98 protein-coding genes, 3 pseudogenes and 1 riboswitch (1 of these 102 running past the window's edge) are annotated in these 96630 nt (G+C 68.6%); of the genes and pseudogenes, 72 read left to right on the top strand and 29 right to left on the bottom strand.

Translation table 11 applies throughout. The annotated features are described in order from the left end of the window. Positions 1–463: 463 nt before the first annotated feature. The 7 genes from kdpF to SCNU_RS14180 are packed head-to-tail and all read left to right on the top strand — an operon-like array spanning position 464 to position 8706. Positions 464–562: a K(+)-transporting ATPase subunit F gene (gene kdpF, locus SCNU_RS20215; RefSeq protein ID WP_009680081.1), complete on the top strand. Its 99-nt coding sequence runs from the start codon at positions 464–466 to the stop codon at positions 560–562. 12 nt (positions 563–574) lie between these two features. Continuing rightward, on the top strand, positions 575–2284 hold the full coding sequence (gene kdpA / locus SCNU_RS14205; RefSeq protein WP_009680080.1) for a potassium-transporting ATPase subunit KdpA: 1710 nt from the start codon (positions 575–577) through the stop codon (positions 2282–2284). After that, positions 2281–4383, top strand: coding sequence for a potassium-transporting ATPase subunit KdpB (gene kdpB, locus SCNU_RS14200; protein ID WP_009680079.1), 2103 nt, complete (start codon positions 2281–2283; stop codon positions 4381–4383). Before kdpA ends, kdpB begins: the two co-directional genes overlap by 4 nt. Before the next feature lie 3 nt (positions 4384–4386). Beyond that, on the top strand, positions 4387–5028 hold the full coding sequence (locus SCNU_RS14195; RefSeq protein ID WP_009680078.1) for a potassium-transporting ATPase subunit C: 642 nt from the start codon (positions 4387–4389) through the stop codon (positions 5026–5028). 10 nt (positions 5029–5038) lie between these two features. Then, positions 5039–7603 (top strand): DUF4118 domain-containing protein, encoded by a 2565-nt coding sequence (locus SCNU_RS14190; protein WP_040518501.1) that lies wholly within the window; start codon positions 5039–5041, stop codon positions 7601–7603. Then, positions 7596–8288, top strand: coding sequence for a response regulator (locus tag SCNU_RS14185; RefSeq protein WP_009680076.1), 693 nt, complete (start codon positions 7596–7598; stop codon positions 8286–8288). Before SCNU_RS14190 ends, SCNU_RS14185 begins: the two co-directional genes overlap by 8 nt. Positions 8289–8328: 40 nt before the next feature. Then, positions 8329–8706 carry a PPOX class F420-dependent oxidoreductase gene (locus tag SCNU_RS14180; protein ID WP_009680075.1) on the top strand — a complete coding sequence of 126 codons (378 nt, stop codon included), beginning with the start codon at positions 8329–8331 and terminating at the stop codon, positions 8704–8706. A 301-nt stretch (positions 8707–9007) separates the two neighbouring features. Here SCNU_RS14180 and SCNU_RS14175 read toward each other — a convergent pair whose 3' ends face one another. After that, the gene (locus SCNU_RS14175) at positions 9008–10213 is read right to left on the bottom strand and encodes a M20 family metallopeptidase (RefSeq protein WP_009680074.1); all 1206 of its coding nucleotides are present in this window, start codon (positions 10211–10213) and stop codon (positions 9008–9010) included. A gap of 69 nt (positions 10214–10282) precedes the next feature. Here SCNU_RS14175 and SCNU_RS14170 point away from each other — a divergent pair, with 69 nt between their 5' ends. From SCNU_RS14170 to SCNU_RS14160, 3 genes are all read left to right on the top strand, one after another. Continuing rightward, complete coding sequence (locus SCNU_RS14170) at positions 10283–11191, top strand: type III secretion system chaperone family protein (RefSeq protein WP_009680073.1); 909 nt, start codon at positions 10283–10285, stop codon at positions 11189–11191. 62 nt (positions 11192–11253) lie between these two features. Then, positions 11254–11844 carry an orotate phosphoribosyltransferase gene (locus SCNU_RS14165; RefSeq protein WP_009680072.1) on the top strand — a complete coding sequence of 197 codons (591 nt, stop codon included), beginning with the start codon at positions 11254–11256 and terminating at the stop codon, positions 11842–11844. Then, on the top strand, positions 11837–12532 hold the full coding sequence (locus SCNU_RS14160) for a TrmH family RNA methyltransferase (RefSeq protein ID WP_009680071.1): 696 nt from the start codon (positions 11837–11839) through the stop codon (positions 12530–12532). Before SCNU_RS14165 ends, SCNU_RS14160 begins: the two co-directional genes overlap by 8 nt. A 170-nt stretch (positions 12533–12702) precedes the next feature. Here the strand turns inward: SCNU_RS14160 and SCNU_RS14155 are convergent, their stop codons facing one another. Continuing rightward, on the bottom strand, positions 12703–13344 hold the full coding sequence (locus SCNU_RS14155; RefSeq protein WP_050792836.1) for a TetR/AcrR family transcriptional regulator: 642 nt from the start codon (positions 13342–13344) through the stop codon (positions 12703–12705). Between the two features lie 139 nt (positions 13345–13483). Here SCNU_RS14155 and SCNU_RS14150 point away from each other — a divergent pair, with 139 nt between their 5' ends. Next, complete coding sequence (locus tag SCNU_RS14150) at positions 13484–15094, top strand: GMC oxidoreductase (protein WP_040518475.1); 1611 nt, start codon at positions 13484–13486, stop codon at positions 15092–15094. Positions 15095–15100: 6 nt separating this feature from the next. On the opposite strand, the gene SCNU_RS14145 is transcribed toward SCNU_RS14150, so the two are convergent. From SCNU_RS14145 to SCNU_RS14135, 3 genes are all read right to left on the bottom strand, one after another. Beyond that, positions 15101–15520, bottom strand: a complete 420-nt coding sequence (locus SCNU_RS14145; protein ID WP_009680068.1) for a nitroreductase family deazaflavin-dependent oxidoreductase — start codon at positions 15518–15520, stop codon at positions 15101–15103. Between the two features lie 68 nt (positions 15521–15588). Further along, positions 15589–15879, bottom strand: a complete 291-nt coding sequence (locus tag SCNU_RS14140; protein WP_009680067.1) for a hypothetical protein — start codon at positions 15877–15879, stop codon at positions 15589–15591. Between the two features lie 117 nt (positions 15880–15996). After that, entirely contained in the window at positions 15997–16701 is a 705-nt protein-coding gene (locus SCNU_RS14135) for a DedA family protein (RefSeq protein WP_009680066.1), read from the bottom strand. Between the two features lie 148 nt (positions 16702–16849). Between SCNU_RS14135 and fbaA the strand changes: the two genes are divergently transcribed. After that, positions 16850–17884, top strand: a complete 1035-nt coding sequence (gene fbaA, locus SCNU_RS14130; RefSeq protein ID WP_009680065.1) for a class II fructose-bisphosphate aldolase — start codon at positions 16850–16852, stop codon at positions 17882–17884. 98 nt (positions 17885–17982) lie between these two features. Here the strand turns inward: fbaA and SCNU_RS14125 are convergent, their stop codons facing one another. After that, positions 17983–19038: an Rv0361 family membrane protein gene (locus SCNU_RS14125; RefSeq protein WP_009680064.1), complete on the bottom strand. Its 1056-nt coding sequence runs from the start codon at positions 19036–19038 to the stop codon at positions 17983–17985. 118 nt (positions 19039–19156) lie between these two features. Between SCNU_RS14125 and SCNU_RS14120 the strand changes: the two genes are divergently transcribed. From SCNU_RS14120 to SCNU_RS14110, 3 genes are all read left to right on the top strand, one after another. Beyond that, entirely contained in the window at positions 19157–19600 is a 444-nt protein-coding gene (locus tag SCNU_RS14120; RefSeq protein WP_009680063.1) for a DUF3151 domain-containing protein, read from the top strand. Positions 19601–19660: 60 nt separating this feature from the next. Beyond that, positions 19661–20776, top strand: a complete 1116-nt coding sequence (locus SCNU_RS14115; RefSeq protein WP_040518499.1) for an FUSC family protein — start codon at positions 19661–19663, stop codon at positions 20774–20776. 76 nt (positions 20777–20852) lie between these two features. Next, entirely contained in the window at positions 20853–21779 is a 927-nt protein-coding gene (locus SCNU_RS14110) for a cation diffusion facilitator family transporter (protein WP_040518474.1), read from the top strand. A gap of 40 nt (positions 21780–21819) precedes the next feature. On the opposite strand, the gene SCNU_RS14105 is transcribed toward SCNU_RS14110, so the two are convergent. Further along, a complete protein-coding gene (locus tag SCNU_RS14105) occupies positions 21820–22599 on the bottom strand; it encodes a site-2 protease family protein (protein ID WP_009680060.1) in 780 nt (259 codons plus the stop codon). Beyond that, positions 22596–23234, bottom strand: a complete 639-nt coding sequence (locus SCNU_RS14100) for a hypothetical protein (RefSeq protein WP_009680059.1) — start codon at positions 23232–23234, stop codon at positions 22596–22598. Before SCNU_RS14100 ends, SCNU_RS14105 begins: the two co-directional genes overlap by 4 nt. Before the next feature lie 94 nt (positions 23235–23328). Between SCNU_RS14100 and SCNU_RS14095 the strand changes: the two genes are divergently transcribed. From SCNU_RS14095 to purT, 3 genes are all read left to right on the top strand, one after another. Then, entirely contained in the window at positions 23329–24615 is a 1287-nt protein-coding gene (locus tag SCNU_RS14095; protein WP_009680058.1) for an adenylosuccinate synthase, read from the top strand. Positions 24616–24627: 12 nt separating this feature from the next. Then, positions 24628–26184: an adenylate/guanylate cyclase domain-containing protein gene (locus SCNU_RS14090; RefSeq protein WP_009680057.1), complete on the top strand. Its 1557-nt coding sequence runs from the start codon at positions 24628–24630 to the stop codon at positions 26182–26184. Between the two features lie 139 nt (positions 26185–26323). Then, entirely contained in the window at positions 26324–27835 is a 1512-nt protein-coding gene (gene purT, locus SCNU_RS14085; RefSeq protein WP_009680056.1) for a formate-dependent phosphoribosylglycinamide formyltransferase, read from the top strand. A gap of 28 nt (positions 27836–27863) precedes the next feature. Here purT and SCNU_RS14080 read toward each other — a convergent pair whose 3' ends face one another. Further along, on the bottom strand, positions 27864–28928 hold the full coding sequence (locus tag SCNU_RS14080) for a FecCD family ABC transporter permease (protein WP_009680055.1): 1065 nt from the start codon (positions 28926–28928) through the stop codon (positions 27864–27866). Then, complete coding sequence (locus SCNU_RS14075) at positions 28925–29911, bottom strand: FecCD family ABC transporter permease (RefSeq protein WP_009680054.1); 987 nt, start codon at positions 29909–29911, stop codon at positions 28925–28927. Before SCNU_RS14075 ends, SCNU_RS14080 begins: the two co-directional genes overlap by 4 nt. Before the next feature lie 177 nt (positions 29912–30088). Here SCNU_RS14075 and SCNU_RS14070 point away from each other — a divergent pair, with 177 nt between their 5' ends. Further along, positions 30089–30562 (top strand): hypothetical protein, encoded by a 474-nt coding sequence (locus SCNU_RS14070; protein ID WP_009680053.1) that lies wholly within the window; start codon positions 30089–30091, stop codon positions 30560–30562. A 116-nt stretch (positions 30563–30678) separates the two neighbouring features. Here the strand turns inward: SCNU_RS14070 and SCNU_RS14065 are convergent, their stop codons facing one another. Further along, the gene (locus SCNU_RS14065) at positions 30679–32070 is read right to left on the bottom strand and encodes an FAD-dependent oxidoreductase (RefSeq protein ID WP_009680052.1); all 1392 of its coding nucleotides are present in this window, start codon (positions 32068–32070) and stop codon (positions 30679–30681) included. 202 nt (positions 32071–32272) lie between these two features. On the opposite strand from SCNU_RS14065, the gene SCNU_RS14060 reads away from it, so the two are divergent. Genes SCNU_RS14060 through SCNU_RS14050 form a run of 3 tightly spaced genes read left to right on the top strand, consistent with a single transcriptional unit; the run spans position 32273 to position 34378 of the window. After that, positions 32273–32755, top strand: coding sequence for an Rv0361 family membrane protein (locus tag SCNU_RS14060; RefSeq protein WP_009680051.1), 483 nt, complete (start codon positions 32273–32275; stop codon positions 32753–32755). Then, a complete protein-coding gene (locus SCNU_RS14055) occupies positions 32752–33165 on the top strand; it encodes a rhodanese-like domain-containing protein (RefSeq protein ID WP_009680050.1) in 414 nt (137 codons plus the stop codon). Before SCNU_RS14060 ends, SCNU_RS14055 begins: the two co-directional genes overlap by 4 nt. Before the next feature lie 13 nt (positions 33166–33178). Continuing rightward, positions 33179–34378, top strand: coding sequence for an O-succinylhomoserine sulfhydrylase (locus SCNU_RS14050; protein WP_009680049.1), 1200 nt, complete (start codon positions 33179–33181; stop codon positions 34376–34378). 39 nt (positions 34379–34417) lie between these two features. Here the strand turns inward: SCNU_RS14050 and SCNU_RS14045 are convergent, their stop codons facing one another. Next, positions 34418–35497: an isochorismate synthase gene (locus tag SCNU_RS14045; RefSeq protein WP_009680048.1), complete on the bottom strand. Its 1080-nt coding sequence runs from the start codon at positions 35495–35497 to the stop codon at positions 34418–34420. Between the two features lie 22 nt (positions 35498–35519). Beyond that, the gene (locus tag SCNU_RS14040) at positions 35520–36341 is read right to left on the bottom strand and encodes a hypothetical protein (RefSeq protein WP_238526449.1); all 822 of its coding nucleotides are present in this window, start codon (positions 36339–36341) and stop codon (positions 35520–35522) included. 119 nt (positions 36342–36460) lie between these two features. After that, positions 36461–36574, top strand: a riboswitch (SAM riboswitch). 17 nt (positions 36575–36591) lie between these two features. On the opposite strand from SCNU_RS14040, the gene SCNU_RS14035 reads away from it, so the two are divergent. The 3 genes from SCNU_RS14035 to SCNU_RS14025 all read left to right on the top strand — a co-directional run bounded on the left by SCNU_RS14035 (position 36592) and on the right by SCNU_RS14025 (position 40189). Further along, complete coding sequence (locus SCNU_RS14035; protein WP_009680046.1) at positions 36592–37827, top strand: aminotransferase class V-fold PLP-dependent enzyme; 1236 nt, start codon at positions 36592–36594, stop codon at positions 37825–37827. 200 nt (positions 37828–38027) lie between these two features. Beyond that, the gene (locus SCNU_RS14030; protein WP_009680045.1) at positions 38028–38501 is read left to right on the top strand and encodes a MarR family winged helix-turn-helix transcriptional regulator; all 474 of its coding nucleotides are present in this window, start codon (positions 38028–38030) and stop codon (positions 38499–38501) included. Next, a complete protein-coding gene (locus SCNU_RS14025) occupies positions 38498–40189 on the top strand; it encodes an MDR family MFS transporter (protein WP_040518473.1) in 1692 nt (563 codons plus the stop codon). The genes SCNU_RS14030 and SCNU_RS14025 overlap by 4 nt, the downstream gene beginning before the upstream one ends. Positions 40190–40264: 75 nt before the next feature. On the opposite strand, the gene SCNU_RS14020 is transcribed toward SCNU_RS14025, so the two are convergent. Further along, positions 40265–40744, bottom strand: coding sequence for an inorganic diphosphatase (locus SCNU_RS14020; protein ID WP_009680043.1), 480 nt, complete (start codon positions 40742–40744; stop codon positions 40265–40267). 102 nt (positions 40745–40846) lie between these two features. Between SCNU_RS14020 and dacB the strand changes: the two genes are divergently transcribed. Genes dacB through tilS form a run of 3 tightly spaced genes read left to right on the top strand, consistent with a single transcriptional unit; the run spans position 40847 to position 44382 of the window. Continuing rightward, complete coding sequence (gene dacB / locus SCNU_RS14015; protein WP_040518472.1) at positions 40847–42235, top strand: D-alanyl-D-alanine carboxypeptidase/D-alanyl-D-alanine endopeptidase; 1389 nt, start codon at positions 40847–40849, stop codon at positions 42233–42235. A gap of 16 nt (positions 42236–42251) precedes the next feature. After that, positions 42252–43388 (top strand): zinc-dependent metalloprotease, encoded by a 1137-nt coding sequence (locus SCNU_RS14010; RefSeq protein WP_420795023.1) that lies wholly within the window; start codon positions 42252–42254, stop codon positions 43386–43388. A 40-nt stretch (positions 43389–43428) separates the two neighbouring features. Beyond that, positions 43429–44382, top strand: a complete 954-nt coding sequence (gene tilS, locus SCNU_RS14005; RefSeq protein ID WP_009680040.1) for a tRNA lysidine(34) synthetase TilS — start codon at positions 43429–43431, stop codon at positions 44380–44382. Positions 44383–44385: 3 nt separating this feature from the next. Here tilS and SCNU_RS14000 read toward each other — a convergent pair whose 3' ends face one another. From SCNU_RS14000 to SCNU_RS13990, 3 genes are all read right to left on the bottom strand, one after another. Continuing rightward, positions 44386–45069, bottom strand: a complete 684-nt coding sequence (locus SCNU_RS14000; protein ID WP_009680039.1) for a DUF8020 domain-containing protein — start codon at positions 45067–45069, stop codon at positions 44386–44388. Between the two features lie 203 nt (positions 45070–45272). Then, positions 45273–45929 carry a DUF8020 domain-containing protein gene (locus SCNU_RS13995; RefSeq protein WP_009680038.1) on the bottom strand — a complete coding sequence of 219 codons (657 nt, stop codon included), beginning with the start codon at positions 45927–45929 and terminating at the stop codon, positions 45273–45275. Between the two features lie 143 nt (positions 45930–46072). Next, a complete protein-coding gene (locus tag SCNU_RS13990; RefSeq protein ID WP_050792832.1) occupies positions 46073–46942 on the bottom strand; it encodes a DUF8020 domain-containing protein in 870 nt (289 codons plus the stop codon). Between the two features lie 236 nt (positions 46943–47178). Here SCNU_RS13990 and hpt point away from each other — a divergent pair, with 236 nt between their 5' ends. The 13 genes and pseudogenes from hpt to SCNU_RS13925 all read left to right on the top strand — a co-directional run bounded on the left by hpt (position 47179) and on the right by SCNU_RS13925 (position 58300). Next, positions 47179–47742: a hypoxanthine phosphoribosyltransferase gene (hpt, locus tag SCNU_RS13985; protein WP_009680036.1), complete on the top strand. Its 564-nt coding sequence runs from the start codon at positions 47179–47181 to the stop codon at positions 47740–47742. A 217-nt stretch (positions 47743–47959) separates the two neighbouring features. Beyond that, positions 47960–50306 (top strand): annotated as a pseudogene (gene ftsH / locus SCNU_RS13980) (ATP-dependent zinc metalloprotease FtsH). A 32-nt stretch (positions 50307–50338) separates the two neighbouring features. Beyond that, positions 50339–50986, top strand: coding sequence for a GTP cyclohydrolase I FolE (folE, locus tag SCNU_RS13975; RefSeq protein ID WP_238526448.1), 648 nt, complete (start codon positions 50339–50341; stop codon positions 50984–50986). Between the two features lie 53 nt (positions 50987–51039). Continuing rightward, the gene (folP, locus tag SCNU_RS13970; RefSeq protein ID WP_040518494.1) at positions 51040–51885 is read left to right on the top strand and encodes a dihydropteroate synthase; all 846 of its coding nucleotides are present in this window, start codon (positions 51040–51042) and stop codon (positions 51883–51885) included. After that, on the top strand, positions 51878–52276 hold the full coding sequence (gene folB / locus SCNU_RS13965) for a dihydroneopterin aldolase (protein ID WP_009680033.1): 399 nt from the start codon (positions 51878–51880) through the stop codon (positions 52274–52276). Before folP ends, folB begins: the two co-directional genes overlap by 8 nt. After that, positions 52273–52782 carry a 2-amino-4-hydroxy-6-hydroxymethyldihydropteridine diphosphokinase gene (gene folK, locus SCNU_RS13960; protein ID WP_009680032.1) on the top strand — a complete coding sequence of 170 codons (510 nt, stop codon included), beginning with the start codon at positions 52273–52275 and terminating at the stop codon, positions 52780–52782. Before folB ends, folK begins: the two co-directional genes overlap by 4 nt. After that, positions 52779–53333: a DUF3180 domain-containing protein gene (locus tag SCNU_RS13955; RefSeq protein ID WP_009680031.1), complete on the top strand. Its 555-nt coding sequence runs from the start codon at positions 52779–52781 to the stop codon at positions 53331–53333. Before folK ends, SCNU_RS13955 begins: the two co-directional genes overlap by 4 nt. Before the next feature lie 62 nt (positions 53334–53395). Then, the gene (locus tag SCNU_RS13950) at positions 53396–54301 is read left to right on the top strand and encodes a DUF6779 domain-containing protein (RefSeq protein WP_040518493.1); all 906 of its coding nucleotides are present in this window, start codon (positions 53396–53398) and stop codon (positions 54299–54301) included. Between the two features lie 416 nt (positions 54302–54717). After that, positions 54718–55623 carry a Rossmann-like and DUF2520 domain-containing protein gene (locus tag SCNU_RS13945; RefSeq protein WP_009680029.1) on the top strand — a complete coding sequence of 302 codons (906 nt, stop codon included), beginning with the start codon at positions 54718–54720 and terminating at the stop codon, positions 55621–55623. Positions 55624–55652: 29 nt separating this feature from the next. Further along, positions 55653–56588: a pantoate--beta-alanine ligase gene (gene panC / locus SCNU_RS13940; RefSeq protein WP_050792835.1), complete on the top strand. Its 936-nt coding sequence runs from the start codon at positions 55653–55655 to the stop codon at positions 56586–56588. 5 nt (positions 56589–56593) lie between these two features. Then, positions 56594–57019, top strand: a complete 426-nt coding sequence (gene panD / locus SCNU_RS13935; RefSeq protein WP_040518491.1) for an aspartate 1-decarboxylase — start codon at positions 56594–56596, stop codon at positions 57017–57019. Between the two features lie 13 nt (positions 57020–57032). Further along, positions 57033–57839, top strand: a complete 807-nt coding sequence (locus SCNU_RS13930) for a type III pantothenate kinase (RefSeq protein WP_009680026.1) — start codon at positions 57033–57035, stop codon at positions 57837–57839. Next, positions 57836–58300, top strand: coding sequence for a MaoC/PaaZ C-terminal domain-containing protein (locus SCNU_RS13925; protein ID WP_009680025.1), 465 nt, complete (start codon positions 57836–57838; stop codon positions 58298–58300). The genes SCNU_RS13930 and SCNU_RS13925 overlap by 4 nt, the downstream gene beginning before the upstream one ends. A gap of 273 nt (positions 58301–58573) precedes the next feature. On the opposite strand, the gene SCNU_RS13920 is transcribed toward SCNU_RS13925, so the two are convergent. Continuing rightward, positions 58574–59161, bottom strand: a complete 588-nt coding sequence (locus tag SCNU_RS13920) for a TetR/AcrR family transcriptional regulator (protein WP_009680024.1) — start codon at positions 59159–59161, stop codon at positions 58574–58576. A gap of 170 nt (positions 59162–59331) precedes the next feature. On the opposite strand from SCNU_RS13920, the gene SCNU_RS13915 reads away from it, so the two are divergent. The 3 genes from SCNU_RS13915 to SCNU_RS13905 are packed head-to-tail and all read left to right on the top strand — an operon-like array spanning position 59332 to position 63398. Next, on the top strand, positions 59332–60510 hold the full coding sequence (locus tag SCNU_RS13915) for a thiolase family protein (protein ID WP_009680023.1): 1179 nt from the start codon (positions 59332–59334) through the stop codon (positions 60508–60510). A gap of 4 nt (positions 60511–60514) precedes the next feature. After that, a complete protein-coding gene (locus SCNU_RS13910) occupies positions 60515–62179 on the top strand; it encodes a long-chain-fatty-acid--CoA ligase (protein WP_009680022.1) in 1665 nt (554 codons plus the stop codon). A 58-nt stretch (positions 62180–62237) separates the two neighbouring features. After that, positions 62238–63398: an acyl-CoA dehydrogenase family protein gene (locus tag SCNU_RS13905; RefSeq protein ID WP_009680021.1), complete on the top strand. Its 1161-nt coding sequence runs from the start codon at positions 62238–62240 to the stop codon at positions 63396–63398. Positions 63399–63416: 18 nt separating this feature from the next. Here the strand turns inward: SCNU_RS13905 and SCNU_RS13900 are convergent, their stop codons facing one another. Then, positions 63417–65087: a TIGR03767 family metallophosphoesterase gene (locus SCNU_RS13900; RefSeq protein WP_009680020.1), complete on the bottom strand. Its 1671-nt coding sequence runs from the start codon at positions 65085–65087 to the stop codon at positions 63417–63419. A 413-nt stretch (positions 65088–65500) separates the two neighbouring features. Between SCNU_RS13900 and SCNU_RS13895 the strand changes: the two genes are divergently transcribed. The 3 genes from SCNU_RS13895 to lysS all read left to right on the top strand — a co-directional run bounded on the left by SCNU_RS13895 (position 65501) and on the right by lysS (position 68487). Beyond that, positions 65501–66274, top strand: a complete 774-nt coding sequence (locus SCNU_RS13895; protein WP_009680019.1) for a hypothetical protein — start codon at positions 65501–65503, stop codon at positions 66272–66274. Between the two features lie 218 nt (positions 66275–66492). After that, the gene (locus SCNU_RS13890) at positions 66493–66906 is read left to right on the top strand and encodes a hypothetical protein (RefSeq protein ID WP_009680018.1); all 414 of its coding nucleotides are present in this window, start codon (positions 66493–66495) and stop codon (positions 66904–66906) included. 48 nt (positions 66907–66954) lie between these two features. Beyond that, a complete protein-coding gene (lysS, locus tag SCNU_RS13885) occupies positions 66955–68487 on the top strand; it encodes a lysine--tRNA ligase (RefSeq protein WP_009680017.1) in 1533 nt (510 codons plus the stop codon). Positions 68488–68494: 7 nt separating this feature from the next. Here lysS and SCNU_RS13880 read toward each other — a convergent pair whose 3' ends face one another. The 4 genes from SCNU_RS13880 to SCNU_RS13870 all read right to left on the bottom strand — a co-directional run bounded on the left by SCNU_RS13880 (position 68495) and on the right by SCNU_RS13870 (position 70565). Continuing rightward, positions 68495–69010, bottom strand: a complete 516-nt coding sequence (locus SCNU_RS13880) for a DinB family protein (protein ID WP_009680016.1) — start codon at positions 69008–69010, stop codon at positions 68495–68497. Continuing rightward, positions 69007–69135 carry a hypothetical protein gene (locus SCNU_RS20990; RefSeq protein WP_009680015.1) on the bottom strand — a complete coding sequence of 43 codons (129 nt, stop codon included), beginning with the start codon at positions 69133–69135 and terminating at the stop codon, positions 69007–69009. The genes SCNU_RS13880 and SCNU_RS20990 overlap by 4 nt, the downstream gene beginning before the upstream one ends. Then, positions 69132–69530 (bottom strand): hypothetical protein, encoded by a 399-nt coding sequence (locus SCNU_RS13875; RefSeq protein ID WP_009680014.1) that lies wholly within the window; start codon positions 69528–69530, stop codon positions 69132–69134. Before SCNU_RS13875 ends, SCNU_RS20990 begins: the two co-directional genes overlap by 4 nt. Before the next feature lie 159 nt (positions 69531–69689). Continuing rightward, complete coding sequence (locus SCNU_RS13870; RefSeq protein ID WP_175284108.1) at positions 69690–70565, bottom strand: helix-turn-helix transcriptional regulator; 876 nt, start codon at positions 70563–70565, stop codon at positions 69690–69692. 38 nt (positions 70566–70603) lie between these two features. On the opposite strand from SCNU_RS13870, the gene SCNU_RS13865 reads away from it, so the two are divergent. Both SCNU_RS13865 and SCNU_RS13860 read left to right on the top strand, forming a co-directional pair. After that, entirely contained in the window at positions 70604–72133 is a 1530-nt protein-coding gene (locus tag SCNU_RS13865; protein ID WP_040518489.1) for an AMP-binding protein, read from the top strand. A gap of 137 nt (positions 72134–72270) precedes the next feature. Then, positions 72271–72627, top strand: a complete 357-nt coding sequence (locus SCNU_RS13860; protein WP_139026018.1) for a hypothetical protein — start codon at positions 72271–72273, stop codon at positions 72625–72627. Between the two features lie 95 nt (positions 72628–72722). Here the strand turns inward: SCNU_RS13860 and SCNU_RS13855 are convergent, their stop codons facing one another. Further along, entirely contained in the window at positions 72723–74267 is a 1545-nt protein-coding gene (locus SCNU_RS13855; RefSeq protein ID WP_009680010.1) for a FadD3 family acyl-CoA ligase, read from the bottom strand. 42 nt (positions 74268–74309) lie between these two features. On the opposite strand from SCNU_RS13855, the gene SCNU_RS13850 reads away from it, so the two are divergent. The 6 genes from SCNU_RS13850 (at position 74310) to SCNU_RS13825 (ending at position 80534) form a co-directional block, all read left to right on the top strand. Continuing rightward, positions 74310–75572: an acyl-CoA dehydrogenase family protein gene (locus SCNU_RS13850; RefSeq protein ID WP_009680009.1), complete on the top strand. Its 1263-nt coding sequence runs from the start codon at positions 74310–74312 to the stop codon at positions 75570–75572. Next, a complete protein-coding gene (locus SCNU_RS13845; RefSeq protein WP_009680008.1) occupies positions 75569–76381 on the top strand; it encodes an SDR family oxidoreductase in 813 nt (270 codons plus the stop codon). Before SCNU_RS13850 ends, SCNU_RS13845 begins: the two co-directional genes overlap by 4 nt. 23 nt (positions 76382–76404) lie before the next feature. Further along, complete coding sequence (locus tag SCNU_RS13840) at positions 76405–77562, top strand: acetyl-CoA C-acetyltransferase (protein ID WP_009680007.1); 1158 nt, start codon at positions 76405–76407, stop codon at positions 77560–77562. Between the two features lie 180 nt (positions 77563–77742). Then, the gene (locus SCNU_RS13835) at positions 77743–79254 is read left to right on the top strand and encodes an aldehyde dehydrogenase family protein (RefSeq protein WP_009680006.1); all 1512 of its coding nucleotides are present in this window, start codon (positions 77743–77745) and stop codon (positions 79252–79254) included. A gap of 147 nt (positions 79255–79401) precedes the next feature. Beyond that, positions 79402–80001 (top strand): TetR-type transcription factor C-terminal domain-containing protein, encoded by a 600-nt coding sequence (locus tag SCNU_RS13830; protein ID WP_009680005.1) that lies wholly within the window; start codon positions 79402–79404, stop codon positions 79999–80001. Positions 80002–80048: 47 nt separating this feature from the next. Then, positions 80049–80534 (top strand): hypothetical protein, encoded by a 486-nt coding sequence (locus tag SCNU_RS13825; protein WP_009680004.1) that lies wholly within the window; start codon positions 80049–80051, stop codon positions 80532–80534. 146 nt (positions 80535–80680) lie between these two features. Here SCNU_RS13825 and SCNU_RS13820 read toward each other — a convergent pair whose 3' ends face one another. Then, complete coding sequence (locus tag SCNU_RS13820) at positions 80681–81799, bottom strand: class I SAM-dependent methyltransferase (protein WP_040518487.1); 1119 nt, start codon at positions 81797–81799, stop codon at positions 80681–80683. Positions 81800–81866: 67 nt separating this feature from the next. Here SCNU_RS13820 and SCNU_RS13815 point away from each other — a divergent pair, with 67 nt between their 5' ends. Continuing rightward, entirely contained in the window at positions 81867–83099 is a 1233-nt protein-coding gene (locus SCNU_RS13815; RefSeq protein ID WP_009680002.1) for a multidrug effflux MFS transporter, read from the top strand. Here SCNU_RS13815 and SCNU_RS13810 read toward each other — a convergent pair. Next, on the bottom strand, positions 83093–83968 hold the full coding sequence (locus SCNU_RS13810) for a LysR family transcriptional regulator (protein WP_009680001.1): 876 nt from the start codon (positions 83966–83968) through the stop codon (positions 83093–83095). The two genes, SCNU_RS13815 and SCNU_RS13810, sit on opposite strands and share 7 nt — an antisense overlap. A 70-nt stretch (positions 83969–84038) precedes the next feature. On the opposite strand from SCNU_RS13810, the gene SCNU_RS13805 reads away from it, so the two are divergent. The 5 genes and pseudogenes from SCNU_RS13805 to SCNU_RS13790 form a co-directional block, all read left to right on the top strand. Further along, positions 84039–84410 carry a nuclear transport factor 2 family protein gene (locus SCNU_RS13805; RefSeq protein ID WP_009680000.1) on the top strand — a complete coding sequence of 124 codons (372 nt, stop codon included), beginning with the start codon at positions 84039–84041 and terminating at the stop codon, positions 84408–84410. 30 nt (positions 84411–84440) lie between these two features. Further along, positions 84441–84971, top strand: a complete 531-nt coding sequence (locus SCNU_RS13800; protein WP_009679999.1) for an MOSC domain-containing protein — start codon at positions 84441–84443, stop codon at positions 84969–84971. A gap of 110 nt (positions 84972–85081) precedes the next feature. Continuing rightward, positions 85082–85150: pseudogene (locus SCNU_RS21150) on the top strand (glyoxalase); the annotation flags it as partial. Between the two features lie 220 nt (positions 85151–85370). Next, positions 85371–85556, top strand: a complete 186-nt coding sequence (locus SCNU_RS21145) for a VOC family protein (protein ID WP_420795024.1) — start codon at positions 85371–85373, stop codon at positions 85554–85556. Between the two features lie 24 nt (positions 85557–85580). Beyond that, positions 85581–86543 (top strand): annotated as a pseudogene (locus SCNU_RS13790) (sigma-70 family RNA polymerase sigma factor); the annotation flags it as partial. Positions 86544–86562: 19 nt separating this feature from the next. Here the strand turns inward: SCNU_RS13790 and SCNU_RS13785 are convergent. Beyond that, the gene (locus tag SCNU_RS13785; RefSeq protein WP_040518466.1) at positions 86563–86880 is read right to left on the bottom strand and encodes a helix-turn-helix domain-containing protein; all 318 of its coding nucleotides are present in this window, start codon (positions 86878–86880) and stop codon (positions 86563–86565) included. 49 nt (positions 86881–86929) lie between these two features. Next, on the bottom strand, positions 86930–87700 hold the full coding sequence (locus SCNU_RS13780) for a TetR/AcrR family transcriptional regulator (RefSeq protein ID WP_050792831.1): 771 nt from the start codon (positions 87698–87700) through the stop codon (positions 86930–86932). A gap of 142 nt (positions 87701–87842) precedes the next feature. On the opposite strand from SCNU_RS13780, the gene SCNU_RS13775 reads away from it, so the two are divergent. The 5 genes from SCNU_RS13775 (at position 87843) to SCNU_RS13755 (ending at position 91803) form a co-directional block, all read left to right on the top strand. Next, positions 87843–89060 carry a DUF445 domain-containing protein gene (locus SCNU_RS13775; protein ID WP_238526450.1) on the top strand — a complete coding sequence of 406 codons (1218 nt, stop codon included), beginning with the start codon at positions 87843–87845 and terminating at the stop codon, positions 89058–89060. A gap of 61 nt (positions 89061–89121) precedes the next feature. Continuing rightward, complete coding sequence (locus SCNU_RS13770; RefSeq protein WP_009679993.1) at positions 89122–89592, top strand: helix-turn-helix domain-containing protein; 471 nt, start codon at positions 89122–89124, stop codon at positions 89590–89592. Positions 89593–89601: 9 nt separating this feature from the next. Then, entirely contained in the window at positions 89602–89928 is a 327-nt protein-coding gene (locus tag SCNU_RS13765) for a DUF2516 family protein (protein WP_009679992.1), read from the top strand. A 19-nt stretch (positions 89929–89947) separates the two neighbouring features. Next, a complete protein-coding gene (locus SCNU_RS13760) occupies positions 89948–90727 on the top strand; it encodes a MerR family transcriptional regulator (RefSeq protein WP_009679991.1) in 780 nt (259 codons plus the stop codon). Beyond that, on the top strand, positions 90724–91803 hold the full coding sequence (locus SCNU_RS13755) for an alpha/beta fold hydrolase (RefSeq protein ID WP_009679990.1): 1080 nt from the start codon (positions 90724–90726) through the stop codon (positions 91801–91803). Before SCNU_RS13760 ends, SCNU_RS13755 begins: the two co-directional genes overlap by 4 nt. Here the strand turns inward: SCNU_RS13755 and SCNU_RS13750 are convergent. Beyond that, on the bottom strand, positions 91781–92860 hold the full coding sequence (locus SCNU_RS13750) for a UDP-N-acetylmuramate dehydrogenase (RefSeq protein WP_009679989.1): 1080 nt from the start codon (positions 92858–92860) through the stop codon (positions 91781–91783). The two genes, SCNU_RS13755 and SCNU_RS13750, sit on opposite strands and share 23 nt — an antisense overlap. Positions 92861–92884: 24 nt before the next feature. Here SCNU_RS13750 and SCNU_RS13745 point away from each other — a divergent pair, with 24 nt between their 5' ends. The 6 genes from SCNU_RS13745 to SCNU_RS13720 form a co-directional block, all read left to right on the top strand. Next, entirely contained in the window at positions 92885–93373 is a 489-nt protein-coding gene (locus SCNU_RS13745) for a DUF2505 domain-containing protein (RefSeq protein ID WP_009679988.1), read from the top strand. 22 nt (positions 93374–93395) lie between these two features. Continuing rightward, entirely contained in the window at positions 93396–93908 is a 513-nt protein-coding gene (locus SCNU_RS13740; protein WP_009679987.1) for a DUF2505 domain-containing protein, read from the top strand. After that, positions 93905–94693, top strand: coding sequence for a methylase (locus SCNU_RS13735; protein ID WP_009679986.1), 789 nt, complete (start codon positions 93905–93907; stop codon positions 94691–94693). The genes SCNU_RS13740 and SCNU_RS13735 overlap by 4 nt, the downstream gene beginning before the upstream one ends. Before the next feature lie 69 nt (positions 94694–94762). After that, on the top strand, positions 94763–95749 hold the full coding sequence (locus SCNU_RS13730) for a hypothetical protein (RefSeq protein WP_009679985.1): 987 nt from the start codon (positions 94763–94765) through the stop codon (positions 95747–95749). A 43-nt stretch (positions 95750–95792) separates the two neighbouring features. Further along, positions 95793–96617 carry a carbon-nitrogen hydrolase family protein gene (locus SCNU_RS13725; protein WP_009679984.1) on the top strand — a complete coding sequence of 275 codons (825 nt, stop codon included), beginning with the start codon at positions 95793–95795 and terminating at the stop codon, positions 96615–96617. Beyond that, positions 96610–96630, top strand: partial view of an LmeA family phospholipid-binding protein gene (locus tag SCNU_RS13720; protein ID WP_009679983.1) — the 5' portion only. The gene runs 1158 nt beyond the window's last position; 21 of the gene's 1179 nt are visible here — the first part of the coding sequence; its start codon is at positions 96610–96612; its stop codon lies off the right edge, out of view. The genes SCNU_RS13725 and SCNU_RS13720 overlap by 8 nt, the downstream gene beginning before the upstream one ends.

Here is a 96630-nt window from a genome sequence, read left to right as displayed (position 1 = left end):
GCACACCACCGCCGCTTGACAAACATAGAAGCGTCTCGCTCAACCAGCGGTGGGGTGGTGCAGTCCGTTGATTGCGGCGCGGGGCGGTTTCTGGTGTTTGAGTGCGGAGTCGTCCTCCCGTTGATTGAGCGAGCGGAGCGAGTCGAAATCTCTGGTGCGGGGGTTTCGACTCGCTCCGCTCGCTCAACCAACGGTTGGAGTCGCTCGACCCGCGGTGGTCGTCGCTCAAACGGGCCGGCCGTCAACGGCGCCGTCAAGATCCGGACAAGGGCCGTATAGATCGCGTTAAGACCTCTGGTGCAACGGATTTCGTGGGACCAGCGTGAAGGTGGGCCCGCCGACGGGTGCGGGCCGCTGGATCGAGGAGGCCGGAAATGGCTGACATGGTGATGGTCGGCATCGCCGTGCTCGCGATCGCCGCGTGCGCGGCGTTGCTGTACGCGCTGGAGCGGGGGACGGGGCGATGACCGGGGCGGGGACGTTGTCGGTGGTGTTGCTGATCGTGGCGATCGGCGTCGTCGGATATCTGGTGGCAGCGTTGCTGTACCCGGACAAGTTCTAAAGGGCCGGTGCATTGAGTGACTTCTCGGCCGGCCTTCTGCAGCTGGCATTCATCCTGGTCGTGCTCGCGGTCGTCTACGTACCGCTCGGCGACTACATGGCGCGCATGTATCGGTCCACCAGGGACCTGATGCCCGAGCGCCTGCTCTACCGCATGATCGGCGTGAACCCCCGCGCGAGCCAGACCTGGCGCGGGTACGGACTCTCGGTCCTCGGGTTCTCCGGCGTCTCGATCCTGGTCCTGTACGCGCTGCAACGGCTTCAGGGCCACCTCCCGTGGTCCGACGGCAAGCCGGGCATGTCACCGACCGTCGCGTTCAACACGGCGATCTCGTTCGTCGCCAACACCAACTGGCAGTCGTACGAGCCCGAGACCGTCATCGGTGATCTGACGCAGATGCTGGGCCTCGCGGTTCAGAACTTCCTGTCCGCGGCGGTGGGCATGGCGGTTGCGATCGCGCTCGTGCGCGGCATCATCAGCCGGCGCGGCACCGGGGAGATCGGCAACTTCTGGGTCGATCTGGTGCGGGGCACCTTCCGCATCCTGCTGCCGCTGGCCTTCGTGATCGCGACGATCTTCGTCCTGCAGGGCGCGGTGCAGTCGTGGCACACCGCCGCCGACTTCACCACGGTCGACGGCAGCATCGGCCGGGTCCCGCTGGGCCCGTTCGCCTCCCAGGAGGCCATCAAACTCCTCGGCACCAACGGTGGCGGCACTTACGGCGCGAACTCGGCGCATCCGTTCTCCAACCCGACGCCGCTGACCAACGCCGTACAGGTGCTGGCCATCCTGATCATCCCGGTCAGCCTCACCCGGACATACGGAAACCTGGTCCGCGACCACCGGCAGGGACTCACCCTGCTCGGGGTCATGGCGGTGATCTGGGGAGCGATGCTCGCCCTGGTCTGGACCTTCGAGTCGCGGACCGACGGGGTGGCGTCGCAGGCGGCGGGCGCGATGCTCGAAGGCAAGGAGTATCGCTTCGGGACTCCCGGCACCGCGCTGTTCGCGGTATCGACCACGGGGACCTCGACCGGCGCCGTCAATGCCGCCCACGACAGCTTCGCGGCGGCCTCCGGCGGTGGACTGCTGTGGAACATGCTGCTCGGCGAGGTGGCACCCGGCGGCGTCGGCTCCGGCCTCTACGGGCTCCTGGTCCTGGCGATCATCACGGTGTTCGTCGGTGGGCTGCTGGTCGGCCGCTCGCCGGAGTTCCTCGGCAAGCGGATCGGGCAGAAGGAGATCACCGTCGCCGCGCTGTACGTGCTGGTCATGCCCGCCGTGGTGCTGACCGGCTCCGCGATCACCGTGCTCCTCGGATCGACGCCGGCGGCGCTCGGCAACGACGGCCCGCGCGGCAGCGACGGCGCCATCCACGGCTTCAGCGAGATCCTGTACGCCTACGCGTCGGCCACCAACAACAACGGCAGCGCCTTCGGCGGACTCAGCGCGACCAGCGACTGGCTGCAGATCTCACTCGGCCTCGCGATGCTGTTCGGCCGTCTGGTCCCCATCGTGCTCGTGCTGGCTCTCGCGGGACTGCTGGCACGGCAGAAGCCGAAGCTCGACGAGGCCACCGGCTCACCCGGACACAGCGTCGCGACTCTGCCGACCAGCGGAATCCTGTACGGCGCACTACTTCTCGGCACCACACTGCTGGTCGCCGGACTCACCTTCTTCCCGGCGATGGCGCTGGGACCGATCGCGGAGGCACTGCGATGAGTGACAAGGACATCGTTCGCAGCGGGGCGTTCGACACGCGGCAACTGGTGTCGTCGCTGCCGCAGGCCCTGCGGAAGCTGAATCCGCGCGATCAGGCGCGGAACCCGGTGATGTTCGTCGTCTACCTGGGCGCGTTGATCACCACCGTCCTGGCGATCATCTATCCGTCGGTGTTCGCCTGGGTGATCGTCGTCTGGCTGTGGTTCACGGTGATCTTCGCCGGACTGGCCGAGGCCGTCGCCGAGGGTCGTGGCCGCGCGCAGGCCGACAGCCTCCGGAAGGTCAAGCGCGACACCGTCGCCCGCGTGCTGGGCGACGACGGCGCGATCACCGAGCTCCCCGGCTCCGAGCTGCGGCTCGGCATGCGGATCGTGGTCGAGGCGGGGGAGACGATCGCCGGCGACGGAGACGTCGTCGAAGGCATCGCCACCGTCGACGAGTCGGCGATCACCGGTGAGTCGGCGCCGGTGGTCCGCGAGTCCGGCGGCGACCGGTCCGCGGTGACCGGCGGCACGGTGGTGCTCTCGGACCGCATCGTCGTGCAGATCACCGCCGAGCCAGGGAGCACGTTCGTCGATCGGATGATCGCGCTGGTCGAAGGCGCGTCGCGGAAGAAGACCCCGAACGAGATCGCGCTCGACATCCTGCTGACCGCGTTGACCATCATCTTCCTGCTGGCCGTCGTGGCCATCGGACCGATGCAGAGTTACGCGGGTGAGGCGGCTGATCCGATCAAGCTGATCGCCCTGTTGGTCTGTCTGATCCCGACGACGATCGGCGCGCTGCTGTCGTCGATCGGCATCGCGGGCATGGACCGGCTGGTGCAGCGCAACGTGCTCGCCATGTCCGGCCGCGCGGTGGAGGCCGCGGGCGACATCGACACCCTGCTGATGGACAAGACCGGAACCATCACCTTCGGCAACCGCCGGGCCACCGAGTTCCATCCCGCCGACGGAGTGGAACTCGTCGAACTCGCCGACGTGGCGTACCGCTGCAGCCTGGCCGACGACACCCCCGAAGGCCGCAGCATCATCGACCTCGCGCTCAGCCGTTACGAGGTGACACCGCTCGACGAGGTGGACGTCGCGGCCGCCCGATCCGGCGCCGATCCGCGGTTCACCGTGGTGCCGTTCACCGCGCAGACTCGCATGAGCGGCGTCGATTTGGACAAGAACGGACAGGTCAGCGAGTACCGCAAGGGTGCGGCCGACGCTGTGGAGAAGTGGGTCGGCACGTTGACCGCCCAGGTGCGGAAAGACGTGGACGCGATCTCGACCCGCGGCGGCACACCGCTGGTGGTCGGGATCAGGACGGGGCTCCGCCGCCATGTGCGCCGTGCTGAGCGAGCGGAGCGAGTCGAAGTGCTGGGCGTCGTCGAACTGTCGGACGTGGTGAAACCCGGCATGACCGATCGGTTCGCCCAACTGCGCGCCATGGGCATCCGGACGGTGATGGTGACCGGCGACAATCCGCTCACCGCCAAGGCGATCGCGGCGGAAGCCGGTGTCGACGACTTCATCGCGCAGGCGACGCCCGAGGACAAGCTCGAGCTGATCCGGAAGGAGCAGTCGGGCGGACGGCTGGTCGCGATGACCGGCGACGGCACCAATGACGCCCCGGCCCTCGCCCAGGCCGACGTCGGGCTCGCGATGAACACCGGAACGATGGCCGCCAAAGAGGCCGGCAACATGGTCGACCTCGACTCCGACCCCACCAAGCTCATCGAGGTGGTGGCCATCGGCAAGCAGCTGCTCATCACCCGCGGCGCGCTCACGACGTTCTCGCTCGCGAACGACCTCGCGAAGTACTTCGCGATCCTGCCCGCGATGTTCAGCGCGGTGTACCCGCAGCTCGACGCACTCAACATCATGCGCCTCCACTCGGCGGAGTCGGCGATCGTCTCGGCGGTGGTGTTCAACGCCCTCATCATCGTCGCGTTGATCCCGTTGTCGCTGAAGGGGGTTCGTTACCGGGCGACGAGCGCGGCCAACCTGCTGCGCCGGAACCTGCTGATCTACGGGCTCGGCGGCGTGGTGACACCGTTCATCGGCATCTGGTTGATCGATCTGCTCGTCCGGCTGCTGCCGGGGATGGGGTGAGAGATGAAGAACGTATTCGTGAGTCTGGCTCGGCAGAGCGTGGTGGCGTTGCTCGCGCTGGTGACGCTGACGGTCGTCGTCGGCGGGCTGTACCCGGTCGCGGTATGGGGGATGTCCCGCTTCGACTCCGCCGCGGCCGAGGGGTCGTTCGTGACCGACGGGCAGGGCTGCCGGTCGTCGGACCTGCTGGGACTGGACCAGCAGGTGCCCGCAGGCCAGGCGGATCCGTACCTGCACAATCGGGTCGCGGGCGGCGCGGACGATCCGATGGCGCCCGGCGACGCGTCCGCTTCCGGCGCGAGCAACCTCGGGCCCAACAGCCCGGAACTGGTGAAGATCATCGACACCCGCCGGGCCGTGATCGCCAAGCGCGAAGGCGCGCCGCCCGCGGAGGTTCCTGCGGACGCGGTCACCGGCTCGGGGTCGGGCCTGGACCCCGACATCAGCCCGGCGTACGCCGATCTGCAGGTGCCGCGCATCGCCCGGGCCCTGGACCTCTCGCCGTCGGTGGTCCGCGCCATCATCGCCGACCACACCAGCGGCCGCCAGTTGGGTTTCCTCGGACAGGAACGGGTCAACGTCCAGCAGGTGAACCGCGACCTCGGAATCTCCGGCCCGCAGCCGCATGACACCCGCTGCCGATAGCATCGGCGACATGCCCGCCGCAGAGGAACCACGAGGTCAACTCGAGGTGTTTCTCGGCTGCGCGCCGGGCGTCGGCAAGACGTACGAGATGCTCGCTCAGGCGCGCACGCTCGCGGACGAGGGCGTCGACGTCGTCGTGGGCGTCGTCGAATCCCACGGCCGCGCGGCCACCGCCGCACTCGTGGACGGTCTCGAAGTGATCGAGCGGGTGCCGGTGGAGTATCGCGGGACGGTGCTTCTCGAGATGGATCTCGACGCGGTGCTCGCGCGCGACCCCGAACTCGTCCTGGTCGACGAGCTCGCTCACAGCAACGCGCCCGGCATGCAGAACGAGAAGCGCTGGCAGGACATCGAAGTGCTGCGCGACGCCGGGATCGACGTGCTCTCGACGGTCAACATCCAGCATTTCGAGAGCCTGAACGACGTCGTCGCACAGATCACCGGGGTCACTCAGCGGGAGACCGTGCCCGACGCGGTGGTGCGCGGCGCCGATCAGATCGAGCTCGTCGACATCGAACCCCGGGCACTGCGTCAGCGGCTCGCGCAGGGCAAGGTCTACGACGCCGGGCGGATCGACGGCGCGCTGGCGAACTTCTTCCGGCAGGGCAACCTGACCGCGCTGCGTGAACTGGCGCTGCTGTGGCTCGCCGACCGGGTCGACGACAAGCTGGCCGCCTACCGGGCGGCCAACGCCATCACCGACACCTGGGAGGCGCGCGAACGCGTGGTCGTCTCGGTGACCGGAGGGCCCGAGTCGGCGGGACTGATCCGTCGCGCCGGTCGGATCGCCTCCCGGTCGAGTGCGGAACTGCTCGTGGTCCACGTGGTTCGGGGCGACGGACTCACCGACCGCGGCGCCGTCGACGTCGGCGGGCTGCGGAAACTCGCGAGCAGCATCGGAGCCGGCTTCTACTCGGTGGTCGGCGACGACGTCCCGCAGACCCTGCTGGAGTTCGCACGCGCCATGAACGCCACCCAGCTCGTGCTCGGGACGTCGCGTCGGTCCCGGTGGCAGCGGCTCTTCGACGAGGGCGTCGGGGCGGCGGTCGTGCGCGACAGCGGTCGCATCGACGTCCACATGGTCACCCATGACAAGGCCGCGGTGCGCAATCGACTCGATATCCGCGACACGCGATTCCATCGGCCGGGCAGCTGGATTCTGGCGGTTCTCGCGCCGGTCGCTCTCACCGGGCTGCTCACCGTCATCGACCGGTACCTGGGGTTCGCCAGTCAGTCGGCACTGTTCTTCGTGGTGATCCTGGCCGTCGCACTGCTCGGCGGCGTCGTTCCCGCGGCGCTCTCGGCCGTGATGTCGGGCCTGCTGCTGAACTATTTCTTCGCCGCACCGAGATTCACCTTCACGATCGCCGAGCCGGACAACATCATCACCATCGTGGTGATGCTGATCATCGCCATCGCTGTCGCCGCACTGGTGGATTCGGCGACCGTGCGGAGGCGTCAGGCGCAACGGGCCGGGCGGGACGCCGAACTGCTGGCCCTGTTCTCCAGCGCTGTCTTGGACGGCGCAGGAGTGTCGGGGCTGCTTCAGCGCGTCCGCGAGACATACCAGCAGACCTCGGTCGCCGTCGCACGCAGGGAGGACCGCACCGAGACGATCGCGCATTCGGTCGGCGACGACCCGCCGCGGACCGCGGCCGAGGCCGACACCGTCTGTCCCGCGGCCGGAGGCGAGTACGAGCTGCTGCTGCGCGGCCCGGAGGTCGGAGCTGCCGATCAGCGGGTGCTCGCGGCGGTCGCGAGCCAGGTAGCCGCGGCCGTCGAACGCGACCGGCTGGAGGCGGAGGCCGCAGAGGCCGATGAGCTCGCCCGCACCGACGAGCTGAGGCGCGCGCTGCTGGCTGCGGTGAGCCACGACCTGCGGACGCCCCTGGCGGCGGCCAAAGCGGCCGCGTCGAGTCTGCGCAGTCCGGAGGTCACCTTCAGCGAGGAGGACACGGCGGAGCTGCTGGCGACCGTCGAGGAGTCGATCGACCAGCTGGCGTCGCTGGTCGGCAATCTGCTCGACTCGTCGCGTCTGGCGGCCGGAGTGGTCCGACCGCAGCGGGAACGGACATATCTGCCGGAGGTGATTCACCGGGCCGGCGCCGCGGTGACCCGGCGGGCCCCGGGCAACCCCGAGATCTCCGTGGAGATCGCCTGCGATTGGGCACTCACCGATGCCGGGTTATTGGAACGGGCGCTGGCGAACCTCATCGACAATGCCCTGCGGCACGGCGGCGGGAATGTCGAGGTCCGTACCGATCTGGTGCAGGCGTCGGGCCGCGGTGCGGACGATTCCGACGCGCCGCGCTGTCGCATCCGGGTGATCGATCACGGCGCCGGTATCCCGGTGGCCGAGCGTTCCCGGGTGTTCACCCCGTTCCATCAATACGGCGATCAGAATCGTCAGACGTCCGGGGTCGGGCTGGGACTGTCGGTGGCGAGCGGGTTCGTCTCGGCGATCGGAGGCACGTTGGTCGCCGCTCAGACACCCGGCGGCGGGACCACGATGGTCGTCGAACTGCCCGCGTTCGACGGCGCGAGCGAACGGGGAGAGGAGGCGGCCGATGGCTGAGCACGGGCACGTGCTGGTGGTCGACGACGAGCCACAGCTCCTGCGCGCACTCCGGATCAACCTGCGCGCCAGGGGATTCGAGGTGACCACGGCCGCCACCGGCGCGCAGGCGCTGGAGGCGGCGAGCAAGCGTCCGCCGGACGTCGTGGTGCTCGACCTCGGACTTCCGGACATGGACGGCTTCACCGTCCTCGCCGGGCTGCGCGGGTGGACTTCGGTGCCGGTGATCGTGCTGTCGGCGCGAACGGACGCCGCGGACAAGGTCCAGGCGCTCGACGCCGGCGCCGACGACTACGTGACGAAACCGTTCGGCATGGAGGAGTTCCTGGCGCGACTCCGCGCGGCGATCCGTCGTGGCACCGCGTCCGGGATTCCCGCAGAGGCGCCGGTGGTTCGCGCGGGCGCCCTCGAAGTGGATCTGGCGGCCAAACGCGTCACCCGGGACGGTGAGCCGGTGCGGCTCACGCCGACCGAGTGGGGTGTCCTCGAACTGCTCGTGCGCAGCGAGCCGAATCTGGTCGGGCAGCGCGAGATCCTCACGGCGGTGTGGGGGCCCACCTACGTGAACCAGACCAACTATCTGCGGGTGTATCTGGCGGCCTTGCGCCGGAAACTGGAGGCCGATCCGTCGCATCCCCGGCATCTGATCACCGAGGCCGGCATGGGATACCGATTCGTGCGGTGAGCCCCGGCGGTCGCCGCGGTTCCGCAGTACGCTCGGCCCCATGTCCGACACCGTCGCGAGCGTCGCCGCCGCCAAGTACGTCATGCTCACCACCTACAAGAAGGACGGCACAGCCGTCGCGTCGCCGCTGTGGGCCGCCCCCGACGGGGACGACATGCTGCTCTGGACGGTCGTCGACTCGTGGAAGGTCAAACGGCTGCGCCGCAACAACAACGTGCTGGTGCAGGCGTGCGACGCGCGCGGCGGCAAGACGCACGGCCCGCAGGTCGCCGGCGTGGCGGAGGTCATCGACCGTCAGCCGGCGGCCGACGCGATCGTCCGGAAGTACGGCCTCATCGGCCGACTGACGATCTGGGGATCGTCGATTCGCCGCGGTGCGTCGGGCACGGTCGGGATCCGCGTCCGAGACGTGTTGTAGGGAGTCGTGGCGGACGGGGTCTCGATACGCTCGTCACTTCGTTCCTCGCTACTCGACCGGCCTGGGGCGGGCTGCTTTTTCAGGGTTGTCGAGTAGGTGAGGAGCGTAGCGACGAGCCGTATCGAGACATGCTGGGGCGTGGGTTGTTTCGGGGTCTCGATATGCCGCGGCGCTTGCGCGCCGGGGCTACTCGACCGGCCTGGGCTGGCGGCTGCCTTCTCAGCCTGGGGCGGGCTGCTTTTCAGGGTTGTCGAGTAGGTGAGGAGCGTAGCGACGAGCCGTATCGAGACAGGGTGAGCGATCAGTCCGACAGCAGGGCCAGGGCGACGCGGAGGTAGGCCTGCGCCGCCGTCACGAGCTCGGCGAGGGAGACGGACTCGTCGGGCTGATGAGCCTGGCCGTTGATGTCGCCGGGGCCCATCACCACCGTCGGAATGCCGAGCGCGGAACTGGTCCAGCCGCCGTCGCACGCCGCGGTCCAGCCGCCGACCGAGGTCGGAGCTCCCGAGTCGACGACCGCCTGCGCGGTGGCCGTCACCAGCGGATGGTCCTCGGGGGTTGCGAACCCGGGCAGGAACATCGTCGGAGTCACCGACACGGTGATGCCATCGGAATCGATTCCCGCGGAACGGATCTCGTCGGATAAACGCCTGCCGATCTCATGGACGTCCTCGCCAGGCATCAGCCTGCGGTCGACGCCCATCGAGCAGCTCGGGGCGACCACGGAGATGCCCTGCCCGCCCTGGATGGTGCCGACGTTCCAGGTGCCGAAGCCGAGCAACGGATCGGGGTCGGCGGCCATGCGGCGTTGATCGGCCCCGATCACCTCGATGACCCTCGCCGCCGCGTCGATCGCGCTCGCACCGTCGCTGGGACGACCCGAGTGCGCGGCCCGGCCGGTCACCTCGACGTCGAAGTACGACGCCCCACGGCATCCGCGGACCACCTCCAGCCGAGTCGGTTCGGCGACGATGCAGCCCAGGTGCTCGCCGGCCGGCGGGTGCTCGACCAGATGCCGAACCCCGACGCCGTGCTCCTCCTCATCCACGGTGACGACCAGCCGCACGGGGCCGGACACGTCGACGCCGTCGGCCACTGCTTGGGCGACGGCTTTCATCGCCACGACCGCCGCGGCGATTCCGCCCTTCATGTCGGTGGCGCCCCGGCCGATGATCAGGTCGCCGTCGCGGCGGGGAACGAACGGGTCACCGGTCCAGCCGGGACCCGGCGGCACCACGTCCGAGTGACCGAGGAACATCAGGCCCGGTCCGTCGGCGTCGCCGTTCACCGTGGCGACGAGATTCGGTCGACCCGGGGCCGCCTCGGAGACCTGCACCTCGAAGCCGGCGTCGCGGCATGCCTGCGCCAGTACCTCGACCGCCGCCTCCTCCGTGCCGCCCGGATTCACGCTCGGGACCGCCACCAGCGCGCACGTCAGCGCTTCCACCTCGGCGGGGTCGATCGTCGCGGCCGACGCGTCGGCGGTCTCTCGGCGGCGGGGCTCCATCGGCGGCCTTTCTGCGTCAGCTTTGAGTCGTCGGGCGCATCGACGGCCCTCGATAGTAGGCTATGCCCGATGGCCATTGTGTATTTCGTGATTGCGGTGCTCGCGCTTGTCGGTGCGGGCGCCCTGTTGTGGCTGGACCGGAACCGGTCGCAACAGGTTCACCACCAGCGCGCTGTGTGGGGCGAGACGCATTCCTTCAAGTTCCGCGAGACCGACAGCAAGCTCCGCACCGTGTTCCATCGTGCCGCGATGGACGCGCCGGAGCACGTTCAGGTGCGCGACGTCGCCTACGGCGTGTACGAGGGCGCTGAAGCGGTCGTCTTCGACCTGGAGGAGACCGCCACGGTGGTCGCCGTTCGCCGCCCCGCAGCGTCGGCGGTCACCGTCGACCTGCGGTACGAGGACGTGCTGGCCCCCGCCGAAGACGATGTCGACCTGCTCGGCGCGATGGGCTCGCGCGTGATGTTCGCGAGCAATCTCGACGCCGCCCGCCGCATCTGCGATCGACGCATGGTGACACTCGCCACCGATACCCCGGCCTACGTCGAGATCCTGTGGAACGAGGGCAACTGGGCGCTGGGCGCCATGCCGGTCACCACGGAGGACGAGCGGTTGGACGTCGCGCTGGACGCTGTGCGCCGCTTCGCCGATCTGCTGCGTGTGCTGCCTCCGGCGGTCGTGCCGCAGGACGCCCCGGACCCTCGCGATCCGCACGGACCGACCAACGACGAGCTGGCCGACGAGAAGACCGAGTCGCTCCGCGACTCCGAACGCCGGCGTCGTGCGCAGGCCGCCGCGGCACCGGAGCCGCGACCGTCGCGCCTCGACGCGACCCCGCGCCCCGCCGACCAGACCGGTCCCTCGCGCGTGGAGCCCATCCGTCGTCCGGCACCGCGCCCGGCCGCCGATCCGCGTACCTCGCGGGAGCGGTTCGCCCCGCCGAACCTGCCGCCGCTGAACGACCCGCGCGAGCGCTGACCTCCCGGGTCGCCCGACTCGCTGATCTCTTCTTCCGACGCCTCCAAAGGAGCTGGTGACCCATGTCGGCATCCGATGCCACCCCCGCCGTCGACGCCGCCGCACGCGCCCGCCTGGCCGAACTCGTCACCGAGTTGGCCGTAGTCCACGGCAAGGTGACGCTGTCGTCCGGCAAGGAGGCCGACTACTACGTCGACTTGCGTCGCGCGACCCTCCACGCGGAGGCGAGCCGGCTGATCGGCGCCCTGATGCGGCAGTTGACCGCGGACTGGGAGTACGTCTCGGTCGGCGGTCTGACCCTGGGCGCCGACCCGGTGGCGACGTCGATCATGCACGCCGACGGCCCGGCGATCGACTCGTTCGTCGTCCGCAAGGCGGCCAAGACGCACGGGATGCTCGAGCCACCCCGACGGCTGCCGTCGATCCCCGCTGCGGCGAGGGGTACGGCAGCTCGACGTGTGCTGGTCGTCGAGGACACGTCCACCACCGGAGCCTCCCCGTCGCAGGCGGTCGAGGCGGCGCGTGAAGCGGGTGCCGAAGTGGTCGGTGTTGCGACCGTCGTCGACCGCGCGACGGGCGCCGACGACGTCATCACCGCGCTCGGCGTGCCGTACCGGTCGTTGCTGGGGCTGGCCGACCTCGGTCTTGCCTGACCGGCCGGAGTCCGACCCGGACTCGACCGCCGCCGGACCCACCGAGTGGGTCACCGGAATCGGACCCGCGATCGGTGTCGGTCCGTGGATCGAGGAGTGCGAGGGGCCGCTGCCGGGCGACCCCCGCTACGACCGGGAACTGCTCGCCGAGGGTGATCGCCGCAACGTGGTCGACGCGTACCGCTACTGGACGCGCGAGGCGATCGTGGCCGACCTCGACACCAGACGCCATGACTTTCACGTCGCGATCGAGAACTGGGGCCACGACTCGAACATCGGCACGGTGGTGCGCACCGCCAATGCGTTCCTGGCCGCCGAAGTGCACATCGTCGGCCGACGGCGATGGAACCGGCGCGGCGCAATGGTCACCGACCGCTACCAGCACCTCCGTCACCACGCGACGGTAGACGAGCTGATGGCGTGGGCGCGCGAGCACGACCTCACGGTGGTCGCCGTCGACAACACGCCGGGCGCCGTCGCGCTCGAACGGACCGAACTGCCGCGGCGGGCGCTGCTCGTGTTCGGGCAGGAGGGTCCGGGGGTCAGCGATGAGACTCAGGATCGCGCCGACCTGACCGTGTCGATCGCACAGTTCGGCTCCACTCGCAGTATCAACGCCGGCGTCGCCGCGGGCATCGTCATGCATTCGTGGATCGCGCGGCACGCCGATCTCGACGACGCCTGGTGAGCGCGGGCCGCAGCGGTCGGGCCGATGACCTGAACCGCCCTACTCATCGGTAGTGTTCTACATCACATTCGCCGCTCGCTCTTCCATTCGTAAGTCGCCTGACTGATTATTGACGGGCGCAATGCTGTCGATGCGCGAGCGAGAGGGGGTGTGAGAGTAGTTGGCCGACGTCACCCGGCGGTGACGGGCGCGAGCCAGAGGCCGACGAGGCCGTCGACCATCGATTCGGAGAATCCTGACCACGACGTGATGTCGAGGGCGCCGAGTTCGTTCCTTCTGTGTTCGAAGTCGGCGAAAGTCGAGATCAGGATGTTCTGCGACATCAGGTTCCGGACTCGGACCGCCTCCTCCGGCAGTGCCGGGAGGGTTCGGTAGAGGCCGCTGAGGATGTCGGCGAGGGGCTGGGATTCGGCGCCTTCGCGATAGACGAGTTCGACGGATGCCGGATCGTTCGCGAGCTGGCGCCAGAACTGGCCGTAATACGTTGGGCCGGGGCTTGTTCCGATGTGCTCGAGTTGCGGTTGGACGAGGCATCGGAGCCAGTCGCGAACCTGGGAGACGTAGCCGACCTCGGAGACCATGCGGGCGCGGATGGCGTCGATCGGTTCCTGATGTGACCGGAGCAGTTCGCGGATCAGTTCGGTGCGGGACCCGAAGTGGTAGCCGACCGCGAAGTTGTTGCCCTGGCCGGCGGCTTCGCTGATCTGTCTGTTCGACACCGCCGTCAGGCCGTGCTCGGCGAACAGTCGCTCAGCGGCCGCCAGAAGGCGGGCCCGCGTCTCGTCGGCCCTGCTGCTGCGGTCGGCACTCACCCTGACATGATCCCCCATCGCTCCGAGCGGGCGGTCGGAGGTCTGAATCGACACGCGCGTGTTAAGTCGTACGACTTAGAAATATTGCTCGACCCGCCACCGGACTTCGCAGCCGAGAGTCAAGACGAAAGGACCGCCAATGCCGACACCCACTCCGATTCCTCGACGATCGGTGACGCGGAGGAGTTTCCTCGCCGGCTCGACAGCCGCCGTCGCCGGCGTCGCGGTGGCCGGTGCCTCCGGAGCTGTGGCCGCCGCGCCGCGCCGCGTGCGGACCACGGCCTCGGAGCATCGCGTGATCGTCGTCGGATCGGGTTTCGGCGGCGCCGTCACCGCCCTGCGGCTGACGCAGGCGGGTGTTCGGGTGCTCCTGCTCGAGCGGGGGCGTGAGTGGAAGACCGGGCCGAACGCACACACCTTTCCGAATCCGACGTCGCCCGACAAACGCGCGCTGTGGCACCGCAGCGCGCCGCAGTTGTTCGGCAGGCCGTTCTCGCCCGAGCCGTATGCGGGCCTGATCGACGCGGTGGTCGGAGACAACATGACCGCGGTGACCGCGGCCGGCCTCGGCGGTGGCAGCCTCGTCTACCAGGGGATGACCCTGGAGCCGGCGGAAGCGGTGTTCAACGAGCACCTGCCCGAGCAACTCGACTGGCAGCGGATGCACAACATCTACTACCCGCGCGTCGCCGAGATGCTTCAGATCGCGACCGCACCGGACCGGTTGATCCGGACGCCGCAGTACCGGGCCGCTCGCGTGTTCGCCGCGCAGGCGCGCCGGGCCGGACTTCCGGTGTCGAAGATCCCGATGCCGATCGACTGGCAGTTCGCGCTCGACGAGATCGCCGGCCGGATGCGCCCGTCGTACACCGACGGGTCCGGCGCGCTCGGCGTCAACAACGGAGGCAAGCACAGTGTCGACGTCACCTATCTGCGTCAGGCCCGCGCCACCGGGTTGCTGACGGTGGCGACGCTCCACGAGGTGAACGACGTGGCACGTGATCGCGCAGGCAAGTGGACGCTCGAGGTCAGTCAGACCGACGTGAACGGCACGACCGTCGCTCGCAAGACGCTGACGACGCCGACCCTCGTGATGGCGGCGGGCAGCGTGCACACCACGCGACTGCTGCTGCGGGCTCGCGGATCGGGAGCCGTCGGCGACCTGCCGGACGCCATCGGCACCGGGTGGGGGACCAACGCGGACCGCATCTACGTGTGGTCGAACCCGGGGCTGGAGTTCGGTGCGAAACAGGGTGGGCCGGTGGTCTTCGGCAGCCTGAACTGGGACTCGCCCGACAACGCGCACACGCTGATCCAGGCGTCGATCCCGTCACTCGGCATGGAGCCGCACAGCACCATGATGGTCGGCTACGGCGTCAGTCGCGCGCGCGGCGCGTTCCGGTACGACTCCGCACGCGGCGACGCCCGACTGCACTGGCCGGCAGACGGCGACCGTCGCATCCAGTGGGGTCACATCCATCCGACGGCGGTGAAGATCGCCGGGGCGGGGTCGGTGCTGACCGACTCGAACCGATTCCTCAACACCACCTGGCATCCGCTCGGCGGCGCCGCGATGGGCGCCGTCTGCGACCTGTCGGGACGGGTCCATGGGCAACGTGGCCTGTATGTGCTCGACGGAGCCCTGATCCCCGGGACCTCGGCGGCGTGCAACCCGTCGATGACCATCGCCGCCGTCGCCGAACGCGCACTCGACGACATCGTCCGGCACGACGTCGGCCGGGTGATCTGACCGCCGTCAGAGACGGGTCAGCGCGAGCACCGGGATCACGCGGATCCCCTCGGCCTTGACCTCGTATTCGGCGAATCCCGGGTACCGGCGTGCCTGCTCCGCGTAGATGCTGTCCCGGCGGTCGCCGGTGACCTCTGCGACGGCGACGTCGTAGGTCTGCGTCCCACGTTCGACAGTTGCGCGGCCCGCATCGGTCAGGTTGTAGTACCAGGCGGGGTTGCTGGGAGCGCCGCCCTTGCTCGCGAAGACGTAGACGGTGGCCGGGTCGTCCTCGTCGGCCAGGTACATCATCGGCGTCACCGTCTGGCGGCCCGACTTACGGCCCACGTGGTGCACCAGCAGCATCGGTGCGCCGTCGAACGGCCCGCCGACTCGGCCCTCGTTGGCGCGGAACTCCTCGATGACATCGGTGTTCCAGTCACTCATCGTCTCTGCTCCTCGTTCGGTCGGGATCTTCTCGGATGGGTCTCCCGGCCAACTCTAGGCCGCCGGTTCTAGGCAGCGGGCAGATCGGAGCTGTCGTGCACGGTTCGACTGATCGGTCCGAGACGGGACTGGACCCGATCGATCACGTCGGCCAGCTGGATCGGGTCGTTGACGTCGGCGACCATCGCGACGGTGTAGCCGTTGTTGCCGATCATGAACGGCAGAACGGGGGAGTAACTGCTGCTGACGACTGCCATCGGCCGGCGATCCGCGGCGAGCCGAGCGGCATAGGCGGCGACCGACTCGTCGTCCAGGATGAGCAGCGGGATGTCTGTGGGGGTGATCTTCTTGTGCGTCATGCGACCAGCATCGACCCCGGACGTGCGACAGCGATGCGAGCCGACTTCGGGTTCGCTGTGAACGCCGCGAACCCCGGACCGAGTGGTCCGGGGCTCGCGGCGGCTCTCAGCGGCGCGTCATTCGAGTTCGACAGCGCTCTCGTTCTTCTGGCTGCGTCGGCGGCGCAGCCACTCGTAGACCATCGGCAGCACCGAGACCAGCACGATCAGAATGAAGATCGGCTCGATCAGCTTCTGGATGATCTCGAACTGGCCGAGCCAGTAGCCGAGCAGGACGATGCCTGCACCCCAGACGATCGCACCGACCACGTTGTAGATGGTGAAGACCGCGAACTTCATCCGCGCCGCGCCGGCGACGATCGGGGCGAGTGTGCGGACGATCGGCACGAAGCGAGCCAGGAAGATGGTGACCGGGCCGTGCTTCTCGAAGAACTCGTGCGCCTCGTCGATGTAGCGCTGCTTGAGGAACCGGGCGTCGGGTTTGAACATCGAGGTGCCCGCGTAACGACCGATCCAGTAGCCGACCTGACCGCCGAGGACGGCCGCGATCGGCACCCCGATCAGCAGCGGCCACAGGCTCAGTCCGGAGTCGGCGACCTGGGACGCATGCTCGCCGGCCTCGCCCGCCGCGATCAGACCCGCGACGAATAGCAGCGAGTCGCCGGGCAGCACGGGGAACAGCACGCCCGATTCGATGAAGACGACGAGGAGAAGGCCCCAGAACGCGGCCGCCCCGAAGTATCCGATCAGGTTGAACGGGTCCATGAATCCGGGCATCAGTGCCACGTTGGTCGTGGTCTCGGCAAGCAGAGTGTCGATCACGGGGCCTTAGCTTACCGTCAGTGCCTTCGAGAACCCTTAACGCTGCAGTTGACAGGGGACCGCCCGAGCCGTCGGAGGCTACCGTCATACTGGATCGGACAGTTACAAACGAGTGGAAAACATCCACCGGCTCGCTTAGGACGTGAGAATGCCTATCGCAACCCCCGAGAAGTACGCCGAGATGCTGGCCAAGGCCAAGGCGGACGGCTATGCGTTCCCCGCCATCAACTGCACCTCGTCGGAGACCGTCAACGCGGCCATCAAGGGATTCGCCGACGCGGGCAGTGACGGCATCATCCAGTTCTCGACCGGCGGCGCCGAGTTCGGTTCGGGTCTGGGCGTCAAGGACATGGTGACCGGCGCCGTCGCACTCGCCGAGTTCGCGCACGTGATCGCCGACAAGTACGACGTGACCATCGCGCTGCACACCGACCACTGCCCCAAGGACAAGCTCGACGGTTTCGTCCGCCCGCTGCTGGAGATCTCGCGCGAGCGCGTCGCGAACGGCCAGAATCCGCTGTTCCAGTCGCACATGTGGGACGGCTCGGCCGTGCCGATCGACGAGAACCTCGAGATCGCCCAGGAACTCCTCGCCAAGGCCAACGAGGCGAACATCATCCTCGAGGTCGAGATCGGTGTCGTCGGCGGCGAGGAGGACGGTGTCGAGAACGAGATCAACGAGAAGCTGTACACCTCGGTCGAGGACTTCGAGAAGACCGTCGACGCGCTCGGCACCGGTGAGAAGGGCAAGTACCTGCTGGCCGCCACGTTCGGCAACGTGCACGGCGTGTACAAGCCGGGCGGCGTGAAGCTGCGCCCGAGCGTGCTCAAGGAAGGCCAGGACGCCGCGATCGCCAAGCTCGGTCTGGACGCCGACGCCAAGCCGTTCGACTTCGTCTTCCACGGCGGATCCGGCTCGGCCAAGAGCGAGATCGAAGAGGCCGTCAGCTACGGCGTCATCAAGATGAACGTCGACACCGACACCCAGTACGCCTTCACCCGCCCCGTCGCTGCGCACATGTTCAGCAACTACGACGGTGTGCTGAAGGTCGACGGCGAGGTCGGCAACAAGAAGGTCTACGACCCGCGCAGCTACCTGAAGAAGGCGGAGACCTCGATGGCCGAGCGCGTCGTCGAGGCCTGCAACGACCTCGGGTCGTCGGGCAAGTCCATCGGTCGCTGACGCGGCCCGGCCGGAATCCTTCGGCCGAGTAGAGGAAGTCCCCCGGAGCCGAGCTCCGGGGGACTTCCTCTACTTCTGCGACCGCCGGGTCTGCGCGACTACGGCTGCTTGCAGACCTTCCAGGTGCCGTCCACATTCTGCAGGGTGATCTGGGCGGGCGCCGTCTTCGACGGATCGTTGCTCGGATACATGTCGACGCCGACGCGTGCGGTGTCGCCGTTGATCTCGACGGCCTTGACGTCGTCGAAGGTCATCAACTCGTTCCGGTTCTTCTGCGCCTCGTACGCCTTCTGGAACGCCGCGTCGGGGATCTTGGAGTAGTAGGCGTACTCCTCGCCGCACGTGACCTCACGGAGCTTGTCGAGATCGCCCGAGGTCATCGCGTTCTGGTAGTCCTTCGCGGCCTCGGCGACCTTGTGCTCGGGCGAGCTGCCGACGAGCGCGTACCAGAGTCCGATGGCGATGGCCGCGATCACGATCACCACGGCGATCAGAATCCCGACCATCTTGCCGCGGCTGCGCTTCTCGTCGGAGGCCTGCGCGGGTGCGACGACCTGGGGCGCGGACTTTCCGGCTCCGGCGGAGGCGGCTGCAGCCCCGCCGGCCGCGACTCCGGCGGCCGCCGCGGCGGCAGCGGGCACCTTCATCTCAGTGGTGGGGGCCTCGGACGCCGCGACCTCGGGAGCCGGGATCTGCTCGGTCGGGGTCGCATCGCCGACGGCGGCTTCGTCGTCCGGCGTCTCGTCTGCGGTCGCTTCGTCTGCGGGCAGCTCGATCGAGTGCTCGACCAGGCTCGCCTTCTCAACCGCGTCGGCGTCGATGGCGCTGTCGATCTCGGCTGCCTCGCCGGTCAGCGGATCGCCGACCACGTTCTCCTCGACGAGATCGTCGGTACCGGAGTCGGACTCCGCCGCGGCGGCGGCACTGACCTGCGCTGGAATCTTGAACGCCTTGGTCGGTGTCTCAGAATTGCCGCCGCCCTGCGGCTCGGGGGCCTCTTCGAGCTTCTTCACCGGAGTCGGCTCGGTCGCGGACTCTGCGGCAGTGTCTGCGGGCGCCTCCGTCGCGTCGGCCTTGCCCTGCTCGCGCTGGGCACGGAAAGCACCGACCACCTTGTCGATGGCAGCCGAAGTGTCTTTGTCCGAATCAGACATCTACTCAATTTCCAATGTTCGTCGGGGACCGTGGTGCTATACGCGCAAGCGTCAGAATAACGGACCTCTCAGGACGGAGCTCCTTCGGAGCGTCGCACCCGGATGATTGAATGAATACGTGACGTCATTTGGAGACCTGCTCGGACCGCCGCCCACGCTCCTGCCCGGAGACGACGAGGCGGAATCGGATCTGCTGAACGGAACGGACCCCGCGGCCGTCGCCGCAGCGCACCCGTCGGCGTCGATCGCCTGGGCCTACCTGGCCGAGTCGTCGCTCGAGGGAGCTCTCGACGGCTCGGAGCCGGACATCGGCCGCGTCATCGCCGCGTACGCGTATGCGCGGACCGGCTACCACCGCGGGCTGGACCAGCTCCGTCGGAACGGCTGGAAGGGCTTCGGTCCGGTGCCGTGGAGTCATGAGGAGAATCGCGGCTTCCTGCGGTGCGTCGGGGCCCTCGCACGTGCGGCGCAGGCGGTCGGCGAAGAGGACGAGTACCTGCGGTGCCTCGACCTCCTGAACGACAGCGATCCGCGCGCCATCGGGGAACTGGGCCTCGACTGACCCACGCGGTCAGGTGTGCGCGTGCGCGAAGCCGCCGACGAGCCCGCCGATAAGGCGACGATGCGGGACCTGGGGTCCTTAGGCGTCCAACGGCTGCCCCCGATGCTCCGAGTGCGAGTCCGGCGTCTCTGGCTGTCGCTGGTCCCGATAGCGCAGTGCGCGATCGCCGCCGGCCTGGCGTGGTTTGTGGCGTTCGACGTCCTGCACCACTCGCGACCGTTCTTCGCCCCGGTCGCCGCGGTCGCGTCCCTCGGGCTGTCGTTGGCGCGACGCTGGCGCCGATCCGTGGAGCTGATCGTCGGCGTCTCGATCGGCATCCTGGTCGGCGATCTGGTCATCACCCAGATCGGTTCGGGGGCGTGGCAGATCACGGTGGTCGTCGCAGCGGCGATGGCCGTCGCGGTGTTCGTCGACGGTGGGCCGATGCTGCCGACACAGGCGGCGTCGTCGGCGGTGCTGGTGGCGACCCTGTTGCCACCCGGTGACGTCGCGGGCTATGAGCGGGCCGTCGACGCGCTGATCGGCGGCTTGATCGGTCTCCTCGTCGGGGCACTGGTGCCGGTCAATCCGGCGCGCCGCGCCCGTCGCGACGCCGCGGGCATTCTCGACACCTTCCGTGACCTCAGCCACCAGCTGGCCGAGTCGCTGCGCGAGCGCGACGAGGAAGCGGTCTATCGGGTGCTCGCCGAGGCGCGCGGAACGCAGTCGGCGATCGACGGGCTGCGGTCGGACGTGCTCGCAGGCCGGGAGGTCGGGACACTGTCGCCGATGTACTGGGCGTCACGCGAGCGGCTTCGTCGAATTGCGGCGACCGCCGACCCGATCGACAACGCCGTCCGCAATTTCCGGATCGTCACTCGGCGCGCGCTCGGTCTCACTCAGCGGGGAGTGGCCGTCGAAGACCCGATGATCGCGATCATCGACGACATCGGCGACCTCTTCGAGACGCTGCGGCAGATGATGCTCGCCGAGCCGGGGGAGTCGCCCGATCAGGCGGACGCGGCCCGCGCGGTCCGTTCGGTGGTCCGGCGAGCCCGGACTTCGCTTGCCGACGACGTCGAGGACCTGTCGGAGGCGGCCCTGCTGGTGGAGTTGCGGTCGTTGCTGGTCGACCTGCTGATGGTGGCCGGCCTCAAGCGCTCGTCGGCGATTGCGCAGTTGCACTTGAACAAGTGAGCGTGGAGGCCGGCTTCCTTGGGGTCGGCTGCAACCCGTCTTGCAATATATGCGCAGATACGCATATATTGAGGTCATGGGTGCTGAACACGGACACAGTCATGGGCCGACGGCCGCTGACATGGCGGGCGCGGAGGCCGGGCATCGGCGTATCTGGCCGTTGGCGGTCTCGCTGGGCCTGATCGGCACGTTCTTCGTGGTCGAACTGGTGACCGGACTCCTCTTCGGGTCGCTGGCCCTGGTCGCGGATGCCGGACACATGGCGACCGATCTGGTCGCGCTGACGATGGGACTCGCGGCGCTGCTGCTCGCACGGCACGGCCGGGTCACCGATGGCCGGAGTTTCGGCTGGTACCGGGCCGAGGTGTTCACCGCGGTCGTGAACGCGGTCCTGCTGCTCGGCGTCGGTGCCTACGTGCTCTACGAGGCGATCGCGCGGCTCGGGGCGGATCCGGACGTCCCCGGTGGGCCGATGATCATCGTCGCTTCGCTGGGGCTGGCGGCCAATGTCATCGTGATGTATCTGCTGCGTTCCGACTCCGACAAGTCCCTTGCGATCCGCGGAGCCTATCTCGAGGTCCTGGCCGACGCCGTCGGCAGCGTCGGAGTTCTGGTCGCAGGCGTCATCGCCCTGACCACCGGCTGGGGTTACGCCGATCTGATCGTCGCGGTCTTCATCGCCCTGTGGGTGGTGCCGCGTGCGGTGAAGCTCGCCCTCGATGCGCTCAAGATTCTGAACCAGCAGGCTCCGTCGCACGTGGATCTGAGCGAGTTGCGCAGCGAGTTGGCAGCCCTTCCCGAGGTGCAGGACGTGCACGACCTCCACGTGTGGTCGGTGACCACTGGGATGGACGTCGCCACGGTCCACCTGAGCAGCACCGGCGATCACTGTGCGGCGCTGACGGCTGCGCAGCGGGTGTTCGCCGAGCGTGGCCTCGAACATGCGACGGTCCAGGTGGAACGGCCCGGCGCGGACGGGCAGTGCGAGAGTCTCACCTGGTGACCGGCTCCGCAGTGATCGGGGCGTACGTCGACTCCCCAGGTCACAGCCAGAACGCGAACAACCTCATTCCGTAGCTGACGAACGCCGGGCTGATGCCGAAGGCGTCGAAGACGTCGTAGACGAGTCCGAAGAACGCCGCGTTGAGGGCGGGAATGAAGAGCAGCACCAGCAGGATCAGAAAGCCGTAGGGGGCGATCTTCTCCGCGGTGATCCGGATGTTCATCGGCAGATGCGGTTCGATGGCGCCGTATCCGTCGAAGCCCGGCACCGGAAGGATGTTCAGCAGGGTGGCCGACAGTTGGAGGAAAGCGAGAGCGGCGGTCGCCGCCCACAGGTTCAGGTTCGATTCCGTCGGCGTGGTCGAGGCCAGGGCGATCAGCAGGCCGAGGCCCAGCACCAGATTCGTCAGCGGCCCGGCGAGTGAGACCTTGGTCCGCTGGGCGGGCGTGAACGCCGCCGTGTTCAGATACACCGCGCCGCCGGGGAATCCGATGCCGCCGAGGGCGACGATGAGCAGCGGCAGGGCGATCGACAGGCCGGCGTGGGTGTACTTCCGCGGCTCGAGGGTGAGGTACCCGCGCACCTGCGGGGATCGGTCGCCGTAGCGGAACGCGGTGAAGGCGTGTGCGAACTCGTGCAGCGACAGGGAGATCACCCAGCCGCTCAGCACGAAGACGAGCGCGCCGAACATGCCGAGGGCGCTGCGCTCGGCGCCGGACTGCACCAGTAGAAAAGCACCGATCGCGAATGCCGCGCACAGTCCGACGAACACCGGGCCGGGGCGGACGGACTTGAGCGCCGCCGTCGTCGGAGTGGTCACGGCCGCACCAGCTTCCAGTCCACGTGGTGACGGTAGAAGGTGGAGCGCTTCACCACGCGATCGGTGAGTTCGCCCTCGCGTTCGACGACGACGTTGGTGCCGCCCGTCTGCACGGCCCGACCGGTCTTCCAGCCGCCGGGCAGTCGGCGCGCGAGCCGCCCGCGAACCCCGGGCTCGACCGTCAGCGGTTCGATCTCGACGGCGCGGGCGGTGCCGTCGAAGATCGTGTCCGAGTCCGCGATGCACTCGCCGTGGAGCTTCTCTCCGCCGGATCCGAGATGGCGGGCGCGGCCGACGAGGACCGTCGCGGCGTCGTCGCGGATCAGCGGAAGCTGTTGCGCCGCACCGTCAGTCGCCAAGCGCATCGCCGCGTCGCCGTGGGGGAGACCGTAATTCCGGGTCGCCGCGGTGGCGTGCGGTGCGACGTAGGCGACCTCGACGTCGAGGCGTTCGAGCTTCATCAGCGCGGCGACCACCCGGGCGAAGAAGGCATCCGGCGCCATTTCATCGGCGGCTGTGGGCGCGACGACGACGCGCGTGACGGGGCCGTCGGAGTCGGATGCGGACTCCTCGAGCAGTCCGGCGAGGCGGCGGGTCAGGGCGGACGGCACTTCGTCGCCGGGGCTGAGCGTCATCAGCAGAGAGGGCACGTACCCAGGCTATACGCGTCGGGGACCAACAATTCGGGCGCGACCCAGTAGGGTGGGCACGTTAGGAGGAGCACCTGATATGGCTGCGATTGTGCTCATCGGCGCCCAGTGGGGCGACGAAGGCAAAGGTAAGGCGACCGATCTGCTGGGCGGAAAGCTTCAGTGGGTGGTGCGCTACCAGGGTGGTAACAACGCGGGACACACCGTCGTCCTGCCGAACGGCGAGCAGTTCGCGCTGCACCTGATTCCGTCGGGCATTCTGACGCCGGGAGTCAACAACGTCATCGGCAACGGCGTCGTCGTGGACCCGAGCGTCCTGCTCACCGAGCTCAAGGGGCTGGAGGACCGCGGCGTCGACACCACATCGCTGCTGCTCTCCGCTGACGCGCATCTGCTGATGCCGTACCACGTGGCGATCGACAAGGTGACCGAGCGCTTCCTGGGCAACAGCAAGATCGGCACCACCGGACGCGGCATCGGGCCGTGCTACCAGGACAAGATCGCCCGAGTCGGCGTCCGTGTCGCCGATGTGCTGGACGAGAAGATCCTGACCCAGAAGGTCGAGGCGGCGCTGGAGATCAAGAACCAGATCCTCACCAAGATCTACAACCGCAAGGGCCTGGACGCGCAGCAGGTGGTGGACGAGACGCTGGAGCTGGCCGAAGGCTTCAAGCACCGGATCGCCGACACCCAGCTGCTGCTGAACCAGGCGCTCGAGCGCGGCGAGACCGTGCTGCTCGAAGGCTCGCAGGGCACCCTGCTCGACGTCGACCACGGCACCTACCCGTATGTGACGTCGTCGAATCCGACCGCAGGCGGCGCCTCGGTGGGCGCGGGCATCGGACCGACGCGGATCACCACGGTCCTCGGCATCCTGAAGGCGTACACCACGCGCGTCGGCGAAGGCCCGTTCCCGACGGAGCTGTACGACGAGTGGGGCGAGTACCTCGCCAAGACCGGCGGCGAGGTCGGCGTCACCACCGGCCGCGCGCGTCGTTGCGGTTGGTTCGACGCGGTCATCGCGCGCTACGCCACGCGCGTCAACGGCATCACGGACTACTTCCTCACCAAGCTCGACGTGCTGTCGAGCCTGGAGGAGGTCCCGATCTGCGTGGCGTACGAGGTCGACGGCGAGCGGGTCGAGGAGTGGCCGATGACGCAGACCGGAATCCACCACGCGAAGCCGATCTACGAGACGATGCCGGGCTGGTGGGAGGACATCTCCACCTGCCGGACCTTCGAGGAACTGCCGCAGAACGCGCAGAACTACATCCACCGGCTCGAGGAGCTGTCGGGTGCGCGGATCTCGTGCATCGGTGTCGGACCGGGTCGCGACGAGACGATCGTCCGCCACCAGATCGTCTAGCCGGCGATCACGATGAGCCGGCATCGCGGGCTGAGCCGCGACTACGGCTCCACGCTGCTCGGCGCGGTCGATGAGGATCCGCGCAGGCAGCGGATACGGATTCAGCTGCTGCTGACCACGACGATCGTCGGCGCGCAGCTGATCGGTATCGGCATCGCGATCGTCCTGGCCCTGGTCGGGATCCCGGAGCCGTCGTTCCTGCGGAGCGACCTGCTCTGGGTGAACTTCGTCGCGTTGCCGATCTACATCGTCGGTGCGCTCGTCGTCGGCGTGTGGGTCGGGACCGTGATGACGGTCAGGTCGCTGAAGTGGTCGATCGACGACAAAGTCCCGACGCGGAAGGACGTCCGGCGAACCGTGTGGGCCCGGCGTCGGCTCACCGCGCTGCAGGGACTGCTGTGGGCGGGGGCGGCGGTGCTGCTCGGCGTCTGGTACGGAGTCGTCGACGTGACCCTGGTGCCGAAGGTCGTGCTGATCGTCTTGATGAGCGGGCTGGTCGTGATCGCGATCGTCAACCTGTTCGCCGATGTGCTGTTGCGGCCGATCTACGCGAAGATCATGCAGGCCGGATTCACCGTGCGCGGCAGCTCGGTGCGGTCGCGTGCGGTGAACGCCTGGCTCATCGGAACCGGGGTCCCGCTGTCCGGCGTGTTCATCGTCGTGCTGCTGGCGGTGACCAATCAACGGATGTCGGTGACGAGTCTGTTCGTCTCGGTGACCGTGCTGGTCGCGGTGGCGATCGCGGTCGGTCTGCTCGCGATGTTCCTGTTCGCCTGGGACGTCACCGGACCGATCCGGAACGTGCAGGCGGGCATGGCGAAGGTTCGGCGCGGCGACGTGGCCGCCGACGTCGATCTCGTGGTCTACGACGGTTCCGAGCTCGGTGAGCTGCAGTTCGGCTTCAACTCGATGGTCGCGGGTCTGCGCGAGCAGGAGCGGATGCGCGACATCTTCGGTCGTCACGTCGGCCGCGACGTCGCCGCCGCCGCGTTGCGAGCGGACCCCGAACTCGGCGGCGCCGAGCGCACGGTCGCGGTGATCTTCGTCGACGTCATCGGTTCGACGACGCTCGCCACGGAACGGACGCCGACCGAGGTCGTCGCCGTTCTCAATCGCTTCTTCCAGGTGATCGTGGAGGAGGTCGAAGCCCATCGGGGCCTGGTGAACAAGTTCGAGGGCGACGCCGTCCTCGCGATCTTCGGGGCCCCTCTCGAACTCGACGACGCGGCCGGTTCGGCGCTCGCGGCGTCACGCGTCATCGCCGACCGGTTGGGCAGCGAGGTCCCGGAGCTGCGGGCGGGCATCGGTGTCAGCTATGGAAACGTGGTGGCCGGCAACGTCGGCGCGATTCAGCGATTCGAGTTCACCGTCATCGGCGATCCGGTGAACGAGAGCGCGCGACTGTCCGAGGCGGCCAAGGAGGCTCCGGAGCTGCCGTTCGCGTCGGAGCGGGCGGTGGCCGCGGCGGGTGCCGACGAGGCGCGACGGTGGTCGCCCCGCACGGCGGTCGTGCTGCGGGGCCGGTCAGCGGAGACACGGATCTACACGCCTGCGCCGGCGGAGCCGTAAATGAATCCCCGATAGGCGTGCGGTCTTCGCACAGATGGCCGAATGCCGTCGATACGGGGATTCATTTACGAGCTCCATCGTCATTCGGCCGCGCGAGCGTCGACGAGTTCCGCCCTCGGGCACCCGTAGACTGGTCGGCATGGTTGCAGAGGTGATCGGAACTCCGCTGAGTCCGACCGCGGTGAAGGTGTTGCTGCTCGGCTCGGGCGAACTCGGTAAAGAGGTCACGATCGCCTTGCAGCGTTTCGGCGTCGAGGTGATCGCCGTCGATCGGTATGCGGACGCGCCCGCACACCAGGTGGCGCACCACGCCGAGGTCATCGACATGACTGACCCGGCGCAAGTGCGGTCGGTCATCGACAAGCATCGGCCCGACTACGTGCTGCCGGAGATCGAGGCGATCGCGACCGACACATTGGAGACGGTCGAAGCCGAGGGCGTCGCCGAGGTGATTCCGAGTGCCAAGGCCGTGTCGGCCACCCTCGACCGTGAGCGCATCCGGCGTCTGGCCGACGAGGAGCTCGGACTGCCGACCTCGCCGTACCTGTTCGCCGGATCTCTGGAGGAGATGCGCGCGGCCGCCGGCAGCATCGGGTTCCCCTGCGTGGTGAAGCCGGTGATGTCGTCGTCCGGCAAGGGCCAGTCGGTGCTGAAGGGGCCCGGCGACGTCGACGCCGCGTGGGAGGCGGCGCGCACCGGAGCGCGGGTGAGCAACGACCGGGTGATCGTCGAGGGATTCGTCGAGTTCGATTACGAGATCACTCTTCTCACCGTCCGCGCCATCGATCCCGCCACCGGTCGGCTGGCCACCTACTTCTGCGACCCGATCGGACACCGCCAGGTGGACGGCGACTACGTCGAGAGCTGGCAGCCGCAGCCGATGAGCCAGGCGGCGTACGACGTCGCGCGCTCGATCGCGGCCCGCATCGCCACGGCGATGGGGTCGGGGCGGTCGGAGGTGAGCGGTCGCGGCGTGTTCGGCGTGGAACTGTTCGTCAAGGGCGACGAGGTGTACTTCTCCGAGGTGAGCCCGCGGCCGCACGACACCGGGCTGGTGACGATGGCCTCGCAGCGACTGTCGGAGTTCGAGCTCCACGCCCGTGCCGTTCTCGGACTGCCGGTCAACACCGCCTCCCGCGGTCCCGGTGCCTCCGCCGTCGTCTACGGCAGGCATGAGGACACCGGGATCAAGTTCGCCGGAGTCGCCGAGGCGCTCGCCGATCCCGACGTCGACCTTCGGCTGTTCGGCAAGCCGGAGAGCTTCGCGCGGCGTCGCATGGGCGTGGCCGTGGCGACCGCGCCGACGGTCGAAGCGGCACGGGAGAAGGCCGGTCGTGCGGCCGGGCTGGTGACACCGCTGCGAGCCGACCACGACGACAGTGCGGCGCCGACCGAGATCAAGCCGATGCCGCAGTCGGCCGGCTCGCCGGCCGACGAGGCGGACACCGAGATGATGGAGGCGGGCACGCAGGCGATCCGGGTGCCCGAGCAGCCGATGCGCCGTGAGGCGCCGCCGATGCCTCGGCCGCCGATGCCGCCGGGACCGCCGCAGCGTCCCGGTCCGATGATGCAGCCGGGACCGCGGGGTCCAGTGGGTCCGAGCGGCCCGCGGCCGTCCGGACCCCCGCCGCCGCGTCCGGGACAGGGCTGAGCACCGGCGGAGCGGAGAACCGCAATCGCTACACCGACGACCGTCGTGCGGTCCGGATGATCAGGAAGACCAGGAACGGTCCGCCGATCGCCGCGGTGACCACTCCGACCGGGAGTCCGCCGGGGAGCATCGAACGACAGGCGATGTCGGCTGCGAGGACGATCGATGCGCCGATGAGGCCGGAGAACACCGGCGTCGGCTGCGCAGTGCGTCCGATGCGCAGGGCGATCTGGGGTGCGATGAGACCGACGAAGGCGATCGGCCCGGCTGCGGACACCGCCAGTGACGCGACGACGACGGCTGCGAGCAGCGTTCCGTACGTGACGAATCCGAGGCGGACCCCGAGACCTCGGGCGATGTCCGGCCCCAGCCCGCTGATGGTCAGCGGCCGGGCGATCACCGCTGTCCAGCCGATGCCGATCACCGCCGCGACCGTCACCGCCGGTACCGAGCTCCAGCCGGTGTTGGCCAGCGAGCCGACGATCCACGTCTGGGCGCTGGCGGCGTCGTGTAGATCGGCGCGTGACATCAGATAGCCGATGGCGGCCTGCATCATCCACGTCATGCCGACGCCGATCAGGATCAGGCGCAGCGTACTGGTGACGACCTGTCCACGGCTCCACGCCAACGCGTACATGAGCGCCGCGGTCACCAGTCCGCCGATCAGCGCCGACAGCGGCACCCCGAGCCCGGCGAACAATCCACCGAAGCCGGTGCTCGTCGACGTCAGCGCCAGCACGGCGCCCGCGCTCGCACCGGTGGTGATGCCCAGCATGTCGGGGGTGGCGAGGGGATTCCGGGTGATCACCTGGGTGAGACAGCCGGCCAGACCGAGGCCGAAGCCGGCGAGCGCCGCGGTGAGGACTCGGGGCAGCATGTCGTCGAAGATGACGATGTTCTCGGCGACGCGGCCGCCGCCGAGGAGGATGCGGGCCACGTCGATGGGCGTGGTGTAGCCGACGGACAGGCCGATGAGGATCAGGACGATCACGAGGACGGCGACCGCCGACGAGGCGGCGGCCAGACGTGGGCGGACGACCCAACTGGCGCGTCCGACGGTGACCGTGGTCGGTGGACGAACGGTGGCGGTCATACGGTCGGGAGCCTCCTACGTCGGACCATGATCATCAGCACCGGGCCGCCGATCAGGGCGAGGACCACGCTGACCTGGGCTTCGCCGGGCCGAGCGATCACCCGGCCGATGATGTCGCACACCAGGATCAACAGGGCGCCGGCGAGCGCCGAATACGGGACGATCCAGCGGTAGTCGGGCCCGGTGACCGCGCGCGCGATGTGCGGCACCACCAGACCGAGGAAGACGATCGGGCCGCAGGCCGCGGTCGCCGCGCCCGCCAGCAGTGCGATGCTGATGATCCCGGTGGCGCGGATCAGGCCGACGCGCCCGCCGAGTGCGGTCGCCATATCGTCGCCGAGGCTCAGCAGATTCAGGAACCAGCCGCCCGCGAACGCGAGGATCAGGCCCACCACGATGAACGGCAGGGTGGTCCAGAGGACGTCGGCGTCGCGGCCCGCGACGGCGCCGACGTTCCAGAACCGCCAGGTGTCGAGCGTGGCGCCGTCGCTGAGGACGAGGGCGGACGAGATCGCGGTCAGTGCGGCGCTGAGGCCGGTGCCTGCGAGGACGAGGGTGAGCGGCGATGATCCGGTGATCGTCGACAGGCCGAAGACTGCGGCCGCCGCGATGAGGGCGCCGACGAGCGCCAGGACGGTGTTGACCAGCGGCCCGGACGCGCCGAACACGAAGACGCCGGTCACGACCGCGCATGCGGCGCCCGCGTTGATGCCGAGGAGTCCGGGGTCGGCGAGGGGGTTGCGGGTGTGGCCCTGGGCGAGGGCGCCTGCGGCACCGATGGCCAGTCCGACGACCAGACCCAGCACCGTGCGGATGAGTCTGCTGTGCACGAGTACCGAGAGATCGTCAGTCGACGCCGACGCGTGCACCAGTGCGTTGAACACGTCGGCGGGAGGCACGTCGCGGGTGCCGATCGCGATGGACGCGACGAACGCGAGCGCTATGGCGACCACCAGAACGACGGCCCCGATCACCTTCTTCACGAAGGATTACCTTACCTAAGTGGAACGAATCGGGGCGGCGCGGGTCGAGTGCGAGAATGTTTCGATTCTGAGTGTCGGCTGAACGATCGGGTAACAATCAGCTGTGGAACCCTCGATACACGGGTAAGGGTGGGAGCAGTCTGGCCTACCGACCGAACGACACGAAAGGCTCTTGAGATGAAGAAGTCCCTGACACGAGTCGCGGCGACCGTCGCCGCGGCAGGCGCAATCGGCGCGGGTTCCCTGGTCGCTGCTCCGCAGGCGCACGCGGCGGCTCCGGGCGATCTCGCGATCTTCGGCGGCGTCACCTGCACCTTCAAGATGTGGGGTCCCAACTGGTCGGACGGCCCGGTCTGGCAGATGCACCGCTGGATGGGCGTCACCAACATCGGCGGAACGACGATGACCGGCGTGACCGTCAGCGAGTTCGGCGGTGCCAACAAGTGGGTCCCGCAGACCAAGGACAAGGACGGCAAGATCACGAACAAGCTCGGCGAGCTCAAGCCGGGCAAGACGTACGTCGCCTTCGACACCACGTGGAAGGGCTGCTGGCCCGCATCGATCTCCGGCTACACGATCGGCCAGCAGGTCGAGAACCCGATGAACAACGTCGGCTTCTGGCAGAACGTGCGCAACGCTCCGGCGGAGTGACCGTCACCGGCTGAGAGATGATCGGCCGAGTACGACGGGCCGAGAACAACGAAGGAGGGCGACCGGAAACGGTCGCCCTCCTTCGTCGTTGCGGGTGAAATCAGGTGCGGGTGAACTCAGCCGCGGTCGACCTTGTGCGGCTCCGAAGCGGCGAGCATGTCCTCACGCTCGACGACCTTGACGCGGTCGCGGCCCTGAGCTTCGCCGAGCTTCCGCTCGTGCTCGTCGAGGCGGTACCAGCCGTCCCACGTGGTGAACGGGATGCCGCGCGACTCGAGAAGGGCGACGACGCTCTCCTCGCTGGTGTCCTCGGCCGGGTTGAGGACACCGTTCTTCATGTCCTCGATGATGCACTCGACGGTCTCGTTGGCGTCGCCCTTGGTGTGGCCGATGAGGCCGACGGGGCCGCGCTTGATCCAGCCGGTGGTGTACAGACCGGTGAGGTGCTTGCCGTCGTCGAAGACGCGGCCGGCCTCGTTCGGGATCACGCCCGCCTGGTCGTCGAACGGGATCTCCGGCAGGTTGTCGGACAGGTAGCCGACGGCCCGGTAGACCGCGGTGATGTCCCAGTCGCGGGTCTTGCCGGTGGCCTTCACATTGCCGGTGCCGTCGAGCTCGGTGCGCTCGGTGCGCAGGCCGACGACCTTGCCGTCCTCGCCGAGGATCTCGGTCGGATTCTCGAAGAAGTGAAGGAACAGCTTGTGGATCGCACCCTGCTTCGGCTCGCGGATCGCATAGTTCTCGATGATCGTGGCGACCTGGTCGGTGATCTTGCTCGACCGTCGTGCGACCGCGGAACCCTCGTCGTACTCGATGTCCTCCGGGTCGACGATGACCTCGATGTTCGGCGAGTGGTCGAGCTCCTTGAGCTCGAGCGGCGTGAACTTCGCCTGCGCCGGGCCGCGACGCCCGAAGACGTGGACCTCGACGGCTTTGTTGGCCTTGAGTCCCTGGTACACGTTGTCCGGGATCTCGGTGGGGAGCAGCTCGTCGCCGGTCTTGGCGAGCACGCGGGCGACGTCGAGGGCGACGTTGCCGACGCCGATGACGGCGACCTTCTCCTCCTCCAGCGGCCATTCGCGGGAGAAATCGGGGTGACCGTCGTACCAGGCGACGAACTCGCCCGCACCGTAGCTGCGCTCGAGGTCGACGCCGGGGATCTGCAGCCCGCGGTCGTCGGTGGCGCCGGTGGAGAAGACGACGGCGTCGTAGTGCTTGCGCAGGTCGGCGAGGGTGATGTCGGTGCCGTAGTCGATGTTGCCGAGGAGTCGGACCTGAGGCTTGTCGAGCACCTTGTGCAGGGCGGTGATGATGCCCTTGATGCGGGGGTGGTCCGGGGCGACGCCGTAGCGGATCAGCCCGAACGGAGCGGGCATGCGTTCGTACAGGTCGATGCTCACGCCGCGTTCGGACGCGGTGTCGGACTTCATCAACGCATCGGCGCAGTAGATGCCGGCCGGCCCGGCGCCGACGATCGCGACCCGCAACGGGCGGCTGTTGTCACTCATTTCAGGTGCTTCCTCAGCTGATAGGACAGGGATGCCTTCTACGTTATGTCTTGGCGCGCCGCCACCAAAATTTCGATGTGAGGTATACCTCAGTCGCCGATCTGCTGGAGAAAACTCTTGACGAATCGCGCTCGACGGAGGTGGCTGGTCCTGTGAAGACGGGTGGAAAGTCCCAGCAAACCGGTCGATACACTCGGCAGTCATGAACGAAGATCGGCCGGAACACGCAGACGTTCCGGATGACGACCAGCCGCGGTCGTGGAAAGCGGCGCTCCCGATGATCATCGCCGGGACCCTGGTGGTCGTGCTGGTCGCATGGGTTGTCATCGCCAGTCTGGTGAAGCCGTCGGACGAACGGCTCAACGACTCGGCGCAGGTCCAGCACACGGTGAACGACATGTACAGCGCCATGGGCACGCTGAACTACGACCAGTACCGGGACGCGTTCTGCGCGTCGGACGTCGCGGCGTCCGACTTCCCGACCTCCGTCGCCTTCGCCGAGCAGAACCGTGCCGACAACGAGGCGAACGGCAAGGTCGTGGTGCCGAGCATGGAGGTCGAAGTGACCGGAGAGAATGCGACGGTCACCGCGCACTGGAACCGTGAGAAGACCGAGAACGACAAGCAGACGACCTCATTGACGCTGATCCGTGAGAACGGTGACTGGAAGGTGTGCAAGCGATGACCTACACGGGCGACGTGACCTGCGAGCAGGCCTGGCAGCGACTGGTGGAGAATCCGAAGGCCGTGCTGGTGGACTGCCGCACCCAGGCCGAATGGAGCTTCGTCGGCGTTCCCGATCTGGAGTCGATCGGCAAGCGTGCGCTGTTCATCGAGTGGATCGACTACCCGGACGGGGCGCCGAACCCGAACTTCGTCGGTGAGCTGGCTGCGGCCGGAGTCGGCACCGATGACGAGGTGCTGTTCCTGTGCCGGTCCGGCCATCGTTCGATGGGCGCCGCGGAGGCCGCGGTCGCCGCCGGTTACGCGCAGGCGTACAACATTCAGGACGGGTTCGAAGGTCCGATCGACGCCGACGGTCACCGCGGCGGCGCTGGTTGGCGCGCTGCCGCGCTGCCGTGGCGGCAGTCCTAAGGAGTGTTGAGAAATGAGCCGTGAGCTGCCTGAATGGGTGTCACCCGAGACGATCGCCGTACGCGGCGGACTGATGCGTTCGGGGTTCTTCGAGACCTCGGAGGCGCTCTACCTCAACAGCGGCTACGTCTACGAGTCGGCTGAGGCCGCCGAGCGGGCCTTCACCGGTGAGGATCAGCGCTTCGTCTACACCCGCTACGGCAATCCGACCGTCGCGATGTTCCAGGAGCGCCTGCGTCAGATCGAGGGCACCGAGGCCTGTTTCGCGACCGCGAGCGGCATGGCCGCGGTGTTCGTCGCGCTCGGCGCCCTGTTGAAGAAGGGCAGTCGGCTCGTCGCGGCCCGCAGCCTGTTCGGCTCGTGTTTCGTGATCTGCAACGAGATCCTCCCGGCGTGGGGCGTCGAGACCGAGTTCGTCGACGGCGAGGACCTGGAGCAGTGGGAGCGGGCGTTGTCGAAACCCGCCGACGCGGTGTTCTTCGAGACGCCGTCGAACCCGATGCAGACGCTGGTCGACGTCCGCAAGGTGTCGGAGATGGCTCATGCCGCCGGCGCGCAGGTGGTGCTGGACAACGTCTTCGCCACTCCGCTTCTGCAGCGCGGTCTCGACATGGGCGCCGATGTCATCGTGTACTCGGGAACCAAGCACATCGACGGTCAGGGCCGTGTGATGGGCGGTGCGGTGCTCGGTACGCAGGAGTACATCGACGGCCCGGTCCGAGAACTCATGCGGCACACCGGTCCCGCGCTCAGCCCGTTCAACGCCTGGGTGATGCTCAAGGGCCTCGAGACGATGAAGCTGCGGCTCGACCAGTCCGTCGCGAGCGCGCTGCGCGTCGCGGAGTTCCTGGACACCGATCCGCGCGTGGCGAAGGCGATCTATCCCTTCCTCACCTCGCATCCGCAGTACGACCTCGCGCGGTCCCAGATGTCGGGCGGCGGAACGGTCATCACCTTCGAACTCGCCGATCAGCCGGGCAAGACGGGCAAGGAACGTGCTTTCGAGGTGCTCAACGGACTGCGGGTCATCGACATCTCGAACAACCTCGGCGACGCCAAGAGCCTCATCACGCACCCGGCGACCACGACGCATCGAGCCATGGGCCCGGACGGTCGCGCGGCGATCGGTCTGACCGACTCGATGGTTCGGTTGTCTGTCGGTCTGGAGGGCGTCGACGACCTGCTCCGGGATTTGGACACGGCGCTCGGCTGAGCGAGCGGTCTGCTCACTCAACCGACGGGGCGTGTACGGTCAGCCGCCCAGGGCGCTGAGCACCGTCTGAAACTTCGCGGTGGTCTCGGCGACCTCGGCGTCCGGGTCCGACCCGGCGACGATGCCGCCCCCCGCCCACGCGCGCACCCGAGTGCGCGAGGCGTCGAGCTCCAGGCAGCGGATCGACACCACCCATTCGCCGTCGCCGGAAGCGTCGCACCAGCCCGCGGTTCCGGCGTAGAAGTCCCGGGTCCCCTCGATCTCGCCGATGATCCGGGCCGCCGCCGCGGTCGGCGTCCCGCACACCGCGGGGGTCGGGGAGAGGCGGGCCGCCAGGTCGAGCGAGGTGACCGACGGGTCGGTCAGGGTGCCGGTGATCGGCGTCGCCAGATGCCAGACGTGGCTGGTGGCGATGGTCTGCGGGCGGTCGGGCACGACGATCTCGTCGCACAGCGGCGCCAGCAGCTCGCGCAGGTAGTCGACGACGTACGCGTGCTCGCGGAGGTCCTTCTCCGACCGCCGCAGGCTCTCGGCGGCACCGGCGACCGGTCGGCCCGCCGCGTCGAACTTCGGCGCCGACCCGGCGTACGGGATGCACTGGACCGTCGCCCCGCGCTTACGCAGCAGCAGTTCGGGGCTGGCGCCGATCAGCCATGCCCCCGCATGGCCCGGGGCGGCGCTGAGGTCGGCGCCGAAGATCGTTGCGCCACCGGCGGTCGCCGCGAATCGGGCGAGCAGTTCCTCCGGCGTCGCCGGCGCCGACAGCCGTGCGTCGAGACTGCGGGCGATCACCACCTTCTCGACCTCGCCCGCGTCGATCGCCGCGATCGCCGCGACCACGCGCTCACGATGGACGGCGTCCGGAGTGACGAGCATGTCGGCGACCATCGGGTCCACGGTCGGGGCCGGTCTCAGGGCCGCGGTGAAGTCGACGTGCTCCGGCGCGATCAGTGAGGCCAGGCCGTCGGTGTCGAAACCGAGGGCGCCGCCGACGAAGTCGACAGCGCCGGACGCCAGGGCGTCACGGGCTTGGTCAACCGTGCCGAACGAGGCGCGGACGCCGGATCCGCGGGCGTTGAACTCGGTGTTCGACAGCAGAAACGACAGACCGGCAGGCACCAGGACAGATTACCCGCGGCGGCTACACGGACTTGGTGGCTGTGACGCGCTTCTCGCTGATCAGCTGCCTGGCGAGGTCGCGCCCCGTGGCGCCGGCGGTCACCGAATCGGAGGCGACGTCCGCACCGGACATGTTGACGCAGTAGTGCTCGTCGACCTTCGTCGCCGCGTACAGCCACTTCTCGGTGCGACCGCCCGACGAATTGTCCCGGTCCTTGGTCTTCCACTCGCCGACGGCGGTGCCGGTGCCCGAGCACGAGTCGGCGAACAGGACCACGGCGTGCACCGGGGTGCCCGACCCGGACTTGCCGATGGACGAGATGTCGTCGGACAACTGCGACAGCGCGCGGCTGTCGTCGGCCGGCCGCAGCATCACGGCAGCGTGGCCGTCGTCGCTGTCCTTGACTGCGGTCCAGCCTGCGGGCACTCGGACCTCGACGGAGACGCCGTTGTCGAGCGCGAACGTCTCGGTGGTCTCAGCGGAGCTCTCGGACTTCCACGGAGCGACGATCAGGAGCGTCGTCACCGCCGCTGCGACGACGACCAGGCACAGCAGCCCGAGGACCAGCGGCTTCCGGCTCTTCTTCGCCGGCGGCCACGGGCCGGGCTGGTACGGGCCGGGCTGGTACGGGCCGGGCGGAAATGGGCCGGGCTGGTACTGGGCGGGCGGATACGGGCCGGGTGGAAACGGCGGCCGGGGCTGCGGAGCCTGCGGCGGGAACGGTTGGGGTGGGACCTGCTGCGGCGGCACCGGCGGTCGTGTCGGAGGCCGATCACCCTGCGGCGGCTGTCCGGGCACGCCGTGCGGCGGTCGTGGCGGATACTGCGGACCCGGATACGTCACGGGGAGCCTTTCGGGACGGGTGCACTGACCAACACGCTAACCCCGCGCTTTCGGGCAATTGAACCCGCCGTGCTTTTAATCCTTTCCGTGAATGACGGGGTCGGGCAATCTCTATGGCGGGTCACGAGTACCGGTGTCAAGCCCTGGCTGGCCGGTCGGCAACCCTCCACCGCGGTGGGGTGCTCCAGGTGACGACCCGGCCGTCGTCGACCGACGTGCGGCAAGAGCGGATTACTTCTGGAGTCGTGTCATGACCGCAGTTCTCGACAGGGCCGCGTGCCCGGCGTCCATTCGTCCCCTCGCGCCGGTGGTCGGTGCCGACACCACGGTGCCGACCATCGCAGGGGACCCCGTCGTCTACGCGAACTTCGACTACGCCGCGTCGGCACCCGCGTTGGCCTCGGTGGCCGGGCGACTGTCCGAGGCGCTGGCCGAGTACGCGAGCGTCCATCGCGGTGCCGGCCATCTGTCCCAGGTGACGACCGCCCGTTACGAGCAGGCGCGCGAGACGGTGCGCCGGTTCGTCGGCGGCCGCAGCGACGACACGGTCGTCTTCACCCGGAACACCACCGACTCGATCAACCTCGCCGCGCACATCACGCCCGGCGACGTGGTGGTGCTCGACATCGAGCATCACGCGAACTTGCTGCCGTGGACGCGGACCGGCCGCGCCCGCGTGGTGCCGTCGGCCGTCACCGTCGACGAGACGGTCGAGCGGATCGAGGCCGAACTCGCCTCCGCACCCGCCGCCCTGCTGGCGATCACGGGTGCGTCGAACGTGACCGGCGAAGTGCTGCCGATCGGCAGGCTGGCCGCCGCGGCGCACCGGCACGGCGCGCGCATCCTGGTCGACGCCGCACAGCTGGTGCCGCATCGCGCCGTCTCGATCGCCTCGTGGGGCATCGACTACCTGGCCTTCTCGGGGCACAAGCTGTACGCGCCGTTCGGGGCGGGCGTGCTGATCGGGCGGTCGGACTGGCTCGACGCCGCCGAACCGTATCTCGCCGGTGGCGGGGCCACCGCGGATGTCGACCTCGACGGTGTCGTCGCCTGGCACTCGGGCCCGGCACGCCACGAGGCCGGATCGCCCAACACGCTGGGCGTGGTCGCGTTGGCCGCGGCGGCGCGGGAACTGCAGGAGATCGGCTTCGAAGAGATCGGCTACCACGAGCACCGGCTGCAACGACGTCTCGACGACGGCCTCGCACGACTGCCGGGAGTGCATACGCTGCGGATCTTCGACGACGCGACCGACCGCGTCGGGATCGCCGCGTTCGCCGTGGAGAATCACACCGCGCGCAGCGTCGCCGAGTATCTGTCGGTGACCCACGGGGTCGGGGTCCGGGACGGCAAGTTCTGCGCTCATCCGCTGTTGCGGAAGCTCGGGTACCCCGACGGCGCCGTCCGCGTCAGCTTCGGGCTCGGCACCTCGTCGGACGACGTCGATCGGCTTCTCTCCGCGCTGTCGGACCTCGTGCAGCGGTAGGGGATCGGCGCGCGAGCCGACACGCCAGACCATCGCGCCGCGGGCCGGGACATCACAGTCTCGGCCCGCGGCGTCTTCGGCTGCGAGCGGTTTTGCGCGATAAGCCCCGTATCGGCGGAAAATTCTGGTTGCAGTCCTAATGTGTCCGTCTCATACTTGCAAAGCGCAACTAATTGCAGACTGCAACAAAGAGAGACGACGTGACGGCGACGCCAGAGCGACTCGACGAGATGTTCGTCGCGCTCAGCCGGTACACCCGGCTGCGGGCTCGTGCCCTGCACACCGACATCTGGAACGACCGGATCGGTTCGGTGGAGACGGCCGCCTATCGTGCGCTCTTCGTCCTGCGGCACGGCCCGATGCGCTCGCGCGACCTCGCCGAACGACTGGTCACCGATCCGTCGACCACCAGTCGGCACGTCGCGCAGTTGGTGAAGGAAGGATTCGTCCGGCGCGAGGCGCACCCCGAAGACGGGCGCGCGTCACGGCTGGTCCTCACCGACGACGGTCATGCGAAGGTCTGCGAGATCGCCGAGTCGAGACGACGGCTCGTCGGCGAGACCGTGGCGGACTGGACAGACGAGGAGTTCGACACGTTCGTCGAACTTCTCGGCCGGTTCGTGGACGCGGTCGAAACCCGAATCGCCCCCTGTACCTCGAAAGGTGACTCATGAGCTCACCAGCCGCCGGCATGGACTTCCCCGGCAAGGGCCTCACTCACCGTCAAGTGCTGACGATCATGAGCGGCCTGATGATCGGCATGTTCCTCGCCGCGCTCGATCAGACCATCGTCTCGACGTCCATCCGGACCATCGCCGACGACCTCAACGGCTATGACCTGCAGGCCTGGGTCACCACGGCGTACCTGGTGACGTCGACGATCGTGACGCCGCTGTACGGCAAACTCTCGGACATCTACGGCCGCAAGCAGTTCTTCCTGCTCGCGATCACCATCTTCATCATCGGCTCCCTGCTGTGCAGCATGTCGACATCGATGTACGAGCTGGCCGGATTCCGCGCCCTACAGGGTCTCGGCGCGGGCGGTCTGTTCACCCTGGCGATCACGACCATCGCCGACATCGTCACCCCGCTCGAACGTGCCAAGTACCAGGGCTACTTCCTGGCGGTCTTCGGCACCTCGAGCGTCCTCGGGCCGGTGCTCGGCGGATTCCTGGCCGGCGCGAACTCGATCCTCGGCGTGGCGGGCTGGCGTTGGGTGTTCCTGGTGAACGTGCCGATCGGCCTGGTGGCGCTGGTCGTCGTCTACAAGGTGCTGAACTACCCGCAGCAGAAGCTGACCGGGCATCGCACGGACTACTGGGGCGCGACCGCCGTCGCCGTCGCGGTCGCACCACTGCTGATCGTCGCCGAGCAGGGCCGCGACTGGGGCTGGACCTCGCTGAACAGCATCCTCTGCTACGCGATCGGTGCGGCGGGCATCGCGGCGTTCATCCTCATCGAGAACAAGATGGGCGACGAGGCGATCATCCCGCTCCGAGTGTTCAAGAACCGTGTCTTCGCGCAGGGCATCATCGTCTCGCTGATCGTGGGCGCGGTGATGTTCGGCGGCATCTCGATGCTGCCGCAGTACTTCCAGGTGCTGCGCGGTTCGAGCCCGATGGTAGCCGGGCTGCAGATGCTGCCGATGGTGGCCGGCATGATGATCGGTTCGATCATGGCGGGCCAGCTGATCTCGCGGACCGGACGCTACAAGGTGTTCCCGATCATCGGCTCGATCCTGATCACGCTGATGTCGTTCGTGCTGCACTACGTCGACACGTCGACGCCGCTGTACCTCGTGATGCTCGCCGCTGCCGGACTCGGCTTCGGTCTCGGCAATCTGATGCAGCCGCTGATGCTGGCGATGCAGAGCATCCTCCCGGTGCGCGACACCGGTATGGCGACGGGCACGGCGACCTTCTTCCGGCAGATCGGCGGCACGTTGGGTGTGGCCGTGTTCTTCTCGCTGCTGTTCTCGTCGATGGGGCCGAACATCGCGAACGAACTCCAGGCGGCGTCGGGGACACCCGAGTTCAGCGTCGCGGTGCAGGAGGCGGCGACGAGCCAGGATCCGCAGGTCGCGGCCTTCGGCAAGTCTCTCATCGCGGCGGCGCAGGATCCCAACGCGGACGGATCGTCCGCGGCGATGAAGGACACCTCCGTCATCGAGAAGCTCCCGGACGCGTTGGCTCAGCCGATCAAGCAGGGATTCGCCGATTCGATGGACCGGGTGTTCCTGTCGGTCTCGATCCTGTCGGTCCTGGCGATCATCGGCACCATCACCTGGTCCGAGGTGTCCCTGCGGCGCGGCGAGTCCCCCGCCAAGAAGGACGACGACCCCGAGCCGGTGGCCGCGGACTGAACGCAGAAAGACTTCGGGTCACGAACCGGCGTGAGACGCCGGTTCGTGACCCGAAGTTCTTCGCTATGCGGGCGGTCAGCCCTGGTAGCGGTCGACCGCAGCCTGTGCGACCTTCGCCGCCTCGGCCTTGCCGACCCAGCCGCCGGGGGTGACTTCCTTGCCCGGCTCGAGGTCCTTGTAGTGCTCGAAGAAGTGCGCGATGGCCTTCAGCTCGAACTCGTTGACGTCGTTCACGTCCTGGATGTGATCCCAGCGGGGATCGCCGGCAGGCACGGCCAGCAACTTGTCGTCGCCGCCGGCCTCGTCGGTCATGGTGTACATGCCGACGATGCGAGCCTTCACGATGACGCCGGGGAAGACCGACTCCGGCAGCAGGACCATCGCGTCCAGCGGGTCGCCGTCCTCACCGAGAGTGTGGTCGATGTAGCCGTAGTCGGCCGGGTAGCCCATCGGCGTGTAGAGGTATCGATCGAGGTAGACCTTGCCGGTCTCGTGATCGACCTCGTACTTGTTACGGCCACCCTTGGGGATCTCGATGGTGACTTCGAACTCCATGCTGCCTCCTGCATTCGCGCGTGGGACTGTCCAGAAATTGCTTCGACGGCTGTCAAGGATACTGTTAACTCCGTCGATCGCAGACCCCAGACCGGAGGATACGTGGCCCAGCCGACAAGTTCTGCCGTCCGTCGGCCGCGCAAAGTGCTGCGCTGGATCCTGATCGTGGTCCTCGTCCTCCTGCTGGCAGCGGGCGCGGGCGCCGGGTGGTGGATGTATCAGAACCGGGCCGATCCGGTCCCGGCGGGAACGCCGGCGCGGCCCGCCGCCGCCACCGTGCAGCCGAGCATCGTGCCCGTCTCATCGAATGCGCCGGCGCCGACCCCGCGCGGGGTGCAGAAGGCGCTCGCCACGCCGCTGAAGGATCCCGCGCTCGGCAAGCTGACCGGCGAGGTGTCGGACCCACTCACCGGCCAGGTCCTCTGGTCGCAGGGTGCGGCCGAGCCGCGCGTGCCCGCATCCAACGCGAAGATCCTCACCGCGTCGGCGGTGCTGCTGGCGCTGCCGCACGACTCGCGGGTGACCACCAAGGTGGTCCTCGGGTCGGACGGCGAGGCGATCCTTGTCGGAGCCGGCGATCCGACGCTCACCTCGACGCCGGTCGGGGAGACCTCGTTCTACTCGGACCCCGGCCACCTCTCCGAACTCGCCGCGCAGATCAAGCGCAGCGGGCGCAAGGTCACGTCGATCGCGGTGGACACCTCGCTGTTCACCGGACCGACCATGCAGCCGACGTGGGATCGACGTGACATCGAAGGCGGCGACATCGCGCCCATCGAGTCGTTGATGGTGGACGGCGGACGCATCAAGCCGAGCGAGGAGTACTCGCCGCGCACGACCGAGCCTGCGCTCGACGCCGGCCGGGCCCTCGCGGACGAGCTCGGGCTGAACAGTCCGGTCACCGAGGCGACCGCGCCGTCGGCCGCGCCGGAGATCGCTTCGGTGCAGTCGGCGCCGCTGACCGTCCGCGTCGGCGACATGATGCGGTACAGCGACAACGTCCTCGCCGAGTCCCTGGGCATCGAGCTCGCGCGCGCCACCGGCGGCGAGGCGAGTATCGAGGGCGGATCGCAGGCGGTCCTGGCGACGCTGAGCAAGAACGGCTTCGCGGCCCGGACCGCGACGCTGGTCGACTCCTCGGGGCTGTCGTACTCCGACCGCGTCCCGGCATCGCTGCTCGACGAGCTGATGTCCTCGGCGGCGGGCGACGGGCAGCCGAAGCTGCGCTCGCTGCTCGACTCGCTCCCGGTCGCCCACGGAACGGGCACGCTGTCCGATCGTTTCGACCCGAAGCTCACCGACGGCGCGGGCTGGGTCCGCGGTAAGACCGGAACATTGACCGGCGTCAGTTCGTTGACCGGAATAGTGCAGACAGTCGACGGCCGGGTGCTCTCGTTCGCGATGATCTCCGGGGGCACCTCGCCCGCTGACGCCCGCCCCGCCGTAGACGCGGTGGTCGGCGCGCTCCGCGACTGCGGCTGTCGAAGCTGACCGACCGGAAGGAACGATTGTGAGCAGTGTTGCGGAGAGTTCGGCGGCCGGCGATCCGGTGACCGGAGTTTCGGGCGGCGGTGATCGGGACGAGGGGGCGTCGCCGATCGAGAACATCGACTGGGGGCTGGCGGCGACAGTCGGCAAGCGCATCGCGCGACCCGGCCCGCGAGTCACCCGGTACACCGCGGATCGTGCCCGGGCCGAGCTGGCGGATGCCGCGGTGCGCGCGGAGGCGCCGGTGCGCGAAGTCACCGGGTTGGCCGACGGACTCGCGGTGCCGACCGCGCAGATCCTCGATCGCTCGGGCTGGATCGACGCCGCGGCGAGGTCGATGCCCGCGATGCTCAGCGACGAGGGGCTGGTGGCTCAGCAACCGGAGATCAAGCCGCACGGGACCGGCGTCACGGGGAAGATCGCCGGGGCGCAGGCGGGTGGCCTCCTCGCGTTCCTGTCGAGTGCGATCCTCGGCCAGTACGACCCGTTCAGCCTCGATCCCGAGACCGGTGAGCCGGGCGTCCTGATGCTGGTGGCGCCGAACATCATCGCGGTGGAGCGACAGCTGCGCGTGGACCCCTCCGATTTCCGTCTGTGGGTCTGCCTCCACGAGGTGACCCATCGCGTCCAGTTCTCCGCCAATCCATGGCTCACCGATTACATGCGCAGCAACATCGGCGCCCTCACCGGCGACGAGGACGAGTCGGTGACGGACCTCGTCTCACGCGTGACCGGCGCGCTCCGCAGCGACAAGCCGCGTGAGAAGGGCGTGATCGGGCTGATGCAGCTGCTGCAGTCGCCCGAGCAGTACGAGGCGTTCGAGCGGGTCCTGGTGCTCGGCACGCTCCTCGAGGGCCACGCCGATCATGTGATGGACGCGGTCGGTCCGGCGCAGGTGCCGACGGTCGCCGCCATCCGAGCGGCCTTCGATCAGCGGCGCAGTGCACCGAAGAATCCGCTGCAGCGACTGATCCGCGCGCTGATCGGGATGGACGCGAAGATGGCTCAGTACATCCGCGGCAAGGCCTTCGTCGATCACGTCGTCGACCGTGTCGGCATGGACCTGTTCAACACCGTCTGGACGTCGGCGGAGACGATGCCGCGCATGACCGAGATCGACGAACCGGATCAGTGGATCGAGCGAGTGCTCAGCTGACGTCGGTGGGCGCCCGCGATCGGTTCGGCGGTCGGGTCCGATGAGTCGTCGGACCCAGCAGCTGTTGGTCGGCGCGGTCCGTGGATTCGCCGACCGCTTCCTCGACGACGGCCCGGTTTGCGTCGCGTTGTCGGGCGGCGCGGACTCCCTCGCACTCACCGCGGCCGCGGTGCGGGCGCGGCTGGTCGTGCATGCGGTGGTCGTCGACCACGGGCTGCAGGCGGGTTCTGCGGAGGTGGCTGCGCGGGCGGCCGCCGCGGCGCGCGAGTCGGGGGCGACCGCGGAGGTCCGGACTGTCGAGGTCGGCAGCGCGGGCGGTCCCGAGGCCGCGGCGCGTACCGCACGCTACGACGCACTGCGCGCGGCGCGAGGCGGCCGGCCGGTGTTGCTCGGGCACACGCTCGACGATCAGGCCGAGACGGTCCTCCTCGGCCTCGGGCGGGGCTCCGGTGCGCGCTCGCTGTCCGGGATGAGCGAGTGGTCGGCACCGTGGGGACGACCGCTGCTCGGTCTGCGCCGTGCGCAGACGCGCGAGGCGTGCGCGGACTGGGGACTGCCGATCTGGGACGACCCGCACAACGTCGACCCCGGATTCACCCGCGTCAGGGTGCGCAGCGAGGTGCTCCCACTGCTCGAGGACGTGCTGGGCGGCGGTGTCGCCGAAGCGCTCGCCCGGACGGCGGCGCAGTTGCAGGCGGACGCGGACGCGCTCGACGGTCCGGCCGCAGACCTGCTGGCAGAGTGCGCGTACGGCCGCGTGTTGGATCTGGAGCCGTTGGAATCGGCGCCGACGGCGTTGCGGACCCGGGTGCTGCGCGGCTGGCTGCAGTCGGTCGGGGCCCCGGAACCGTCCTACCGAGTGGTCGCGTCGATCGGTGCGCTCGTCACCGACTGGCACGGCCAGGGGCCGATCGCGGTGGGCGGAGACGCGACGGCCCGCCTCGTCGTGACGAGGCGGGCCGGGCGGCTGCACGCGCAGCGGATGTCGAGATGACGGTCAGCGACGGTTCGGCTTCACATTCCGGAAGGGCCGGTTGATGGTGTCGAAGTAGCGCTGACCCGCGGCGATCGCGCTGCCCCCGCCGCCGACGACGGTGCCCGCGATGCCGCCGAGGCCGGCACCTGCGGTGAGGCCGGGGAGGCAGCCGATCGGCAGGGTCAGCACGCACCCGGCGAATCCGCCCAGAACGACGCCGATCGCCGTGCCGACGATGGTCGAGATCGTCATCGATGCGGCCATCTCCGAGTTGAAGCGGGCCAGCGCCGCGTCGTCACGTTCCTTCTTCGACCGGTAGCCGTCCTTGTCCGCGACGTCGGTCTTCCTCAACAGTGCCGCGTCGGTGGCGACGGACCGCGAGGCGTCCTTGGACGGTGTGAGAGTCGCGACGCGACCGTTGACCGCGGCATCGATCGGGTAGGTCCGATTGTCGGGTGCGATGTAGTTCAGCGCAGTGCGATCAACGACGGTGCCGGCGTCGTTGCGGTACACCAGGTAGCCGCCATCGATGCCGAGGCTGCCGTTGAGGAGTCGGATCCGGACCTGATCCCGGTCGGTCTGGACGTTCGCACCGACTCGCCCGTCCCCGGGTGCAGCGTGCGCGGGCGCGGCGAGGAACGGCAGTGCCGTGACGGCGGTCAGCAAGACGATGAACAGGCCGCGGACCGGATTTCGCAGAGACATGAACTACCTCTCATTTGGCTGTGACTGTGACCGCCCCGACTTCCGATCGTGACCAACATGTCAGATTTCGTGCCGGTATGAGGTGATTTCGCGCCGTTTCGATGAGTTTCACGTGAATGTCGGACGAGTGCGGCGAGACGCCCGGTGTCGCCGTGGACACGACGAAGCCACGCCTCGCGATCGGCGAGGCGTGGCACGAGTCGTCAGCGGCCGACGTTCTTGAACGGCGAGTTGATGGTGGTGAAGTAGCGGATCGCGGAGTTGATCAGCGAACCGCCGCCGCCGATCACCGTTCCGGCGATGCCGCCGAGTGCGGCGCCGACCGGGATGCAGGCGATGATCGCCGGGGTGGCGGTCGCGCCGCATAGGACGCCCGCGGCGACGCCGCCGATCACCGCACCGATCGCGGTGCCGATGATCGTCGAGATCGTCATGCCTGCGGCCATCTCGGAGTTGAAGCGAGCGAGCGCGGCGTCATCGCGCTCCTTCTTGCTCCGGTATCCGTCGCGGTCGGCGACGTCGTTGCGGAACGATGCCGCGGCGTTCTTCGGCGGAGTGAGGGTCGCCGTGGCCCCGTTGACCGTCGCTGCGATCGAATGACTCCGAGCGTCCGGCGTGACGAAGGTGAGCGGATAGTTCGCCACCACCGCCCCGCTCTGATTGCGGAACACCAGCGAACCGTCTTCGACCGCCAGCGTCCCGTTGAAGATCGTTACGTGGACGCTGTCGGCGGTGGTACTGACCTCGGCGCGTGGTGGCGCCGGAGGTGAGGCGTGCGCCGGGGCGGCCAGGAACGGCAGTGCCGTCAGCACCGCGATCAGTGCGATGAATGTCCCTCGTGCCGCGCTTCGAATCGACATGATCTTCCCTCTCGTCTGCCAACGGAGCCCGCACACATGCCGACACCGGATGTTGTGACCGAAGATGAGAAGAAAGTAAGCCGTAGACGCCCGAGTCTGCGCTGAAAGAGCGGGGCCTGTGACGGCTGAGGCGAAAAGGCGTCCTAACGGACGACAGGCAGCGGCAGGACCGGCACGCTCGACGTGCTTCGCGCTGCCGACCTCGAGGAGGTCTCCGACGGTGCGGGCTTCGACGATGCCGACGCGGCGGCCGGGGTCCGCTTGGTCGTCGGCGCGCTCGCCGTGCTCGATCGGGTGGAACTGCTCGAGGCGGTGGACGACGTCGACGTCGTGGTCGGCACGGTCTTGAACGGCCGATTGATGGTGTCGAAGTAGTGGATCACCGCAGCGCCCGCGACGCCGCCGGAGATGATGATCCCGAGACCCGCGCCCGCGGCCGCACCCAGCGGCACGCCCGCGAAGAAGCAGCCGAGCGGCCCGGTGGCCGCGAGGACGAAGCATCCCGCCAGGCCGCCGAGGACGGCGCCGAGGGCCGCGCCGATCACGGTCGACACCGTGGCGCCGGTGGTGACCTCCTTGGTGAGTCGCGAGAGTGCGGCGTCGTCGCGCTCCCACTTCGACTTGAATCCGTTGGAATCGGTGCCGAAGCCCTGGTCGACGAGAACCGCGTCGGTCGACGTCGAGCGGGCGGCATCGGTGGACGGCGTCAGGCGGGCGACGTTCCCGGAGACGGATGCGTCGATCGGATACGACCGGTCGTCGGGCGCGATGAAGGCCAGCGGGAACCGCTCGATCTCGGCGCCTGCCCGATTCCGGATCACCAGGTAGCCGGGCTCGGCGGCGACGGTGGCGTTGAAGACCCTCACACTCACGTCCGAGGCGCCGGCCTGGATCTGAGCGCGCGGTACTGCGTCGACCGGTGCGGCGTGCGCGGGTGCGGCGACGAACGGGAGTGCAGTGATGAGGGCTGCGAAGACGACGAACGCGGTCCGCAGCAGGTGGCGAAGAGGCATGCTCAACCTTTCCTGGGATTCAATGAGCCGCAGTCGGCGAAGTCCGTGCGTTCGCAACATCGGACGTGAATCGCCCGTTCGGGGCAATCCCGAAGTCGCAGAAACGTCGATTCAGAGTTGCCTACGTCACAAAAAAGACCATTCGCCGGTGTCTGGGCCGCGTCGACTCCGGCGGCACGGAGCCCCATCGGCAAACCCGCGGTCGCGCAGTCGGGGGCTCGTGCGAAGCTATAGGGGTGGACCGCGACGACAGCTATGGCGATGACATCGAAGAAGTCCTGATCACCCAGGAGCAGATTCAGGCTCGAACGGTGGAGATGGCTCAAGCGGTGGGTGAGCGGTACAAAGACGCCCCCGACGACCTCGTGCTGATCGGCGTCCTCAAGGGCGCCGTGATGTTCATGACCGACTTCGCGCGGGCGCTGCCGATCCCGTCGCAGCTCGAGTTCATGGCGGTGTCGAGCTACGGGTCGTCGACGTCGTCGTCGGGTGTGGTCCGGATCCTCAAGGACCTCGACCGGGACATCACCGACCGCGACGTGTTGATCGTCGAGGACATCATCGACTCCGGTCTCACGCTGTCGTGGCTGATCAAGAACCTCGCGACGCGGTCGCCGCGGTCGCTGGAGGTGGTGACCCTGCTGCGGAAGCCGGAGGCCGTGCGGGCCACCCTCGACGTCGCCGACGTCGGCTTCGACATCCCGAACGAGTTCGTCGTCGGATACGGGCTCGACTTCGCCGAGCGCTACCGCGATCTGCCGTACGTCGGCAAGCTGCATCCGGCGGTGTACTCGTCCTGACCGGCCACCGCTGATCGGCCGCCGGAACATCCGGATCGCCTGCGACGTTGAGTGTGCAGGCGGCGACTGACGCCGGCCCTCGATTCGAGCGGACCGTTCGACGGCAGGTATCCGACCTCCTACAGGTAGCCTCGTATTTCGAGTCGACGGGAAGGACAAATGGGCGCGGTGGCGTAGTGCACACCGAACGCGACGACCCGAGCCCACGCGTACACGCATGAATCGCAAGACACTGTTCCGGAATCTGGCCATCGTGGCCGTCATTCTGTTCGCCATCTGGGGCTTCAGCATGATGCGGAATTCCGATCGCGAGTACTCCGACGTCGACACGTCGGTCGCGATGACCCAGTTGGACAAGAAGAACGTGAAGTCGGTCCAGATCGACGATCGCGAGCAGCGCCTCCGGATCGAGCTCAAGCAGCCGATCAAGGTGGACGACTCCGACGCCACCAAGATCTCGACGCAGTACCCGGCGGGGGTGACCAACCGGGTGTTCAACTCGGTCGTCAACTCCGGCGCCGAGTATCAGACCAACGTCACCAAGGACTCGGGGATCTGGCAGTCGATCCTGATCTTCGTCCTCCCGATGGTGATCCTGTTCGGCCTGTTCTTCTTCGTGATGAGCCGGATGCAGGGCGGCCGCGGCGGCGTGATGGGCTTCGGCAAGTCGAAGGCCAAGCAGCTCAGCAAGGACATGCCCAAGACCACGTTCGCCGATGTGGCGGGCGCTGACGAGGCAGTCGAGGAGCTCGACGAGATCCGCGACTTCCTGCAGAACCCGGCGCGCTATCAGGCGCTCGGCGCCAAGATCCCCAAGGGCGTGCTCCTCTACGGTCCGCCCGGCACCGGCAAGACACTCCTCGCACGCGCGGTGGCCGGCGAGGCGGGCGTCCCGTTCTTCACGATCTCCGGCTCGGACTTCGTCGAGATGTTCGTCGGCGTCGGTGCGTCGCGCGTCCGCGATCTGTTCGAACAGGCCAAGCAGAGCAGCCCGTGCATCATCTTCGTCGACGAGATCGATGCCGTCGGACGTCAGCGCGGTGCCGGTCTCGGCGGCGGTCACGATGAACGCGAGCAGACGCTGAACCAGCTGCTCGTCGAGATGGACGGCTTCGGCGACCGCTCCGGCGTCATCGTGATGGCGGCCACCAACCGGCCCGACATCCTCGACCCGGCCCTCCTGCGTCCCGGTCGCTTCGATCGGCAGATCCCGGTCAGCAACCCGGACATCGCGGGCCGCAAGGCGATCCTCGCGGTGCACTCGAAGGGCAAGCCGATCGCGCCCGACGCGGACCTCGACGGTCTCGCCAAGCGCACCCCGGGCATGTCCGGCGCCGACCTCGCGAACGTCATCAACGAGTCGGCCCTGCTCACCGCGCGTGAGAACAAGACGGTGATCACCGGTGAGGCGCTCGAACGAGGCACACTACGACTCACCACGGTCGAGAACGGCGGACGCCAATCTGGCCCGGAAGAGCCGCATCATCAGCGAGCACGAGAAGAAGGTGGTCGCGTACCACGAGAGCGGTCACACGCTGGCCGCGTGGGCGATGCCGGACCTCGACCCGATCTACAAGGTCACCATCCTGGCGCGCGGACGCACCGGCGGGCATGCGCTCGCGGTCCCGGAACAGGACAAGGACCTGATGACCCGGTCGGAGATGATCGCGCGCCTGGTGATGGCGATGGGCGGTCGTGCGGCCGAGGAACTCGTCTTCCACGAGCCGACCACCGGTGCGAGCTCCGACATCGACCAGGCCACCAAGATCGCCCGCGCGATGGTGACCGAGTACGGCATGAGCGCCAAGCTCGGCGCGGTGCGCTACGGGCAGGAGCAGGGTGACCCGTTCCTCGGACGGGGAATGGGTTCCACGCCCGACTACTCGACCGGTGTCGCCGCCGAGATCGACGAGGAGGTCCGCAACCTGATCGAGGCCGCGCACACCGAGGCGTGGTCGATCCTGAACCAGTACCGCGACGTGCTCGACGTGCTCGCCGGGCAGCTGCTGGAGAAGGAGACGCTGGTCCGCAAGGATCTCGAGACGATTCTCGACGAGGTCGGCAAGCGACCGCGGATCACCAAGTTCGACGTCTTCGGCGAACGCGTCCCGAGCTCTAAGCCGCCGATCAAGACCCCGGGCGAGCTCGCCGCCGAACGCGGCGAGCCGTGGCCGCCGGTCGAGGAGCCGGTGCCGGTGACTCCGCAGGCGGACCCCGCGACGCCGGCGTACGGACAGCCCGCCCAGTACGGTGCCCCGCAGCCGCAGGCCCCGCAGTACGGCGGCCAGCCCTACGGCGCGCCGCAGCAGGGGACTCCGCAGCAGTACACCGGACAGCCGTACGGCGAGCCGTATCCCGCGGCACCCCAGCCGGGAACCCCGCAGTACGGTGCGCCCGGAAACGGAAACCCGCAGCAGTACCCGGATCCGGCGGCGGAGCCGGGCACCGGACCGCACGCACCGCGTTCCGGCCACGGTCACGGCACTCGCCCCGACTACGGTGCACCGCGCGACTGGTCGGCCCCGGGCTGGCCGCCCGCGGACGATCGGCGGGACGGGCAGTGAAGGAGACCCCAGTGAACGGAGAGCATGGGGAGATGACCACCAGCATCGATCGGAACGGTGACGGCGGCGCACACGCCGTCGACGCCCTGCACGTCCCGGCGGCCGCAGGCGACCGGCTGTTCGACCAGGCCCGGGCCGAGGCCGCCGTGCGCGAGCTCCTGATCGCCGTCGGCGAGGATCCCGACCGCGCCGGACTCAAGCGCACGCCGACCCGGGTCGCCAACGCGTACCGCGAGATGTTCGCGGGTCTCTACACCGATCCCGACGAGGTGCTGGCGACCGTCTTCGACGAGGACCACGAGGAACTCGTGCTGGTGAAGGACATCCCGATGTACTCGACCTGCGAGCATCACCTGGTGTCCTTCCACGGTGTGGCCCACGTCGGCTACATCCCGGGAGAGACCGGCCAGGTCACGGGGCTGTCGAAGCTGGCTCGCGTCGTCGACCTGTATGCGAAGCGCCCGCAGGTCCAGGAACGACTGACCAGCCAGATCGCCGACGCGCTGGTGCGCAAGCTGGATCCGCGCGGCGTGATCGTCGTGATCGAGGCCGAGCACCTGTGCATGGCGATGCGCGGCATCCGCAAGCCGGGCGCCCGCACCACGACCTCGGCGGTGCGCGGCCTGTTCAAGACCAGTGCGGTCTCCCGCGGCGAAGCACTCGACCTCATCACGCGGTGAACCCGGACCGCCCGGTGAGCGCAGGGGCCGACGAGCTCGACCGCACCCTCGTGATGGGGGTGCTGAACGTGACCGCGGACTCGTTCTCCGACGGCGGCCGCTACCTCCAGCGTGACCGGGCGGTCGCACACGGACTCGAGTTGCGGGGCGCGGGCGCCGACATCATCGACGTCGGCGGCGAGTCGACCAGGCCGGGCGCTGTCCGCGTGGACCCGGCGACCGAGTCGGCGCGCGTCGTGCCGGTGATCCGGGAACTCGTCGCGGCGGGTGCCCGGGTGTCGGTGGACACCATGCGCGCCGCGGTGGCGGCCGATGCGCTGGCGGCCGGAGCGGACCTGATCAACGATGTGTCCGGCGGTCGTGCCGATCCCGACATGGGCCGCGTCCTCGCGGATGCGGGCGTCCCGTGGATCCTCATGCACTGGCGGCCGGCCGACGACGCACCGGGCGGCGATCGTCACTTCACCCACCGCGTCGACGAGGCCGGCGGGTATCGCGACGTGGTCGCCGAGGTGACCGGCGAACTGCTCGGTCAGGTGGACGCCGCGGTCGCGGCAGGTGTCGACCCGGACCAGATCGTGTTGGATCCGGGGCTCGGTTTCGCGAAGACCGCCGAACACAACTGGGCGCTGCTGCACGCTCTCCCGACCCTGGTGGGGTTGGGCTTCCCCGTGCTGATCGGTGCCTCTCGCAAACGTTTCCTCGGATCGCTGCTGCAGCGAGACGGCGTCGATCGGCCGCCGGCGGGGCGCGAGGTCGCCACCGCGGCGATCTCCGCGCTGTCCGCGGCCGGCGGCGCCTGGGGTGTCCGGGTGCACGACGTCGCGGCCAGTCGCGACGCCATCGAAGTGGCCCTCGCCTGGCGAGGCGGCGGCCGGAGAGGCAGGGAACATGGCTGATCGCATCGAACTGCGCGGACTGCGGGTCCGCGGCAACCACGGGGTCTTCGACCACGAGCGCCGCGACGGCCAGGACTTCATCATCGACATCACCCTGTGGCTCGACCTCCAGGCGGCCGCAGCCAGCGACGACCTCGCCGACACCGTCGACTACGGCGGTCTGGCGCAGCAGGCGCACGACATCGTCGCGGGCACACCGCGCAACCTGATCGAGACGGTCGGCGCCGAGATCGCCGACACGATCATGGGCGATGCGCGGATCTCCGCGTGCGAAGTCACGGTGCACAAGCCGTCGGCGCCGATCCCCCTCGCCTTCGACGACGTCGCGGTCGTCACCCGTCGCTCGGTGAAGACCCGGGCCGTCGCGGCGGCGAGGCAGGCGACGTCGTGACCTCGCGTGCGGTTCTGTCGGCCGGGTCCAACATCGGCGACAGTCGTGCACACCTGCAGCGCGTGGTGAGTGCGCTCGGCAGCGAGCTGCGGGCCGCGTCGAGCGTGTACCTGACGCCGCCGTGGGGCGGGGTGGAGCAGGACGACTTCGCGAACATCACGATCATCGCCGAAGGCGAGCGAACGCCGCGGGAGTGGCTGGAGTTCTGCTGGGAGATGGAGCGAGAGGCGCAGCGGGTGCGCGACGTCCGCTGGGGGCCCCGGACGCTCGACGTCGATGTGGTGACGGTCGAGGTCGACGGCGCGACGGTGATCTCCGACGATCCCGAACTGACGCTGCCGCACCCGCGCGCAGCGCAGCGGGCGTTCGTCCTGGTCCCGTGGCTGGAGATCGATCCGGACGCGCGGCTGGTGACGCCGGACGGGGAACTTGCGGTGACGACGCTGATCGAGGCCCTCGACCCGGACGAGGTCGCGGGCGTGCGTCGAGCGGGGGCTGCGGGATGACCATGCCGACCCCGTCCGGGCCCGATCAGCAGCCCGGCGACGATGAGGGCCACAAACTCGGACCGACGCGGATCCGGGATCTGATGGTCGTCGCCGTGGTGGTCGCGATCGCGCTCTGGATCCTGATCCACTACAACTACGGGGCCTTCCCGAGCCTGCCGTGGCTGTCGGGTATCTCACTCTATGTGGTCGCAGCGCTCGAGGTGGTGATCGGTTTCATCGTGCGAAAGCGTGTGGCGGAGAAGGAGATCGGGCGCGGAAAGGGGCAGCTGCACCCGATCAATGCGGCTCGGCTGGTTGCGCTGGCCAAGGCCTCGGCCATCCTGGGCGCGGTCGCCGCGGGCGGCTGGGCCGGCGTGCTGGTGTTCCTGCTGCAGAACGGGATACTCGAGGCGGCCCGCGCGGACCGGATCGGCGCGATCGTCGGACTGGTCGGCGGCATCGTGCTCGCCGCCGCCGCCCTGTGGCTCGAGCACTGCTGCCGGGCGCCGGACGATCCCTCGGCCGACAACGCGGAAACGACTCCGAACAGCCCTCCCGCACCTGCGTGAATCTCCGACACGGACCGCTCGGTGACGCCGGTCGCGGTGTCAAGGGCGGTAAGTTTGCCTTCATGACCACTAAGGAACGATCCGAAGAGGCCGCCAAGAAACGACCGTCGTCGGCCGGACAATGGCTCATCGGGTTGTTCGTCGTGCTCGCCATCGTGGCCAGTCTGTTGATGATCTTCGGCAACGACTTCTCCGTTCCGGCGACGCTCGCGGTGATCGCCGCGCTGTGGGCCGCGGTGATCGGCGCGGTGCTGGTGACGAAGTACCGCAGGCAGGCCGACGTCGCGGAGTCCCGCAGCCGGGATCTTCGGCTCGTGTACGAACTGCAGCTCGAGCGAGAGATCGCCGCGCGGCGCCAGTACGAATCGGATGTCGAATCCGCGATCCGTCAGGAGGTCGCGAGCGAGTCGAACGTGGAGCTCGAGGAACTCAAGGCGCAGGTGCTGGCGTTGCGGGCCAGCCTCGAGCAACTGCTCGGCACCCCGCTGCCCGACATGCGCGCGGCGATCGGTCTGGAACGGCCGCGTGAACTCGGTTCGGGTCTGGCCGGTGCCGGGTACGCCACCGCGGCCGCCGACGATCGAGTGGTGGCCGACCGAGATTTCGCGTCGACCGCGCCGCCGTCGGATCCCGGTCGTCATCTGCCCGACGAGCCGCAGGACGTCGAAGAGGTCGATCCGGTGGAACTCACCGAGATCATCCCCGTGGTGACGGACGCGCCGGAGGAGGCCCCGGCCGCCGCGCCGGAGTCCGACGACCCGGCGGCCACCACACAGATCGAGCGCGTCGCCTACGGGGCGCAGGCGTATGAACCCCCGGAAGTCCCGGAGACCGGGCCGCAGCCGGTGCAGCCGCAGCAGTCGGGCCAGGGGCGCCGATCGGCGCCGCCGAGCGACGACGGCGCGCACTCCGCGGGCCGCCCGGCCAGTGAACTGCTCAGTCAGCGTGGTCGCCGCCGCCGCGACTGAACGACTCTCGTCAGTTGAGCGCGCCCCTCTCGCTGGTTGAGCGTGCCTCTCTCGCTGGTTGAGCGCGCCCCGCTCGCCGGTTGGGCGTGCCTCTCTCGCTGGTCGAGCGCGCCCCTCTCGCTGGTTGAGCGAGCGGAGCGAGTCGAAACCTCGTGACCTGGGCTGGTAGTGATTTCCAGCCCGGGTTTCGTCGGTTTCGACTCGCTCCGCTCGCTCAACCAGCGGGCGGGGCGATCGCTCAACCAGCGGGCCAGCGGCGCTGCGATCGCTCAACCACCCGCGTGGTGAAAGTTGTCACACCGCGTAGCCGGGACGCTGCGGCCGCGCCTATCGTGGTGGCGAACGTCTGGTACCCGAGGCTCCGTGATCGTGAGCAGGGACTGGAACGGAATGGAGGAACGGCGGTGAATTCACCGATGGCCGCGGCACGCATGCGTGTCGGCATCATCTCGGCCGGTCGAGTCGGCACCGCGCTCGGCGAAGCGCTCGCCGCGGTCGGGCACGACGTCGCGTCGCTGACCGCGCGTTCCCCGGAATCACGCGGCCGCGCCGCTCTGCGCCTGCCACAGGCCCGCATCCTTGATCCATCCGGCGTCGTCGCCGATTCTCAGCTCCTGATTCTCGCGGTCCCGGACACCGCGCTGCCGACCGTCGTGGACGCCGTCGCCGCAGCGGGGCCGCGACCGGGCACGATCGTCGCTCACACTGCCGGTGCGCTCGGCGTCGCCGTTCTGGAGCCGCTCGCACGACTCGGTGCGGTGACCATCGCCGTGCATCCCGCCATGACCTTCGTCGGCAGCTCGGACGACACGGCGCGGCTCGCCTCGTCGTGCTTCGGCATCACGTCGGATGACGAGATCGGCGATGCGATCGCCGCCGCATTGGTGCTGGAGATGGGCGGCACCCCGGTGCGGATCGCCGAGTCCGACCGCACGCTGTACCACGCAGCCCTGGCGCACGGCGCCAACAATCTGATCGCCCTGATCACCGATGCCGTGACGGCGCTCGACGCGGCGATCGCCGGTCCGCACGGCGAACACAGTGCGACCGCGACCGTCGACGGACCCGACCCCGGCATCGCGCGGCGCGTGCTCGCGCCGCTGGTCCGCGCGTCCCTTGACAACGTCCTCGAGATGGGCGGCGCGGCCCTCACCGGGCCGGTGGCCCGCGACGACGCCGCGACCGTCCGCCGTCATCTCGCCGCCCTCGCGGCCCTGCCCGACCATCAGCTCGTCGACGGCTACCGGGCGCTCTCGGCCCGGGCCGCCTCCCAGAGCGGCGCCGGCCGCGAGCTCCGAGACCTCCTGGAGGCACACGCGTGACCGGATCAGACCTCTACGCACCCGGCCGGATGACCGTCCATCGCGACCCGGCGCAGCTGCACCGCGTCACGAAGGCGCTCCGCGCGGCGGGCAAGCGGGTCGCGCTGGTGCCGACGATGGGCGCCCTGCACCAGGGGCATCTGCAGTTGGTGAAGGCCGCCAAGCGTCGGTGCGACGTCGTCATCGTCTCGATCTTCGTCAACCCGCTGCAGTTCGGCGCGGGGGAGGACCTCGACGCCTACCCGCGGACGTTCGACGCCGACTGCGCCCTGCTGGAGCCGCTCGGCGTCGAGCTGGTGTTCGCGCCGACCGCGTCGGCCATGTATCCGTCCGGACCGCGCACCACGGTGCAGCCGGGCGAAGCCGGCGCGATCCTCGAAGGGCAGTCGCGCCCCACGCACTTCGCCGGCATGCTGACCGTCGTCAACAAGCTGCTCAACATCGCGGCACCACACGCCGCCTACTTCGGTGAGAAGGACTACCAGCAGCTCGTCCTGATCAACCAGATGGTTCACGACCTGAACATGGATGTGGAGATCATCGGCGTGCCGACGGTCCGCGAGGCAGACGGCCTGGCGCTGTCGTCGCGCAATCGCTACCTGTCGGCCGACGAGCGCGAGCTGGCGACCATCCTGTCCGCGGCGCTGCTGGCGGGCACCCATGCCGCCGCCGGTGGGCCGGAGGCGATCGTCGCCGCTGCCCGCGCCGTCCTGGACACCGCGCCGGAGATCGAGGTCGACTACCTCGAGGTGCGGGGCCGCGGCCTGCAGGAGGCGCCAGCCGAGGGCGACGGCCGACTGCTGGTGGCCGCGCGCGTCGGGCCGGCCCGACTCATCGACAACGTCGGCGTCCTCATCGGCGTCGACCTCCGCGACCCGGAAGCGGTCGCCGACCTCACCGACAACGCCTTCGACTCCGAGGGCACGACAGCTCCAGGCGACCTCGCCACCCAGGAAGAGGAGTGATCCGCATGTTCCGCACCATGATGAAGTCCAAGATCCACCGGGCCACCGTGACGCAGGCCGACCTGCACTACGTCGGCTCGGTGACCATCGACGCCGATCTGCTCGACGCGGCCGATCTGATGGAGGGCGAGCAAGTCTGCATCGTCGACATCGACAACGGCAACCGCCTCGAGACCTACGTGATCGCCGGCGAGCGCGGCACCGGGGTCATCGGTATCAACGGTGCGGCGGCGCACCTCGTGCACCCGGGCGACCTGGTGATCATCATCGCGTACGGCGTCATGAACGAGGCCGAGCTGGCCGAGTACGCGCCGCACGTGGTCTTCGTCGACTCCGACAACCGGCCGGTCAGCATGGGCGCCGACCCGGCCGATGTCCCGGAGGGCTCCGGGCTCAAGGATCCGCGTCAGCTCGCGACCGCCACGGTCTGAGGCCGGTCAGTCAGTGCTCCTCACCGTCACCGTCGGCAACACGAACATTCATCTCGGTGTGTTCGCGGGGTCGGGCGACCATGCGGAACTGGTCCGCGACTGGCGCATCCACACGCAGCCGCACCTGACCGCCGACGAGTTCGCGCTGCAGCTGCGGGGCCTCCTGGGACCCGACATCGAGCAGGTGACCGGGGTCGCAGGCCTGTCGACGGTGCCGTCGCTGCTGCGTGAGATGCGGGAGATGCTGCCGCGCTACTTCGGCCGCGGACCGCACGTGCTGCTGGAACCCGGTGTGCGCACGGGGGTGCCGCTGCTCGTCGACAACCCGAAGGAAGTGGGCACCGACCGCGTCGCCCATAGCCTGGCGGCGCACGAGAACTACCCCGACGGCCCGTGCATCGTCGTAGCCTTCGGCACGGCGACCGTGGTCGACGCGGTGTCCGCCAAGGGGGAGTTCCTCGGCGGCGTCATCGCGCCGGGAGTCAACCTCGCGGTCGAGGCGCTCAGCGAGCACACCGTCACCGTGCGCAAGGTGGAGCTGATGCCGCCGCGGAGCGTGATCGGGAAGAACACCGTCGAAGCATTGCAGTCGGGAATCATCTACGGTTTCGCCGGACAGGTGGACGGACTGGTCGAGCGGATCCGGCGCGAGGTGCCGGGATTCGACGGCGACGACGTCACCGTGGTCGGAACCGGATTCATGGCGCCGCTGATGATCGGCGAATGCCGCACCATCACCGCCCACCATCCGCATCTGGCGCTCGACGGCCTGCGTCGCGTCCACGAACGGAGTCGTCGGAGCGGAAAGGGGCGAGTGTGAGCACGAGTGCGGAAGGTCGGACCGTCGTCTACGGCCGCGACATCCGAGTGGGTCAGGTGTACCACCTCGGCGAGTACGCGCTGACGGAAGACGATCTCGTCGAGTTCGCCCGGCGTTGGGATCCGCAGGGATTCCACATCGATCCGGACGTCGCCGCGACGAGCCCCTACGGCGGGCTGATCGCGAGTGGCGTGCACAGCTTCGCGATCATGCAGCGACTGTCGGTGCTCGACGTCTACGACCATTGGGCGGTGATCGCGGGCAAGGAGATCAGCGATGTCGCCTTCCTGCGTCCGGTTCGCGCGGGCGACGTGCTCACCGGCTCGCTGACCGTCACCGCCGTCACCTTCGACGACCGCAACCGCGCCCTCGTCGAAGTCGACACCGAGCTGATCGTCGCGGGTAAGCCGGTCCTGCGCACGCACACGGCCTCGTACGTGCACGCCGCGCCGCCGGCCTGAACCCTCCCGAGCCCCACCCCGCTGGTTGAGCCCGGCGGAGCGCAGCGGAGCCGGTGTCGAAACCCCCTCACCCCCCCGCCGCTGGTTGAGCCCGGCGGAGCGCAGCGGAGCCGGTGTCGAAACCCCCTCACACCCCCGCCGCTGGTTGAGCCCGGCGGAGCGCAGCGGAGCCGGTGTCGAAACCCCCTCACCCCCCCGCCGCTGGTTGAGCCCGGCGGAGCGCAGCGGAGCCGGTGTCGAAACCTCGTCACGCAGGCCGGGTCCTGCAAACCCTCAGTTCCGCGCGTCGACGGTCAGCGCCGGCTTGGCGGTGTCGGTCGGGTCGTCGGCGAGCTGGCCCCACATGGCGTCGACCATCGGCTGCAGGAACAGCTGTCCGACGTTTCGGACCATCATCGCGACGGTCTGTTCGGCCACACTGCGCCGCGTTCCGGCGAGCCCGGCGTCGCGCATCTTGCTCACCTCGTCGCGCGCGAGCTCGGTGAGCTGGCTGAGCAGCGACGTCGAGCCGTTGGGGTCGAGCAGCACGCGACGCATGTAGCCGACGACCACCGGGTTGTCCTTGAGCATCGCGCGCACGGCGTCGTCGCGTGCGGCCGCGACCTCCGCAGGCGTCCCGTCGCTCGGCACGCTCGCGATCGCCGTCCGGTGGTATTCGACGATCAGCTCTTCGACGGCCCGTCGCAGGCCGTCCTTGGTTTTGAAGTGGTGCTGGACCAGGCCGACCGTGACCCCGGCCTCGGCGGCGACGGCACGCATCGAGACCCGTTCCTCACCGTGCTCGGCGTACAGGTCCAGTGCGGCGTTCCGGATCTTGGCCTTCGCAGTGAGATCGCCGTCGGCTGCGCGGGGATCGCTCATCGTCTCGTCCTCCTTGGTTCGGGGCGAATTCTACGGTGCACCCATTGACCGTTACGCATGTCATGTTTACGGTACGTATGTATAGTACGTTGAGTGAACGGCATCACAGGGCCGGTTCCGGAATCCGTGGCAACCGGGACCGGGTCGGCCGGAATGACAGGAGTGGGCAGATGAGTCAGAGTTCCGAAGCGGTCATCGTCGGCGCGGTGCGCACGCCCGTCGGCCGGCGCGGCGGGGTGTTGAGTGGGTGGCATCCGGTCGACCTGCTCGGCGCGACCATCGCCGACCTCGTGGACCGCAGCGGTGTCGACCCCTCGCTCATCGACGACGTGATCGCCGGCTGCGTGATGCAGTTCGAGCAGCAGACCGGCAACCTCGGCAGGCACGCCGTGCTGGCGGCGGGTCTGCCGGAGTCGGTTCCGGCCGTCACGATCGACCGGCAGTGCGGTTCGGGGCAGCAGGCCGTGAGTTTCGCCGCGCAGGCGGTGATGGCCGGTTCCCAGGACCTGGTGATCGCATGCGGGGTCGAGTCGATGTCTCAGGTTCCGCTGCCGCCGTCGATGGTCCCGGGCGCGCCGCTCGGCCCGCAGTACAGCCCGCGTGAACTGGGGCGGTACGACGGCGGGCTGATGGCCCAGGGAATGTCGTCGGAGCTGATGAACACTCGATTCGGGCTCACGCGGGCCGAGCTCGACGAGTTCAGCATGCGCAGCCACCGACGGGCCGCCGCGGCGACCGCCGACGGCCGATTCCGCGAGCAGTTGGTTCCGCTGCGGACCGACCCCGCTGATCCGACGTCGCCGATCGTCGACCGCGACGAGGGCATCCGCGAGCAGCTCGACCCGGCGAAGATGGCCTCGCTGCGCACGGTGTTCGCCGACGACGGGATGACGACGGCCGCGAACTCGTCGCAGATCAGCGACGGCGCCGCCGCGCTGCTCATCGCATCGCGCGAGTTCGCCGAGCGGCACGGGCTCACCCCGCGGGCGCGGTTCCGCGCGCTCAGCGTGGCCGCCGACGATCCGGTCATCCAGTTCACGGCGATCCTCGAGTCGTCGCGCAAGGCACTGAAGCGGTCGGGGCTGTCGGTCGACGACATCGATCGGTTCGAGGTCAACGAGGCCTTCGCGGGCGTCCCGCTGATGTTCCAGCGAGAGTTCCAGGTCCCCGACGACAAGCTCAACGTGAACGGCGGTTCGGTCGCCCTCGGTCATCCGCTGGGTTCCACCGGGGCGCGGATGCTGACCGATCTGCTGTGCGAGCTCGAGCGCTCCGGCAGTCGCCTCGGACTCCAGACCATCTGCGAGGCGACGGGCACCGCCAACACGACCATCATCGAACGGATCTGAATCCATGACCGACATCGTCCGCGGACTGCCGTCCACCCACGGCGACAGCTTTCAGCTCAACACCACCACGCTCATCCGCCATGCCGCGCGGACCTTTCCGGAGCAGCAGATCGTCTACCGCACGCCCGACGGCGGCTGGGACCGGTACACCTACGCCGACGCCTACGCGAGGATTCAGCAGGCGGCGAACGTCCTGACGGGCCTCGGTGTCGGTCCGGCCGACGTCGTCGGCATCCTCGACTGGAACAGCAAGCGGCACTTCGAGCTGTACTGGGCCATCCCGGGCACCGCCGCCGTGATGCTGCAGATGAATCTCCGCCTCGCGCCGGAGGATCTGGGCTACGTGACTACGCACAGCGGCGCGTCCGTGGTGCTGGTCGACGAGTCGCTGCTCCCCGCCGCGCGCGAGTTGGCGCCGCACGCTCCCGGAGTGCGGACGTGGGTCGTCATGTCCGACAGGCCGTCGTCGGAGATCGATCCGGGCCTGCCGAACGCGGTGTTCTTCGAGGACCTGATGGCGGAGGCCTCGGCCGAGTACGACTGGCCGGTCATCGACGAGACCTCTGCCTACAGCGCCTGCTACACCACCGGGACCACCGGCCGCCCGAAGGGCGTCTACTACTCGCACCGCGGCATCTACCTGCACACGATGGCGCAGGCCGCGGCGGTCAAGATGGGCAGCGACGACACCGTCATGCTCATCACGCCGATGTTCCACGGACAGAGCTGGGGGCTCCCGCAATCGGCGGTGTACTCGCAGGCCAAGGTGGTGCTGCCCGGCCGATATGCGGCCGAGGACACCTCTGTGCTGGTCGACGCCATGATCGCCGAACAGGTGACCGTCGCGAACGGTGCCCCGGCCATCTTCGGCCCGATGCTCGCGTACCTCGAGACGCTCGACGAAGCCCCGGACCTGAGCCGAGCGCGTCTGCTGTGCGGAGCCACCGAGCCGCCGCTGTCGATGATGCGCGGCTTCTTCGAGCTGACCGGTGCCGACGTCATCCACGCCTACGGTGCGACGGAGACGACCCCGTTCGTGACCGTCAACGCCGGGATCAAGCCGACCCTGACCGGGCTCAGCGACGACCAGCGGTGGGACCTGAAGAGGTGTCAGGGCCTTCCGGTGAACGGCATCGAGGTGCGGATCGTCGACGCCGCCGGTGCGGACCTGCCGCACGACGGCGTCGCGGAGGGCGAGCTGCTGATTCGCGGTCCGTGGATCACCGAGCGGTATCACGACCTCGACGACGCGCCGGGCGAGCGCTTCATCGACGGTTTCTGGCGTAGCGGCGACGTCGCGACCATTTACCCGAACGGGTACCTGAAGGTGGTCGACCGCCTCAAGGACGTGGTGAAGAGCGGCGGCGAGTGGATCTCGTCGATCGACATGGAGAACGCGGTCGTCGCACATCCGCGGGTGGCCGAGGCCGCCGTCATCGGGGTCGCGCATCCCAAATGGCAGGAGCGGCCGGTGGTGCTGCTGGCGACGGTCGACGGCGACGACGTGCCGCTGTCGGAGATCCACGACCTGCTCGCGACGAGGTTCGCCAAGTGGCAGCTTCCCGACACGGTGATCCGGGTCGACGCGCTGCCCCGCACCAGCGTCGGCAAGCTCGACAAGAAGGTGATGCGGGTGGAGTACGCCGACCTCTACCAGGTCGTCCGGTGAGCGGCCGGCGATCGTTCCTCGACAACCCGACTTCACTCGTCAACGGAAGGCGACACCCATGACCGCACTGTTCCCCGACTACCGGGCGCCCTGGGAGAGCGACGACCAGGCCGCGCTCCGCGCTCACGCGCGATCCTTCATCGCGAAGGAGGTGACACCGCACGAGGAGCGCTTCGCCGCGCAGCATCAGGTGGACCGCGACCTCTGGACCAAGGCCGGCGCCGCCGGACTGCTCTGCCTCGACGTCCCCGAGGAGTTCGGCGGGTCGGGCGGCGACTTCGGCCACGAGGCGGTGGTCCAGCAGGAGCTGTGCGCCGCAGGCGACTCCGCGCTCGCGTTCGCGGTGCACTCGACGATCGTCGCGCACTACCTCAACTCGTACGCGACCGACGAGCAGAAACGACGCTGGCTGCCCGGCTGTGCGACCGGCGAGTCGGTCCTCGCCATCGCGATGACCGAGCCGGGCACCGGCTCCGACCTCCAATCGGTGCGCACCACCGCCGTCCGCGACGGTGACCACTACGTCATCAACGGCTCGAAGACGTTCATCTCCAACGCCTCTCACTGCGATCTGCTGGTGATCGTCGCCAAGACCGATCCCAAACAGGGCGCCAAGGGGATCTCGCTGTTCGTCGCCGAGACCGCCGATCTGCCCGGATTCGAGCGCGGCCGGGTGCTGGAGAAGATCGGTCAGCACGGCCAGGACACCCGCGAGTTGTCGTTCACGGACATGCGGGTCCCGGCGGACAATCTGCTCGGCGGCGTCGAGGGGCAGGGCTTCTATCAGCTGATGAGTCAGCTGCAGCGGGAGCGGCTGATCATCGGTGTCGGTGCGGTCGCGGCCGCCGAGGCGGCGGTCTCCGAGACCATTGCGTACGCCAAGCAGCGCGAGGCGTTCGGCAAGCCGATCCTGAGCTTTCAGAACACGAAGTTCGTTCTGGCCGAATGCAAGGCCGACGTGCTCGCGGGCAAGACTCTCGTCGATCACTGCATCGGCGAGCAGATCGCCGGGCGCCTGGACCCGGCGACGGCGTCGATGGCCAAGCTGTGGGGTACGGAGAAGCAGAAGAAGATCGTCGACCGCTGTCTGCAGCTCTTCGGCGGCTACGGCTACATGATGGAGTACCCGATCGCCCGCATGTACACCGACGCCCGGGTGCAGACCATCTACGGCGGCACCAGCGAGATCATGAAGGAGTTGATCGGCCGGTCGTTGTAGGCGCTCGGCGGGCCGGCCTCACCCCAGCGGATTCGTCAGCAGCAGTTCGCAGTTGCGGTCGGCCGCGGAGCCGAGCAGGTCGTCGTCGCGGTGGATGTCGTTGTACGACAGCTCGCGGTACAGGCTGGCGAGGCCGGCCTGCGAGAGGTCCGACGGGTCCGCGGTGTAGCGGCTGTCGGCCTCGATCAGAGGCGTGAAGATGCTGATCGTTCCGTCGCGGTTGTCGGAGACCTCGATGATTCGCGCGAGCTGCGGGAAGTCGATGTGGCTGGCGGTGTTGATCTCCCAGAAGCTGTGCTTCGGCGTGGCGCCGCGGTGCGCGATCATCTCGTTGCGGTGGGTGTGGCCGTTGACCCACGCGATCACGTTGGGATGCTTGTGCAGCTGGGCGACGAGGTGCTCGCCGTCGTACTGCTGCTCGCCCGGCGTCTCGGGGTTGGGCAGCTTCGCGGTCATCGTCTTCGACGTGTGATGGCTGAAGACCAGCACCAGCTTGTCGCGATTGGCGGCGATGGTGCGGTTCATCCAGTCCAACTGCTTCTGGCTGATCGAGCCGTCGGCGATGCCGAGGCTGTTGGTGGTGTTCAACGAGATGCCGAGGACACCGTCGGAGATCGAGAACGCGTACCAGGACGGCCCGTCGGGGTCGGTGAAGCCGTGGCCGAGCGGCCCGGCGCCCTTGATCGCCGGGTCGAAGTGGCGGCGGATGAACTCGCGCGGCGAGAACGGACGACGCGAGTTGTCGGCGGTCACCGGGATCGCCGGGCCGGTGACGCGCAACTCGGCGAGCAGCGGGCCGAGGGACGCGGGATCGGTGCTCAGCGCGCGGCCGATGGCGGCTGCGGTCGGATCGGTGTCGGGGAGGTCGTACTTCACGTTCGAGAAGTACAGCCAGTCGACGATGTTGTTCGGGACCGTGCCGAGCAGCTGGTCGTCGTGGTTGCCGAACACGGCGAACCAGGGCACGTTCAGTCCTGGACTCGAATGGGTCTTGATGGCGGCGTGCAGCATGCCGGGTATCTGAATGAACCCGCGGTCCTTGTAGATGTCCCAGGAGTCCAGCTCCGGGCGATAGTAGAGCGACGAGCCGAGTGCCTGCAGGCCCTCGAACCGGTTCTTGGCTCCGGTGTTCGGCGTGATCTGCCCGCCGGACAGGATGTGCTGGAACCAGCCGAGTTCGACGACCTCGTGGTTGTCGGTGTTGTCGCCGGTGGAGACGACGCAGTCGAAGGCGCGGCCGGTGAACGGCCCGCGAGCCAGCGAGTTGATGCGCTTCACGAGGGCGACGGCGCCCTGCGTGCCCAGCGCCTCCTGCGGCCGGAACGCCGGTCCCTGCACCGGATGGACGTACTCGAACCGAGCGGGGCTCTGGACATCGGTGATGTGGATGTCGGTGAGCTGCACGAACGACGCGAGCGCCGACCGCGCGTTCTCGCGGCCCGACTTCGCCGCCGCCAGTTCCTGCCGGATGTACAGCGGCCAGCCGCTGCCCGCCACCAGCGGGCGGTAGCCTCCCTTGCGCGCGCGGCCGGGCACGGCGACCTGCGCCATCGTGGTTCCGGACGTGTTCGCCATGGCGGCGGGATCGGCGTGGACGTGGCCGGCCAGTGCACTGCCCGCGGCGACGGCTCCGGCGGTCGCCGCGCTCGCGCGGAGGAACTGACGGCGGGAGAGGCGGTTCGACGGCATGGGTGTCACTGTAATGCGCAGCACACCTCCCGGACTCATCTGGGACGGATTCGTGTCAGAGTTTGTTCAGCGTCCGTTCTGCTTGTGCCGTTGGTTGTGACCACCAGGTGGTCACAACCAACGGCAATCGGGGCGATCGGAGTTATCCACAGGCTCATCGAACGGCTGACTGTTCGTCGACGGCTCGGCACAGTGAGGCTATGGGGGATTCATCGGGGGCCGCGGGGTCTCGCCTTGCTCAAGTACTGCGTCAGCAGGACGGGGTCACCACGCGGGCTCAGGTCCTCGCGTGTGGGCTGGACGCGGCATTCGTTCGGCGCCGATTACGCAACCGGGACTGGGTGCCGGTCCACCCGGGGGTGTACGTCTCGCACACGGGGCCACTGACGAGGCGGCAGCGAGAATGGGCCGCGGTGCTAGCGCTGGCACCGGCTGCGCTCAGTCACGAATCGGCGATCATCGCCGCGGGAGGGGACGCTGCAGGCCTCAACGCCAAGGAGAACGGTCCGATCCAGATCGTCGTCGATGCGAAGCGAAATCTGGTCCGGCCTTCAGGCGTCTCGCTGCACTACAGCCGTCATCTGAGCGACCGAATCCTCTCGCACACCAACCCGCCTCGGGTCCGGCTCGAGCATGCCGTCCTCGACGTAGCGGGCGAGGCCACTTCGGACTTCGCAGCGATCGCGTGCCTTTCCGATGTGGTCCAGGCTCGGCTGACGACCCCGGACCGACTGCTGGCGGCGCTGGCCGAGCGAGATCGCACCGGGCGGCGCAAGTTCATCGAGACCGTCCTGATCGACGTGCGCGACGGCGCCTGTTCAGTGCTCGAGCACCGCTACCTGATCGACGTCGAACGAGCGCACGGTCTGCCACGCGCGGTACGGCAGTCGCCGACGATGGTCGGGCGCCGCGGCTACCGCGACGTCGAGTATCGGGAGTGGGGACTGATCGTGGAGTTGGACGGACGTCTGCACCATGACAGCGCATCGGCCCGGGACGCCGATCTGGAACGAGATCTCGACGCCGCGGTGTTCGCGGACAAACGGAGTCTGCGTCTGGGCTTGGGGCAGGTGGTCGACAAATCGTGCCGGACAGCGTTCAAAGTGGGCAGGGTGCTGAGCGGACTCGGATGGCCCGGCTCTGTGAAATCCTGTGGTCCGCAGTGCGCGATGGAGGAATGCCGTTGATCGTGACCACCAGGTGGTCACGATCAACGGCACAACCCCAGGTAGCCGAATTAAACCCACGTTCGCGCTGGGTCTGGTCAGTGGCGGTTTCGCATGGCAGACTGTTCGTCGTGATCAAGAGCTGTCAGGAGTGTTGTCGAGGCTGAAACCGCGCTTTCGCGGTCGGCCCCATTCGCCAACCTCCGCTCGTTCGATCATTCTCAGAGGACCACCTCGCCATGACGCTCGCATTCTCTGCACCTGTCACCACTTCGTACACCGCGACGCCGCTGTCGTTGCAGGCCGACCAGTACCGCTCGACGATCGCCGACGGGGCGGTCGCCGTCGACCTCCGTGATGCGCTCGCCCGGAGCGCGGACGGCGCGCTGATGGGGGCGATGGCCCTCGACGTCGACGACGCGCTGGAGCTGCTGGCTCCCGACTCCCCGAACCGCCTGCGCACGGCGACCGCCGACGCCCGCTGGGTGCTGGTCAGCGACGACGGCTACGACGCCGAGATGCTGGCCTGGCACCTGCAGGCGCGGGGCGTGCGGGGAGCGCGTTTCGTCGTCGGCGGGCACACCGCGCTTCGGGCGAGCCGCATCAACGGCGCCGTCGGCGACGACGTGCTCGGACTGTTCGATACCCCCTGATCATCCGCTGATTGGTCTTGTCCCTGGTGGGGCGCATAACCTGGGTGCGTGACTGACCAGGTTTCCAGCGCCCCGAACACCAAGACCGCCGCCGTCGACCAGGCCCCCGAGCAGGTGCGGGTCCGACAGGAGAAGCGTGAGCGGATCCTCGACGAGGGTCGTCAGGCGTACCCGGTCGCGGTGGAGCGGACCCACAGCCTCGCCGAGATCCGCGCCCAGTACCCGGATCTCGAGGCGGGCACCGAGACCGGTGAGCAGGTCGGCGTCGCCGGCCGGATCATCTTCCTGCGCAACAAGGGCAAGCTGTGCTTCGCCACCCTGCAGGAGGGCGACGGCACTCAGCTCCAGGCGATGGTCAGCTTCAACGGCGTCGGCGAGGAGGCGCTCGCGCGCTGGAAGGCCGACACCGACCTGGGCGACATCGTCTTCGTTCACGGCGAGGTCATCAGCTCCCGCACCGGCGAACTGTCGATCATGGCCGACTCCTGGGAGATGGCGTCGAAGGCGCTGCGCCCGTTGCCCGTCGCGCACAAGGAGATGAACGAGGAGTCGCGCGTCCGTCAGCGGTACGTCGATCTCATCGTCCGGCCCGAGGCCCGCGCGATCGCCCGGACCCGCGTCGAGGTGATGGCGCAGCTGCGCAAGTTCATGACCGACCGCGGCTTCCTCGAGGTCGAGACCCCGATGCTGCAGACGTTGCACGGCGGCGCGGCGGCACGTCCGTTCGTCACCCACTCCAACGCCTTCGACATGGACCTCTTTCTGCGCATCGCGCCGGAGCTGTTCCTCAAGCGCTGCGTGGTCGGCGGTATCGAGCGGGTCTTCGAGGTGAACCGGAACTTCCGCAACGAGGGCGCAGACTCCACGCACTCGCCCGAGTTCGCGATGCTCGAGACCTACCAGGCCTACGGCACCTACGACGACGCCGCGGTGATGACGCGCGAGCTCGTCCAGTCGGTGGCGATGGGCGCCCTCGGCACGCTGACCCCGACCATGCCCGACGGCAGCACTTACGATCTCTCCGGCGAGTGGACCGAGCTGTCGATGTACCCGTCGCTGTCCGAGGCGCTCGGCGAGGAGATCGTCCCCGCCCAGACCACGGTCGACGAACTCCTGAAGATCGCCGACCGCGTCGGCCTCGAGGTCCCGAAGGACAAGGGCTACGGCCACGGCAAGCTGGTCGAGGAACTGTGGGAGCACCTGGTCGGCAGCAAGCTCGACGAGCCGGTGTTCGTCCGCGACTTCCCGGTCGAGACCTCTCCGCTGGTGCGGTCGCACCGCAGCATCCCCGGCGTCGTCGAGAAGTGGGACCTCTACGTCCGCGGATTCGAGCTCGCGACCGGCTACTCCGAACTCGTCGATCCGGTCATCCAGCGTGAGCGGTTCGTCGACCAGGCGCGCCTGGCCGCGGCCGGCGACGACGAGGCCATGGTTCTCGACGAGGAGTTCCTCGTCGCGATGGAGCACGGCATGCCGCCGACCGCGGGCACCGGAATGGGCATCGACCGCCTGCTGATGGCCCTCACCGGACTCGGCATTCGCGAGACGGTGCTGTTCCCGCTGGTCAAGCCGATTCAGTAGCGGCTCGCTAGATGTCCATTCCGGCGGCGCGCGCCTGCATCACCGTGGTGCTCTGACCGTCGATGGTCTCGCGGAGGATGTCGGCGTGGCCGCTGTGGTGGGCCAGTTCGCGGAGCATGTTGAGCACGATCCAGCGGGCCGAGCGGTACTGGGGGTCCGGCGCCCACGGCGCGACGGGCAGCGGGATCGCCGCGTCCGGGTCATCGAGTGCGCGCAGCGCGGCCGCGGTCTTCTCCCGCTGGTCGTCGAAGTGGGCGAGCCAGTCGGCGAGCGTCTCGTCGTCGGACAGCGCATAGGTGGTCGACGCGGCCTCCATGTCGAACTGCGCGGTCGGGTCGGCGTCTGCGATCACCTTCCACCAGTGACGATGCGTGAAGGTCACGTGCTTGACGAGTCCGCCGATACTGAGCTCCGACGCGGTCGGCGTCGCGCGGGCCTGCTCCTCGGTCAACCCTTCGGCGGTGGTGCGGAAGTTGGTGCTCTGCTCGTCGAAAGTGGCTATCAGATCGTCTATTTCGCTCATGTCGCCGACGGTACGTCGCCGACGGTGAGTCCGTCGCGGAGTCGGCGGATCGAAGGATGCGTGCCGAACCGGTCAGTGTTCGCGATGCCGACCGGCCCGGCGCGCATGCCGGACCGCCCGGTCATCTGGACTGATAGAACGTCCACGGCTCGTCGGCGACCGTCGATCCGTCGGGCGACGTGATCAGCAGACGGTCCGGATGGACGTGATAGGTGTACCCGTTGTTGTAGGCGTGGAAGCCGTATGAGTCGCGGGTGGCGCCCCACAGGTCGATGGTCTCCCCGGTGGCCTTGCCCTTCCCGCTGTACTCCCAGCCGGTCGGCCCCTGAACCGGGCAGATCGCGACCTGCGACCACGCGGACTCGGCGAGGACCGCCGCGGGTCCATTGCAGTACGGACCGTCCGGGAATCCATCGGCGGATGCGGCGCCGGAGCCGATGGTCGCCGCGCCTGCGGCGATCGTCGCGGTGAAGACCGCCGCCGCGGCGATCCTGGTTGTCGTGCGTGTCGTGCTTCGCATGGTGACCACTCCTTCGCAGGTGGGCGGGGCGGTCGTGCCGCTATGTCGTCCTGCGTGCGTCGGTGTTGTTTTCTCGACCGCCTACCCGGGTTGTCGAGTCGGAGCGAGGGCACCGTTAACGTGCCGTCGTTCGAATGAATGACACTCGCGGTGTCGTGGTCAGGGGATGAGCCGTACCCGGCGGGCGTTCACGACCGCCTCGAAGCGCGAGGACGCGTCGAGCTTCACGAGCAGCGCTTTCACGTGGCCCTTGACCGTGTGGAGTCCGATGCCGAGGCGCTCTGCGATGGCCGGATTCGTCAGGCCCGCGCCCAGCAGACTGAGCACGTCCTGCTCCCTGGCGGTGAGTCGGACGGTGAGCTCGGGCTCCGGTGCGTCGCCCGCGAGCTGGTTCGCGATCTCGAGCATGCGGGCGCGGACGGCCGGATCCTCGACGTCGGCGGCCAGCCCGCGGAGCTGGGCGTAGGAGTCCTGGACGCGGCTGCGCCACGCCGACAGTTCGCGTTCTTCGTCGTCGGTGCGGATCGCGCCGAGCACCTCGGCGACCGTCAGCTGCTGCTCCACCGCCCGGGCCTCGTCGGTGACGGCGTCGAGTGACGTGTCGAGCTGGTGTTGCGGACCGCGCCGGGCGGCGTAGAGAACGCCGACGTGCTTGCGGCCCACGATGATCGGTGCGGCGACCATCGAATACAGCTGCTCGGCGCGGATGATCGCGTCGTAGGTGTGGGTGATGAGCGGCGACTGGACGTAGTCGTGCAGCGCGGTGGCACGTCTGCGCGTGAGCACGCGGCCGCCGAGTCCGTGGCCGTAGTCGAGCTGGACGCCCCGCAGCGGTCCGACCACGTCCCCGTCGAAGTAGCTGAGCTCGATCGCGTGGTCGTCGTGGGCGGCGGGAACCACGCGGCCGGCGAAGGCGAGGCTGGCGCCGGTGCGACGGCGGAGTCGCTCGAGCGGGCGACGCAGCTGTCGCGCGAGCTCGTCGTAGGGCGCACCCCTCTTCGGAGGGTTGCCGGTGTCGCGGGTCACAACGATCATTGTCCCAGATCCTGCCGTCGACACGAGTGGAGAGTCAGATGAACGCGAACCAGCAGGCACTGGCCTGGCTTGCCGAGTACCGATCGCCGGGGGCGAGCGCCGCCCACCTGCTGTGCGATCGACACGACTCGGACGCGATCGCGTTCACCCTCGTCGAACCCGACTTGAGCTTCGACTCGATGACCTGGGCCCAGCTGGCCGACGAGTCGCGCCGCATGGCGACGGTCCTGGCGGCACGCGGGGTGCGACGCGGCGATCGGGTGCCGGTGCTGCTGGGCAAGCGACGCGCGCTGGTGGTGACGCTGCTCGGTCTGTGGCGACTGGGTGCGGTCCACGTCCCGCTGTTCACCGCGTTCGCCACGGGAGCCATCGAACTGCGGACGGAGGGCTCCGGCGCGACGATGGTCGTCACCGACGCCTCCCAGCGCGACAAGGTGGATCCGATCTCCGCGGTGACGGTGCTCGACGTGGACGATCTGGTCGCCGAGTCGGCGACGGCGGAGCCGCTGGCCGAGTCGGTCGCGATCGGCGGCGACGAGACGCTCGTGCAGCTCTACACCTCCGGGACCACGGGCAAGCCGAAGGGCGTCCCGGTGCCGCTGTTCTGCCTCGCCTCGTTCCAGACGTACCTGCATTACTCGCTGGACGTCAGCGCCGACGACGTGTTCTGGAACGCCGCCGATCCGGGCTGGGCGTACGGACTCTATTACGCCCTGCTCGCGCCGATGGTCGCGGGCCGGACCAGCCTGCTGCTCAATCAGGGGTTCACCCCGGAGTCCACCGTCGACGTCATCGCGAAGTTCGGCGTCACGAACTTCGCCGCGGCCCCGACCATCTACCGGGCGATGCGCGCGGGCGCCGACCTCGACGGCATCACCCTGCGCCGGGCGTCGTCGGCGGGGGAGCCGCTGACTCCGGACATCGTGTCGTGGGGCGTCGACAACCTCGGCTGCGAGGTCCGCGATCACTACGGCCAGACCGAGCTCGGCATGGTGATCGGGAACCACTGGCATCCCGAACTCGCCGAGCCGCTCAAGACCGGATCGATGGGGCAGGCGATGCCGGGCTTCACCGGCGGCATCGTGGAGGGCCAGATCGCACTCGACGTGAAGGCCAGCCCGCTGCTCTGGTTCTCCGGATACGACGCCGCGCCCGAGAAGACCGCTGAGCGGTTCACCGACGACGGGGCCTGGTACCTGACGGCGGACACCGGCCGGGTCGACGAGGAGGGCTACTTCTCGTTCACCTCGCGCGACGACGACGTGATCCTGGCGGCCGGGTACCGCATCGGCCCGTTCGACGTCGAGAGCGTGCTGGCCGGTCATTCCGCGGTCAATGAGGTCGCGGTCGTCGGCCGTCCGGATCCGGAGGGGATCCGCGGTGAGGTGGTCGAGGCCTTCGTCGTGCTCGCCGCCGGCGTCGAGCCGACCGAGGACCTCGAGACCGAGCTCAAGAACCTGGTCCGCGATCAGTACTCCAAGCATGCGTACCCGCGCACCGTGCACTTCGTCGAGTCGCTGCCGAAGACGCCGAGCGGCAAGATTCAGCGCTTCATCCTGCGCCGCTGACGTGAATGAATCCCCGATCCGGCCATCTACTTCGCGCGAACCGCCGGATCGGGCCCGATCGGGGATTCGAATACGAGCGGCAATTCCGTGCCAGAAACATACCGGTCGGTTGGTTTCTGTATGGCACAGTTGTCCGTGTGGTGGGGAATATGTGGATGCGGGCGGGGGTCGCCGGTGTCTTCGCCGCGCTGTTGGCCGCGATGGGCTCGGTCGGTGGGATGCTGCTGATGGACCGGGGCGTGGATCGCTGTCTGCCTGCGATGCAGGACGCGCACACCGAAGCCGCGGCTGCGGGGACGTGGCTGGCGTGGACCGCCTATCTCGCCGTGGTCGCGGTGGGCTGGGCGACCGTCGTCGGGCTGACCACACGCCCGCGGTCGTGGGTGATCGTCTCGGTGATCGCACTGGCGGCGATGGTCGTCGCGCTCATCGGGATGCACGAGTTCGGTTCCTCGATGTGCGACTCGAACTTCTCACGGTCGCAGCGCGGCTGACCCGGAACGGCCACCGCTCGGCGGGCGGCCGGCGTTCAGCCGAACTGAACGCCGACATCCCGCCGAGCGGATCGGTCGGATCCAGACGCGAGGAGTCAGCTCATCTCGCGCTTGAGGATCTTTCCCGCGGCGTTGCGGGGGAACGCATCGACGATCTCGATGGCACGGGGCACCTTGAAGTTCGCGAGGTGCTCGCGCGCGAAGGCGATCACGGCGGCCGCGTCGACGTCGGAACCGGGCCTGACCGTCAGGAACGCCTTGCCGACCTCGCCCAGCCGCTCGTCGGGCACGCCGATCACGGCGGCTTCGGTGACGTCCGGGAAGCGGGACAGCAGCTGTTCCACCTCGGCGGGGTAGACGTTGAAGCCGCCGCAGATGTACATGTCCTTGAGGCGGTCGGTGATCGTGAGATTGCCGCGCTCGTCGAGGGTGCCGATGTCACCGGTGTGCAGCCAGCCGTCGGCGTCGATGGTCTCGGCCGTGGCTCGCGGGTTGTCGAGGTAGCCGCGCATCACCATCAGGCCGCGGGCCAGCACCTCGCCCTCCTCGGACAGCTTCACCTCCATGCCGGGGAAGGCACGACCGCAGGTGGTCGCGACCGTCACGGCGTCGTCGTCCGGACGGCAGGTGGTGATGAAGCCGCTGGTCTCGGTCTGCCCGTAGGCGGTGACGACGGCTTCGACGCCGAGGTCGGACTGCAGCCGCTCGATCAGCACGACGGGGACGATCGTCGCGCCGGTGACGATCAGCCGGAGGCTCGACAGGTCGTACTCGGCGCGGGTCGGGTCGTCGAGGATGGTCTGGAAGATGGTCGGGGCGCCGGGGAAGACGGTGATCTTCTCGCGCGCGACCATCTTCATCGACTCGCTCGGGGAGTACACCGCGAGCGGGAGCATCGTCGCACCGAACAACAGCGACGGCAGGATGCCCGCCTTGTAGCCGAACGTGTGGAAGTACGGGTTCACCATCAGGTAGCGGTCGCCTGCGCGCAGCCGGCCGTTGTCGCCCCACGCGTGGGAGCCGTGCACCGTCTGCTGGTGCTCGGCCATGACGCCCTTCGGGGCTCCGGTGGTGCCGGAGGTGAACAGGATGTCGGAGAGGTCGTCCTCGCGGACCGCCTCGGCGCGCTCGCGTGCCTGCTCCACCAGTTCTGCGGAGGCCGACGCCATCAGCGCGTTCCAGCCGACCACCCCGTCGGCGTCGGCGGCGTCGTCGAGCGGGACGGAGACGACCGTGCGACCCTCGGGGATCGAGGAGCCGAGTACCTCGGCGAGTCGGTTGATCCCCGCGAACTCCCCGGAGACCACGACGACCTTCGCGTCGGACCGGTCGATGATGTCGGTCGCCTCGCTCGCGGTGTATCGGGTGTTCAGCGGGATCAGGACGGCGCCCGCGTACTGGATGCCGACGGCCGCGATCGGCCAGTGGAAGCTGTTGGGCGCCCACACCGCGACGCGGTCGCCGTGCCGGACGCCCAAACCGATGAGGCCGGCGGCGAACTCGCGTACGCGGTCGGCGAACTGCGGCCAGGTCAATTCGATGTGCTCGCCCCATTGGTCGTCGACGACGGCGATGCCGTCGGGCCACTGCGTCTCGGCACGGTGCAGGGCGGCGGGGGTGGTGAGCGGGTTCGGGAGCATATGCAAAACCTAGCAAACGCTTGGTAGGTTAAGCTAGCTGTCATGACGACGATCAATCTCGCCGATCGCACCGTCGATCTGGGCGAATGGGCGGCAGCGACACCGAATGCCGCAGACGAGTTCGCGGCGGCCGTCCGCGAATGGCTCGAGGACAATCTGGTCGGCGAGTTCGCCGAACTGCGCGGCCGCGGCGGCCCCGGCAGTGAGCACGAGTTCTTCGCGGAGCGACTCGAGTGGGATCGCCACCTCGCCGCTGCGGGCTGGACCTGCCTCGGCTGGCCCGTCGCGCACGGCGGACGCGGTGCGACCATCGAGCAGCGAATCATCTTCCACCAGGAGTATGCGCGCGCCAACGCTCCGGCGCGGGTCAATCACCTGGGCGAGGAGCTCCTCGGCCCGACCCTGATCGAATACGGCACACCCGCGCAGCAGGAACGCTTCCTGCCGGGCATCGTCAACGTGACCGAACTGTGGGCGCAGGGCTACTCCGAGCCGGGCGCCGGCAGCGATCTCGCCGGCGTCGCCACCTCGGCCGTGCTCGACGGTGACGAGTGGAAGATCAACGGCCAGAAGATCTGGACCTCGCTCGCGCACCTGTCGCAGTGGGCCTTCGTGATCGCGCGCACGGAGAAGGGCTCGCAGCGCCACAAGGGCCTGAGTTTCCTGCTGGTCCCGCTCGACCAGCCGGGCATCACCATCCGCCCGATCCAGCAGATCACCGGAACCTCGGAGTTCAACGAGGTCTTCTTCGACGATGCCCGCACCGAGGCGGACCTGATCGTCGGCGAGCCCGGCGACGGCTGGAAGGTCGCGATGGGGCTGCTTCAGTTCGAGCGCGGCGTCTCCACCCTCGGTCAGCAGGTCGGCTTCCGGCGCGAGCTCGAGAACATCATCGACATCGCGCGCAGCAACGGTTCGATCGACGATCCGTCGATCGCCGAGCGGCTGCGGCGAGCGAAGGTCGGGCTGACGGTGATGGAGGCCAACGCGCGGCGGACCCTCGCCGGCGACATCGTCTCCGAGGCCGGCGCCGCATCGGTCACCAAGCTGCTGTGGGCCAACTGGCACCGCGACCTGGGCGAGCTGGCCGTCGCGGTCGTCGGCGCGCCGTCGCTGATCGGTCCCGCGGCGACCACCGAGGGCCGCGCCAACGACATCGCCGATCCCGAGCACGTCGAACTCGACGAATGGCAACGACTTCTGCTCTTCACCCGCGCCGACACCATCTACGGCGGCTCGAACGAAGTGCAGCGCAACATCATCGCCGAGCGAGTGCTCGGCCTTCCCCGAGAGGCACGCGCATGACCGACACCCGACCCGTCTCGCCCCTGGCGACCCCGCCGGAGGAGATCGGCGGCCACAATCTGCTCGCAGGCAAGAAGGTGATCGTCACCGCCGCGGCGGGCACCGGCATCGGCTTCTCGTCCGCCCGGCGCGCCCTCATGGAGGGTGCGGACGTTCTCGTCTCCGACTTCCACGAGCGCCGTCTCGGCGAGACCGTTGAGAAGCTGTCGGCGGAGTTCCCCGAGCGGACCGTCGTCTCGTACGTGTGCGACGTGTCGAGCACCGAGCAGGTGGACGCGCTCATCGACAGTGCGGCCGAGCAGCTGGGCCGCATCGACGTCCTGGTCAACAACGCCGGACTCGGCGGCGAGACCCCGGTCGCGGACATGACCGACGAGCAGTGGGACCGTGTCCTCGACATCACCCTGAACAGCACCTTCCGCGCCACCCGCGCCGCCCTGCGGTACTTCCGCGGCGTCGACCACGGCGGCGTGATCGTCAACAACGCCTCGGTCCTGGGCTGGCGTGCGCAGCGCGGACAGGCACACTATGCGGCGGCCAAGGCCGGCGTCATGGCGCTGACGCGCTGCTCGGCGGTCGAGGCCGCCGACCACGGCGTCCGCATCAACGCGGTGTCCCCGTCGATCGCCAAGCACCCGTTCCTGGCCAAGGTGACGACCGACGAGCTCCTCGACCAGCTGGCGTCGAACGAGGCCTACGGTCGTGCCGCCGAGGTGTGGGAGATCGCCTCCGTCATCGCGATGCTGGCCAGCGACTACACCACCTACATGACCGGCGAGATCGTCTCCGTCTCCAGTCAGCGCGCCTGACCCTCTGCGAAAGAAGCACCCTCATGACTACACCTCAGGCATACATCGTCGACGCCGTCCGCACCCCGGTCGGCAAGCGCAACGGCTCGCTCGCCGCGGTCCACCCGGCCGACATGGGCGCTCACATCATCAAGGCGATCGTCGAGCGCACCGGCATCGACCCCGAGACGGTCGACGACGTGGTCTTCGGCTGCGTCGACACCATCGGCCCGCAGGCGGGCAACATCGCCCGGACCGCGTGGCTGGCCGCGGGCATGCCGCTCGGCGTCCCGGGCACCACCGTCGACCGGCAGTGCGGCTCGAGCCAGCAGGCCATTCATTTCGCGGCGCAGGCCGTGATGAGCGGAACCCAGGACGTGGTCCTGGCGGGCGGTGTCCAGAACATGAGCGCCATCCCGATCAGCCAGGCGATGATCGCCGGCCAGCAGTTCGGCTTCACCACGCCCACGGCGGAGTCGAAGGGCTGGACCGAGCGCTTCGGCGACCAGGAGATCAGCCAGTTCGTCGGCGCCGACATGATCGCCAAGAAGTGGGGCATCACCCGCCTCGAGATGGAGGAGTTCGCACTCCAGAGCCATCAGCGTGCGAAGGCCGCCATCGCGGAGGGCCGCTTCGCGGGCGAGTACGTCGCGCTCGGCGACTGCGTGGTGGACGAGTGCCCGCGCGAGACCACGCTCGAGAAGATGGCGTCGCTCGACGTGCTCGCCGAGGGCTCGCAGCTCACCGCCGCCGTCGCCTCGCAGATCTGCGACGGCGCCTCGGCGACGCTGGTGGTGTCGGAGAAGGCTCTCAAGGAGTACGGCCTGACCCCGCGCGCTCGCATCCACCACATGTCCGTCCGCGGCGACGATCCGGTGATGATGCTGTCGGCGCCGATTCCGGCCACCGAGTACGCGCTGAAGAAGACCGGCATGAGCATCGACGACATCGACGTCGTCGAGATCAACGAGGCCTTCGCGCCCGTCGTGCTGTCGTGGCTCAAGGAGACCGGTGCCGATCCGGCGCGGGTGAACCCCAACGGCGGCGGCATCGCCCTCGGCCACCCGCTCGGCGCGACCGGTGCCAAGCTGTTCGCGACCATGCTGAACGAACTCGAGCGCACCGGCGGTCGCTACGGGCTCCAGACGATGTGCGAGGGCGGCGGCACCGCCAACGTCACCATCATCGAGCGTCTGGGCTGACTCGACGCAGCTCAGCGACGCCACTGACGGGCCCGGGTCGAATCGACCCGGGCCCGTTTCGCGTCCGGTGATGCGATGCACCGGCTGCCCCTGTGATTCATGCCACCGAAGTGGCTACACTTGGGATGACTGAGAGATTTTGTCTCAAACTTCTCGAGCGACTCACGAGTGGAGAGTGGAATGACCAAGCCGGCAGATGTGGCCGTGCGTGCCGGGGACAAGGTGTCCTCCGAAGCGCACACGATGGAAGAACTGGTCGAGATCCAGAAGGCGGCGTTCCTGCGCGACGGGATTCCCGACGCCAAGACTCGCATCGACCGGATCAACCGGCTCGGCCAACTGCTGCTCGACCACTCCGACGAGATCACCGCCGCCCTCACCGAGGACTTCGGCTCCCGTCCGGCGGACCTGTCGATCGCAGCGGACGTCGCAGGCTGCATGATCGACCTCGCGCACCAGCGCCACAGCGCCGAGAAATGGATGAAGGAGACCAACGTCGCCAAGGTGGCGGGGCTGGCGGGCTTCAAGCAGCGCCTGCGCCGCGATCCGCTCGGCGTGGTCGCGATCATGGGCCCGTGGAACTTCCCGCTGCAGCTGACGATCGTGCCCGCCGCGTCGGCGCTCGCAGCCGGGAACCGCGTGCTGATGCGTCCGTCGTCGATCACCGCGAAGACGACCGACGTGATCGCGCGCGTCGCGCCGGACTACTTCTCGATCGAGGAACTCGCGGTCATCACCAGCAAACACGGCGGCGGCTCCGACTTCGCGAAGCTGAAGGTCGACCACATGTTCTTCACCGGCTCGCCCGAGGTCGGTTCCTCGGTCGCGCAGGAGGCGGCGAAGAACCTGGTGCCGGTGACCCTGGAGCTCGGCGGCAAGAACCCCGCGATCGTCGACCGCGACACCGACATCACCAAGGCCGCGCACTTCCTGGCCGACGCCCGCATGATCAACGGCGGCCAGGTGTGCCTGTGCCCCGACTACGTCTTCGTGCCGGAGGACAAGGTCGGCGAGTTCACCGACAAGGTGATCGCCCGGTGGACCAAGAACTTCCCGACCGTGGTCGACAACGCCGACTACACCTCGACGATCAACGAGAAGAACTACAACCGGATCGTCGGCCTGATCGACGACGCGGTGAGTCTCGGTGCCAGTAAGCAGCAGGTGCTGCCCGCAGGCGAGGAACTGCCGAACGCCGCGGCGCGCAAGATTCCGCCGACTCTGCTGACCGGAGTGACTCCGGGCATGAAGATCGAGGACGACGAGGTCTTCGGACCGGTACTCACCGTGTACCCGTACCGCGATCTGTCGGAGGCGATCGACAAGATCAACTCGGCCGGACATCCGCTCACCCTCTACTGGGCCGGCGACGACAACGCGAACCTGAAGACGGTCGCCGACAACACCCGCAGCGGGTCCATCTCCGGCAACGACTTCGGCCTGCACATGCTGTCGCAGGGACTGCCGTTCGGCGGCGTCGGCCGGTCGGGCATGGGCAACTACCACGGTGAGTTCGGGTTCAACACGTTCAGCCACGCGCGGGCCGTCACGGTCTCCTCGTTGCCGATCTCGTTCGCCGAGGTGATGAGCCCGCCGTTCACCAAGCGCGACGCTCGGATGACCGGAATGCAGATGAAGTTCTGGCGATTCCTCAACGGGCGGGCGATCAAGAAGAACGCCAAGCGACGCTGACCTCGGATCGGCACAGCTCTTTCGGTGCGCCCCATCTCGCCGCTCACGCGGCGGGGTGGGGCGCACCCGCGTGTGCGACGCGATGCCGGTTCTTCTTTACCAACCAAGCACTTGCTAGGGTGGGGTAAGCCATACACAGGAGGAACGTTGGCGTCGAAGACATCCACGACCGGGCTCAGCCGTCGCGACGAGCTGCTGGGGATCGCCGGTCAGCTCTTCGCCGATCGCGGACTGCGGTCGACGACCGTCCGCGACATCGCCGATGCCGCAGGCATCCTGTCTGGCAGTCTGTATCACCATTTCGACTCGAAGGAGTCGATGGTCGACGAACTGCTGCGCGGCTTCCTCGACTCGCTGTTCGCGCGCTACCGTGACATCACCGATGCCGGACTGTCCGCGACCGATACTATCCGGCAGTTGGTGATCGCGTCGTTCGAGGCGATCGACTCGCGTCACACGGCCGTCGCGATCTACCAGAACGAGTCCCGCCAGCTGATCGCGCAGGAACGGTTCGAGTACATCGCCGAACGCAATCTGGAGTTCCGCAAACTGTGGGAGTCGGTGCTCCGCCGCGGTGTTCAGGAAGGCGACTTCCGCGCCGACCTCGACATCGACCTCGTCTACCGGTTCATGCGAGACACCGTCTGGGTGGCCGTTCGCTGGTACCGGCCGGGCGGGTCGATGACGGTGGAGCAGATCGCCGACCAGTATCTGTCGATCGTGCTCGACGGCATCCTGCCGCGCTGACCTCGCCCCGCGGTTCGTATGATCGCTGTCGTGAACGAGGGGGATTCATGGCGCAGCTGATCGACGACGTACCGGATCTGACGTATCACTACACGTTCGTCGAAGGCGACCGCCGGAAGCTCGAGAAGGCCGCGATGATCGTGTGGCTGCGGTGGAATCCGGGACTGTGGGCCGTGATGGCGTTCGAAACGGCCCTGGTGACGTTCTTGTCGGTGATGTCCGGCGACTGGTGGTGGCTGACGGCGATTCCGTTGATCCTCATGATTCTCTGCGGTGCGAACTGGTCGCGCACCCGTCGGCAGAACCGGCAGGTCGATCCCGGCAACCAGATCGCCGTCGGTGTCGACGATCACCTGCTGCGCGTGGTCGACTCCACGGGCCAGATCGTGTTCCCCTACCGGGCGTTCAAGGCCGTTCACCGGCTCGACGGCTGGGTCGGCCTCAAATTCAAGAAGGGGCGCGTCCTGTTGCTCCCGGTTCAGGTGTGCCCGCCTGAGCTCCTCGCACTTGTCGAGAAGCAGATCGGCGGCTGAGTCGATCGGAAGGTCAGCGTTCCCTCCGGGCGCGAGGGCGCTGGTGACCTGCCCGTCCCCGTGAGGACTGTTCGTGGACTATATGTCCATCGGACGTGCTGACGGGGACGCGGAGGACGGCTTGTTTCGGTAGCGGTGCTGGAGGTTCAGCGCTTCTGCGACGCCGTCACCGTGAACTTCGAGTTGCGCGCGACCTGACGGGTCGGGCCGACGATCCGTTCGAGCGCGGCGCGGTAGCGAAGGTGCGAGTTCCACACGCACCACAACTCGCCGCCGGGCGCGAGGGCGCGGGCGGCGTCGGCGAAGAGGTGGCGCGCGACGCCGGTCGACAACGCGGCGTCGCTGTGGAACGGGGGATTGAGCACCACGAGTTCCTGAGTGCCGTCGTCGACGGACTCGAGGCCGTCGGCCTGCTCGGCGCGGACTCGATCCTCGACGCCGTTGGCCGCCGCGGTCGCCCGGGCCGACGCCGCCGCGGCGGCGGAACGGTCGGTGGCCAGGACCTGCAGGTCCGGTCGTGCCAAGGCGAGTCGGGCCGCCACCGCACCGGTGCCGCAGGCGAGGTCGACGGCCGTCGCAGCGACGGGGACGGCGTCGTCGAGCACTGACAGCAGGAAACGGGTGCCGATGTCGATCCGATCGCCGGCGAACACCCCGCCGTGGGCCGCAACGGTCAGGCCGAGGTCGTCGTGCCTGCGCGTGCGGGGCCATTCGGCGAGGGCCGCTGTCGCGGCCGCTCTGCGAGGCCCTCGCGCGAACAGGACGCGAGACTTCTGGCGGGCGTGACTGACGTCGACGCGGCCGAAGAACTCGCCGAACACGGCGTTCATCGCGACCGACATGTGCTTGATCCGACCGCCGGCCACCACGACGACGTCCTGGTCGGCACGCGCAGCGATGTGCGCGGCCACCTCGGCGAGGCGGTCGAGACTGCGCGGCAGCCGCATCAGCACGACCGTCGCGCCGTCGAGCGCGTCGTCGAGGCCGGTGGACGTCGGGAGCACGAGCCCGAGGCACTCGGCGTTGAGCGACAGCGCTCGCTCGCCGGTGATCCCGTCCTGGTGACTGCGCACACCGCGCGCTCCGGCGGCGGTCGCGCCGAGACTCAAGGCACCGTAGGCGTCGTCGACGACCGCCAGCGCGCCGGATGCGCCGTCGTCGATCAGCGTCGCGGCCTCGTCGAGGATCAGTCGGTCCGCCGCATCGGACGCGAGCAGGCCGTCGCCCTCGATGTCGGGGTCGCGCCGGAGCAGGGAGAAGTCCACGATCGGCAGATTACCGGTGAGCGGTCGCGCGGCTGGAATCGCGCGCCGCGAGCGGTAGCGTCGATCCATGCCTTCCGATCCGGTCCGCGTGACGCCTCCACGCGACGAGGCTCCGCCGCAGCGATCCATCCCGGTGCCGATGCTGCTCAGCCTCGCACTGCTGTCGGCGATCGCGCCGCTCGCCACCGACATGTATCTGCCCGGGCTGCCACGGGTGGTCGACGACCTGCACACGTCGCCGTCGTCGGTGCAGTTGACGCTGACCACGTTCATGCTCGGGCTGGCCGCCGGACAGTTGCTGGTGGGTCCGCTGTCCGACGGGCTCGGCCGTCGACGACCGCTTCTGGTCGGCACCGTGCTGCTCACCCTCGCCGGCCTCGGCTGCGCGTTGGCGCCGTCGATCGCGGTCCTCGTCGTGGTTCGGTTCCTGCAGGGACTGACGGGCGGCATCGGGGTGGTGGTCGCCCGCGCGGTGATCGCCGACCGGACGTCGGGTGATCAGGCGGCGAGGTTGTTCAGCGTGATGATGATCATCACCAGCGCCGCGCCGGTGGTCGCGCCGTTGCTGGGTGGTGCGCTGGTCGGGCCGATCGGTTGGCGCGGCGTCTTCTACGTGCTGACCGGTCTTGCGCTGGTGATGCTGTTCGCGGTCGCTCGCTTCGTCCCGGAGACGCTGCCTGCGGACCGCAGGCATCCGGTCGAGGCGCGGGTGATCGCCGGGAACATCGCCGCCGTGCTGGGCGATCGCCGCTACCTCGGCTACACCCTCAGCTTCGGCATCGGCTTCGGCGCGATGTTCGCCTACATCTCGGCCTCACCGTTCGTGATCCAGGACATCATGGGGTTCTCGCCGGGCATGTACTCGGTGCTGTTCGCGATCAACGCGCTCGGCATCGGCATCGCGGGATGGGTCAACACCCGGCTGGTCGGCAGGCTGCATCCCCGCAGACTGCTGGCGATCGGCGTCGGCGCGCTCTTGACGGTCGGTGTCGCGATGCTGGTGGTCGCGCTCGTGGCGCCCGACGTGCACTGGCTGCTGCTGGTCCTGATGTTCTGCCTGACCTCGACGTTCGGTCTCACCGCGGGCAATGCCACGGCGCTGGCGCTCGGCGAGGTCCGCGAGCGGGCGGGCACCGGATCGGCGGTGCTGGGGACGCTGCAGTTCACGGTCGGCGCGATCGTCTCACCGCTCGTCGGCATCGGCGGCTCGACGAGCGTGGTGCCGATGGCTCTCACCGTCTTCGTGTGCACGGTGCTGTCGGCCGCGGCGTTCGCCACGACGGTGCGGTCGGCTCACTGACCCGCCAGGTGCCGCGCCAGCACCTCGGTCATGACGCGCGCCGCGGCGGAGGGGTCGGCGCGGCGCACCAGCGACAGCGCGAGCCGGCGTGACCGGGCGATGGGGATCGCACACAGTCCGGACCGACCGGCGGCCATGGATGGCGAGAGCAGTCCGACGCCGCTGCCGAGTTCGGTGAGCGACAGGACGGCTTCGGGGGAGTGCGCCGCGACCGCGGGCGTCACGAAGACCTGCTCGGCGGCGGCCGTGGCGTCGAGCGCGGTTCGCACGCCGGTTCCGGCGGGCAGGGACAGCACGGTTTCCTCGGTGAGTTCCGACAGCGATACGCGATTCCGATCGCACCAGCGATGCCCCGCGGGCACGACGACCGCGAGCGGCTCACGGATGAGCGTCCATGAGGTGAGCCGGTCGGGCAGCTGTTGTCCGTGTGCGACCACCGCGACGTCGAGGCGACCGCGGTCCACGTCGGCGATCAGCCGATCCGAGTTGTCCTCCTCGACCGATACCGAGACGTCGGGGTGGTCGCGGCGGAACTCGGCGAATCCCTGCAGATAGCCCGGAATGGTGCAGCCGATCACCGTTCCGACGCTGACGTGGCCGCGCACCAGCCCGGCGAGCTCGTCTGCTGTGGTCCGCACGGCCTGGACCGCCCGGCCCGCCGCGCGTGCGTGCACGAGCACCGCCTCGCCCGCCGCGGTCGGCGTGACTCGCCGGCCGGACCGGTCGAACAGGCGATGCCCCAGTTCCCGCTCCAGTTTGGCGATCTGGGCGCTCACCCCGGACTGACTGACCGAGAGCTCGTCGGCCGCAGCGGTGAACGAACCGTGGTCGGCCACGGCGACGAGATACCGCAGCTGATGAAGCTCCATAACTATTGATTCTACTTTGTATTAGAACCAGCTGTTGGACGTATATACGCAGGAAGTGGAGGGTGGAGGTATGAACAAACAGGCAGAGATTCAGACCCGTACTCCCCGACAGATCGCCGAGCTCTACTTCGACTGCTGGCAGCGCAAGGACTTCACCGATCTCCGTGCGCTGCTCGCCGACGACTGCCACTTCGCAGGCGTTCTCGGCGAGGCCTCCGGTCCCGACGACTTCCTTCGCGGCCTGCAGGGCATGGCGTCCGGCACCGACTCACTCGAGGTCCGCGCGCGAGTGGCCGATGATTCGGACGTCATCACCTGGTTCGACCTGGGGATGGCGGGCGCCCCCGCGACCGCCGTCGCCAATTGGACGCACGTCGAGGACGGCCTCATCACCCAGGTGCGGGTCACGTTCGATCCGCGCGAGATCCTGGCGGCGGGCTGACGAGATCGCCCGGTCAGTACGCTGACCGGCATGGCAGCAGTCACCGCTATCTGCGTCGTGCAGGAACTCCGCCCGGACCCGGGCAGCGTCGGCACCACGGCGATCGACAAACGTCCGGTCGTCGGACCGGTCAAGATCGGCGAGTACGGCGCGTACGCCGACGTACAGGCGGACCGAAAGCACCACGGCGGTCCGGACAAGGCGCTCTACGCCTATGCGCAGGAGGACGCCGACTTCTGGGCCGCCGAACTCGGCCGCGACATTCCGCCGGGACTCTTCGGCGAGAACCTGCGGACGGTGGGGATCGACGTGAACGGCGCTCGCGTCGGCGAGCAGTGGCGCATCGGCGAGCAGGTGGTCGTGGAGGTGACCTCGCCGCGCATCCCCTGCCAGACGTTCGCGCGCTGGATGGGCGAGGACGGCCGGGGCTGGGTCAAGCGATTCGCTCAGTCCGGTCGCGTCGGGCCATACCTGCGAGTGGTGCAGCGCGGAACCATCGAGGCGGGCGCCGAGATCGTCGTGCTCAGCGTGCCCGACGCCCCGGCGATCCGGGATCTGTAGAAGTTCTTCGAGAATCTTCCGCGCAGAGCGATCAGTTCGCCGACCGGCTCCGGTCTATATCTGTGACGGCATCGCACCGAGCGTCGCCGCACAGCCGATAGGAGCCTGTCATGCACAAGATGATCTTCGTCAATCTGCCCGTCGCCGACCTCGATGCCTCGCGTGAGTTCTTCGGCGAGCTCGGGTACTCCTTCGACGAACGGTTCACCGATGAGAACGCCGCGGCCCTGGTCCTCGGCGAGACGATCGTCGCGATGCTGCTCAAGCGCGACTTCTACCAGACCTTCGTGCCGGGGAAGACGATCATCGACGCCAAGAGCACGAGCGGTGCGATCCTCTGCCTCAGCGCCGAGAGCCGCGACGAGGTGACCGCCATCGTCGACAAGGCGGTGGCGGGGGGTGCCCCCCATCGTCGACAAGGCGGTGGCGGCGGGTGCGACGTTCGGCGACACCGAGGACCACGGATTCATGTTCGGCAGCTCGTTCTACGACCTCGACGGCCACGGCTGGGAGATCATGTGGATGGATCCCGCCGCCGTCGAAGCGGGACCGGAGGCCTACGCTGCCCAGCAGGCCGCTCAGTGACCGAGCGCTGCTGAATCCGAAAGGGACACAACCGAAATGACCGGCGACCGCGAATTCGAGGCGGCGACGAGCGCGCTGCGCGCCGAACTGCTGGTGCACTGCTACCACATGCTCGGCTCGGCCACCGACGCCGAGGACGTGCTGCAGGAGGTGTACCTGCGGGCGTGGCGTGCGTTCCACGGCTTCGAGGCGCGGTCGTCGGTCCGCACGTGGATGTACCGGATCGCGACCAACACCTGCCTCAACGCGCTGGAGGGCGCCGCCCGCCGGCCGATGCCCACCGGTCTCGGCACGGAGGCCTCCGATCCGCGGGAGCCGGTGATCGCGAATAACGAGATCCTGTGGTTGCAGCCGCTGCCCGACGGCGCACTCGGCGACCCGGCCGCGCGGGTGACCGCGAGCGAATCCGTCGGGTTGGCGATGGTCGCGGCGATGCAGGAACTACCCGCCCGCCAGCGCGCCGCGCTGATCATGCGTGACGTGCTGGCGTTCAGCGCTGCCGAGACCGCCGAGGCGCTGGACATGACGGTCGCGGCCGCCAACAGTGCGCTGTCGCGGGCACGCAAGACCGTCGGCGAGGGGACCCGGCGCGACGGAAGGCGGGCGGCGGAGCTGACCGAGCACGAGAAGCGGGTGTGGGACGAGTTCTGCGCGGCCTTCGAGCGGCACGACATCCCCGGCGTGGTCGAGGTGCTCGCCGCCGACGCGATCTGGGAGATGCCGCCGTTCCCCGGCTGGTACGTCGGTGCGGAGGAGATCGGCGTGCTCACCGATACACAGTGCCCGGCAGCTCGGCCCGGTGACATCAAGATGGTCAAGACCACCTGCAACGGCAGGCCCGCCGCGGGAATGTACATGCGGGACGGTGACGTGTGGCGCCGCTTCCAGTTGGACGTGCTCAGCATCGTCGACGGCCGGGTGGCTCATGTCGGCGCATTCTTCGAGCCCGCGCTCTTCACGCTCGCCGGGCTGCCGGAGACCCTGTGACCGTGCCGGGGAACGGCCGTCACACGTCGTCGCTGCCGACGGGCCCGCCCTCGCCCTCCCAGGTCTCGATCATCCGCACGTTGGTCCGAGTGAACCTGCGCCGGACCCCGACGCCGCCGATCGCGTCCTCGGCGACGAACATCGCCCCGTAGTAGGAGAGGGCGTCGGAGACCCGCTGGATCTGCTCGGTCGACAGGGCGGCCGCGCCCTTCTCGTATCGGCGCAGTTGTTTCGGCTCGACGCCGGCTCGCCGGGCGACCGTGCGTGCGGAGACCTTGCACAGATGTCGTGCCGCGCGCGCGAGCGCGCCGTCCATGGGGAGTTCGATTTCAGCCATGGTCCCATTGTCGCGGTCGAGCCCCGGTTCGTCGGTGACCTCCCGCCGGTCAGTCCTCGATCGGCGGAAACTTGGGCGGGTCGGCCGCGAACCGCTCCGGGTCGCCGCCCGCGCCGACGATGCCGACCAGGCCGCTCCACACCAGCATCGTCAGTTCCTCGGCCATGTCGTGTGAGGTTCGGTCGGGGACGGCGATCCACTCCTCGACCGCGAGGGTGATCGCACCGACCATCGCGCGCGCCCAGGTCCGGGCGCCACCGGTCTGCGCGCCGCGCGCGGCGAGCCGCGCCTCGAGGGTCGACTCGAGCGCCCCGGCGAAGATCTTCTCCGCCTCGGCGGCGACCGGCCGGCTGCCGGAGGGCCGCGCCATCGTGAACCGATAAACATTCGGGTCGGACGACACCGTCTCGACATAGACGCTGATGACCGCACGCACCAGGCGATAGTCGCCGATGTCGCCGGAGAGCGCCTCGATCAGCCGCGGCATGATCGTCGACTCCACGTACGTGAGCGTGACCGCAGCGGCCAGATCGTTCTTGTCGGTGAAATAGCGGTACAGCACCGTCTTCGACACCCCGATGTGCCGGGCGATGTCGTCCATCCCGGCGTCGGGGCCCAGGACGCGCACCGCCTCCACGGTTCCGGCGGTCAGCTCGGCGCGGCGGTCCAGTTTGTGCTTCTCCCACCGCTGCTTGCGTCCGTCGGACGCCACCGCCTCGACTGCGGGGGTGAGGACGCGCTGTTCGAGCTCACGGGTCAGCGTCGCGGCCGCATTCACTGCGGCGCGGGCGGCGCTCGTCGGTATCGGAGGGTTCGGCATCACCTGGAAACCCTAGTAGCTCGTGCGGAACACTGGACGAGTGTCGTCAACCTTGGACCATCGGCAGACTCCCGACAAGTCCCCGGCGGTGCCCGCGGGACTGGCCGAGACCGATGCGAAACGTGCCCGTGACCTGCGGAGAATGAAGATCGTCGCGACCGGGATGCTGGTCGCGGCGGCGGCGATCTACTTCTGCATGCGCTGGCTCGAACACCGCGACGGAGCCGACGTGGCTGCGTGGGTCGGGTTCGTCCGGGCGGCGTCGGAGGCAGGCATGGTCGGCGCGCTGGCGGACTGGTTCGCCGTGACCGCCCTCTTCCGGCAGCCGCTCGGCCTCCCGATTCCGCACACCGCGCTGATCCCCCGGAAGAAGGACCAGATCGGCGACCAGCTCGGCGGGTTCATCCAGGAGAACTTCATGACCCGCGAGGTGGTCGAGGACCGCGTCGAATCGCTCGATCTGCCGAGGCGGATCTCGACCTGGTTCGCCGATCCGGCCAACAAACCGCGCGTCAACGACGAGGTGTCCAGGGTCTTCAAGCTGTGGTCGGAGATGCTCCGCGACGAGGACGTCGAGCGGTTCATTCAGGCCGTGCTGAAGTGGGCCGCGGAGCCGCTGTGGGCGCCGCCCGCGGGGCGCATCCTCGAACAGTTGGTGGCCGAGGACCGCCTCGAGCCGGTCATCCAGCTGGCCTGCGACCGCGCGCACGAGTGGGCGCTGGGAAGCGGGCCGCTGATCGACCGGGTGGTGGACCGTGACGGCCCGGCGTGGGCGCCGAAGTTCGTCAACCACCTGCTCGGAGACAAGATCTACCGCGAGCTGACCGAGTTCACCTACAAGGTCCGCGCCGACCCCCGGCACGAGCTGCGGATCGCGATGCACGACTTCGTCGCCGACTTCGCGCAGGAACTGCAGAACGATCAAGAGACCATCGCCCGGTTCGAGAACCTGAAGACCGAACTGCTCGGGCGCGATGAGGTCACCGGCGCGGCGTCGACCGCCTGGCAGGCGGGCAAAGCGGTGATCGAGCAGATGCTCGACGACCCCGAGTCGACGCTCCGGACCTCCCTGTCGGACGCGGTGGTCCAACTCGCGGAGCGCATCCGCGACGACGAGCCGCTGCAGGCGAAGCTCAACGGCTGGACGGTCCGCGCCGCCCGCCACGTGGCCGACAACTACTCCACCGAGATCATCTCGGTGATCACCGAGACCGTTCGCGGGTGGGACGCCGAGGAGACGAGCCGGAAGATCGAGCTCCAGGTGGGCCGCGATCTGCAGTTCATCCGCATCAACGGAACCGTGGTCGGATCGCTCGCGGGGCTGGTCATCTACACGGTGTCGGTGCTCGTGTTCCCGTGAGGGCGCTTGCATCTGTTAGCGCCGGTTGCGGATAATGGACTGCGGGAGGCACGAGTTTCGCATGACATCCGATCAGAATCACCAGGACGGTCAACCCGATCCGGGGACCGTCGAGGCCATGGCCAACGCCGCACAGGACATCGGCGAGTTCATCCGCAGTCAGCGGCTGTCCGCCAAGGTGTCGCTCCGGCAACTGGCCGAACGCGCCGGTGTCAGCAACCCGTACCTGTCGCAGATCGAGCGGGGGCTGCGCAAGCCCTCGGCCGATGTGCTGTCGCAGATCGCCAAGGGGCTGCGGGTGTCCGCCGAGGTGCTGTACGTGCGTGCCGGAATCCTGGAGGCCCGCCCGGCCAGCCCGGTGCGCGACGCACTGCTCGCGGACAGCTCGATCAGTGAGCGTCAGAAGCAGATGCTGCTCGAGATCTACGATTCGTTCCGCCGTGAGAACGCGCAGGACGACGCCGACGGTTCCCCCGCCGCGAGCGTCGCCGAGGTGCTCGCGGCCGATTCGGCCGAGACCGTCCGCGATTAAGGTGGAGTCGTGAGTGCCGCTACCTTCGTCATCTATGCGCAGCAGTACATCCTGCTCGCGATCACCGTCGTCGCCGGAGTGACCGCCGCGGTCGCACTGGTGCACGCAGCCGTCACCCGGCCCGACGCGTTCACCGCCGTCGACGCCCAGACGAAGACGTTCTGGGTGGCCGTCCTCGCCGTGTCGACCCTGCTGATCTGGGTGGTCCAGGCCTCGCTCGGCTTCGGCCTGATGTTCTTCCTGGTGGCGATCACCGCCGTCCTCGTCTACGTCGTCGACGTCAGGGTGCGGACCGACGAGATTCTGGGCCGGACCTGGTTCCGGAAGAACGCGTGAGGGCGCGGGGACCACGTCGGTGAGCGAATTCCGAATCAACGACCTCGCCAAGGTGTCCGGAGTCAGCGTCCGCAACATCCGCGTCTACCAGGACCGCGGGCTGCTGCCGCCGCCGACCATCCGCGGCCGAACCGGGTGGTACTCCGACGAGCACCTGGTGCGCCTGAATCTGATCTCGCGCATGCTGGAACGCGGCTACACGTTCGCGACGATCAGCGAACTGCTGCACGCCGCGCATTACGGGATGAAGGTGGAGCACGTCCTGCGTGCGGCCCCGAAAGGCGGCCGGTTCCGCAATATCAAGCGGGCGGCGACGATCACCTTCACCGAATTGAAGAAGACCCTGGGCGCCGACGAACGGTCGATCAACCTCAGCCAGAAGCTGGGGCTGCTCACCAAAGACGGTGCTCATTATGCAATCCGCAACCCGGAGTTGCTCGAAGGCGCCGAAGCGCTGGTCAAGGGCGGCGTCGACATCGACGCACTGCTCGATCGATGGGTGCGAGTCGAGTCGGATCTGACCGATGTCGCTCGCAGCTTCGTATCCATCATCACCGACAAGTACTTCGACGAGAATCTGCCGAACCTCGGCGAGGCCGAACTGGCCCGGATGGCCGAGCTGATCCAGACCGTTCGGCCGATGGCCCACGAGATCGTCGAGTCGACGTTCAGTCGAGCACTCGACAACGAGATCTCGCGCGCCATCGGCGAGGCCACCACTTATTTCGATGCGACGAAGCAGCAGGCCGCGGGTAGCGGCCGCGCTTCGGCCGGCACGACGGAAGAGAGCGACGAATGACGACTGGGAACAAGTGGGCCAAGGTCCGCCGCTGGGGGCTGATCGGTGCGGCCGGCATCGCGGGCGCGACCGCCGCCCAGCTCGCGATCCCCACCGGAGCGATGCTCCGCGAGGTCTTCAAGTACCCGGAACCGGTCCAGGACGGCCCCGACCCCCTGGTGGCGGCGCCGACGCATCCGATGCGGTCGTCCGTGGTCGGGACCCGGGACGGCACCCTCCTGCACGTGGTGGCTTCCGGTGACGTCGACGACTCCGACGAGATCCTCGTCCTGATCCACGGCTGGACCTGCAACACCGGATTCTGGAATCCGCAGTTCAACCACTTCGGCGGCACCCGGCCGATGGTGGCCTACGACCAGCGCGGCCACGGACTGTCGGAGCTCGGTTCGACGAAGCCGAGCGTCGAGATGCTGGGACAGGACCTGCAGGCCGTCCTCGAGGCGATGATTCCCGAGGGCAAGCGCGCAGTGCTCGTGGGCCACAGCATGGGCGGGATGACGATCATGTCCTGGGCCAAGCAGTTCGGCGCGGGCATGGAGGACCGGGTCTCGGCCATCGTGCTGTGCTCGACCGCAGCCCGCGGAGTGGTGCAGCGTCAGCACCTGATCCCGGACGATGTGCCTGCGCTCGCGCGCCCCGGCAAGCGGATGCTGGAACGGCTGTTCACCTCGTCGCGGCTCCCGCTGCCCAGCAATGCCCTGACCGCCAAGTTCTCGCACTACATCACGGTCGGGCCGGTGGCCCGGCAGGCGCATGTCGACTTCACGGACGAGATGGTCTCCGCCTGCTCGCCGAAGGCCCGCGGTGCCTGGGGGTCGGCCATGTACACGCTCGACGTGCTGGCCGGTCTGGACAAGGTGACCGTGCCGACGGCGGTCGTGGTCGGCGACGCCGACCTGCTCACCCCGGTCGAGCACGCCCAGGAGATGGCGAAGGCGCTCAGCAGCCGCGGCTTCCTGCACTCGTACACCGTTTACGAGGGGGCCGGGCACATGGTCCCGTTCGAGCGGGCGGTCCCGCTGAACGCGCTGCTCGACGACCTGCTCTCCGACGTCAGCGCGGCAACCGGCAGTTGACGAAGACCGGCTCGGGGTGCAGGTCGACGCCGAAGGCGTCCCGCACCCCGTCCCGGACCCGGGCGGCGAGTGCGAGCAGATCGGCGGTCGTCGCCGAGCCGCGGTTCGTCAGTGCGAGCGTGTGCTTGGTCGACAGCCGCACCGGGGCGTCGTCACCGGGGAAGCCCTTGGTGAAGCCCGCCCGCTCGATCAGCCAGCCCGCCGACAGTTTCACGCCCGCGTCGGCCGGATAACGGGGGATCGAGACGTCGTCGCCCAAGCGGTCGGCGATGCGCGCGAGGACGGCGTCGGCCTCGGCCTCGGCGACGATCGGATTGGTGAAGAACGAGCCGGCGCTCCACGTGTCATGGTCGCCGTCGTCGAGCACCATCCCCTTGCCCGCGCGCAGCGCCAGGACCTGCGCGCGAACCTGCGCGGCCTCGGTGGTGCCGCCCTCGTCGACTCCGAGCACCCGGGCCAGCTCCCGATACGCGATCGGGGCGGAGACGCCGTCCGGGTTGAGCCAGAACGACACGGCCAGCACCACATGATCGTCGCGGCCCTTCAGCACGCTGGTCCGGTACGCCATGCCCAGCGACTCCGGCGAGACCCACTCGACGCTGCCGGTCGCGCGGTCGAACAGTCGCACGCTGCGCAGCACGTCGGCCACCTCGACGCCGTACGCGCCGACATTCTGCACCGGCGTGGTGCCCGCGGCCCCGGGGATGCCGGACAGGCACTCCAGGCCGCCGAACCCGGCGGCCACCGTGTCGGCCACCAGCGCGTCCCAGTCGTTGCCCGCCTCCGCGGTCACATACGGCCGGCCCGCCTCGTCGCCGTACTCGATGCCCGAGGTGGCGATGAGGACCGCGGTGCCGTCGAAACCGTCGTCGCCGATCACGAGATTCGATCCGCCGCCGATCAGCAGCACCGGTTCGCCCGCGGAGTCGAGCTCGCCGACGGTCGTCACAAGCGAGTCCGTGTCGTCGCAGCGGACGACCGAACGCGCCGGACCGCCGAGACGGAGGGTGGTGAGCTCGGCGAGACGTCGACCGGTGATGTGCTGTGAATTCGTCACGTCAGTAACGGTAACCTGGCTGCCATGGCGAGCACCTTCGAGCATTCGGTCAGCTACCCCTTCTCCGTCTCCACCCTGTGGTCGCTGATCAGCAGTGAGCAGTACTGGCGAGACCTGCTGCAGGCGACCAACGCCGGGCACGGCTCGCTCGAGTCGTTCGCGGTCGACGGCGATCAGGTGACGGTCGTGTCGAAGCAGGGAGTCGGCGCCGAGAACCTTCCGTCTGTGGTGACCGCGGTCCGTCCGGGCGACCTGGAGATCCCGCGCACCAGCGTGTTCCGCCTCGACGGCGAGCAGATCACCGGGTCGATGGACGCGTCCGTCTCGGGGGCGCCCGCCAAGATCTCCGGAGCCATCGTGATCAGCGGAGATCAGGCCGTGGCGCGCTACTCGGGCGAGGCGAACGTCTCGATCCCGTTCGTCGGCGGAAAGATCGAGAAGGCCGTGATCGAACAGGTCGGTCACCTGCTCGATGCCGAACGCGACGCGACCGTCGATTTTCAGCAGGGTTAAATCTGACGTTACGCTGTCCCACATGGCACGACGGCTCAGCTATTCAGCCCGGTACACGCACTCGGCCGAGACCCTCTACCAGGCGCTCTCGCAGAAGAAGTACTGGGAAGACCTCATGGAGGGCTTCCGTGAGCTGACGCCCATCTCGAACGTCGAGGAGTTCGAGACCGGCGACGACGGAATCCGCGTGGTCCTGCACCAGACCATCACGCGGGACATGCTGCCGCCGATCGCGCAGACCGTGATGATGAAGGACATGATGATCACCCGTACCGAGACGTACGGCGTGTTCGATCCGGAGAAGACCGCGGGCAGCTACACCGCGTCGATTCCGGCCGGTCCCGGCTCGCTCACCGGTGAGCAGGAGCTGTTCCCGACCGAGACCGGATGCACCATCCGCAAGACCACCGAGGTCAAGGTGTACATCCCCTTCGTCAACGCGAAGCTCGAGCAGCTGATGCTGGTCAACCTCGTCGACCTGTTCCGCGGCGAGGCCGAGTTCACCTCGACCTGGGTCGAGGACAACCTCGCGTGAGCCGATCCGGCCTCCCGGCCGGACGACCGCAGGGACGTATCACCCGCGGAACCACGAACATCAATCGGCTGCGTCGTGTCGATCGCGCGATGGCCGCCGATCCCCGGATCCGGGCGGCGTGCGACGTTCCGGAGCCCCTCGCCGTCGACCTCGGATACGGCGGTCGTCCGGACACCGCCGTCGAGATGGCGGTGCGGCTGCGCCGGGCGATCCCTCGCCTGCGACTGGTGGGGCTGGAGATAGATCCCGAGCGGATCGTCGAACCGCGGGACGGTGTGCGGTTCGCGCTCGGCGGTTTCGAGCTCGCCGGTCTACGACCCAATCTGGTGCGCGCGTTCAACGTCCTCCGGCAGTACGACGAGGCGGAGGTGCCGACCGCGTGGGCGCAGATGCAGGCCTCGCTGGCGCCCGGCGGGCTGATCGTCGAGGGGACCTGCGACGAGATCGGGCGCCGCTGCTGCTGGATTCTGCTCGACGGCGACGGTCCGATCGAATTGACGCTGTCGTGGGCGCCCGCCTACACCCGGCATCCGTCGGAGCTCGCCGAGCGCCTGCCGAAGGCGCTCATCCATCACAACGTCGACGGTGACGCCGTGCATCGGCTTCTCGAGACGGCCGACCGGTGCTGGGACCGCGCGGCGGGTCGCGAGGTCTTCGGGCCCCGGGACCGGTGGCGGTATGCGCGTGAGATGCTGCGCGACTCCGGCGTCGAGGTCGTCGTGCCCCGCGGCAGACGAGTCGACAACCTGCTGACCGTGCCCTGGTCGGCGGTCGCGCCCGACTGAGCCCGGCCGCCGTGTCGTCCGTTCGGTCGGACTCGCGAAGATGTCGCAGGGCCGGTTTACGATGAGCGCATGTCCAGTCCAGGTCAGCCGGGTGAGGCCGGTCCCGATCCCGCCGAGCCGGGTCACGACGAGTCTGACCACGCAGAATCGGATCAGGTCGAGTCTGCCGAGTCGGTCGGTAGCGAACCGATCGGCGGCGCGGAGGATGCGGTTCAGACCGGCACGATGTCGTCCGGTGTCGACCATTACGCCGAGACGATGTCGCGCCCGATTCCGGCGCAGACGCCGCCCGTGATCGGTTCCGGGACACGGTCCTATCCGGCGGGCTCCGACCCGTCTGCACCGTATCCGACCAGCCCGTACGAGGCAGGCCAGTACTCGGCGAATCAGTATCCGAGCGGGCCGTCGTCGGTCCCGACCGGATATCCGTCGGGGCCGCCGCCCACCGGGTATCCCGCGTACGGGTATCAGCAGCAGCCGTCGAGCGGAGGCGCCGGCCGCGCTGTGCTGCTCGGTGTCGCGATCGCCCTGGTGATCGGACTCGCGGTCGCCGCGGTGGTCGTGTGGATGAAGGTCATCGACTCCGGAGGCGACACCGCCGCACCGGCGCCGCAGACCGTCGCGCAGGAGCCGCCGACGCACACCGTGACCTCCGTGGTGACCGATCCCGAGTCCGATGCGGCGGGCAGGCTGCGCGACCAGTCGATCGCCGATGCGGCCTTCCTTCGCGCCGGGCTCGACGGTCGCTGGGCGGCGCAGATCAGTGCGAAGCGACCGGGTCTGTACGCCGAGGGCCGCACCTGGGACAACCAGGCGATCCTGGCTGAGTTCCAATCGTCCCGATCCCGCTACCCGCAGGTTCGCCTGATCGATTCGGGGCAGTGGCCGGTCTTCTCCGAGAGCGGCTGGTGGGTGACGGTGTCGGCCCAGAACTTCGCCGACCCCGCAGCGGCGCTGGCCTGGTGCAGCAGCAACGGTCTGGACCGCGATCACTGCTTCGCCAAACTCATCAGCAGCAGCCAGGGGCCGGAGGGATCTACCCTCTATCAGAAGTGACCGGCGCGCCGGCCGGCCACTTCCGAGACCAGGGGAGGACCGCATGAGACTGGCGATGGCCCAGATCAGTTCGAGCGACGATCCCGCTGCCAACCTGCAGACGGTGCTCGACACGACGCGTGCCGCCGCCGCAGACGGCGCGGACCTCGTCGTCTTTCCGGAGGCCGCGATGTGCCGGTTCGGGGTTCCGCTCGGCGAAGTCGCCGAGCGGCTGGACGGCCCCTGGGCCGCCGCGGTGGCCGCCGCGGCTGATCGCGAGTCGATCACCGTCGTCGCGGGGATGTTCACGCCCGCGGCCGATGGCCGGATCCACAACACGATCCTGGTGGCACGCCCGGGAACTGCGCCGATCGGCTACGACAAGATCCACCTGTACGACGCGTTCGGTTTCACGGAGTCGAAGACCATCGCTCCGGGTACGGAGCCACTCACGTTCGATGTCGGAGACTGCACCGTCGGCGTCGCCACCTGCTACGACATCCGGTTCCCCGCACTGTTCACCGAACTGGCCCGGCGCGGCGCCCAGGTGATCGTGGTGCCGACGTCTTGGGGCGACGGGCCGGGCAAGCTGGAACAGTGGGAGGTGCTGACCAGGGCACGCGCTCTCGACTCCACCGCCTACGTCGCAGCCGTCGGGCAGGCCCTGCCCACCGATCCCGCTGCCAGAGAATCCTTGGCTCCCACCGGGATAGGTCATAGCCGACTCTCAGATCCATTCGGTAGCGTCATGGTCGACTATGACTCCGCGGTGCAGATGGCTGTCCACGACATCGATCTCGCCCTGACAGACAAGGCGCGCAATGCGCTGGCCGTGCTGGCCAACGCTCGCGAGATTCCCCGCCTGGATCGGACGAACCCGCATGACTGACTCCCAGCGCCCG

It is taken from the genome of Gordonia neofelifaecis NRRL B-59395 (assembly GCF_000192435.1).
Classification (GTDB): Bacteria; Actinomycetota; Actinomycetes; order Mycobacteriales; family Mycobacteriaceae; genus Gordonia; species Gordonia neofelifaecis.
The sequence above is the reverse complement of the archived record's forward strand: the minus strand, read 5'-3'. Positions and strand labels throughout refer to the sequence as shown.

Bases quoted from the DNA above. Each gene is read 5' to 3' on its own strand.
- kdpF (WP_009680081.1), top strand. From the start codon at position 464: ATGACCGGGGCGGGGACGTTGTCGGTGGTGTTGCTGATCGTGGCGATC.
- kdpB (WP_009680079.1), top strand. From the start codon at position 2,281: ATGAGTGACAAGGACATCGTTCGCAGCGGGGCGTTCGACACGCGGCAA.
- SCNU_RS14195 (WP_009680078.1), top strand. From the start codon at position 4,387: ATGAAGAACGTATTCGTGAGTCTGGCTCGGCAGAGCGTGGTGGCGTTG.
- SCNU_RS14190 (WP_040518501.1), top strand. From the start codon at position 5,039: ATGCCCGCCGCAGAGGAACCACGAGGTCAACTCGAGGTGTTTCTCGGC.
- SCNU_RS14185 (WP_009680076.1), top strand. From the start codon at position 7,596: ATGGCTGAGCACGGGCACGTGCTGGTGGTCGACGACGAGCCACAGCTC.
- SCNU_RS14180 (WP_009680075.1), top strand. From the start codon at position 8,329: ATGTCCGACACCGTCGCGAGCGTCGCCGCCGCCAAGTACGTCATGCTC.
- SCNU_RS14175 (WP_009680074.1), bottom strand. From the start codon at position 10,213: ATGGAGCCCCGCCGCCGAGAGACCGCCGACGCGTCGGCCGCGACGATC.
- SCNU_RS14170 (WP_009680073.1), top strand. From the start codon at position 10,283: ATGGCCATTGTGTATTTCGTGATTGCGGTGCTCGCGCTTGTCGGTGCG.
- SCNU_RS14165 (WP_009680072.1), top strand. From the start codon at position 11,254: ATGTCGGCATCCGATGCCACCCCCGCCGTCGACGCCGCCGCACGCGCC.
- SCNU_RS14150 (WP_040518475.1), top strand. From the start codon at position 13,484: ATGCCGACACCCACTCCGATTCCTCGACGATCGGTGACGCGGAGGAGT.
- SCNU_RS14145 (WP_009680068.1), bottom strand. From the start codon at position 15,520: ATGAGTGACTGGAACACCGATGTCATCGAGGAGTTCCGCGCCAACGAG.
- SCNU_RS14140 (WP_009680067.1), bottom strand. From the start codon at position 15,879: ATGACGCACAAGAAGATCACCCCCACAGACATCCCGCTGCTCATCCTG.
- fbaA (WP_009680065.1), top strand. From the start codon at position 16,850: ATGCCTATCGCAACCCCCGAGAAGTACGCCGAGATGCTGGCCAAGGCC.
- SCNU_RS14125 (WP_009680064.1), bottom strand. From the start codon at position 19,038: ATGTCTGATTCGGACAAAGACACTTCGGCTGCCATCGACAAGGTGGTC.
- SCNU_RS14115 (WP_040518499.1), top strand. From the start codon at position 19,661: ATGCGGGACCTGGGGTCCTTAGGCGTCCAACGGCTGCCCCCGATGCTC.
- SCNU_RS14110 (WP_040518474.1), top strand. From the start codon at position 20,853: ATGGGTGCTGAACACGGACACAGTCATGGGCCGACGGCCGCTGACATG.
- SCNU_RS14100 (WP_009680059.1), bottom strand. From the start codon at position 23,234: ATGACGCTCAGCCCCGGCGACGAAGTGCCGTCCGCCCTGACCCGCCGC.
- SCNU_RS14095 (WP_009680058.1), top strand. From the start codon at position 23,329: ATGGCTGCGATTGTGCTCATCGGCGCCCAGTGGGGCGACGAAGGCAAA.
- SCNU_RS14090 (WP_009680057.1), top strand. From the start codon at position 24,628: ATGAGCCGGCATCGCGGGCTGAGCCGCGACTACGGCTCCACGCTGCTC.
- purT (WP_009680056.1), top strand. From the start codon at position 26,324: ATGGTTGCAGAGGTGATCGGAACTCCGCTGAGTCCGACCGCGGTGAAG.
- SCNU_RS14080 (WP_009680055.1), bottom strand. From the start codon at position 28,928: ATGACCGCCACCGTTCGTCCACCGACCACGGTCACCGTCGGACGCGCC.
- SCNU_RS14070 (WP_009680053.1), top strand. From the start codon at position 30,089: ATGAAGAAGTCCCTGACACGAGTCGCGGCGACCGTCGCCGCGGCAGGC.
- SCNU_RS14065 (WP_009680052.1), bottom strand. From the start codon at position 32,070: ATGAGTGACAACAGCCGCCCGTTGCGGGTCGCGATCGTCGGCGCCGGG.
- SCNU_RS14060 (WP_009680051.1), top strand. From the start codon at position 32,273: ATGAACGAAGATCGGCCGGAACACGCAGACGTTCCGGATGACGACCAG.
- SCNU_RS14055 (WP_009680050.1), top strand. From the start codon at position 32,752: ATGACCTACACGGGCGACGTGACCTGCGAGCAGGCCTGGCAGCGACTG.
- SCNU_RS14050 (WP_009680049.1), top strand. From the start codon at position 33,179: ATGAGCCGTGAGCTGCCTGAATGGGTGTCACCCGAGACGATCGCCGTA.
- SCNU_RS14035 (WP_009680046.1), top strand. From the start codon at position 36,592: ATGACCGCAGTTCTCGACAGGGCCGCGTGCCCGGCGTCCATTCGTCCC.
- SCNU_RS14025 (WP_040518473.1), top strand. From the start codon at position 38,498: ATGAGCTCACCAGCCGCCGGCATGGACTTCCCCGGCAAGGGCCTCACT.
- SCNU_RS14020 (WP_009680043.1), bottom strand. From the start codon at position 40,744: ATGGAGTTCGAAGTCACCATCGAGATCCCCAAGGGTGGCCGTAACAAG.
- tilS (WP_009680040.1), top strand. From the start codon at position 43,429: ATGAGTCGTCGGACCCAGCAGCTGTTGGTCGGCGCGGTCCGTGGATTC.
- SCNU_RS14000 (WP_009680039.1), bottom strand. From the start codon at position 45,069: ATGTCTCTGCGAAATCCGGTCCGCGGCCTGTTCATCGTCTTGCTGACC.
- SCNU_RS13995 (WP_009680038.1), bottom strand. From the start codon at position 45,929: ATGTCGATTCGAAGCGCGGCACGAGGGACATTCATCGCACTGATCGCG.
- SCNU_RS13990 (WP_050792832.1), bottom strand. From the start codon at position 46,942: ATGCCTCTTCGCCACCTGCTGCGGACCGCGTTCGTCGTCTTCGCAGCC.
- folE (WP_238526448.1), top strand. From the start codon at position 50,339: ATGACCACCAGCATCGATCGGAACGGTGACGGCGGCGCACACGCCGTC.
- folP (WP_040518494.1), top strand. From the start codon at position 51,040: ATGGGGGTGCTGAACGTGACCGCGGACTCGTTCTCCGACGGCGGCCGC.
- folB (WP_009680033.1), top strand. From the start codon at position 51,878: ATGGCTGATCGCATCGAACTGCGCGGACTGCGGGTCCGCGGCAACCAC.
- SCNU_RS13955 (WP_009680031.1), top strand. From the start codon at position 52,779: ATGACCATGCCGACCCCGTCCGGGCCCGATCAGCAGCCCGGCGACGAT.
- SCNU_RS13950 (WP_040518493.1), top strand. From the start codon at position 53,396: ATGACCACTAAGGAACGATCCGAAGAGGCCGCCAAGAAACGACCGTCG.
- SCNU_RS13945 (WP_009680029.1), top strand. From the start codon at position 54,718: ATGGCCGCGGCACGCATGCGTGTCGGCATCATCTCGGCCGGTCGAGTC.
- panC (WP_050792835.1), top strand. From the start codon at position 55,653: ATGACCGTCCATCGCGACCCGGCGCAGCTGCACCGCGTCACGAAGGCG.
- panD (WP_040518491.1), top strand. From the start codon at position 56,594: ATGTTCCGCACCATGATGAAGTCCAAGATCCACCGGGCCACCGTGACG.
- SCNU_RS13920 (WP_009680024.1), bottom strand. From the start codon at position 59,161: ATGAGCGATCCCCGCGCAGCCGACGGCGATCTCACTGCGAAGGCCAAG.
- SCNU_RS13915 (WP_009680023.1), top strand. From the start codon at position 59,332: ATGAGTCAGAGTTCCGAAGCGGTCATCGTCGGCGCGGTGCGCACGCCC.
- SCNU_RS13910 (WP_009680022.1), top strand. From the start codon at position 60,515: ATGACCGACATCGTCCGCGGACTGCCGTCCACCCACGGCGACAGCTTT.
- SCNU_RS13905 (WP_009680021.1), top strand. From the start codon at position 62,238: ATGACCGCACTGTTCCCCGACTACCGGGCGCCCTGGGAGAGCGACGAC.
- SCNU_RS13900 (WP_009680020.1), bottom strand. From the start codon at position 65,087: ATGCCGTCGAACCGCCTCTCCCGCCGTCAGTTCCTCCGCGCGAGCGCG.
- SCNU_RS13890 (WP_009680018.1), top strand. From the start codon at position 66,493: ATGACGCTCGCATTCTCTGCACCTGTCACCACTTCGTACACCGCGACG.
- SCNU_RS13880 (WP_009680016.1), bottom strand. From the start codon at position 69,010: ATGAGCGAAATAGACGATCTGATAGCCACTTTCGACGAGCAGAGCACC.
- SCNU_RS20990 (WP_009680015.1), bottom strand. From the start codon at position 69,135: ATGACCGGGCGGTCCGGCATGCGCGCCGGGCCGGTCGGCATCGCGAAC.
- SCNU_RS13875 (WP_009680014.1), bottom strand. From the start codon at position 69,530: ATGCGAAGCACGACACGCACGACAACCAGGATCGCCGCGGCGGCGGTC.
- SCNU_RS13870 (WP_175284108.1), bottom strand. From the start codon at position 70,565: ATGATCGTTGTGACCCGCGACACCGGCAACCCTCCGAAGAGGGGTGCG.
- SCNU_RS13865 (WP_040518489.1), top strand. From the start codon at position 70,604: ATGAACGCGAACCAGCAGGCACTGGCCTGGCTTGCCGAGTACCGATCG.
- SCNU_RS13855 (WP_009680010.1), bottom strand. From the start codon at position 74,267: ATGCTCCCGAACCCGCTCACCACCCCCGCCGCCCTGCACCGTGCCGAG.
- SCNU_RS13850 (WP_009680009.1), top strand. From the start codon at position 74,310: ATGACGACGATCAATCTCGCCGATCGCACCGTCGATCTGGGCGAATGG.
- SCNU_RS13845 (WP_009680008.1), top strand. From the start codon at position 75,569: ATGACCGACACCCGACCCGTCTCGCCCCTGGCGACCCCGCCGGAGGAG.
- SCNU_RS13840 (WP_009680007.1), top strand. From the start codon at position 76,405: ATGACTACACCTCAGGCATACATCGTCGACGCCGTCCGCACCCCGGTC.
- SCNU_RS13835 (WP_009680006.1), top strand. From the start codon at position 77,743: ATGACCAAGCCGGCAGATGTGGCCGTGCGTGCCGGGGACAAGGTGTCC.
- SCNU_RS13825 (WP_009680004.1), top strand. From the start codon at position 80,049: ATGGCGCAGCTGATCGACGACGTACCGGATCTGACGTATCACTACACG.
- SCNU_RS13815 (WP_009680002.1), top strand. From the start codon at position 81,867: ATGCCTTCCGATCCGGTCCGCGTGACGCCTCCACGCGACGAGGCTCCG.
- SCNU_RS13810 (WP_009680001.1), bottom strand. From the start codon at position 83,968: ATGGAGCTTCATCAGCTGCGGTATCTCGTCGCCGTGGCCGACCACGGT.
- SCNU_RS13805 (WP_009680000.1), top strand. From the start codon at position 84,039: ATGAACAAACAGGCAGAGATTCAGACCCGTACTCCCCGACAGATCGCC.
- SCNU_RS13800 (WP_009679999.1), top strand. From the start codon at position 84,441: ATGGCAGCAGTCACCGCTATCTGCGTCGTGCAGGAACTCCGCCCGGAC.
- SCNU_RS13785 (WP_040518466.1), bottom strand. From the start codon at position 86,880: ATGGCTGAAATCGAACTCCCCATGGACGGCGCGCTCGCGCGCGCGGCA.
- SCNU_RS13780 (WP_050792831.1), bottom strand. From the start codon at position 87,700: ATGCCGAACCCTCCGATACCGACGAGCGCCGCCCGCGCCGCAGTGAAT.
- SCNU_RS13775 (WP_238526450.1), top strand. From the start codon at position 87,843: ATGAAGATCGTCGCGACCGGGATGCTGGTCGCGGCGGCGGCGATCTAC.
- SCNU_RS13770 (WP_009679993.1), top strand. From the start codon at position 89,122: ATGACATCCGATCAGAATCACCAGGACGGTCAACCCGATCCGGGGACC.
- SCNU_RS13755 (WP_009679990.1), top strand. From the start codon at position 90,724: ATGACGACTGGGAACAAGTGGGCCAAGGTCCGCCGCTGGGGGCTGATC.
- SCNU_RS13745 (WP_009679988.1), top strand. From the start codon at position 92,885: ATGGCGAGCACCTTCGAGCATTCGGTCAGCTACCCCTTCTCCGTCTCC.
- SCNU_RS13740 (WP_009679987.1), top strand. From the start codon at position 93,396: ATGGCACGACGGCTCAGCTATTCAGCCCGGTACACGCACTCGGCCGAG.
- SCNU_RS13730 (WP_009679985.1), top strand. From the start codon at position 94,763: ATGTCCAGTCCAGGTCAGCCGGGTGAGGCCGGTCCCGATCCCGCCGAG.
- SCNU_RS13725 (WP_009679984.1), top strand. From the start codon at position 95,793: ATGAGACTGGCGATGGCCCAGATCAGTTCGAGCGACGATCCCGCTGCC.